The 113355-nt window shown below is 41.4% G+C and carries 120 protein-coding genes, 10 tRNA genes and 2 rRNA genes (1 of these 132 only partly in view); 23 read left to right on the top strand and 109 right to left on the bottom strand.

Translation table 11 applies throughout. The annotated features are described in order from the left end of the window. On the bottom strand, positions 1–720 hold the 5' portion of the coding sequence (locus SK642_RS01715; RefSeq protein WP_033683100.1) for a response regulator transcription factor. It extends 18 nt beyond the left edge of the window; 720 of the gene's 738 nt are visible here — the first part of the coding sequence; the start codon lies at positions 718–720; its stop codon lies beyond the left edge, outside the window. Positions 721–724: 4 nt separating this feature from the next. Beyond that, complete coding sequence (locus SK642_RS01710) at positions 725–1063, bottom strand: LytTR family DNA-binding domain-containing protein (RefSeq protein ID WP_000682137.1); 339 nt, start codon at positions 1061–1063, stop codon at positions 725–727. 360 nt (positions 1064–1423) lie between these two features. Between SK642_RS01710 and SK642_RS01705 the strand changes: the two genes are divergently transcribed. Continuing rightward, positions 1424–1675 (top strand): hypothetical protein, encoded by a 252-nt coding sequence (locus SK642_RS01705; RefSeq protein ID WP_001130044.1) that lies wholly within the window; start codon positions 1424–1426, stop codon positions 1673–1675. Positions 1676–1703: 28 nt separating this feature from the next. Then, a complete protein-coding gene (locus tag SK642_RS01700; protein WP_000131863.1) occupies positions 1704–2027 on the top strand; it encodes a hypothetical protein in 324 nt (107 codons plus the stop codon). Between the two features lie 61 nt (positions 2028–2088). Here the strand turns inward: SK642_RS01700 and SK642_RS01695 are convergent, their stop codons facing one another. Next, on the bottom strand, positions 2089–3138 hold the full coding sequence (locus tag SK642_RS01695; protein WP_033683099.1) for an ABC transporter permease: 1050 nt from the start codon (positions 3136–3138) through the stop codon (positions 2089–2091). Next, a complete protein-coding gene (locus SK642_RS01690) occupies positions 3135–3866 on the bottom strand; it encodes an ABC transporter ATP-binding protein (RefSeq protein ID WP_033683098.1) in 732 nt (243 codons plus the stop codon). Before SK642_RS01690 ends, SK642_RS01695 begins: the two co-directional genes overlap by 4 nt. Before the next feature lie 67 nt (positions 3867–3933). On the opposite strand from SK642_RS01690, the gene SK642_RS01685 reads away from it, so the two are divergent. Together SK642_RS01685 and SK642_RS01680 are read left to right on the top strand one after the other, a co-directional pair. After that, a complete protein-coding gene (locus SK642_RS01685; protein WP_033683097.1) occupies positions 3934–4344 on the top strand; it encodes an HIT family protein in 411 nt (136 codons plus the stop codon). 9 nt (positions 4345–4353) lie between these two features. Beyond that, on the top strand, positions 4354–4641 hold the full coding sequence (locus SK642_RS01680) for a hypothetical protein (protein WP_033683096.1): 288 nt from the start codon (positions 4354–4356) through the stop codon (positions 4639–4641). A gap of 25 nt (positions 4642–4666) precedes the next feature. Here SK642_RS01680 and dnaJ read toward each other — a convergent pair whose 3' ends face one another. From dnaJ to SK642_RS01620, 12 genes are all read right to left on the bottom strand, one after another. After that, complete coding sequence (gene dnaJ / locus SK642_RS01675) at positions 4667–5803, bottom strand: molecular chaperone DnaJ (RefSeq protein WP_033683095.1); 1137 nt, start codon at positions 5801–5803, stop codon at positions 4667–4669. 270 nt (positions 5804–6073) lie between these two features. Continuing rightward, positions 6074–6706: a DJ-1/PfpI family protein gene (locus SK642_RS01670; protein ID WP_033683094.1), complete on the bottom strand. Its 633-nt coding sequence runs from the start codon at positions 6704–6706 to the stop codon at positions 6074–6076. A gap of 215 nt (positions 6707–6921) precedes the next feature. Further along, positions 6922–8745 carry a molecular chaperone DnaK gene (gene dnaK, locus SK642_RS01665; protein ID WP_000034667.1) on the bottom strand — a complete coding sequence of 608 codons (1824 nt, stop codon included), beginning with the start codon at positions 8743–8745 and terminating at the stop codon, positions 6922–6924. Positions 8746–9125: 380 nt separating this feature from the next. Next, positions 9126–9650, bottom strand: a complete 525-nt coding sequence (gene grpE / locus SK642_RS01660) for a nucleotide exchange factor GrpE (RefSeq protein ID WP_000046038.1) — start codon at positions 9648–9650, stop codon at positions 9126–9128. 26 nt (positions 9651–9676) lie between these two features. After that, positions 9677–10711, bottom strand: coding sequence for a heat-inducible transcriptional repressor HrcA (gene hrcA, locus SK642_RS01655; RefSeq protein ID WP_000255759.1), 1035 nt, complete (start codon positions 10709–10711; stop codon positions 9677–9679). A 160-nt stretch (positions 10712–10871) separates the two neighbouring features. Next, entirely contained in the window at positions 10872–11384 is a 513-nt protein-coding gene (locus SK642_RS01650; RefSeq protein WP_033683093.1) for a DUF2812 domain-containing protein, read from the bottom strand. A 34-nt stretch (positions 11385–11418) separates the two neighbouring features. Next, a complete protein-coding gene (locus SK642_RS01645) occupies positions 11419–11994 on the bottom strand; it encodes a DUF2812 domain-containing protein (RefSeq protein ID WP_033683092.1) in 576 nt (191 codons plus the stop codon). Then, positions 11994–12314, bottom strand: a complete 321-nt coding sequence (locus SK642_RS01640) for a PadR family transcriptional regulator (RefSeq protein ID WP_033683091.1) — start codon at positions 12312–12314, stop codon at positions 11994–11996. Before SK642_RS01640 ends, SK642_RS01645 begins: the two co-directional genes overlap by 1 nt. 113 nt (positions 12315–12427) lie before the next feature. Continuing rightward, positions 12428–13774, bottom strand: a complete 1347-nt coding sequence (gene glnA, locus SK642_RS01635; RefSeq protein WP_033681329.1) for a type I glutamate--ammonia ligase — start codon at positions 13772–13774, stop codon at positions 12428–12430. A 36-nt stretch (positions 13775–13810) separates the two neighbouring features. Next, complete coding sequence (gene glnR, locus SK642_RS01630; RefSeq protein ID WP_000659548.1) at positions 13811–14167, bottom strand: transcriptional repressor GlnR; 357 nt, start codon at positions 14165–14167, stop codon at positions 13811–13813. Between the two features lie 48 nt (positions 14168–14215). Further along, complete coding sequence (locus tag SK642_RS01625) at positions 14216–14770, bottom strand: FUSC family protein (RefSeq protein ID WP_033683090.1); 555 nt, start codon at positions 14768–14770, stop codon at positions 14216–14218. 135 nt (positions 14771–14905) lie between these two features. Further along, positions 14906–16105, bottom strand: a complete 1200-nt coding sequence (locus tag SK642_RS01620; RefSeq protein WP_033683088.1) for a phosphoglycerate kinase — start codon at positions 16103–16105, stop codon at positions 14906–14908. 239 nt (positions 16106–16344) lie between these two features. Here SK642_RS01620 and SK642_RS01615 point away from each other — a divergent pair, with 239 nt between their 5' ends. Then, positions 16345–17976, top strand: coding sequence for a Na/Pi cotransporter family protein (locus tag SK642_RS01615; RefSeq protein ID WP_033683087.1), 1632 nt, complete (start codon positions 16345–16347; stop codon positions 17974–17976). Positions 17977–18178: 202 nt separating this feature from the next. On the opposite strand, the gene SK642_RS01610 is transcribed toward SK642_RS01615, so the two are convergent. Both SK642_RS01610 and pepA read right to left on the bottom strand, forming a co-directional pair. Continuing rightward, positions 18179–18475: an enterocin immunity protein gene (locus tag SK642_RS01610; RefSeq protein WP_033683086.1), complete on the bottom strand. Its 297-nt coding sequence runs from the start codon at positions 18473–18475 to the stop codon at positions 18179–18181. A 20-nt stretch (positions 18476–18495) separates the two neighbouring features. Continuing rightward, positions 18496–19560 carry a glutamyl aminopeptidase gene (pepA, locus tag SK642_RS01605; RefSeq protein ID WP_000209170.1) on the bottom strand — a complete coding sequence of 355 codons (1065 nt, stop codon included), beginning with the start codon at positions 19558–19560 and terminating at the stop codon, positions 18496–18498. A 295-nt stretch (positions 19561–19855) separates the two neighbouring features. On the opposite strand from pepA, the gene galE reads away from it, so the two are divergent. The 5 genes from galE (at position 19856) to SK642_RS01580 (ending at position 24717) form a co-directional block, all read left to right on the top strand. Then, positions 19856–20854: a UDP-glucose 4-epimerase GalE gene (galE, locus tag SK642_RS01600; RefSeq protein ID WP_033683084.1), complete on the top strand. Its 999-nt coding sequence runs from the start codon at positions 19856–19858 to the stop codon at positions 20852–20854. Positions 20855–20997: 143 nt separating this feature from the next. Then, positions 20998–21957 carry an ABC transporter permease gene (locus SK642_RS01595; RefSeq protein WP_033683083.1) on the top strand — a complete coding sequence of 320 codons (960 nt, stop codon included), beginning with the start codon at positions 20998–21000 and terminating at the stop codon, positions 21955–21957. Then, positions 21947–22903, top strand: coding sequence for an iron chelate uptake ABC transporter family permease subunit (locus tag SK642_RS01590; protein ID WP_033683082.1), 957 nt, complete (start codon positions 21947–21949; stop codon positions 22901–22903). Before SK642_RS01595 ends, SK642_RS01590 begins: the two co-directional genes overlap by 11 nt. Next, the gene (locus tag SK642_RS01585) at positions 22900–23652 is read left to right on the top strand and encodes an ABC transporter ATP-binding protein (protein WP_033683081.1); all 753 of its coding nucleotides are present in this window, start codon (positions 22900–22902) and stop codon (positions 23650–23652) included. Before SK642_RS01590 ends, SK642_RS01585 begins: the two co-directional genes overlap by 4 nt. Positions 23653–23751: 99 nt before the next feature. Then, a complete protein-coding gene (locus tag SK642_RS01580; RefSeq protein ID WP_033683080.1) occupies positions 23752–24717 on the top strand; it encodes a siderophore ABC transporter substrate-binding protein in 966 nt (321 codons plus the stop codon). A 57-nt stretch (positions 24718–24774) separates the two neighbouring features. Here the strand turns inward: SK642_RS01580 and yidD are convergent, their stop codons facing one another. From yidD to SK642_RS01490, 18 genes are all read right to left on the bottom strand, one after another. Continuing rightward, entirely contained in the window at positions 24775–25017 is a 243-nt protein-coding gene (yidD, locus tag SK642_RS01575) for a membrane protein insertion efficiency factor YidD (RefSeq protein WP_033683079.1), read from the bottom strand. Further along, positions 25017–25739, bottom strand: coding sequence for a pseudouridine synthase (locus tag SK642_RS01570; protein WP_033683078.1), 723 nt, complete (start codon positions 25737–25739; stop codon positions 25017–25019). The genes yidD and SK642_RS01570 overlap by 1 nt, the downstream gene beginning before the upstream one ends. Then, the gene (gene scpB, locus SK642_RS01565) at positions 25726–26295 is read right to left on the bottom strand and encodes an SMC-Scp complex subunit ScpB (RefSeq protein ID WP_033683077.1); all 570 of its coding nucleotides are present in this window, start codon (positions 26293–26295) and stop codon (positions 25726–25728) included. Before scpB ends, SK642_RS01570 begins: the two co-directional genes overlap by 14 nt. 18 nt (positions 26296–26313) lie before the next feature. Then, positions 26314–27042, bottom strand: coding sequence for a segregation/condensation protein A (locus SK642_RS01560; protein WP_033683076.1), 729 nt, complete (start codon positions 27040–27042; stop codon positions 26314–26316). Beyond that, positions 27042–27776: a site-specific tyrosine recombinase XerD gene (gene xerD / locus SK642_RS01555; protein ID WP_284697447.1), complete on the bottom strand. Its 735-nt coding sequence runs from the start codon at positions 27774–27776 to the stop codon at positions 27042–27044. The genes SK642_RS01560 and xerD overlap by 1 nt, the downstream gene beginning before the upstream one ends. Further along, positions 27773–28234, bottom strand: coding sequence for a cyclic-di-AMP-binding protein CbpB (cbpB, locus tag SK642_RS01550; protein ID WP_033683074.1), 462 nt, complete (start codon positions 28232–28234; stop codon positions 27773–27775). The genes xerD and cbpB overlap by 4 nt, the downstream gene beginning before the upstream one ends. Beyond that, complete coding sequence (locus SK642_RS01545; RefSeq protein WP_033683073.1) at positions 28231–28752, bottom strand: metallophosphoesterase; 522 nt, start codon at positions 28750–28752, stop codon at positions 28231–28233. The genes cbpB and SK642_RS01545 overlap by 4 nt, the downstream gene beginning before the upstream one ends. Further along, positions 28728–29699 carry a nucleoside-triphosphate diphosphatase gene (locus SK642_RS01540; protein WP_033683072.1) on the bottom strand — a complete coding sequence of 324 codons (972 nt, stop codon included), beginning with the start codon at positions 29697–29699 and terminating at the stop codon, positions 28728–28730. The genes SK642_RS01545 and SK642_RS01540 overlap by 25 nt, the downstream gene beginning before the upstream one ends. Beyond that, positions 29696–30490, bottom strand: a complete 795-nt coding sequence (racE, locus tag SK642_RS01535; RefSeq protein ID WP_033683071.1) for a glutamate racemase — start codon at positions 30488–30490, stop codon at positions 29696–29698. The genes SK642_RS01540 and racE overlap by 4 nt, the downstream gene beginning before the upstream one ends. A gap of 199 nt (positions 30491–30689) precedes the next feature. Next, positions 30690–30938: a YneF family protein gene (locus SK642_RS01530; protein ID WP_000364990.1), complete on the bottom strand. Its 249-nt coding sequence runs from the start codon at positions 30936–30938 to the stop codon at positions 30690–30692. Between the two features lie 206 nt (positions 30939–31144). Beyond that, the gene (locus SK642_RS01525; protein ID WP_033683070.1) at positions 31145–31948 is read right to left on the bottom strand and encodes an ABC transporter ATP-binding protein; all 804 of its coding nucleotides are present in this window, start codon (positions 31946–31948) and stop codon (positions 31145–31147) included. 12 nt (positions 31949–31960) lie between these two features. After that, a complete protein-coding gene (locus SK642_RS01520) occupies positions 31961–32854 on the bottom strand; it encodes an ABC transporter permease (RefSeq protein ID WP_033683069.1) in 894 nt (297 codons plus the stop codon). An 11-nt stretch (positions 32855–32865) separates the two neighbouring features. Next, positions 32866–33843 carry an ABC transporter substrate-binding protein gene (locus SK642_RS01515; RefSeq protein ID WP_033683068.1) on the bottom strand — a complete coding sequence of 326 codons (978 nt, stop codon included), beginning with the start codon at positions 33841–33843 and terminating at the stop codon, positions 32866–32868. Positions 33844–34285: 442 nt separating this feature from the next. Further along, a complete protein-coding gene (locus SK642_RS01510; RefSeq protein WP_033683067.1) occupies positions 34286–35212 on the bottom strand; it encodes an ATP-binding cassette domain-containing protein in 927 nt (308 codons plus the stop codon). A 10-nt stretch (positions 35213–35222) separates the two neighbouring features. Further along, positions 35223–36326, bottom strand: coding sequence for an ABC transporter ATP-binding protein (locus SK642_RS01505; RefSeq protein ID WP_051734062.1), 1104 nt, complete (start codon positions 36324–36326; stop codon positions 35223–35225). Beyond that, positions 36298–37224, bottom strand: a complete 927-nt coding sequence (oppC, locus tag SK642_RS01500) for an oligopeptide ABC transporter permease OppC (RefSeq protein WP_033683065.1) — start codon at positions 37222–37224, stop codon at positions 36298–36300. The genes SK642_RS01505 and oppC overlap by 29 nt, the downstream gene beginning before the upstream one ends. Further along, positions 37224–38720, bottom strand: a complete 1497-nt coding sequence (locus SK642_RS01495; RefSeq protein ID WP_033683064.1) for an ABC transporter permease — start codon at positions 38718–38720, stop codon at positions 37224–37226. Before SK642_RS01495 ends, oppC begins: the two co-directional genes overlap by 1 nt. A 66-nt stretch (positions 38721–38786) precedes the next feature. After that, positions 38787–40775 (bottom strand): peptide ABC transporter substrate-binding protein, encoded by a 1989-nt coding sequence (locus SK642_RS01490; RefSeq protein WP_033683063.1) that lies wholly within the window; start codon positions 40773–40775, stop codon positions 38787–38789. Positions 40776–40931: 156 nt separating this feature from the next. On the opposite strand from SK642_RS01490, the gene SK642_RS01485 reads away from it, so the two are divergent. Beyond that, a tRNA-Cys gene (locus SK642_RS01485) sits at positions 40932–41002 on the top strand. A gap of 196 nt (positions 41003–41198) precedes the next feature. On the opposite strand, the gene SK642_RS01480 is transcribed toward SK642_RS01485, so the two are convergent. From SK642_RS01480 to SK642_RS01425, 11 genes are all read right to left on the bottom strand, one after another. Next, positions 41199–42530, bottom strand: a complete 1332-nt coding sequence (locus SK642_RS01480) for a hemolysin family protein (protein ID WP_033683062.1) — start codon at positions 42528–42530, stop codon at positions 41199–41201. 154 nt (positions 42531–42684) lie between these two features. Beyond that, positions 42685–43509, bottom strand: a complete 825-nt coding sequence (gene endA, locus SK642_RS01475; protein WP_033683061.1) for a DNA-entry nuclease EndA — start codon at positions 43507–43509, stop codon at positions 42685–42687. A 179-nt stretch (positions 43510–43688) separates the two neighbouring features. Beyond that, a complete protein-coding gene (locus SK642_RS01470; protein WP_033683141.1) occupies positions 43689–43877 on the bottom strand; it encodes a DNA-directed RNA polymerase subunit beta in 189 nt (62 codons plus the stop codon). Beyond that, the gene (murA, locus tag SK642_RS01465; RefSeq protein ID WP_033683060.1) at positions 43870–45153 is read right to left on the bottom strand and encodes a UDP-N-acetylglucosamine 1-carboxyvinyltransferase; all 1284 of its coding nucleotides are present in this window, start codon (positions 45151–45153) and stop codon (positions 43870–43872) included. The genes SK642_RS01470 and murA overlap by 8 nt, the downstream gene beginning before the upstream one ends. A gap of 23 nt (positions 45154–45176) precedes the next feature. Beyond that, positions 45177–45407 (bottom strand): DUF1146 family protein, encoded by a 231-nt coding sequence (locus SK642_RS01460; protein ID WP_033683059.1) that lies wholly within the window; start codon positions 45405–45407, stop codon positions 45177–45179. Between the two features lie 57 nt (positions 45408–45464). After that, positions 45465–46502, bottom strand: a complete 1038-nt coding sequence (locus SK642_RS01455) for a SepM family pheromone-processing serine protease (RefSeq protein WP_033683058.1) — start codon at positions 46500–46502, stop codon at positions 45465–45467. Continuing rightward, positions 46486–46974, bottom strand: a complete 489-nt coding sequence (coaD, locus tag SK642_RS01450) for a pantetheine-phosphate adenylyltransferase (RefSeq protein ID WP_033683057.1) — start codon at positions 46972–46974, stop codon at positions 46486–46488. The genes SK642_RS01455 and coaD overlap by 17 nt, the downstream gene beginning before the upstream one ends. Beyond that, positions 46964–47503, bottom strand: a complete 540-nt coding sequence (gene rsmD, locus SK642_RS01445; RefSeq protein WP_033683056.1) for a 16S rRNA (guanine(966)-N(2))-methyltransferase RsmD — start codon at positions 47501–47503, stop codon at positions 46964–46966. The genes coaD and rsmD overlap by 11 nt, the downstream gene beginning before the upstream one ends. A gap of 64 nt (positions 47504–47567) precedes the next feature. Beyond that, a complete protein-coding gene (gene asnA / locus SK642_RS01440) occupies positions 47568–48560 on the bottom strand; it encodes an aspartate--ammonia ligase (protein WP_033683055.1) in 993 nt (330 codons plus the stop codon). A 111-nt stretch (positions 48561–48671) separates the two neighbouring features. Then, positions 48672–49355, bottom strand: a complete 684-nt coding sequence (locus SK642_RS01430; RefSeq protein ID WP_001016908.1) for a Bax inhibitor-1/YccA family protein — start codon at positions 49353–49355, stop codon at positions 48672–48674. 54 nt (positions 49356–49409) lie between these two features. After that, positions 49410–50150, bottom strand: coding sequence for a TrmH family RNA methyltransferase (locus SK642_RS01425; RefSeq protein WP_033683053.1), 741 nt, complete (start codon positions 50148–50150; stop codon positions 49410–49412). 33 nt (positions 50151–50183) lie between these two features. Between SK642_RS01425 and SK642_RS01420 the strand changes: the two genes are divergently transcribed. Then, on the top strand, positions 50184–50462 hold the full coding sequence (locus SK642_RS01420; protein ID WP_033683052.1) for an acylphosphatase: 279 nt from the start codon (positions 50184–50186) through the stop codon (positions 50460–50462). A gap of 77 nt (positions 50463–50539) precedes the next feature. After that, positions 50540–51466 carry a membrane protein insertase YidC gene (yidC, locus tag SK642_RS01415; protein ID WP_033683051.1) on the top strand — a complete coding sequence of 309 codons (927 nt, stop codon included), beginning with the start codon at positions 50540–50542 and terminating at the stop codon, positions 51464–51466. A gap of 222 nt (positions 51467–51688) precedes the next feature. On the opposite strand, the gene SK642_RS01410 is transcribed toward yidC, so the two are convergent. The 21 genes from SK642_RS01410 to SK642_RS01310 all read right to left on the bottom strand — a co-directional run bounded on the left by SK642_RS01410 (position 51689) and on the right by SK642_RS01310 (position 70439). Continuing rightward, positions 51689–52777, bottom strand: a complete 1089-nt coding sequence (locus SK642_RS01410) for a sensor histidine kinase (RefSeq protein WP_033683050.1) — start codon at positions 52775–52777, stop codon at positions 51689–51691. Continuing rightward, the gene (locus tag SK642_RS01405; protein ID WP_033683049.1) at positions 52747–53433 is read right to left on the bottom strand and encodes a response regulator transcription factor; all 687 of its coding nucleotides are present in this window, start codon (positions 53431–53433) and stop codon (positions 52747–52749) included. Before SK642_RS01405 ends, SK642_RS01410 begins: the two co-directional genes overlap by 31 nt. A 61-nt stretch (positions 53434–53494) precedes the next feature. Next, positions 53495–54214: an ABC transporter permease gene (locus SK642_RS01400; RefSeq protein WP_033683048.1), complete on the bottom strand. Its 720-nt coding sequence runs from the start codon at positions 54212–54214 to the stop codon at positions 53495–53497. A gap of 1 nt (position 54215) precedes the next feature. Beyond that, positions 54216–55001 carry an ABC transporter permease gene (locus SK642_RS01395; protein ID WP_033683047.1) on the bottom strand — a complete coding sequence of 262 codons (786 nt, stop codon included), beginning with the start codon at positions 54999–55001 and terminating at the stop codon, positions 54216–54218. 1 nt (position 55002) lies between these two features. Beyond that, on the bottom strand, positions 55003–55713 hold the full coding sequence (locus SK642_RS01390) for an ABC transporter ATP-binding protein (RefSeq protein ID WP_033683046.1): 711 nt from the start codon (positions 55711–55713) through the stop codon (positions 55003–55005). Between the two features lie 163 nt (positions 55714–55876). Then, on the bottom strand, positions 55877–56671 hold the full coding sequence (pflA, locus tag SK642_RS01385) for a pyruvate formate-lyase-activating protein (protein WP_033683045.1): 795 nt from the start codon (positions 56669–56671) through the stop codon (positions 55877–55879). A 125-nt stretch (positions 56672–56796) separates the two neighbouring features. Further along, entirely contained in the window at positions 56797–58047 is a 1251-nt protein-coding gene (locus SK642_RS01380) for a diaminopimelate decarboxylase (protein ID WP_033683043.1), read from the bottom strand. Positions 58048–58113: 66 nt separating this feature from the next. Beyond that, positions 58114–58941, bottom strand: coding sequence for a pur operon repressor (gene purR, locus SK642_RS01375; RefSeq protein ID WP_004246994.1), 828 nt, complete (start codon positions 58939–58941; stop codon positions 58114–58116). Positions 58942–59046: 105 nt separating this feature from the next. Beyond that, on the bottom strand, positions 59047–59988 hold the full coding sequence (locus tag SK642_RS01370; RefSeq protein ID WP_033683042.1) for a 3'-5' exoribonuclease YhaM family protein: 942 nt from the start codon (positions 59986–59988) through the stop codon (positions 59047–59049). After that, positions 59978–61234 carry a DNA recombination protein RmuC gene (gene rmuC, locus SK642_RS01365; protein WP_033683041.1) on the bottom strand — a complete coding sequence of 419 codons (1257 nt, stop codon included), beginning with the start codon at positions 61232–61234 and terminating at the stop codon, positions 59978–59980. Before rmuC ends, SK642_RS01370 begins: the two co-directional genes overlap by 11 nt. Position 61235: 1 nt before the next feature. Then, the gene (locus SK642_RS01360; RefSeq protein WP_033683040.1) at positions 61236–61898 is read right to left on the bottom strand and encodes a thiamine diphosphokinase; all 663 of its coding nucleotides are present in this window, start codon (positions 61896–61898) and stop codon (positions 61236–61238) included. Further along, entirely contained in the window at positions 61861–62517 is a 657-nt protein-coding gene (rpe, locus tag SK642_RS01355) for a ribulose-phosphate 3-epimerase (RefSeq protein WP_033683039.1), read from the bottom strand. Before rpe ends, SK642_RS01360 begins: the two co-directional genes overlap by 38 nt. Positions 62518–62527: 10 nt before the next feature. After that, positions 62528–63406, bottom strand: coding sequence for a ribosome small subunit-dependent GTPase A (rsgA, locus tag SK642_RS01350; protein WP_033683038.1), 879 nt, complete (start codon positions 63404–63406; stop codon positions 62528–62530). 1 nt (position 63407) lies between these two features. Continuing rightward, positions 63408–64280, bottom strand: coding sequence for a 16S rRNA (adenine(1518)-N(6)/adenine(1519)-N(6))-dimethyltransferase RsmA (rsmA, locus tag SK642_RS01345; protein WP_033683037.1), 873 nt, complete (start codon positions 64278–64280; stop codon positions 63408–63410). 129 nt (positions 64281–64409) lie between these two features. Next, positions 64410–64718, bottom strand: coding sequence for a hypothetical protein (locus SK642_RS01340; RefSeq protein ID WP_000333264.1), 309 nt, complete (start codon positions 64716–64718; stop codon positions 64410–64412). Beyond that, positions 64711–65352: an ABC transporter ATP-binding protein gene (locus SK642_RS01335; RefSeq protein WP_033683036.1), complete on the bottom strand. Its 642-nt coding sequence runs from the start codon at positions 65350–65352 to the stop codon at positions 64711–64713. The genes SK642_RS01340 and SK642_RS01335 overlap by 8 nt, the downstream gene beginning before the upstream one ends. Before the next feature lies 1 nt (position 65353). Next, the gene (locus SK642_RS01330; protein WP_033683035.1) at positions 65354–67384 is read right to left on the bottom strand and encodes a bacteriocin-associated integral membrane family protein; all 2031 of its coding nucleotides are present in this window, start codon (positions 67382–67384) and stop codon (positions 65354–65356) included. A 76-nt stretch (positions 67385–67460) separates the two neighbouring features. Next, complete coding sequence (locus SK642_RS01325) at positions 67461–67757, bottom strand: lactococcin 972 family bacteriocin (RefSeq protein WP_000815396.1); 297 nt, start codon at positions 67755–67757, stop codon at positions 67461–67463. Between the two features lie 377 nt (positions 67758–68134). After that, complete coding sequence (locus tag SK642_RS01320) at positions 68135–69034, bottom strand: helix-turn-helix transcriptional regulator (protein WP_033683034.1); 900 nt, start codon at positions 69032–69034, stop codon at positions 68135–68137. Positions 69035–69105: 71 nt separating this feature from the next. Then, positions 69106–69666, bottom strand: a complete 561-nt coding sequence (gene rnmV / locus SK642_RS01315; RefSeq protein ID WP_033683033.1) for a ribonuclease M5 — start codon at positions 69664–69666, stop codon at positions 69106–69108. Next, a complete protein-coding gene (locus tag SK642_RS01310; RefSeq protein WP_033683032.1) occupies positions 69666–70439 on the bottom strand; it encodes a TatD family hydrolase in 774 nt (257 codons plus the stop codon). The genes rnmV and SK642_RS01310 overlap by 1 nt, the downstream gene beginning before the upstream one ends. Before the next feature lie 157 nt (positions 70440–70596). On the opposite strand from SK642_RS01310, the gene SK642_RS01305 reads away from it, so the two are divergent. Continuing rightward, complete coding sequence (locus SK642_RS01305) at positions 70597–72441, top strand: APC family permease (protein WP_033683031.1); 1845 nt, start codon at positions 70597–70599, stop codon at positions 72439–72441. Positions 72442–72772: 331 nt separating this feature from the next. Here the strand turns inward: SK642_RS01305 and SK642_RS01295 are convergent, their stop codons facing one another. The 4 genes from SK642_RS01295 to SK642_RS01280 form a co-directional block, all read right to left on the bottom strand. Next, positions 72773–74737 (bottom strand): peptide ABC transporter substrate-binding protein, encoded by a 1965-nt coding sequence (locus tag SK642_RS01295; protein ID WP_033683030.1) that lies wholly within the window; start codon positions 74735–74737, stop codon positions 72773–72775. 137 nt (positions 74738–74874) lie between these two features. Then, a complete protein-coding gene (rpmH, locus tag SK642_RS01290) occupies positions 74875–75009 on the bottom strand; it encodes a 50S ribosomal protein L34 (protein ID WP_000831905.1) in 135 nt (44 codons plus the stop codon). A 154-nt stretch (positions 75010–75163) separates the two neighbouring features. Continuing rightward, complete coding sequence (locus SK642_RS01285) at positions 75164–76378, bottom strand: pyridoxal phosphate-dependent aminotransferase (protein WP_000666455.1); 1215 nt, start codon at positions 76376–76378, stop codon at positions 75164–75166. Positions 76379–76533: 155 nt separating this feature from the next. After that, on the bottom strand, positions 76534–76836 hold the full coding sequence (locus tag SK642_RS01280; protein ID WP_033683029.1) for a hypothetical protein: 303 nt from the start codon (positions 76834–76836) through the stop codon (positions 76534–76536). 161 nt (positions 76837–76997) lie between these two features. Between SK642_RS01280 and SK642_RS01275 the strand changes: the two genes are divergently transcribed. After that, positions 76998–77450 carry a universal stress protein gene (locus tag SK642_RS01275; RefSeq protein WP_031223038.1) on the top strand — a complete coding sequence of 151 codons (453 nt, stop codon included), beginning with the start codon at positions 76998–77000 and terminating at the stop codon, positions 77448–77450. A 182-nt stretch (positions 77451–77632) separates the two neighbouring features. On the opposite strand, the gene SK642_RS01265 is transcribed toward SK642_RS01275, so the two are convergent. Further along, positions 77633–79024 carry a Cof-type HAD-IIB family hydrolase gene (locus SK642_RS01265; RefSeq protein WP_033683028.1) on the bottom strand — a complete coding sequence of 464 codons (1392 nt, stop codon included), beginning with the start codon at positions 79022–79024 and terminating at the stop codon, positions 77633–77635. 65 nt (positions 79025–79089) lie between these two features. Here SK642_RS01265 and SK642_RS01260 point away from each other — a divergent pair, with 65 nt between their 5' ends. Continuing rightward, positions 79090–80052: an asparaginase gene (locus SK642_RS01260; protein ID WP_033683027.1), complete on the top strand. Its 963-nt coding sequence runs from the start codon at positions 79090–79092 to the stop codon at positions 80050–80052. 52 nt (positions 80053–80104) lie between these two features. Here the strand turns inward: SK642_RS01260 and ccpA are convergent, their stop codons facing one another. Next, entirely contained in the window at positions 80105–81115 is a 1011-nt protein-coding gene (gene ccpA / locus SK642_RS01255; protein ID WP_033683026.1) for a catabolite control protein A, read from the bottom strand. Positions 81116–81352: 237 nt separating this feature from the next. Here ccpA and SK642_RS01250 point away from each other — a divergent pair, with 237 nt between their 5' ends. Beyond that, positions 81353–81670, top strand: a complete 318-nt coding sequence (locus SK642_RS01250) for a DUF960 domain-containing protein (RefSeq protein WP_033683024.1) — start codon at positions 81353–81355, stop codon at positions 81668–81670. A gap of 44 nt (positions 81671–81714) precedes the next feature. Here SK642_RS01250 and folK read toward each other — a convergent pair whose 3' ends face one another. The 6 genes from folK to SK642_RS01220 form a co-directional block, all read right to left on the bottom strand. Then, positions 81715–82527 (bottom strand): 2-amino-4-hydroxy-6-hydroxymethyldihydropteridine diphosphokinase, encoded by an 813-nt coding sequence (gene folK / locus SK642_RS01245; protein ID WP_033683023.1) that lies wholly within the window; start codon positions 82525–82527, stop codon positions 81715–81717. Positions 82528–82685: 158 nt separating this feature from the next. Next, positions 82686–83240 carry a GTP cyclohydrolase I FolE gene (gene folE / locus SK642_RS01240; RefSeq protein WP_033683022.1) on the bottom strand — a complete coding sequence of 185 codons (555 nt, stop codon included), beginning with the start codon at positions 83238–83240 and terminating at the stop codon, positions 82686–82688. Next, positions 83221–84543 (bottom strand): bifunctional folylpolyglutamate synthase/dihydrofolate synthase, encoded by a 1323-nt coding sequence (locus SK642_RS01235; RefSeq protein ID WP_033683021.1) that lies wholly within the window; start codon positions 84541–84543, stop codon positions 83221–83223. Before SK642_RS01235 ends, folE begins: the two co-directional genes overlap by 20 nt. 1 nt (position 84544) lies before the next feature. Next, positions 84545–85522: a dihydropteroate synthase gene (gene folP / locus SK642_RS01230; RefSeq protein ID WP_033683020.1), complete on the bottom strand. Its 978-nt coding sequence runs from the start codon at positions 85520–85522 to the stop codon at positions 84545–84547. Between the two features lie 93 nt (positions 85523–85615). Next, positions 85616–86323, bottom strand: a complete 708-nt coding sequence (locus SK642_RS01225) for a CPBP family intramembrane glutamic endopeptidase (protein ID WP_033683019.1) — start codon at positions 86321–86323, stop codon at positions 85616–85618. A gap of 52 nt (positions 86324–86375) precedes the next feature. After that, positions 86376–87794: an NCS2 family permease gene (locus tag SK642_RS01220; protein WP_033683017.1), complete on the bottom strand. Its 1419-nt coding sequence runs from the start codon at positions 87792–87794 to the stop codon at positions 86376–86378. A gap of 189 nt (positions 87795–87983) precedes the next feature. On the opposite strand from SK642_RS01220, the gene SK642_RS01215 reads away from it, so the two are divergent. The 5 genes from SK642_RS01215 to SK642_RS01195 all read left to right on the top strand — a co-directional run bounded on the left by SK642_RS01215 (position 87984) and on the right by SK642_RS01195 (position 93079). Then, positions 87984–88796, top strand: a complete 813-nt coding sequence (locus SK642_RS01215) for a Cof-type HAD-IIB family hydrolase (protein WP_033683016.1) — start codon at positions 87984–87986, stop codon at positions 88794–88796. 224 nt (positions 88797–89020) lie between these two features. Then, positions 89021–90040: an alcohol dehydrogenase AdhP gene (gene adhP, locus SK642_RS01210; RefSeq protein WP_033683015.1), complete on the top strand. Its 1020-nt coding sequence runs from the start codon at positions 89021–89023 to the stop codon at positions 90038–90040. Positions 90041–90276: 236 nt separating this feature from the next. Then, on the top strand, positions 90277–91266 hold the full coding sequence (locus SK642_RS01205; protein ID WP_033683014.1) for a PTS sugar transporter subunit IIB: 990 nt from the start codon (positions 90277–90279) through the stop codon (positions 91264–91266). 74 nt (positions 91267–91340) lie between these two features. Then, positions 91341–92153 (top strand): PTS mannose/fructose/sorbose transporter subunit IIC, encoded by an 813-nt coding sequence (locus SK642_RS01200; RefSeq protein ID WP_033683013.1) that lies wholly within the window; start codon positions 91341–91343, stop codon positions 92151–92153. A 14-nt stretch (positions 92154–92167) separates the two neighbouring features. Beyond that, positions 92168–93079 (top strand): PTS system mannose/fructose/sorbose family transporter subunit IID, encoded by a 912-nt coding sequence (locus SK642_RS01195; RefSeq protein WP_000136858.1) that lies wholly within the window; start codon positions 92168–92170, stop codon positions 93077–93079. A gap of 159 nt (positions 93080–93238) precedes the next feature. Here SK642_RS01195 and pepC read toward each other — a convergent pair whose 3' ends face one another. The 8 genes from pepC to SK642_RS01150 form a co-directional block, all read right to left on the bottom strand. Next, positions 93239–94573 carry an aminopeptidase C gene (pepC, locus tag SK642_RS01190; RefSeq protein WP_033683012.1) on the bottom strand — a complete coding sequence of 445 codons (1335 nt, stop codon included), beginning with the start codon at positions 94571–94573 and terminating at the stop codon, positions 93239–93241. A gap of 111 nt (positions 94574–94684) precedes the next feature. Beyond that, positions 94685–95407, bottom strand: coding sequence for a pseudouridine synthase (locus tag SK642_RS01180; protein ID WP_033683011.1), 723 nt, complete (start codon positions 95405–95407; stop codon positions 94685–94687). A 17-nt stretch (positions 95408–95424) separates the two neighbouring features. Beyond that, a complete protein-coding gene (locus SK642_RS10845) occupies positions 95425–95655 on the bottom strand; it encodes a hypothetical protein (RefSeq protein WP_033683010.1) in 231 nt (76 codons plus the stop codon). Between the two features lie 20 nt (positions 95656–95675). Continuing rightward, complete coding sequence (locus tag SK642_RS01170) at positions 95676–95906, bottom strand: GlsB/YeaQ/YmgE family stress response membrane protein (RefSeq protein WP_020900862.1); 231 nt, start codon at positions 95904–95906, stop codon at positions 95676–95678. Positions 95907–95915: 9 nt separating this feature from the next. Then, positions 95916–97157, bottom strand: a complete 1242-nt coding sequence (locus SK642_RS01165; RefSeq protein WP_033683008.1) for an aminopeptidase — start codon at positions 97155–97157, stop codon at positions 95916–95918. A 21-nt stretch (positions 97158–97178) separates the two neighbouring features. Continuing rightward, a complete protein-coding gene (locus tag SK642_RS10695) occupies positions 97179–97331 on the bottom strand; it encodes a hypothetical protein (protein ID WP_033683007.1) in 153 nt (50 codons plus the stop codon). A 20-nt stretch (positions 97332–97351) separates the two neighbouring features. Then, on the bottom strand, positions 97352–97630 hold the full coding sequence (locus SK642_RS01155; RefSeq protein WP_033683006.1) for a type II toxin-antitoxin system YafQ family toxin: 279 nt from the start codon (positions 97628–97630) through the stop codon (positions 97352–97354). Next, the gene (locus SK642_RS01150; RefSeq protein WP_000047860.1) at positions 97623–97886 is read right to left on the bottom strand and encodes a type II toxin-antitoxin system RelB/DinJ family antitoxin; all 264 of its coding nucleotides are present in this window, start codon (positions 97884–97886) and stop codon (positions 97623–97625) included. The genes SK642_RS01155 and SK642_RS01150 overlap by 8 nt, the downstream gene beginning before the upstream one ends. 191 nt (positions 97887–98077) lie before the next feature. On the opposite strand from SK642_RS01150, the gene SK642_RS01145 reads away from it, so the two are divergent. Next, positions 98078–99865 carry an NACHT domain-containing protein gene (locus SK642_RS01145; RefSeq protein WP_235230852.1) on the top strand — a complete coding sequence of 596 codons (1788 nt, stop codon included), beginning with the start codon at positions 98078–98080 and terminating at the stop codon, positions 99863–99865. Between the two features lie 115 nt (positions 99866–99980). On the opposite strand, the gene SK642_RS01140 is transcribed toward SK642_RS01145, so the two are convergent. From SK642_RS01140 to SK642_RS01040, 21 genes are all read right to left on the bottom strand, one after another. Beyond that, positions 99981–104372, bottom strand: coding sequence for a PolC-type DNA polymerase III (locus tag SK642_RS01140; RefSeq protein ID WP_033683005.1), 4392 nt, complete (start codon positions 104370–104372; stop codon positions 99981–99983). 103 nt (positions 104373–104475) lie between these two features. Continuing rightward, complete coding sequence (fusA, locus tag SK642_RS01135) at positions 104476–106557, bottom strand: elongation factor G (RefSeq protein WP_000090355.1); 2082 nt, start codon at positions 106555–106557, stop codon at positions 104476–104478. A gap of 275 nt (positions 106558–106832) precedes the next feature. Next, positions 106833–107303 carry a 30S ribosomal protein S7 gene (gene rpsG, locus SK642_RS01130; RefSeq protein WP_000087873.1) on the bottom strand — a complete coding sequence of 157 codons (471 nt, stop codon included), beginning with the start codon at positions 107301–107303 and terminating at the stop codon, positions 106833–106835. A 19-nt stretch (positions 107304–107322) separates the two neighbouring features. Next, a complete protein-coding gene (gene rpsL, locus SK642_RS01125; protein WP_001142332.1) occupies positions 107323–107736 on the bottom strand; it encodes a 30S ribosomal protein S12 in 414 nt (137 codons plus the stop codon). Between the two features lie 314 nt (positions 107737–108050). Further along, positions 108051–108650, bottom strand: a complete 600-nt coding sequence (locus SK642_RS01120) for a response regulator transcription factor (protein ID WP_033683004.1) — start codon at positions 108648–108650, stop codon at positions 108051–108053. Position 108651: 1 nt separating this feature from the next. Beyond that, positions 108652–109749, bottom strand: coding sequence for a sensor histidine kinase (locus SK642_RS01115; RefSeq protein ID WP_033683003.1), 1098 nt, complete (start codon positions 109747–109749; stop codon positions 108652–108654). Then, positions 109749–110486: an ABC transporter permease gene (locus SK642_RS01110; RefSeq protein WP_033683002.1), complete on the bottom strand. Its 738-nt coding sequence runs from the start codon at positions 110484–110486 to the stop codon at positions 109749–109751. The genes SK642_RS01115 and SK642_RS01110 overlap by 1 nt, the downstream gene beginning before the upstream one ends. A 1-nt stretch (position 110487) precedes the next feature. Further along, the gene (locus SK642_RS01105; protein WP_033683001.1) at positions 110488–111372 is read right to left on the bottom strand and encodes an ABC transporter ATP-binding protein; all 885 of its coding nucleotides are present in this window, start codon (positions 111370–111372) and stop codon (positions 110488–110490) included. Next, the gene (locus tag SK642_RS01100; RefSeq protein ID WP_033683000.1) at positions 111359–111553 is read right to left on the bottom strand and encodes a hypothetical protein; all 195 of its coding nucleotides are present in this window, start codon (positions 111551–111553) and stop codon (positions 111359–111361) included. Before SK642_RS01100 ends, SK642_RS01105 begins: the two co-directional genes overlap by 14 nt. Continuing rightward, a complete protein-coding gene (locus SK642_RS01095) occupies positions 111550–111756 on the bottom strand; it encodes a hypothetical protein (RefSeq protein WP_031240705.1) in 207 nt (68 codons plus the stop codon). Before SK642_RS01095 ends, SK642_RS01100 begins: the two co-directional genes overlap by 4 nt. A 408-nt stretch (positions 111757–112164) precedes the next feature. After that, positions 112165–112238, bottom strand: a tRNA-Pro gene (locus SK642_RS01090). 15 nt (positions 112239–112253) lie between these two features. Further along, positions 112254–112327: transfer RNA gene (locus tag SK642_RS01085), tRNA-Arg, on the bottom strand. Between the two features lie 11 nt (positions 112328–112338). Beyond that, a tRNA-Leu gene (locus tag SK642_RS01080) sits at positions 112339–112424 on the bottom strand. Positions 112425–112431: 7 nt separating this feature from the next. Then, positions 112432–112503: transfer RNA gene (locus SK642_RS01075), tRNA-Gly, on the bottom strand. Positions 112504–112525: 22 nt separating this feature from the next. Continuing rightward, positions 112526–112598, bottom strand: a tRNA-Thr gene (locus SK642_RS01070). Between the two features lie 18 nt (positions 112599–112616). Then, a tRNA-Leu gene (locus tag SK642_RS01065) sits at positions 112617–112698 on the bottom strand. A gap of 5 nt (positions 112699–112703) precedes the next feature. Further along, positions 112704–112776 (bottom strand) — tRNA-Lys (locus tag SK642_RS01060). A 23-nt stretch (positions 112777–112799) separates the two neighbouring features. After that, positions 112800–112872 (bottom strand) — tRNA-Asp (locus SK642_RS01055). Positions 112873–112874: 2 nt separating this feature from the next. Next, a tRNA-Val gene (locus SK642_RS01050) sits at positions 112875–112947 on the bottom strand. 4 nt (positions 112948–112951) lie between these two features. Then, positions 112952–113067 (bottom strand): 5S ribosomal RNA (gene rrf, locus SK642_RS01045). Positions 113068–113143: 76 nt separating this feature from the next. Next, positions 113144–113355, bottom strand: a 23S ribosomal RNA gene (locus SK642_RS01040); the annotation flags it as partial.

Here is a 113355-nt window from a genome sequence, read left to right as displayed (position 1 = left end):
AGCCTCAGACACTTCCCTGACCTTATAACGCGCTATCATACAGCTTCCACCATTGGGGAAGTAAAGAAGTTTTTCTTTCTTATCCAAACGAACCACATTGGCAGGATTAATGAGAAAAGAGCGATGGCACTGCAAGAGACGGGGTTCCTGCTTGAAAACCTCCTCTAAACTCGCTGTAAATTCCAGCCTGTCTGTCTTGGTATAGAGAATAACACGATGGGCTCTGGGCGATGTTTCGAGATAGTAGACCTCTTTAAAAGGATACTGGAATTGGGCAAATTTTGATTTAAAGTAAAAGCAATCTTCAGCTAGACTTTTACTGTCTTGACTATTGGCATAGAGGAGGGCTGTCTCGATACGAGATTCAAACTCCTCTGCCGACAAGGCCTTATCAATGTAGTCCAAAGCAGACACTTGGTAGCGAAAGGACAGGGGCATAAACTCCGAGTGAGTTGTCACAAAGACAATCAGGGCATAGGGGTCTCGATCCCGAATCTTTCTAGCCACTTCCAGCCCCTTCATCTCTTCATTTCGAATCTCAATATCCAAAAAGAATAGCTGATGGGCTCCCTTCTCATGCACCTCTGCCAGCAGTTGGTCTGATTTCCCAAAGACTTCAAAAGAACTGGGAATGATCTGATGTTCTTTCAAAAGTTTCTCAATCGTCGTTTCAATCCTAGCCTGTTGGGAAAAATCATCTTCTAAAACAAATATCCTCATCTTTTTACTCCCCTTCTTTCAACCATTTTTGACGAATTTCTCTATAGCGACGTCTGGCATACTTGACAGCGTATTGACCTTCTTCTCCAAGAAAAAGGATTCTTTCTTGAAAATCAATCGATTTTACTTTATCAAGATTAACCAAACAATTTCGATGACATCTCATCAAGGTTTCCCCATATTGGTTCTCAAGATTACTTAAATTTTGAACCATATTAAAACTAGCTTCTTCTGTAACAATCTGTACAGTATGGGCTTTAGTTGGATGTGTTTGGATATAGTAGACATCGTCGACGTTTACTTTATAGACTGTTTTCTGTGTCTGAATAATCATATGTTTCATTGGATTCTCCTCCTAAGAAAAGAATAACAGAAAAAATCTAACACAAGCACACCCAATCCTAAACAGGCCTTCAACGCTCCTGAAAGGTAGCTTGTTCCTCAAATAAGCATGATAATCTTACCACTATTTTATCATAAAATTCACTCAGCGCAATTCAAGACATTTCAATGACAATTAAAGATTTGAATAAAAAAAAAGAGTTAAAAGTGATAAACTATGATTATAGAAAGATTATGTTTGCAATAACTTTAAAAATCATCAAAAAAGGAGGGCTGCATATGATTTATTCACATCCACCATGATTAACACCCTATAAATATACTCTATTGCAATTGACGTAAATATAACAAGGAGAAAATTATGGCCAAGTCAAATAAAACAAAACAATTAACATCAATCGAACTTTCTCATATAAATGGCGGTAGTATTCCATATGGATGGTATTCTCCGTTTCATATAATTAGCGATAATGTACTATGTAGAAATGGATATTCATATAATAAAGCTAATCTTGATAATGGTAAATGTATCATTGATTGGGGCAACATAGTTGGCAATGTTGCTAATAATATAGGTGCCTCACTAGGAGATTTACACAATCCCTTACCTTAAAATATAAATTATATAGGAGGTCACGTAAATGACAGACCCAATCAAAACAGCTCAAACTTTGATTACTGACTTAAACAAAGCCTATCAAGCATGCAAACAGGCAACAGCTGACGACGTCCGCTTTCAGGAGCAATTAAACTCTATTCTTGGTTTTCTAGCCAAGGCTGAGACTGTGGATAATCGCGTCTTGATTGAACTGGAAAAATTCTACCAGACTTCCAGTCTTCTCATGGGACTCAGCGCCCTCAATCCAGATGCTCCTACACGCGCCGCTTGGCGGGCCTATGACCGCTTCCACTTTGACCAAGTCAAGACCAAGTTGAGTCTCTACGGACCAACCATTATCTTGTAGAAAATAAAAGAAGTTGAGACAAACTGAACTCAACTTCTTTTTTAGTGTCATATAGGCAAGATTAGTCCTGCATCTGACGTTTGACCTGATAAGGTAAGTACAAGACTAGTAAAACCAAACCAGCTCCCAGCAAGGCTAGAAGGGCTAGTTTTTCTTGGAAAGTCACAAGGCCGACAACTAATTCCACAAGTAAAACAAAACTGGTCAATCCTCTAACTACTGACTGCAAGCCTTTTTCCTTTTGCCCCTTGTCCAGTGGAAAGAGTTGGGTCAAATACTGGTAGTCAAAGGCGTGATAGAGGGCCAGCAGCTGGAAGAGCAAGAGATAGTCAAAGAGAACTACCACTGCTGTCGCAATCCAAGCTTGCTCGATAAAGACCTGCGCCAGCAAGGAAAGTAGGAGCAGACGGAGACTGAGCGCAAAGAGGTCTCCATTTCGCAGATAAGAACGCAGATAGAGATTTTGCCAAATCTTTCCAGGCACCTTCTGAACAACCTTTAGGATAAAGTCCAGATAGGCACGACGCTTGACACTGTTTGAAATTCCCTTTACCTGGGTAAAGAGGGCAAAGAAACGAAGCAAGACTTGCTTACGCTTGCTTTCTTGAGAAATGACATAGTCCCAGTCCAGTCTATTTTCAATGAAAAATTTACTAGTCTTTTGACGAAAGAGGAAATATTTTCCTACTCCCAATAAAAGCACATAGACCAGAAAAACAGGTAAGCCATAACCCATGGCTAAAAATAAGGGCGCAAACAATAGCAAGAAAAGGGTCTGGACAAAGAGCCAAAAGACTAGGGAAATGCCAGTTTGACGCTTGAGATGGAGTTTGATTTCCTCTTCTCCGACTAAGAGAAAGAGCTTGTCTGGAGCCTCCATATAGGTGGCAATTCCTCCCCAAAGCAACAGTAAAACAGACGTAATTCCTACAAATAAAAGGATAGGCCAATGATTTTCAGGAAAATGTTGTAAGAGTTGACTGTACTGGTAGGCTAGAAAGCCCAGCAGGACAAGCAGGAACAATACAAAGTGGTCATTGAGAACATAGCGCAGATAACCGACACACTCCTTACGAAAAGCCTGCTTTCTCTTTAAAAACAAGTCTTTCATAGGTCCTCCTCTTTGGTCAGAGCCAAGTAAATATCATTCAGACTAGCCTCAGGCATATCAAAGGCTTCGCGCAGTTGAGTTAGATTCCCCTTGGCACGCACCTCTCCCTTGTGGAGAATAACAAAGGCATCACACATCTTCTCCGCCGAATCCAGCACGTGGGTACTCATGAGAATAGACTTGCCCTTTTGCTTTTCCACTTCCAAAAGCTGAATCAAGTCAGAAATAGCCAGCGGATCCAGACCAAGGAAAGGCTCATCCACGATGAAAAGACTCGGGTCTACCACAAAAGCACAGATAATCATGACCTTCTGCTTCATCCCTTTGGAAAAATGCACAGGGAACCAGTCCAATTTCTGATCCAGACGGAACATTTTTAACAAATGTTCTACTCGCTCAAAAGCCACTTTCTGCTCGATACCATAAGCCATAGCAACCGTTTCGATATGCTCTCTGAGGGTCAATTCCTCATACAAACTGGGTGTCTCAGGAATGTAGCCAATTTGCTTGCGGTAGTTAGTCGCGTCTTCTTGCAAGGTCAAACCGTTGATATTGATAGAACCGCTATAAGGTGTCAACAGACCGATAATTTCATTGATGGTCGTCGATTTCCCAGCACCATTGAGACCGATCAAACCGACCAACTGCCCACTTTCAACTGTAAAGGACACATCTTTCAAGACAGGGACATGAACATAGCCACCTGTCAGGTTTTTAATTTCTAACATATTTTCTCCAAATCTGGTATAATGTAGCTATATTATATCAAAATTCAATACAGTAGAGGTAGATTTTATGTCAGATTGCATTTTTTGTAAAATCATCGCAGGGGAAATTCCTGCTTCAAAAGTATATGAAGATGAGCAGGTTCTTGCCTTTCTTGATATCTCTCAAGTAACACCAGGACACACCTTGGTCGTACCAAAAGAGCACTATCGCAATCTTTTGGAAATGGACGCTACTAGCGCCAGCCAACTCCTTGCCCAAGTGCCAAAAGTGGCTCAAAAAGTTATGAAAGCTACCAAGGCTGCTGGCATGAATATCATTGCCAACTGTGAAGAAATCGCTGGTCAAACAGTCTTTCATACCCACGTGCACCTCGTTCCTCGCTACAGTGCGGACGATGACCTCAAGATTGATTTTATCGCCCACGAACCAGACTTTGACAAACTCGCTCAAGTCGCTAAAACTATCAAAAACGCCTAAGGAGTTGCCATGAAATTATCTAATCTACTGCTATTTGCAGGAGCTGCAGCAGGAAGTTATTTGGTCACAAAAAATCGCCAAGTCATCACAGATGAAGTCTTGAACACTACTGACCGTGTTCAAGCTATCAAGGACGATGTGGATATTATCCAAAACAGCCTGCAAATCATCGACCAGCAAAAAGAACTCATTAAGGAATACCAAGAAGACCTGACTTACAAGTTTAAGGTCTTGGAAAAGGATATCCAGACTAGACTAGCTGTGATCAAAGAAACACAGGAAATTGAAGATAAGTAAAAAGAGCCCGACGGCTCTTTTTGCTTTATTCTCCTTCAAATGCATCTTTAATATGGTCAAAGAAGCCCTTTTTCTTTGGATTGACTTTTAAATCACCAGCAGCTGCGAATTCTTTCAAAGCTGCTTTTTGGCGGTCGTTCAAGCCTGTCGGAGTCACGACATTGACAGTAACGTATTGGTCACCAACTGCACCACCACGAAGACTTGGCGCTCCCTTGCCACGTAGACGGAATTTCTTACCAGTCTGAGTTCCCTCTGGAATAACCAATTCAACATCACCGTGAACAGTTGGGATATCTACTGTGTCACCAAGAGCTGCTTGGACAAAGTTGAGGTTGAGACTGTAGAAGATAGTCGTTCCTTCACGTTCAAACTTATCGCTGGCTTCCACAGAAACTACTACATACAAGTCACCGTATGGTCCACCGTTAAAGCCTGCTTCACCCTGACCAGCTAGGCGAATTTGTTGACCAGTTTCCACACCAGCAGGGATTTTGACATGTACGCTATGAGCTTGTTTTTCATGACCTGTTCCGTGACAAGTTGTACATGGATCTTTGATTTCTTTTCCGCGACCATGACAGACATCACAGGTTACTTGGCGACGCATCATACCAAGCGGAGTCTGCGTATCGACGTTAATAACACCAGCGCCATGACAGCGTCCACAAGTGACTGGACTTGTTCCTGGCTTAGCACCTGAGCCATTACATGTACGACAGCTTGCTTCACGGTTGTACTTGACTTCTTTTTCAGCTCCGAAAATAGCTTCTTCAAAGGTCAAATTCACACGGTATTGGAGGTCATCCCCTTGACGAGGAGCGTTTGGATTGCGCGAAGCACCGCCTCCGCCGAAGAAACTTGAGAAGATGTCCTCAAAACCACCGAAGCCACCTGCCCCATTGAAACCGCCGAAACCACCAGCACCACCAAAGCCACCGTTGGCTCCTGCAGCACCATATTGGTCATAGGCTGCACGTTTTTGGTCGTCACTCAAAGTCTCATAGGCTTCTTGAACTTCCTTGTACTTGTCCTCAGCACCAGGCTCCTTGTTGATATCTGGGTGATATTTTTTCGAAAGCTTACGATAAGCCTTTTTGATCTCGTCTGCCGAAGCGTTTTTTGACACCCCCAGACGATCATAAAATTCAGTATTGTTCATAATTCAAGATACAAAGGGCGTCAAACGGACACAGCCAAAATAGGAGTTTTGACGACGGACGCTTGCGTCCTAGAAAAAACTATCTTTTTGGCACAGTCCGTAGCCCGTGTTCAATTCCCTGAACACCTTTGTTCCTTTCTATTGATATTTTGAATCAAACCTCGATTTAGGTCGGGTTCAATTCCTTTCTTTTATATTGAGTAAGAAATTTGGGAACCCGTGTTCAGTTACGAACACCGTTGTTCCTTTCTATAATTTTCATGTAAATCTTTAGAGGCTGTTTTCTATACTCTGCTTCACTTGATTAAACTCTTCATCTGATAGAGTAAATATCAAATCCTCTTCAGCATACTCGTTCTGTTCTTTAAAATAGTTGTCCGTATTCTCTGCCAACCCTAAACCAAAAATCACTTTTCTTGCAAACTCTTGATGTGCAAAACCGATAGCCGTAATGATTTGTTTATCTTGGACAAGAACTTTCGGTTGAAAATTCTTACGTGGAAGAAATTCAAAATAATCAAAGAAGTTTTGCCAAATTCCACCTGTAAATTTCGTGTCGTTCAACAAGCCTGCCTTCGCCAATAAAAGGGGCGCTGAAGAAATGGCTGCAATTAAGACATCTTGCTCATTAAGACTTCTCAAAAACGAGATCAATTTCTCATCTTGTAGAGTAGGACCTATATTTACCATTCCTGGCAAAATCACACAAGAATAATCTTCTATACGGATCTGATCCAATGTTTTCGTCGGTTGACAGGGCAAACCATCCTCAGAGACCACCATCGAATTCTCAGAAGCGACATAATCAATCGTGATATCAAAAGACAGAGCTAAAGTACTTGTTAAAGTGGTTATCTCATAGAGAGAAAAATTAGGATAAATGACACAAAGTACTTTTTTCATACGCAACATCCTCTATTTTATCGAAAAACAGAGGCTGGGTTGCAACCTCTGGATTTCTTCCTATCATTACGACGTTCGAGTTTTAAAAATCAAACTAGTAATGCTAAATCGAGCACTCCCTAACCTCTTGGTGAAAAAGACAAATCTTCCTAGAAACTAAAGTTTCTGTGTCAGATTTCCTATTTTCACTGTGAGGTTTTAACGGGCTTTGCATCTTATTTTTCAGTAAACTCTCCGTCTACGACGTCATCGCCTGCGTTTCCTGTTGCTTGTGCGCCTTCTGCTCCTGCTTGAGCTTGTTGCGCTGCTGCGGCTTGTTCGTAGAGTTTAACAGCAAGGCCTTGAGCTTTTTCGTTCAATGCTTCAAGTTTTGCTTTCATTTCGTCCAAGTTGTTGTCTTCTTGAGCTTTCTTAAGATCATCAAGGGCAGCTTGGGCAGCGTCACGTTCTGCGTCGAAACCTTTTCCTTCAGTTTCCTTGATTGTCTTTTCAGTCGCAAAGATTGCTTGGTCTACTTCATTACGAAGGTCTACTTCTTCTTTACGTTTCTTATCTGCTTCAGCGTTTGCTTCTGCATCTTTCATCATGCGGTCGATTTCTTCGTCAGTCAAACCTGAGTTTGATTGGATCACAATAGTTTGTTCTTTTTGAGTTCCAAGGTCTTTAGCTTTAACAGACACGATACCGTTCTTGTCGATGTCAAATGTTACTTCGATTTGAGGAATTCCACGAGGTGCAGCTGGGATATCTGTCAATTGGAAACGTCCAAGAGTCTTGTTATCTGCTGCCATTGGGCGTTCACCTTGAAGAACGTGGATATCAACGGCTGGTTGGTTGTCTGCTGCTGTTGAGAAGACTTGTGATTTAGATGTTGGAATAGTTGTGTTACGGTCGATGAGTTTTGTAAATACTCCACCCATTGTTTCGATACCAAGTGACAATGGTGTTACGTCAAGAAGGACAACGTCTTTGACATCACCAGTAATGACACCACCTTGGATGGCAGCACCCATAGCAACAACTTCGTCAGGGTTTACTGATTTGTTTGGTTCTTTACCAGTTTCAGCTTTAACAGCTTCTACAACGGCTGGGATACGAGTTGAACCACCAACAAGGATAACTTCGTCGATTTCTGACAAGCTCAAACCTGCATCTGAAAGGGCTTGACGAACTGGAACTTTTGTACGTTCTACAAGGTCACGAGTCAAATCGTCAAATTTCGCACGAGTCAAAGTCATTTCCAAGTGAAGAGGTCCAGCTTCACCAGCAGTGATAAATGGCAAGCTGATTTGTGTTGAAGTTACACCAGAAAGGTCTTTCTTCGCTTTTTCAGCTGCATCTTTCAAACGTTGCATTGCCATCTTGTCAGTAGACAAGTCAATACCGTTTTCTTTCTTGAATTCTGCTACCAAGTGGTCAATGATTTTTTGGTCAAAGTCGTCACCACCAAGTTTGTTGTCCCCTGCAGTTGACAATACGTCGAAGACACCGTCACCCAATTCAAGGATAGATACGTCGAATGTACCACCACCAAGGTCAAATACCAAGATTTTTTCTTCTTTGTCAGTCTTGTCCAAACCATAAGCAAGAGCTGCTGCAGTTGGTTCGTTGACGATACGTTCTACTTCAAGACCAGCGATTTTACCAGCGTCTTTTGTTGCTTGACGTTGAGCATCGTTGAAGTAAGCAGGAACTGTGATAACTGCTTTGGTTACTTTTTCACCAAGGTAGTCTTCAGCATAACCTTTCAAGTATTGAAGAATCATAGCTGAAATTTCTTGTGGAGTGTATTCTTTTCCGTTAGCAGAAACTTTTTCAGAAGTTCCCATTTTAGATTTGATAGAGATAACTGTATCTGGGTTTGTGACTGCTTGACGTTTTGCAGCGTCACCAACGATGATTTCTCCGTTTTTGAATGAGACTACAGATGGAGTTGTACGGTTTCCTTCTGGGTTTGCGATGATTTTGCTTTCAGTTCCTTCAAGAACTGCAACTGCTGAGTTTGTTGTACCTAAGTCAATACCGATAATTTTAGACATGTGTTTTTCTCCTTAAATTTATCTTCTTTTTTCTTTTTGATACTCTTCTTAAGTGGCGACGCCGTCAGAGCTTGACTTCGTCAATCTCTTTGACTAAACTTTGAGCCTAAGGTCTCAAAGTTTGCGCAGATAGCGCCACGGCGAAGAGTATCGTCTTTGGTTCGCTTCGCTCACTATTGCAAAGCCAAACATATTTTATCTTTCTTCATAGTTTAGTGTCGTTTCGGACAAGTTTTCTATTATGTAAATTGCGACACGAGGAGTCGAAATCGATTTTATTTCGACGACGAGTTAGTAAGGAGGCTAGGCAAACGCCATAGCGATTGCCGTTTTCTGACGAGTTGCTTTAGCTACCGTCATTTAGCTACCGTCAGAATTGCCTAGTTGTACACCACCACCATTGCTGGGCGTAGGATACGATCATGGAGTTTGTAGCCTTTTTGGAAAACTTGGGCGATGGTATCTGCTGGGTGTTCATCGTCTGCTGGGAGAGTTTGGATGGCCATATGGTAGTTATGGTCAAATTCACCGTCAGCTGCGATTTCTTCGATTCCTTCTTCTTTCAAAGCGTGAATCAAGCTTTCTTGCACCATTTCCAAGCCCTTCTTCACATCATCTGTCAAACCTTCAACTGCGAGTGCACGCTCTAGGTTATCCAAAGAAGGGAGAATCGCTTTTGCCAAGTCCTGGCTACGATAACGTTGCAAGTTTTGACGCTCTTCATTGGCACGGCGTTGGATATTCTGCATTTCTGCATGAGCACGAAGGTATTTATTTTCGAACTCATCCGCACGTTCATTTGCCAAGTCCAACTCAGACTTCTCAGGAGTCGTTTCTTCTACCGTTTCCACAACTTCCTCTTCTTGGACTTCTTCTACTTCTTCATTTTTTATATCTTGGGCCATTTTCGCCTCCTTTAATGATTTCAATCTTAATGTACTTCATAATGATTACTGCTGAGGTAGCGGTAAAAATCTGTCAACTTCATGGTCAAAACACGGTTGACCACATTGACTTGGTTGATTAGCTGTTGGTAATCCAGATTGACTGGACCGATAATAGCTAGAATTCCAACTCCCCGATAAGGAATGAGGAACTTGCTACTAATCACCGCTAGGTCAGCTAGGCAGGATTCTTGACTGTCTGCAACACGGACATTTTGCATCTGATCTTCACGCAATCCCTCACGAATCTCCAGAGCCACCTTTTGCGGCTGGTCAAAGAACTGATAGGCTGCCAGATTAGCAAAATTCAAGAGATTGACCTTGCCTGCCACCACGATATTTTCGTTGAACATTTCCTTAAAAATGTGTTCAAAGAGATCAATCACATTATCCGTTGTTGTAAAGTAGCGCTGGATAATCTGCGGAATCTCCGTCCGAATCTTGTAGTGAATATCTAGAACGGTGTGGCCGAGGAAACGTTCCTGAATGATGCTCTTCAGTTTCAGCAAATCCTCCTGTAAGAAGTTCCTTGGAATCAGAAACTGACTGGTAACCGTTCGAGACTCGTCTAGGGTAAATACTGCCAAGGCTGTATGTTGCCCCAAAACAACGATATCAAAGGCTGTCAAACGTTGCCTGCTGGGCTCAACGTCCAGCGCCACTACCGTACATCCACTCAAGTCTGTTAGTAGATTAGCTGCCTCTTGCAAAATATCCTCTAGCTTGAAGAATTCCTGGTCAAAGGCTTTGACAATCTCGTATACCTCATTTTCAGCCAGTCGGTCAAAATCCAGCGAGTGTTTCACATAGTACTGAAAACCAGCAACACTTGGCATCCGACCACTTGAAGTATGAGCCTTTTCAAGCAAACCTTGCTTTTCTAAAGCCGCCATGTCATTACGAATGGTTGCACTGCTAGAGTTAATAGACTCTTGCAAGGCTTTGGATCCGACAGGTTCGTGCGTTTTGGTAAAGATGTCAATAATGAGATTTAGAATATCCTGCTGACGCTCTGTAACCATCTCATCACTCCTCTCTGTCTGATCGATTAGCACTCGATACACTCAAGTGCTAACTTATGATTCTATTATACACCCTTAGAAGAGAATGTCAAGATAAAAACTCAAAAAATTAGCACTCTTTTATCAAGAGTGCTAAAAATCAGTCTAAAGACCTAGAAACTTACTGTTCATCTACTTGATATTTCCTTTTAAGTCTAAAAAAACCATAGATTAGATAGGAAATCAAGAGAGCATATAAAAGAAAAATAACGAAGAAAGACATAGAAAGTTCTTCTTTAAATAAACTTATACAAACAACCAAACCACCTAAGAAAGTAGCTGCACATGAACGAAGTCTATACCGCATGACTTCCCATCTGAGCCCCTTACTCATATAGACTTGATCCTCTGGAAGTAAATTAGAAGACGATTTACGAAGAATCGAACAAGAACCTGCTTCTATCAATTCCCAACCTCTATTTCTAAAATCTTGCAGTTCATGCTTATATTTTTTAAGAAGTCTAGAATCATAGATACGATAAATGATATCGTCTGGTTGACATTGGTCAAAATAGAAAAAACCAAAACGACTCGTTCTATACCTCCAACCTTTCAAGTGCATCTCATGCAAATACTCTTCTTCCTTGTCCAAATCAAGAATAGTGAAAATCCGAAATTCTACTCTGCTATTCATTGCCTTACTCCAAAATTAGAAAACATGCCTGGCGTTATTTATCAGATAATTCTTTCCACTTTTGAAACAATCTCCAAAAAATATAAGAAATCTGAATCGCATGAACTATCAATAAAACACTATCTATTATAACAATCAAAAACATTTCCCAACTGAAAGAACTACCTCCAGTGACAAACTTTGAGAAAACCGGTAGTAGAGCTAAAAAGAGAAGCAAAATAGGAAACATCCGCCTCGTTAAAATCCGTTTGACCATAGCTAACTTCCCAGCTGCGTCATTATAAATTTCAAACTCGGCATCCGACTCAATTCCAGAATGAAGCTTTCTAAAGTAGGAAAACCCATTAAAGTCTGTAATATGTTCCCAGCCACAGTCTTTAAACAATTGTAAATAGGAGGCTCTCTCTGATTTTTTCATGGGATAAAAGTCCAACTGATAAGACACCTGCTCCGGTTGGCACTTTTCAAAAGTATACTTAACCGCAACTACTAAGTTAGAGTAGGTTACTTCCTTAAGTTTCCAGCCCTCAGCATGCATTTCTCTAAGATATAAAGCTTCTCTATCATAATCCGCAATGGTAGCAATTCTATAAACAACCTTCTTTTCCATCATCCTTCCTCCCGACTGTTTCTATAGAGCCGTTCAATACGCTTCAATTCAATATCTAAGACTTTTCGTCCCAAGTCTGTGATCTGATAGATTTTCCGTTTTTCTTCTTCTCGGACAAAGGAAATCAAACCATCCTTTTCCATCTTTGACAAGGTTCCATACATAGTTCCAGGACTAATCGAAACTTGCGAATCTGTCATCTCCTTGACCTTTTGCGTAATACTATACCCATGACGCTCCTTTTGCAGACAGAACAAGATATAAAAACCCGTTTCTGTCATCGGAAGATAAACTCGACGAATCTTATCTGTTAATTCCATTTATAGCCACCTCCTATTCAGTTCGATATATCGCATCTCGTTATATAAAATATATCACACCTCGATATAAAACACAAGAAAAAAGACCGCCCTCAGGCAATCTTTCTTCTATATTAGTAAAGATCTAAATAGTTATCAATTTCCCATTGTGAAACGAAGGTTGCATAACTTGACCATTCAATTCGTTTGGCTTCAAGGAAACTAGTATAGATATGTTCTCCAAGAGCTGCTCTGACAACCTCATCTTCTGTCAAAGCTTTCAAAGCGTTGTGAAGAGTTGATGGAAGGTCTGTAATACCAGCTTCCTTACGCTCTTCTGCTGTCATGATGTAGATATTTTCTTCGATAGGAGCTGGTGCTTCGATTTTATTTTCAATACCATGCAAACCAACTTCCAACAGAACCGCCATAGCGATGTATGGGTTAGCCATTGGATCCACTGAACGTAACTCAAGACGAGTTCCCATGCCACGTGAAGCAGGCACGCGCACAAGTGGCGAACGGTTACGACCAGCCCAAGCAATGTAAACAGGCGCTTCATAACCTGGAACCAAACGTTTGTATGAGTTAACCGTTGGGTTCATAATAGCAGTATAGTTGTAGGCATGCTTAATCAAACCGCCAAGGAAATAGTAGGCAGTTTCTGACAACTGCATTCCTTTTGGATCATTTGGATCAAAGAAGGCATTATTTCCTTCTGCATCAAATAAGGACATATTACAGTGCATACCTGATCCAGCAATACCAAATTTTGGTTTAGCCATAAAGGTTGCGTAAAGCCCATGTTTGCGAGCAATAGTTTTAACAACAAGTTTGAAGATTTGAATCTTATCACAGGCACGGAGAACTTCATCGTACTTAAAGTCAATCTCGTGTTGACCAACCGCAACCTCGTGGTGACTCGCTTCTACTTCAAATCCCATTTTGGTCAAGACATTGACAATCTCACGACGTGTATTGTCCGCAAGGTCAGTAGGTGCCAAATCAAAGTAGCCACCCTTGTCATTTACTTCAAGTGTTGGATCCCCATTTTCGTCCAGTTTAAATAGGAAGAATTCTGGCTCTGGTCCAAGGTTGAAGGATTTGAATCCCACTTCTTCCATGTGACGGAGAGCACGTTTTAAATTACCACGAGGGTCACCTGCAAATGGTTCACCTTCTGTTGTATAGACATCACAGATTAAACCTGCAACACTTCCATTTTCATCTCCCCAAGGGAAGACTGTCCATGTATCCAAGTCAGGATGCAAGTACATATCTGACTCATTGATACGTACAAAACCTTCGATAGAAGATCCATCAAACATAGCCTTGTTTGACAAGACTTTATCTAACTGTTCATCTGTAGCAGGAATTTCGACGTTCTTCATCGTCCCCAAAATATCTGAGAACATAAGACGAATAAAGGTAACATTTTTTTCCTTGACTTCACGACGAATATCTGCAGCTGTGATTGGCATGAGTTTTCTCCTTAATGTATGACTACTTGCGGTTGCCTAACCGCGACCAAAAGGTGACCGTACTGAAGCAAAGCGCCCCTGTTGGAGGAGTTCATTGTGAAGTGCACGACGCACCTCAGTCTGACTCACCGCTTTCTTGGATTTCGCTTCACGTTCAGCATATTTTTTCTTAATGGCAGCGATATTATAACCTTCAGAGATATAATCTTTGATTTCAAGCAGACGATCCATGTCATTCAAGGAATACATGCGACGGTTTCCTTCGTTTCGATCAGGTTTAATCAACTCTTGATCTTCATAATAACGAATCTGACGCGCCGATAGATCGGTCAACTTCATAACACTGCCGATAGGAAAAACAGCCATATTTCGGCGAAATTCTTTTTCCTTCATTTACAATTTCCTTCTTTCTGTCTATTATAGTCTAAAAAAAGACAAACGTCAATTGATAATGTTATAAAATGTAACATTATTTTTCTTTTTTTCTAAAAAGAGACGAATGCGGTCAATATCGTAATTTACCAGAATTGCGACAAAAACTCCCATAAAAGTTTCCGATACACGCGCAAACACGTACAAAATCGTTTCACCGCTCGGAATCGATAGGGTAATGATTAACATGGCTGCTACACCGCCAATAACACCTGCTTTGTTATTCATGGCTACATTTGTCATAATGGTTAACATGGTGCAGATTGGAACAATAACTAAGGTTACCCAAAAAGCCTCGTGGAAAAAGGTATTTAATAAGAAGAAGACCAGGGCATAGAGACCACCGATACTATTTCCAAGAATACGCGAAGTCCCAAAATGAACACTCTTATCAAAACTCTCTCTCAGACTAAAAACCGCTGTCAAAGCACCGATTTGAAGACCTTTCCAGCCAAAAAAGCCAAAAATCAAGAGAACTAGAAAAACAGCAATACCTGTTTTAAAAGTTCGCATACCAAGTTTGAACTGGGATTTATCGAATTTATATTTTTTAAAATAACTCATAATCTCAACTTTCTATTTCCATTTTATCATAATTTGGGTGATTTTATGAGCAATAGTTGAGAGGAAGCGTTTTTATTTTAAGCAAAAGAAAAGAGGGACCTTCATCCCTCTCTTCTTTGATTCATTTATAAAATCTTATTTTTCTGTCAAGGCTGCAAGTCCTGGAAGAACTTTACCTTCAAGAAGTTCCATTGATGCTCCACCACCAGTAGAGATCCATGAGAACTTGTCTGCACGTCCAAGGTTAATCGCTGCAGCAGCTGAGTCACCACCACCGATGATTGATTTAACACCTGGTTGTTTCACGATAGCATCCATCACACCGATTGTACCAGCTTGGAAATCTGGGTTTTCAAATACACCCATAGGTCCGTTCCATACAACTGTTTTGGCACCAGTCAAAGCTTCATCAAATTTAGCGATAGATTTTGGACCGATGTCAAGACCAAGGAAGCCTTCAGAAACTGCTTCACCTTCAGTGTCACGTACTTCAGTGTAACCAGCAAAGGCGTTTGCTTCTTTTGAGTCAACTGGCAAGATCAATTTACCATTTGCTTTTTCAAGAAGAGCTTTCGCAACATCCAATTTGTCCTCTTCTACAAGTGAGTTACCGATTTCGATACCTTGTGCTTTGTAGAATGTGTAAGTCATACCACCACCGATAAGGACTTTATCAGCTTTTTCAAGCAAGTTTTCGATAACACCGATCTTGTCTGAAACTTTTGAACCACCAAGGATAGCCACAAATGGACGTTCTGGAGTTTCAACTGCTTCTTGGATGTAGGCAATTTCGTTTTCAAGAAGGAAACCAGCAACTGCTTTTTCAACGTTTGCTGAGATACCAACGTTAGATGCGTGTGCACGGTGAGCTGTACCGAATGCATCGTTTACGAAGATACCATCTCCAAGTGATGCCCAGTATTTACCAAGTTCAGGATCGTTTTTAGATTCTTTCTTGCCGTCAACATCTTCGTAACGAGTGTTTTCAACCAAGAGAACTTGTCCATCTTCAAGAGCGTTGATAGCTGCTTCCAATTCAGCACCACGAGTGACACCTGGAAGGAAAGCAACTTCTTGACCCAATTTAGCTGCCAAGTCAGCAGCTACAGGAGCAAGTGATTTACCAGCTTTGTCTGCTTCTTCTTTTACACGGCCAAGGTGAGAGAAGAGGATAGCACGTCCACCTTGTTCAAGGATGTACTTGATAGTTGGAAGAGCTGCTGTGATACGGTTGTCGTTAGTGATTACGCCATCTTTCAATGGTACGTTGAAGTCAACACGAACGAGGACTTTTTTACCTTTCAAGTCAACGTCTTTAACAGTAAGTTTTGCCATGTTACAAAAACCCCTTTATTTATTTTATTCAAAACTATTATATCACACTTTGGAAATATAAGGAAAGATTTCACAAGATTTTTCGATATTTAATCTTTGTGACATGCTAAAGTATATTATTTTTGCTTTTTCTCACAAATTTTCTTTCTAAAATTTCATCTTAACACTTGTTAGATTTACTTTTATCCTTTAAAATAGAATAGGAGATATTCCGTTATTATTTTTCGGAGGAAAAAGAAATGTCCATTAATTGGCAGGAAATTTTATTTCACTTTTTAGGTGGTCTGGGACTATTCTTGTATAGTATCAAGACCATGGGAGACGGTTTGCAACAAGCTGCTGGAGATCGCCTTCGTTTTTACATTGACAAGTACACCAGCAATCCCTTTTTAGGTGTTCTAGTCGGGATTGTCGTAACTGCCCTTATTCAGTCAAGTACAGGGGTTACAGTTATCACAGTTGGACTGGTCAGTGCTAGTCTTCTAACTCTTAGACAGGCTATCGGAATTATCATGGGAGCCAACATCGGAACTACCGTTACTTCCTTTATCATCGGTTTCAAGCTTGGTGAGTATGCTTTACCCCTGATTTTCCTTGGAACCATGTTCCTCTTCTTTACAAAAAACAGAACAGCAAACAATATCGGGCGCATCCTGTTTGGTGTAGGGGGAATCTTCTACGCCCTCAACCTCATCAGTGCTGGTATGAGTCCTCTTAAAGATTTACCACAATTTAAGGAATATATGGTAACCTTGGGACAAAATCCTATTTTAGGAGTTTTTGCTGGTGCAGTGATTACCGTTCTCATCCAAGCTTCTTCTGCGACAATCGGGATTTTGCAAGGTCTCTATGCAGGTGGATTCCTTGACCTTAAAGGTTCTCTACCAGTTCTCTTCGGGGATAATATCGGAACAACCCTAACCGTTATCATCGCGGCAGCTGGAGCCAATGTCTCTGCGAAACGCGTTGCAGCAACCCACGTTACCTTTAACGTTTTAGGAACTATCCTTTGCTTAATCTTATTAGGTCCATTTACGTCTATGATTGAGTACTTCCAAGCACTCTTTCACCTCTCACCTGAGATGACCATCGCCTTCTCGCACGGTGCCTTTAACGTAAGTAACACCATTGTACAATTTCCATTCATCGGAGCCTTGGCTTTCTTTGTAATCAAGCTCATCCCTGGTGAAGATGAAGTTGTGAAGTACGAGCCACTTTATCTTGATGAGCATTTGATTAAACAAGCTCCATCAATCGCTCTTGGAAATGCTAAAAAAGAACTCCTTCACTTGGGAAATTATGCTTCTAAAGCCTTTGACCTTTCATACAACTACATCATTGACCTTAATGAAAAGGTTGCTGAAAAAGGACACAAGACAGAAGAAGCCATCAATACCATTGATGAAAAATTGACTCGTTACCTGATTACTCTTTCAAGTGAAGCCCTTAGCCAGAAAGAAAGTGAAGTGCTCACCAATATCCTTGATTCATCCCGCGATTTGGAACGGATTGGGGACCACGCAGAAGCGCTAATCAATCTAACTGACTACCTTCAACGTAAAAATGTTGAGTTCTCTGAAGCTGCTTTGCAGGAATTGACTGATATCTATCAAAAAACTACTGGCTTTATCAAGGATGCCCTTGATAGCGTGGAAAACAATGATATCGAAAAAGCTCAAAGTCTGATTGAACGCCATAAAGAAATCAACAATATAGAACGTGTTCTCAGAAAGACCCATATCAAACGTCTCAACAAGGGTGAGTGTTCAACACAAGCTGGGGTCAACTTTATTGACATCATTTCCCACTACACTCGTGTATCAGACCACGCTATGAATCTGGCTGAAAAGGTCATTGCTGAACAAATCTAATACTCTTCGAAAATCTCTTCAAACCACGTCAACGTCGCCTTGCCGTACTCAAGTACAGCCTGCGGCTAGTTTCCTAGTTTGCTCTTTGATTTTCATTGAGTATAAGTACCAAGAAGCTATCCTAAATGGGATGGCTTTTTTCTTCTCCTCATCAAGAATAGCTTTTCTGCCATATAAAAAAATGCTTTGATTCACAATGGAATCAAAGCATTTTAAAGAGCTCTCCATACATGAGCGCAGAAGCTGCAGTTCCTCTGTACTTGGCTTCTTCTCTTTTGATAAAACGAGCCAAGTTGAGCAACTCAGGTACTGGATGTTTGGGTTTTAGGAGCAATTCACGATTGACCAGACCTGAGAGACGAACTGCCAGCAATTGCTCATTTGTAGTAGGCAGTTTTTTAGCAGTCTCTAGGAGAGCAGCAACTAAATCTTCACTCAAATCATGTCGAGCATGATTGTAAAGATCTTTTATAAGGCTTTCTAGGTTTGGTTCTACCATCCCTACCACCTCCCTTATGTTTAATAATTTTTAATCAAATCAACCGTTGAACGATCCAATTTTTTCACCAAGGCTTGCAAGAATGCTTGAGCTTCTAGGAAGTCATCCATAGCGTAGAGGGTTTGGTGAGAATGGATATAACGGGCACAGACACCGATAGTTGTAGATGGGACACCACCATTTTTCAGATGAGCTGCGCCAGCGTCTGTTCCGCCTTTACCACAGTAGTATTGGTACTTGATACCCGCTTCTTCAGCCGTTGTCAAAAGGAAATCCTTCATACCTGGGAGAAGCAAGTGACCTGGATCGTAGAAACGAATCAAGGTTCCATCTCCAATCTTGCCTTGACCACCGTAGACATCACCTGCTGGTGAGCAATCAACTGCGAGGAAAACTTCTGGGTCAAACTTGGTTGTAGATGTATGGGCACCACGAAGCCCAACTTCTTCTTGGACGTTAGAGCCAAGATAGAGTTCATTTCCGAGTTTTTGACCTGATAAAGCTTCTGCCAGCTCACTTACCATAAGAACACCGTAGCGGTTATCCCAAGCTTTTGAGATGATATTTTTTTCATTGGCTGTCAAGATAGCAGAGCTATCAGGGACAATGGTGTCACCAGGACGGATGCCAAAACTTTCTGCCTCAGCCTTGTCCGCAAACCCACCATCAAAGACAATATCCGCAATGGCTGGCATGGTTGGTCCCCCCTTTCCACGAGTCAAATGTGGAGGAACAGAGCCTGAAATCACTGGGATTTCACGACCATCACGTGTTAAGAGTTTAAAACGTTGGCTGCTGACCACCATAGGATTCCAACCACCGATTTCAACGACACGGAAAGTACCGTCTGGCTTGATTTCGCTGACCATAAAACCAACTTCGTCCATGTGAGAAGCGACCAAGACGCGCGGTGCATCCGCGGCTTCTGAATGCTTGATACCAAAAATACCACCCAAGCCGTCTGTCACCACTTCATCCACATGCGGTGTCAACTTTTCACGAAGATAAGCACGGACAGGCGCTTCATGACCTGAGATCGCAGCAAGTTCTGTTACTTCTTTGATTTTTGAAAATAATGTTGTCATTTCAATTCCTTCTTTCTTTCATCCATTTTACCACTTTTTATAGGAGAAGGATAGTGGGAAGGTGGATTTCTAAATTAGTATCATATTCTTGCTGTATCTTAGAAAAGGATAGTATTCTCTTACATGTGAGGTGAAATTTAAGAAATATTCCAAGATTAACCCAATCATTAATTCCCAAACAAAAAAACAATCTAACGATATATTCGTTCAGTTTTTTATAAAACAATAACAGAAAATAATTGACTTTCCCTTCTTCTTTCTTTAAAATAGTACAAAATTAGAAAAGGAAAAAATCATGACAAAAACAATTCTTGTTACAGGTGGAGCTGGCTATATTGGCTCCCATACCGTTAAAGCTCTTTTAAATGCAGGCTACAAGGTGCATGTCCTAGATAATCTCTCTACAGGAAATCGTTCGGCTGTGGATAGTCGTGCTAGCTTTAAACAACTGGATGTTTATGATGCTAGTGCCTTAAAAACTTACTTGGAAGAAAATAAGATTGATGCTGTTCTTCATTGTGCAGGTGAAATTGTTGTGAGCGAAAGTATTGAAAATCCAAGCAAATACTTCACTGCCAATGTTGCTGGTATGAACCAAGTTCTCAAAGTCTTATCTGAAGTTGGCATTCAAAAAATTATGTTCTCTTCAACCGCTTCTCTCTATGGCAATAACTGTATTGACAAGCCAGCAACTGAAGACACCCTGCTTGATCCTGTCAACCCTTATGCAGAGACAAAACTGATGGGTGAACGAATGATTTACTGGATGGCCAATCGCTACGACTGGAAATATGTCATTTTCCGTTACTTTAATGTAGCTGGGGCTGAAATGGATGCTTCAAACGGTCTGCGTGTGAAAAATCCAACTCACATCATTCCCAACATCAACAAGACCGCATTGGGACAAAATGAGAGTCTAAAAATATTTGGAGATGACTACGATACACGTGACGGTTCATGTATTCGGGATTACATTCATGTCTTGGACCTTGCACAAGCACATGTTAAAGGGATGAATTACCTCTTCCAAGAAGACAGTTCTTCTCAAATCTTTAACTTAGGAACTGAGAAAGGCTATACTGTCAAAGAAATCTTTAAAACTGCTGAAAAATTGCTGGATCAAAAAATCCCACACGAGATTGTTGCTCGTCGTGCTGGTGACCCAGCTAGCGTCCTAGCAGATGCATCAAAAGCTAAACAATTTCTTAACTGGCAGGCTAGCTACTCCCTCGAAGATATTATTTTATCAGACTATCGTTGGCGAGTTAAAGAGGGTAAAAATATTTTGGAATAAGATAACAGAGGAGAAAGTCCTGGTACTCTCTCCTTGCTTTATTTGTTAAATTGTCAGAAAATTTATTGACAGATTAAAAAAATCGTGTTACATTTATATCTGCAGGTATCTTTCGATACCAAATCTACATGAAAGGACTGGGTATGAAACTTTCTCATTATTTAATTGCCTTACTTCTACTCCTAGTCTTTCTCTCTATTAGCATTGGAACCAGTGATTTTTCATGGGGAAAACTCTTTGCTTTTGATCAGCAGACTTGGCTCCTCTTTCAAGAGTCTCGTCTTCCAAGGACGATTAGTATTCTCCTAACGGCCTCTAGTATGAGTATGGCAGGACTTCTCATGCAGACTATTACCCAAAATCAGTTTGCTGCTCCGAGTACAGTTGGGACTACTGAAGCCGCCAAACTAGGAATGGTATTGAGCCTCTTTGTCTTTCCATCGGCTAGTCTGACCCAAAAGATGGTCTTTGCTTTTGTTTCATCCATCGTATTCACCCTCTTCTTTCTAGCCTTTATGACCATTTTTACTGTAAAGGAAAGGTGGATGTTGCCTCTAATTGGGATTATTTATAGTGGAATTATCGGTTCTGTGACAGAAGTTATCGCCTATCGGTTCAATCTGGTTCAGAGTATGACTGCTTGGATCCAAGGTTCCTTCTCCATGATTCAGACTCATCAGTATGAGTGGCTCTTCTTAGGCCTCATTATCCTGATTGCCGTTTGGAAATTGTCCCAAACCTTTACCATCATGAATCTGGGCAAGGAAACCAGTGAGAGTCTGGGGATTTCTTACTCCCTGCTTGAAAAACTGGCCCTCTTTCTGGTCGCGCTAACGACAAGTGTCACCATGATTACCGTGGGTGGCTTGCCATTTCTTGGAGTCATCGTTCCCAATCTTGTTCGCAAGCGCTATGGAGATAATCTAAACCAGACCAAACTCATGGTCGTACTGGTCGGTGCCAATCTAGTTCTGGCCTGCGACATCCTCTCTCGAGTCTTGATTCGGCCCTATGAGCTGTCTGTCAGTCTTCTACTAGGAATCATTGGTAGCCTCGTTTTTATCCTACTTCTTTGGAGAGGGGGACGAAAAGATGCAGTCTAAAAGCAAACATACCAAGCTCTTCAGCCTTCTCATTATTCTGGCTATCGGAGCTTGTCTCCTCTACTTTTGGCCCATCACTCACTTGTCTGCCTTTGCTTGGAAGTTACGTTCCCAAAAAATCGTCGTTTATCTCTTGGTGGCCATCGCGACTGGGATTTCAACCATTAGTTTTCAAACCCTGACAGAAAATCGCTTCCTGACACCTAGTATTTTGGGAATCGAATCTTTCTACGTCCTGCTACAAACCCTACTACTGGTTTTTGAAAGCAAATTTCTTCAACTTGGGAAGTCTCCTATCTTAGAATTCCTAGTCTTACTTTTGCTTCAATCCCTCTTCTTTCTCGTCTTACAAGGCTACTTGAAGACGCTGATGAAGCAAGATCTGGTCTTCATTCTGCTAATCTGTCTAGCCCTCGGAAGTCTCTTTCGAAATATCAGTACCTTCCTCCAAGTCCTGATGGATCCAAATGAATACGATAAACTGCAGAACAGTCTCTTCGCCTCCTTTCAGCATCTCAACACTTCCATCCTAGCCATCGGTTCTTTGATCATCCTCGTCTTGACTATCTTTTTCTTTCGGAAAGCAGTCATTCTGGATGTCTTGCACCTGCAAAGAGAAACGGCTCAGATACTGGGACTCGATGTTGAAAAAGAACAGAGAGAGTTCCTCTGGGGAATCGTGCTTTTGACCTCAACGGCCACTGCCTTGGTAGGGCCTATGGCCTTCTTCGGCTTTATGCTGGCCAACCTCACCTACCTAATCGTCAAAGATTATCGGCACAAGTTGCTCTTTATCGTAGCAATTCTGATTGGATTTATTAGTTTGACCTTGGGGCAAGCTCTCATCGAACGAGTCTTTGCACTAGAAATTCGCATCAGCATGATCATTGAGAGTGTGGGGGGCTTCTTATTCTTTATCTTACTTTACAGGAGGGCACGTCGGTGAAACTGGAAAACATTGACAAATCCATTCAAAAACAGGATATTTTGCAAGGCATTACCCTTGAAGTCAGTCCTCAGAAACTGACAGCCTTTATTGGTCCAAATGGTGCTGGAAAATCGACTCTCCTCTCCATCATGAGCAGACTGACCAAGAAAGATCAGGGAATTCTCAGTATCAAAGGTCGTGAAATCGAAAGCTGGAATTCCCAAGAACTAGCCAAAGAACTTACTATCCTAAAGCAGAAAATCAATTACCAAGCCAAATTAACCGTTGAAGAACTGGTCAGTTTTGGACGTTTTCCCTACAGTCGTGGTAAACTGAGAGCAGATGACTGGGAAAAAATCCGAGAAACTCTGGACTATCTGGAACTGACCAACTTAAAAGACCGTTACATCGATAGTCTGTCTGGTGGACAGCTCCAACGTGTCTTTATCGCCATGGTACTGGCCCAGGATACAGACTTTATCTTGCTGGACGAACCGATCAACAATCTCGATATCAAGCAAAGTGTCAGCATGATGCAGATTCTTCGGCGACTGGTGGAGGAACTAGGGAAGACCATTATCATCGTCCTCCACGATATCAACATGGCCAGTCAATATGCGGATGAAATTGTCGCCTTCAAGGACGGTCGAGTCTTTAGCAAGGGAAGAACCGATCAAATCATGCAGGCTGACCTGCTCAGTCAACTTTACGAGATTCCCATCACGCTGGCTGATATCAATGGTAAAAAGATCTGCATCTATAGCTAGCAACTCAGAAATTCGAGTTAGAGAACCCTCTGTCTCTTAGCTAACAAACCTATCTAAGAGACTCCCTACATCGTTATCACATTTTAAAAAGGAGAAATCATGAAAACATCCCTTAAATTTTATCTTACTGCCCTAGTGGCCAGTTTCTTGCTCCTACTTGGTGCATGTAGTACAAACTCAAGCACTAGTAAGACGGAGTCAAGTAGCTCTGCTCCAACAGAGGTAACCATTAAAAGTTCACTAGGTGTAGTCACACTTTCAAAAGTCCCTGAAAAGATTGTGACCTTTGACCTCGGTGCTGCGGATACTATTCGCGCTTTAGGTTTTGAAAAGAATATCGTCGGAATGCCTACAAAAACTGTTCCGACTTATCTTAAAGACCTAGCTGGAAAAGTTAAAAATGTTGGTTCTATGGTTGAGCCAGACCTAGAAGCCCTTGCTGCTCTTGAACCAGACCTAATTATCGCTTCACCACGTACCCAAAAATTCGTAGATAAGTTCAACGAAATCGCTCCGACTGTTCTCTTCCAAGCAGGCAAAGATGACTACTGGACTTCTACCAAGACTAATATCGAATCCCTAGCAAGCGCCTTTGGTGAAACTGGTACACAGAAAGCCAAGGAAGAATTGGCCAAGCTAGACAAAAGCATCCAAGAAGTCGCAACTAAAAATGAAAGTTCTGACAAAAAAGCCCTTGCCATCCTCCTCAATGAAGGAAAAATGGCTGCCTTTGGTGCCCAATCTCGTTTTTCTTTCTTGTACCAAACCTTGAAATTCAAGCCAACTGATACTCAATTTGAAGATTCTCGCCACGGACAAGAAGTCAGCTTTGAAAGTGTCAAAGAAATCAATCCTGATATCCTCTTTATCATCAACCGTACCCTTGCTATCGGTGGTGACAACTCAAGTAACGATGGCGTCCTAGAAAATGCCCTTATCGCTGAAACACCTGCCGCTAAAAATGGTAAGATTATCCAACTAACACCAGACCTCTGGTATCTAAGCGGTGGCGGGCTTGAATCAACTAAACTCATGATTGAAGACGCTCAAAAAGCTTTGAAATAAGCCGCTTCAAACTCAATTTAAGTAAAATTTTGACATTCTAAAACCTTTTGCCCAACCTCATTTTCCTTCTTGATTCCGTTTAAGGGAAAAATGGTCTGGGACGGGGTCCTTGCCTGTTTTCGACCAGGGATGGCAACGTAAAATCCGAGCCAAACCCATCAAGACACCCTTGAAACCATGTTTTTCAATAGACTGAATCATGTAATTGGAACAAGTCGGCTCAAAGCGACAAGAGGCTGGAAAGGCTGGCGAGATAAAACGTTGGTAAAAGCGCACAGGCGCTATTAAGATTCGTTTCATTATTTCTTGGTTACAGCCATGGTGTGTAGTTGGCTGATTTCTTTTTTGTTAAGACGACGGGATTCTCCTGGACGGAGTCCTGTCAAGTCTAGATGTCCAAAACGTGTCCGTGACAACTTGTCCACTTGGAGACCGACAGCTTCAAACATCTTTTTAACCTGGTGGTTACGCCCTTCATGGATGGTCAACTGTACCACAGAGCGGTTTTTGACTGGATCCACTTTGAGAATCTCATAGACAGCCGGCTTGGTTTTCTTGCCATCAATCTCAAGTCCACGGGTCAAGGGACGAAGATTGTCCTTATTGGCCACACCTTTAACACGCGCGACATAAACCTTATCAATCTCATTACGAGGGTGAATCATCTCATCCGTAAAATCCCCATCATTGGTCAAAATCAAGATTCCTGATGTATCCCAGTCCAAACGACCTACAGGGTAGATGCGCTCTTTCACATTGGGCAAGAGATCGACAACCGTCTTGCGCCCCTTGTCATCTGTCACACTGGAAATCACACCGCGCGGTTTGTTAAGCAGATAATAAACCTTTTCTTCGTTGTAGATAGGTTGACCTTCCACTTCGACCTTGTCGCCTGACTTGATGGTCGTTGCGAGTTCACGCACTACTTGGCCGTTGACCGTCACCAAGCCTTGCTTGATCAACTCTTCTGCTTTTCTCCTACTGGCCACACCTGCGTGGGCAATATACTTATTGATTCTCATCTTCTTCTATCCTTTCACCAAATAATTGGCTTTCTTGGGCTTGAATCTCAAGCTCATCAATCACTGGTAATTCTTCCAAATGGTTAATTCCCATGTAATCTAGGAAATAATCCGTAGTCACATAGAGGTTGGGGCGACCCAACACTTCTTTTTTCCCGTCTTCTTTAATCAAGTCAAAAGCCTGCAACTTTGCCAAAGCCCCACTCGAGTTGACACCACGGATGGCATCAATCTCTATCCGTGTGATGGGTTGCTTGTAGGCAATGATGGACAAGGTCTCAAGGGCAGCCCGAGACAAGCTCTGGTTAATAGGTGCCTTAGAATATTCCTTCAAAACCTCTGAAAACTGAGGCTTGGTCACCAATCTATAAGCCCCACCTGTCTCAATCAGAGCCAAACTGGAATCAGAGTCCTTATCATACTTCTGGGCTAATTTTTCTAAACTCTGTTGGATGCCTGTCGGTGGCAGAGAGAGGAGTTCAGCTAACTGGCGGACCCTAATCCCATCTTCACCCGCTACAAACAAGAGCGCTTCTATTTTTGCTAAAGTACTCATCTTTCCTCTCTATCAAGTCTAGCTTTGGGCTACTTGACTTTCTTCCTTCTTTTCCATGAGATAGATATCTCCGAAACTCTCCTCTTGCATGAGAACCAGCTCCTGGGTTTTGATTAACTCTAGGGTTGCCAAAAAGAGGGTAATGATCTCTTGGACATTCTGGGCTTCCTTGAATAAATCCTGCAAGCGCAACTGATCTCGTCCAGTCAAGGACTCTTTCACGATAACCATCATATCCTCAATCTTATACTCATCTCGCAAGATAGTCGTGTGATTCTGTGCAAACTCCTCTTTTTTCTTGGCTAGGATATTTGAAAAAGCCAAAAAGAGGTCAATGGTCGTCTTGTCATGCACAAGCTCCGCATCTTCGTAAATCAACTCAGTCGGCGCTTTGGAATAGTACTGGGCCCGTTCTTGGTGCTTGGCTTCCAAGTGCTCCCCCAAGAGCTTGAACTTGCGGTATTCTTCGATTTGAGAGAGAAGATCCTGCTCTAGGTCATCCTCCAAGTCTGTCACTTCTGCTACCTTTGGCAAGAGCTTGCGGCTCTTGATCAGCATGAGCTGACTGGCCATGACCATGTACTCACCCGTCACTTCCAGACGCATGGCCTGCAGGGTTGAGACATAGGCTAAGTACTGTTCGATGACTTCTGTGATGGGCACATCGTAGATATCCATCTGATACTTTGAGACTAGGTGCAAGAGTAAGTCCAGAGGCCCTTCAAAATCTTTTAATTTAATATCCATTATCTATATTTTTCTAAGGTCAGGACTGTTTTTAATCCTAATTTTTTTGCAATTTCGTACAAATCGACCTTGTTTTCTATTTGTCTTAGAATGAACTGTTCCCGCAAGGCTTGAGCGGATAAGCTTGGAAAACCTTTCTCCTTGACAAAAGCTTCTAACTGACGGAAGGCCCACTGACGAGAATAAGCTTTCCCTGCCCTTTCAAAGAGATAGGTTTGTCCCATCAAGGGTTCCAATTCTGAAAGCAAGGTCGTGGGAATGGTGACAATCCTCTGTTGGGAAGCCTTGTTAATTCGCAACACCTGAAAATCCAGATTAATATCCGCAACCTTGAGGGCTAAAATCTCACTTGGCAAGAGCCCTATTTCCAAGATAAGAAGCGCCAGTAAGCGTCCCTCTGGATAGTCGCTTTCCTGCCAAAACGAGTCTAGATCTAACAATTCTGGCTTTTCGTTCTTCTTTTCAGCTTGTTTAGCTAATTCCAAACGGTAAAAGCTATCCACCTCTCCTTTTTGATAGAGAAAGTAGAGAAATTGATTACAGGCCGAAATCTTTCGCTTCTGGGCGCTAATTTTTAGATTGGCTAGCTGGGCTTGGTAAATCTTGAGACTGGTCTCAGAAATCCGCTCGCCCACCATGTCTAAAAATTGCTCCAAATCATACTTATAGGACTGCTTGGAATTGGCAGACAAGCCCTGCTTTTCCTCTAAAAAGGCTGAAATCCTATCTCTCATCTGCATCGAATCTCATAATCCTTACTAAAATCATGCAAGAGAGCATTGACTGCCTTGAGGATAGATTTGCGCGTAATAATCCCTTGGAAAATCCCCTCTGCGTCCACAACCGGTAAGAAAGACTCATCTACCAGCTTGTGCAAGACCTCCGTAATGGTAAAATCAGGCGAAACAACCGCTACGTCCCTTTTCGTCATGTGGACAATGTCCGTATCTGCCATGATTTCTTGACTCAAGTCATGCTCCATCTGATAAGCCATAATATCTCTGAGCCCAATAGTCCCAACAAACTGCTTTTCATCTGTCACAACGGGAACACGGGTATAGGTCATCTGACTGAGCAAGAGGGTCGCATGATCCGCATTATGGGTATCAATCAACACAGCTAGATTTTCAGCAGGGGTCAAAAAAGTTTCCTCTTGCCCTAGCAAGAAAGTCTCAAACTCCTTGGCAATCATCGGCTAAACTCCTTGGACAAGCCTGGATACACCTCGTGGTTTCGTGTCAAAAAGTCCACTTTGAAGTAACTGTCATCAATCTCCACGCGAGCATAGAGACATTCTCTGATAGTCCCACGTGGTTGACTGATTGAACCTGGATTTAGAAAGAGGGTTTTGCCCTCCACCCAAGCACTTGGCACATGCAAGTGGCCATAAAGGCAGATATCGGCTTCTTCTTCCTGAGCCCAGTAGTCCAACTTTTGAAAGTTGAAATTGATGTCAAACAGGTGTCCATGGGTTTGGATAATCTTGGTCGAAGCAAGCTCAGTCACCAAACGTTCTGGGTAGCCTGCATAGAAGTCCATATTCCCTTTAACAACACGGATTCCCTCCCAAAGGGGAGAATCAGGACGCAGTTCAGAATCGCCGTTATGAAAAACGGCGTCAACTTTGCCCACATAGCGATCACGGATTTCTTCCACAATCAAGCTATCTCCATGGGAATCGCTCATTACAATGATGGTTTGCTTTGCCATGATGGAAATACCTCCAAAAGTTTCTTAACGGCTAAGGCACGGTGAGATTGACTATTTTTTTCTTCAAGGGTTAATTCAGCTGAGGACTTGCCTGTCTCTCCTACAAGGAAGAGAGGATCGTAACCAAATCCATTTTCACCCTTAGGTTCAAAGTTAATGTAGCCTGGCCAGTCTGCTTCAACAACCAAACTTTCCTTGTTTGGGCTGGCTACGACTAGGGTTGTATGGAATTGAGCCGAGCGGTCCTTGAGTTCAAAGACCATGGCCAATTCGTGCAAGAGTTTAGCATTGTTTTCACGGTCAGTTGCACCCACACCTGCGAAACGAGCTGACCAGACACCTGGCAAACCGCCCAAAACATCTACTTTAAGTCCAGAGTCATCCGCCAGAACCATCTTGCCCGTTAATTGAGAAATAGTTTCTGCCTTAAGGCGGGCATTTTCTTCGAAGGTCATGCCTGTTTCTGCTACTTCAGGTAGGTCAGGATAGTCATTGAGATTTTCCACATCGTAGCCTAGCTTGTCAAAGATAGCTCGAAATTCCTTGGTCTTGCCCTCGTTACGAGTCGCAATCAACAAGGTTTCTCTAACCTTGTTTGTCTCAAAGAAATCATGAACATTGACCCCTTCTTTGGGCAATTCCACATACAAGAGTTGGCCATTTTCAACCAAGAGCAGAGCCCCCTGACGTTGAATGACTTCCAAATTTCGGCCCATTTCTTGGCTAAGGATATCTACCACAAAAGACAATAAACGGTAGCGAGAACCATAGCGTAAAACAGTAACCGAAATAGGAAAACCTCGCTCCTCATCTCGAAAGATTTTGGCCAATCCAACCAGAGGAAAATCCAAGTCTTCATCCGTCAACGTCCGGACGCCACCAAAAATACTATAGGACCCGACATACCAGTCCTGGTCATCCTTGTATTCATAAATTTTATTTGTCATAATTCTACATGCTCCACATGAATTTCTTTTTCCAGCCATTCTTCACCAATTTGTGCAAAACTTTGGCTGCTGGCTGTTGTGTAAAAACGGTGATGGAGTGGTCCAGCATCGCGACCACGATTGATTTCAAAATAATTGAGTAAGACTGAGATATCCCGTACGCACTCTGCCCCACTATCAATGAGCTGAACCTTTGGCCCCATGACATTCTGGATGATAGGGCGAAGGAGTGGGTAATGGGTACAGCCTAAAATCAGGCTATCCACCTTTCCAACCAAGGGACGCAGGGTTTCATAGACTACTTTCTTAGTGACACTGGTTGACAGGGCACCCGACTCGACCAAGGGGGCAAACTTGGGACAGGCCAAACTCTCCACCTGTAAGTCCGGATCCAGATCATGGATTTTCTGACGGTAGATGTCTGATTGTACCGTCATGGGCGTTCCAATGACCCCGATTTTCCCACCTTGGCTGGATTTGATGGCTGCCGAAGCTCCTGGCAAAATTACACCTAGGACAGGGATGTCTAGCTGAGCCTTGATTTCTTCCCAGACGACCGCAGTCGCAGTGTTACAAGCAATGACAATCATCTTGACATCCTTGGTCAAGAGAAAGTTGACCAACTGCCAAGTATATTCCCGAATTTGCTCAGCAGGACGGGGCCCGTAAGGCGCCCGTGCCGAATCTCCAATATAGACGATTTCTTCATGGGGAAGCTGGCGCTTGAGCTCGCGCACAACGGTCAAGCCCCCGACACCCGAATCCAAAAAACCAATTGGTCGATTATCCATACAGTCTTCTTTCTAGTCTTTTTTCTGATTGATAGTTCATTATGATTACTTGTCTTTAAGAACTGAAGAACAGCTTCATCAGCAACTATCTATCTTAATCATAATCAAATATCAATAGAATGCAAGGAAAAAGTCTCATCCCTAAACCATAGCCAACATAGTGAGAAGTCTGGAACTTTCATCCCAGACTTTTCCTTATTTATTTTTTCTTTTTATTGTTGGCAAGGGCTGCCTTTTGTTGGCGGATGATTTGGTGGTAAACTTGTTGCACCTTGGCTTCGCTTGGTTTTTGACCATTTGCACTCAAAAGAGTACGAACTGCTTCAGCATTCAAACGTGGGTTGTCAGCGAATTCTTTTTCAATTTGCTTACGAACCAAGTACATCCCTCCAAGAGCTCCTCCTAGAAAAGCTAGCACAATCAATACAATTGCTAATAGTAAATCCATCATTTTTCTCCTGTTTCTTTTTGAGTCTCTTTCATTATACCATAAACTAGCCACCCTGACCAGTTTGTTCTACACTTTCAGGGATGGAATAGACAGCAAAAAGAACCCTGCTTTTCTGAGAAAGAGGGCTCCTTGCTAAGTTTAATTTACATAGATAGCCAGTGTAAGAAATAAAAGACTGAAACACTAGATTTCAGCCTTTTTCTTTATCCCAAAACCAATTCATCACTGACGAGGCTTTGGCCACTATTTTTCTGGAAGAGATGCATGAGGTCTTCAACTGTCAGATGCTTTTTCTCTTCTCCTTTGACATCCACCACTATCTTGCCTTGATAGAGCATAATGAGACGATTGCCGTATTCAATCGCATGGTTCATATCGTGGGTAATCATCAGAGTAGTCAACTGATGGTGTTCCACAATCTTTTGCGTCAAGTCCATCACCATTTGACTCGTTTTCGGGTCAAGTGCCGCAGTGTGTTCATCCAACAACAAGAGCTTAGGTTTTACCAAGGCTGCCATGACTAGGGTCAAGGCCTGTCTTTGTCCTCCTGAAAGGTATTGAGTATCCACTTTCAAACGATTTTCAAGACCAATATTCAACTCTTTCAAGGCCTCTTGGAACTGGATTCTGTCCTTCTCCTTCACGCCCCAGCCAAGTCCTCTCTTCTGTCCGCGCCTCAAGGCAATAGCCATATTCTCCTCAATCGTCAAACGAGAAGCTGTTCCCATCTTAGGATCCTGAAAAACACGGGCAATATCCTTGGCTCTCTTTCGTACACTCAGATTTTTAATGGATTTCCCTTCCAACAAAAGATCCCCTTCGTCCACAGATAGATTTCCAGCCAAGATATTCATTAAAGTGGATTTCCCTGCGCCATTTCCACCAATCACAGAGATAAAATCTCCCTCTTCAACCTCTAAATCTAATCCTTTGAGGACATGGTTCTCATTGATCGTCCCTGCTTCAAATGTTTTGTGAATATTTTCAAGTGTTAACAAGCTTGCCATAACTTTCTCCTCCTATTCATTTCTTAGTTTCAAACCACGAATCTTTAATCTCTTTTGCAATTCTGGTGCAAATAGAACCAAGGCTAGCAAGATTGCATTAAAGAGACGAACCAGGTTTTGATCTAGATTTGGAATTTCATAGATATTTAAAATGATCAAACGGTAAACAATTGCACCGATTCCGATGGATAACAAGCGACCTCCAATGGTCAAGTCGTGTATCAAAACTTCCGCAATAATAACTGCACTCAAACCAACAACGATGGTTCCTGTCCCAGAAGTCACATCTGAAAATCCATCATTTTGAGCAAACAAGGAACCACATAGGGCAATCAAGCCGTTTGAAATCATGTAACCAACAATCTTCATGGTGTCTACATTGACTCCATTTGCCTCACTCATCGGAATATTGTCCCCAGTCGAACGCAAGACAAGGCCAATCTCCGTTTTCATCAAAAGGGTCAAGACCAAACAAACAAGTAAGAGACAGGCTAAACTAAGTGAGAAAACAGCTTCTTCGTTTGTCAGCCCCAAGCTCGCCAATTGTTTAAAGACAGTTGCAGAATCTCCCAAGGAAAGGTTGGGCACACTTCCCATGATTTTAATATTGATCGAATAGAACCCTGTCAAGGTCACAATCCCTGTCAAGAGAGCTGGGATTTTCATCTTGGTGTGGAGCATTCCTGATACAAGACCAGCTACCATGCCTGCCAGCAAAGCCAGTAAGGTCGCAATCCAAGGATTTGTCCCTACCTGTATCTGAGATACAACGACAGCTGCTCCCAGAGGAAAGGCTCCCTCAGCAGTCATATCCGCAATATCCAAAATACGGAAAGTCAAGTAGACCCCAATGGCCATAATCGACCACAACAAACCTTCTGATAAACTAGATAACACAAAATTCATCTTAAACCTCCTTATTCCTTGCTTTCTAACTTGCTAATATCAATTCCTAGTGCAGTCGCCATTTCTTGATTGGTATGCAATTCCAGTTTTTCAGGCAACTCAACTGCTATATTTTCTGGCTTCTCACCTTTTAAAACACGAACCAGCATTCGTGCTGTCTGACGTCCCAATTCTTCATAATTGGTTCCGTAGTTATACAAACCACCAACCGCAACCATTTCTGTTGAACCACCAAATACTGGTACCTTGTGTTTAATAGAAACCTGCTTGACTGTTTCCATGGTTGACGAAATGATATTGTCCGTTGGTACAAAAACCATATCCACCTCTGTCATCAAGCTCTCTGCTGCCGCCTTGACGTTGTTACTATCCAAGATTGTTTTTTCAACAACGGTAAAGCCTTTTTCTTCCAGAAGTCGCTTAGCTTCATCCTTTTGAACAACCGAATTTGGCTCACTCTGAGTATAAAGAATTCCAATTGATTTAGCCTTTGGTAACACTTTCTTTATTAAATTGATTTGGGTTGAAATGGCATCTGATGACTGGTCACTTGTCCCAGTTACATTGCCTCCAGGATGTTCTCTTGACTCAACCAACTTGGCACTGACTGGATCTGTTACAGCTGAAAAGATAACTGGTGTCGTTTGCGTCGTATTGGCCAAGCTCTGAGCAGAAGGCGTTGCAATTGCTAGAACGACATCACTGGATTCTGCTAGTTGCTGGGAAATCGTTTTTAGATTTCTTTGCTCTCCCTGTGCATTTTGCAAATTAATCTCAATATTTTCCCCCTCAACATAGCCTTGTTTAGCCAGTTCATCCACAAATCCTTCTCTAGTAGCGTCTAGGGACTGGTGGGTAATAAATTGCGAAATACCGATACGAAACACATCTTTTTTCTTATCTGCCTTCAACTGATGCAAACTGATTAGAGAGGTCAAGAGGATCCCCACTACCAAGAGGGGGGCTAGTAATTTTCGAATAACTTTCATAATGAAACTCCTTCTCAGAAAAGATAAAACAAAAAACCGCCTAGATACTATCTAAACGGATGCTTGAAATAATCTAACAAGTTACAACTTAGCTAGTCCATTTAGATATTCATCTATATGGACCACAATCAAAAATCTTAGCCACATAGATACAAACAAATTGCTTGAACTGTTTGCATCCATGGTGACATGTCTACAAACACTATCTAAAGTAGCTAAAGTAAAAGTTTTGATTCATTGTTACAGCTTGTCTTTTATTCATTTCTTTTTCTGCTTTCTTTTTTGATGTTTCCTATCTTACCACCTTTTTCATCAGCTGTCAAGAATATTTCAGAATTTTTTAAAATTTTTCGAAAATTCTTTCAAAGTTTTTTCAAATCAATCTAACAAAAAAAGTTTTATAATTCCCATAAAAATTGACATGGAAATTATAAAACCATTATTAGTTTAGTCCTTGTTGGTAACGTGCCAATTCGGCTTGATTAGCCCAAACATAGTGACCTGGACGGATTTCAACCATGGATGGCTTATCAGTCTCATAGTCGTGTTGACTTGGGTCGTAAACCTTCAAGATCTTCTTGCGTTCCAAGATTGGGTCTGGAATTGGTACCGCTGAAAGCAAGGCCTGAGTATATGGGTGAATTGGATTGTTAAACAATTCTTCTGTTTCTGCAACCTCTACAATAACACCCTTATAAATAACTGCGATACGATCTGAAATAAAGCGAACGACCGACAAGTCATGGGCGATGAAGAGATAGGTCAAACCGAGCTCTTTTTGGAATTTTTTAAGCAAGTTCAAGACTTGGGCACGAACAGAAACGTCCAAGGCTGAAATTGGCTCATCCGCAATAACAAAGTCTGGTTGCATGACCAAGGCACGGGCAATACCGATACGTTGACGTTGACCACCTGAGAACTCATGAGGGTAGCGAGTCAAGTGCTCAGCAAGAAGACCTACTTCACGGATAATATTTTTAACTTTCTCTTTACGTTCTTCTTCATCTTTGAACAGATGATGATTGTAAAGACCTTCAGAAATAATATAATCAACAGTCGCACGTTCATTCAAACTTGCCGCAGGGTCTTGGAAAATCATCTGGATACGACGAATCAATTCCGCAGCTTGTTCACGCGATTTCTTACCATTGATCTTTTGACCTTCAAAAATGATATCTCCATTACTTGTATCATTAAGACCGATGATAGCACGACCAATAGTTGTTTTCCCACTTCCTGACTCACCTACAAGCGAGAAGGTTTCTCCCTTGTTGATAAAGAAGTTGGCATTTTTAACTGCGACAAACTTCTTACTTCCTTCACCGAAGGAAATTTCTAAATCTTTGATTTCTACTAATTTTTCAGACATTTCCTTCCTCCTAGTCTGCCAGATGGGCAAATCCCATTTTATCACGGATCTTATCGTGAAGATTTGCAATCACAGCTGGTTTTTCTACTTTTGGAGCATCCTCATGAAGAAGCCAAGTTTTAGCCCAATGCGTCTCTGATACTGAGAATTGAGGAGCTTTTTGTTCGAAGTCAATCTGCATTGCATAGTCAGAACGCAAGGCAAAGGCATCCCCTTTCAGGTCAGTATAAAGCGACGGAGGTGTTCCTGGTATTGAGTAAAGCTCCCCCTTGTCATCAGCAAGCTGAGGCAAGCTAGACAAGAGACTCCATGTATATGGATGGCGAGGGTCATAGAAGACTTCCTCAACAGTTCCATATTCAACGATTTCTCCTGCATACATAACCGCTACCTTATCCGCAATACTTGCTACTACACCAAGGTCGTGGGTGATAAAGATTGTTGTGAAATGGTACTCGTTTTGCAAGGATTTTAGCAAATCAATAATCTGTGCTTGGATAGTCACATCCAAGGCAGTCGTTGGCTCATCACAAATCAAAACATCAGGTCGGCAGGCAAGAGCAATAGCAATAACGATACGTTGACGCATTCCTCCAGAATATTGGAATGGGTATTCATCAAAACGTCTATCTGCGTCTGGAATCCCAACCTTATTCATATAGTCAATGGCCAATTCTTTCGCTTCTTTAGCTGTTTTTCCTTGGTGTTTTACAATAACTTCTGTAATCTGACTACCAATGGTTTTAATTGGGTCCAAACTAGTCATTGGGTCCTGGAAGATAGTCGCAATCTTAGCACCACGAATTTGTTCCCAATCCTTATGAGAAGACAAGGCTGTCAAATCCTGACCACGATAGTCAATGCTACCTTGAGCAATGCGACCATTTTCTTCAAGCATACCTGTGAAGGTCTTTGTCAAAACAGATTTACCTGATCCTGACTCACCTACCAAGGCTAATACTTCTCCTTCAACTAGTTCAAGGGAAACTCCGCGAATGGCTGTCAATACTTTGTCACGAACGTCAAATTCCACGACAATATCGCGAGCAGTCAAAATTACATTTTTTCTTTTGTCATTTCTACTCCTATCTATGTGTACGTGGATCACTAGCATCCGCTAAGTTTTGACCAACTACGAAAAGGGACAAGGATACCAAGACAAGAGTTGTCAATGGAATCCAGAACAAGTAAGCATTGGTTGTTACGTTTTGTGAATAATCCGAAATCAAACGACCCAAACTTGGCACTGTAATCGGTAATCCAAGACCGAAGAAAGACAAGAAGGCTTCGTATGAGATAAAGCTTGGAAGCATTTGAGTCATCGTCGTCACAATAACAGATACCAATTGAGGCATGATATTCTTGGCAACAATCTTCAAGGTTGGAGTTCCCAAAGTACGTGACGCCAAGTTGTATTCCAAGTCACGATAACGCAAGATTTGCACACGAATCATGAAGGCAATCCCAATCCATGTTGTCACACTCATGGCAAAAATCAGATTCCAGAATCCAGCTCCGATTGAGTAAGTCAAGACAATGACAATCAAAAGAGATGGGATGTTTGAGATGACATTATAAACTTCCATCATCACACGGTCAACTGATTTTGAAATACCCCAAATACCACCGACAAAGACACCGATAACCAAGTTAATCACTGTCGCAATCACAGAAATGAGGATAGAGTTACGAGCTCCGAACCAGACACCGTCAAAGAGAGATTTACCATTACTGTCTGTACCGAACCAATGCTCAGCATTTGGCTTAATATAACGAGCACTAAAGTCGTTTACTTTGCTGACATCATTGAAATCAAACTTAGAAAACATTGGGTAGATGAAACTCATCAAAATGATAGCCACCAAAATTCCCAACATGACTACAGTTGATTTTTTCTTCATGAATTGTCTAAACACTGAACCCCAGTATGAATAAGCTGGAGCATCAATGGCTTCAGAGGCAAAATCGTCACGTTTTAGGAACTGAAATTTTTCTTTATCGATTGTAGACATTATTTGCCTCCTTTCTCAGTCAATTTAATACGTGGGTCAATAATAGTCATCCAAATATCTCCCAAAAGAAGTGAGAAGATAGAAATACATGTAAAGATGAAGACAAGACCAACGACCATAGAGTTATTAGATGCTTTTACAGAGTCAATCAACATTTTACCCATACCTGGGAAGGCGAAGACTGTTTCAGTAAGGGTTGCACCACCGATAACCCCGATAACAGCACCAGGAATTCCTGAAACCAGCGGAACCATGGCATTTTTAAAGATGTGTTTGTTTGAAATTTCTTTTTCAGACAAACCTTTGGCACGAGCAAAACGTACAAAGTCTTGTGATTGCAAGTCAATCATATAACGACGAATCCAAACAGCTGTACCAGGAGCACCCAACAAACCAAGGATAACTGCTGGTAAAACATAAGAACGCCAATCTCCAGCACCCAAGATAGGGAATGAATCTGGCAAACCGATTGAAGAACCAGCCAAACGGACAATATAAACCAAGGCAATGGTTGGAAGAGCCATCAAGAAGGTCAAAGCCCCTGTTGAGAAGCTATCAATCCAAGTGTTCTTGAAGCGAGCCATAGCTGAACCAAGTGGCACGGCAATCGCATAAGAAATCACCAAACCAATCAATCCAACGACAGCAGAGCTGGCAATCATAGAAGGATATTGGTAGTTACTTTCAGTAGCTGTGTAAGGATCATCTTTTCCGTAATTGGCTACTTCACGAGAGTCAGCCTGACTAGGTGATTTGTAGGTTCTTGAGTAAATATTTACAGAAGAAGTTTTCTTACCTGTTGGGAACTGAACTTGAGATGTTTTTGTTTGCCCTTGCCCTTGAGTAATAACCTGTAAAACAGGGCTATTAGCATAGGTTGGATAAGAGTCACCTAAATTAATGTTCACAAAATTTTGATGCACAAATGGGAATTGACTGTTGAAGTACAAGAGATATTTGTGTTTAGTACCTGAACCGACCAAGGACCATCCAATCGCTGGATCATTTTCAAAACGAAGGTAGCGTTTCAAATCTGGATTCTCAGGGTCTTGAATTTTATTTGTATGGTCAATATCAATCAAGTTAGCATAGAATTTGAAAACACGTTCAAAAATTGGGATTTCACGAGTAGCGTAGAATTGGCCACTTTCAGTAAATTCTCCCAAAGTCCAACCATGACCGATTTGTTTGATGTATTTTTCGTAGATAGCCTTGTTAGTATCATTGGCTTCAACGGTTACAGAGGCATCCATCTGGCTAGCTTTTTCTTGCAACTCTTTGGTATCGTAGTACTCGATATAGCCCATACGCTCATAAACTGTATTTTCATAGTTATCACGTTTATCAGCAGTTGTCGCAATCTTGTTATAGTTGGTATCCTGTTTGAAAATCAATTTTCGAGGAACCATTGTATAGATAATCGTGTAAGTCAAGGTTGTTACTAAAAAGATAGAAACCAATGACCGTAAGACACGCATAAAAATATATTTTTTCATATCATTTCCTTTAAAAATCCCAAAAGAACCTTCTCCTCATGGAGAGAAAGTTCTATTGAAAATTATTTACTTCACATGACTTGCCAATTCTTTTTGAGCTTTCTCGTTTGACTCAGTTTTTTCTTTCAACCATTTTTCACGAGCTTTTTCATACTCTTCTTTGGTGATTGCTTTTTCACCAACTTCAGTGTACTTCAAGTATCCTGAATTTTCACCTTTAAGGCCGGCTACTGAATATGAAGAGCTAAATGGTAGAACTTTTGAAACATATGAAACGGCTGTTTCTTTAGGAGAAGCCATTACTGGAATTGTCAAAGCATTGTCAGTCAACCAAGCTTGTGCTACTGCATATTTTTCATAACGTTTTTGAACGTCTTGGTTTTCGCTGTTTGCGTCATCAAGTAATTTTCCATAGTCAGCTAAACCAAGTTTGCTTACTACTGATGCATCAGTGTTTTGGTCAATACCAAGGTAAAGGCGAGTATTTCCTCCCTTAATGACGAACTGATCCAAGAAAGTAGAAGGATCTTGATAGTCAGGGTTCCATCCTAGCAAGGTATGAATATCCCAGTCTTGTTCTTTAGCTGTTGGAGCGCTAAATGAAATTGGTAAAGCTTCTGCTTGAGTCATTTGTTGTAAGTCTACAACGACATTATCTGAACCCAATACTTTTTCAATTGATTGTTTCAATGATTGAACACGGTTTACAACCGCTGTTGATTCTTGGATAACCAAGGCATCCAAGTGGATTGGGAATTCAACACCTTCAGCTTGCAGGCTTGATTTAGCTTTATCAAAGACTTCTTTAGCTTTTTCTTCATTATAAAGCCCATTTTGAGAATCAGCTAGAGAAACCTTAGCCCAAGTAGAAGAATTTGTCTTAGCCAAGCTATCTTGTACCAATTCACCAAATGTTTTCTTACCAACTTGAAGATTATATGGTGCAAATGTATTACGGATGGCTACTGCAGCACCCTCAGTACCATTTGTTTGAGCTGAATAAGAATTACGATCTACCGCAAAGTTCAGGGCTTGACGGAACTCCTTGTTCAACAAGGCTTTTTGAGTAGAGGTCTTTTGTGCTTCACTTGTCTTAGCTGTGTGGTTATAAGCTGTACGACCATAGTTTAAGCTGACGGTTGCAACACCTGCACCTGGTTCGTTAAAGTAAATATTGTCTTTGAAGTCTGCTGCATATTTTTCATATGTAGAACTTGTAGGGAAGATACGAGCCTTGCTATATTGACCATCAGCAAAACCTTTAGCAATCACATCTTGATCTTTACCATCCCAAAAAGTGAACTTAACATTCTCAATTTTTACGTTTTCTTTGTCCCAGTAAGCGTCATTTTTTGCCATCTCGATAGATGATTTTGGAGTTACAGCTTTCAAAACAAATGGACCGTTATAAAGAATAGAGTTAGCATCTGTTGGAGCACCAAATCCTTCACCTTTTGAAGCTAAAAACTCTTCATTAACTGGCATCATGACACCACTAGTTGTCTTATCATTCCAGAAAGTTTCTGGTTGATTCAAGGTATATTCTAAAGTTTGATCATCAAGTGCTTTTACACCAACCGTTGAAAAGTCTTTTGTTTCACCCTTGATATATGATTCTAATCCCTTAATAGAAGAGCTAACGATTGAAAGTCCTTTTGATTTTCCATCTACGGCGTGTTTCAAACCAGTAACGAAGTCTTTAGCAGTTACAGGAGCATATTCTTCTCCCTCTGCAGTTACCCATTTAGCATCCTTACGGATTTTATAGGTATAAGTCAAACCATCTTTTGAAACTGTCCATGATTCAGCGATAGAAGGAACCAGATTACCATATTTATCGTTAGCCAACAAACCATCTACAGCATTTGTTGTGATGAATGATGTTGAATCGATATTGCTGACGATATAATCCAAGGTTTCTGGATCTGTTTGATAAACATATTGGTAATCTTTTGCTAGTTTAGCATTATTTGAACTAGTGTTTGAACACGCAGCTAGAACTCCTGACGTTAATAAGGTAGCTCCCGCTACAGCAAGCACTTGACTTTTTTTCATTTTTTACTCCTCTTATAAAATATAGGTTGTTATCAATTATATCATAGATTTCAAGAAAAGTAAACGAATTTTCAGAATATTTAGGCTTATTCATACAAAAAATCTGAAAAAAGTATTGACTGAGAATGATTTTCAAGGTATAATAATAAACGTTAAGGCGGTATAGCCAAGTGGTAAGGCACGGCTCTGCAAAAGCTTGATCGTCGGTTCAAATCCGTCTACCGCCTTCTATAACTTGATTTATCAGGTTCCATTTAAACAGAAAGCCCAATTTAAAGGGCTTTTTTCTTTTTCCTCGAATAAATACGTATAACTTTAAAAAACTTTTGGGACTAGGTTAGGGCTGAGTTTTTCGAGGACACAATTCTCTTTTGAAATCAACTGAAAAAAGCTTTGTCACTCCTGGTGACAAAAGCCTCTAGTTTACTCTGTTTCTTCTTCTATTTCAACTTCGGTAATTTGGACTTTTACCTTGGTAACACGTCCATTTTTCACTTTATCATTGGTTAGGATAAGTTGTTTGTTTTGGCTGACCAATTCATAGCTGAGTTTCTCAGTCGTTGGAATGGTCCCAACTCCTGTCAAATAGTAACCAGCGATGGTATCAACGTCATCACTTTCCAGTTCAACATCAAAGTAGTCATTAAAATCATTGAGATTCATGGTACCTTGAACGATATAAGTATCTTCTCCAATCTTATGGACTTCGATTTCAGCCTTATCTGTTTCGTCATCGATTTCCCCAACGATTTCCTCTAAGAGGTCTTCTAAGGTCACCAAACCAGCCATCCCACCGTATTCATCCAGCAAGATTGCCATTTGTCTTTGGGTATTGCGCAATTCTTTTAACAAGTCATCCACAAAAATAGTTTCAGGAACAAAAAGTGGATCTTGTAAGATTTTCTTCCAAACAATATTGTCAAAACCGTCCTCAAAGCCCGCCTTAAGGAGACTCTTGGTGTGAATGATCCCAATCACATTGTCCTTATCCCCATCATAGACAGGGATTCGAGAATAATTTTGTTTTAAAATACTTTGAATAATGGTTTGACTATCATCCTGAATATCGACCATAAAGGCATCCGTCCGAGGAACCATAACCTCTCGTGCCATCAGTTCATCAAGCGAAAAGACACCCTGTAGCATCTCAATTTCGTCAGCATCTAGTGTTTCTTCACTATTGGTCAACATGTACTCAATTTCATCACGGGTCATTTTTTCATCAGCATCGTCAAAGGTCATAGGAGTCAAACGACTCAAAAGATTGGTAGATGCAGACAAGAGCCAAACAAAGGGACTAACTAGTTTCCCCAAGCCAATGATAACTGGCGCTGTACGAATCGCTAAAGCATCCTTTAGATTAAGAGCGATTCTCTTAGGGTACAATTCCCCAAAAACGATGGAAATATAAGTCAAAAATGCTAAAGATAGAAAACTTGCAACGGCATAAGCTGTTTCGCCATTTCCAAGCCAAGATGCAATTTCTCGTCCCAGAGTTTCTGCCAAACTCGCCCCTGATAAGATCGTAATCAGGGTGATCCCTACTTGAATGGTTGATAAAAAGTGGTTAGGATTTTCTAGTACCTTCAGCAGACGAATATAGCGTCTATCTCCTTCTTCTGCCTTTTGTTCAACACGCGCACGGTTAAGTGAAACCATGGCCATTTCTGTGGCTGAGAAAAAGGCATTTAACACCGTCAAGATAAACAATAAAACAAATTGTAGCAACAAATTCTGACTACTTGGGTCTTCCATAGTTCTTCTCCTAAAATAGTATCTTGTCACTTATTATATCACAAAAATTAGCTCAGTACATATTATTTTTTCTCAGTGTCTATTCTAGTTCTACTTAAATTGTCCAAAAAAGAACTCCTATATCCACAAGTGACATAGGAGTTTATTTTGTATTTTACTGAGTAACAGTGACTTCTCCAGTTCGGTAATCCAGTTGAATCCCCTTTTGAACATTGGGAACTAGAACATTGAATTCCAATTCTCCGTCTGAAGACTTGGCTTCAATCTGTGAAGCTGAAGGAACTAAATCCTCGTTTGAAGCATAATAAAGAGTTACACGGTAACGGACACGCTTGTTTTGGTCCAAGGCTTTACGCACCATACTTTCATAGTAGTTTTGACCAGTCGAATCCTCGTCCTGTGCCTGATTTGCCCAGGCTGTCTGAACAGCAATGTTTTTAGGATTGCTTGTTGAGGCATCAAAACCATCCAATCCACCGATTAAGGCATAACCTAACAAGTGACCTCTATCGACTGCATGAGTATAAGTCCCCTTTAGATTTTTAACCTGATGCCAGCCTGGAGGAGTCCATGAAGTCGAATCATTCCCAGTTTCTTCACGATTCTTGTACTGACGAGTAGCCTTAGACAAGAGCGCATTAGCTACGGTTGGTACCGTTTCCTTGCCCACTGTCTTTGTTTTATTATCAGCGTAGGGCTTACTTGAAACCTTGGCATCTAGATTGGTTTTATTGTCATTGACGATAAAAGCACCTGAGCCATTCCACTCCAGACTCCCTTTTATTTGACTCTTGACTGCATCTGTTAAGACACTTTCTGCCAATGCTTGACTAGGAGCTTCAGACGCTTGTTTTTTCCGACTAAGCTTGGTTTTGGGACTATTAGGTGTCGACTGCATCTGCTTGATATAGTAGCTCCCTGCAGATAAAAGCAATAACACTAGCAGTCCGATTAGTGTCTGTCTTGTTTTTTTGTTCATATTTCTCCTTATCTTTATAAAAGAGGCTGGGACAAAAGTCTAACCTTAAATATAAAAAGCGAACAAAACGAGTTATCTGAAACTTAGAATTCTGTTTTGATCGCTTTTTTTGTCTAATCTATTGATTTTAAAATTTTATAATAAAGAATTCCTAAAATAAAAATCTTTTTGTCTCAGCCTCAATTTCCTGTAAATTTATGAATCAATTCCTGCCATTTTGCTGGAGACAGGATAGCCCACGGATCTTGACCCTTGCCCAAGATTCCATAACCGACCATTAAACCGATTCCTAGGGCTAGTGCACCTAAAAACAGTACTAGAATGACTAAAAGTAAACGCTTGACTACGTAGCCTGATTTCTTATTCATCTTCATCACTTGCCTCAATCCGCTGAATCTTAGCACCTAGCTGCGCCAACTTCTCATGGAATCGGTAGTAACCTCTATCCAAGTGAACCAATTTACCAACTACAGTTTCTCCCTGTGCTACCAAACCTGTCAAAATCAAGGCTGCACTGGCACGAAGATCAGTAGAAAGAACTTCTGCCCCCTGCAAAGGTTGACCACCAACAATACGAGCTGTATCACGGATAATCTCAGAGTGCAAGCCCATGCGACGCATTTCTTCTAGATGTTGGAAACGATTTTCGAAAACTGTCTCCACCATAGTTGATTCCCCTTTTGCGACGGTCATCAAGGCTGTAAATTGAGCCTGCATATCTGTTGGAAATCCTGGGTGGGGCAAGGTTTTCACATGAACAGCTTTTAGATTTTCTAGTTGAGAGCGAACTCGAATTCCTTCAGTCTCCTCTGTCACTTCCACTCCCATTTCAAGCAATTTGGCAATCAAGGGACGGTTATGCTCCCAGACAGCGTCTCGAATCAAGACATCACCACCAGTCATAGCAGCAGCTACCATAAAGGTTCCTGCTTCGATACGGTCTTGGACTACATTGTGAGTCGTACCATGAAGTTTCTCAACACCAGTAATGGTAATGGTCTCTGTACCAGCACCCTTAACCTTAGCTCCCATTTCATTGAGGAGAATAGCTAGATCCACAATCTCAGGCTCACGCGCAGCATTCTCAATCACTGTCACCCCATCAGCCAGCGTCGCCGCCATCATCAAGTTCTGCGTAGCACCAACACTTGGGAAATCCATATAGATATGGGCACCATGTAAGCGGTCAGCCTTGGCTTCGATATAACCAGCTGTCTGACTAATCTTAGCCCCCATAGCTTCCAGACCTTTTAAATGAAGATCAATAGGGCGGCTACCAATCGTACAACCACCTGGCATGGATACTTTGGCATGACCTACACGGGCAAGAATTGGTCCCAAGACAACGATAGATGCACGCATCTTGCTGACATACTTGTAAGGAGCTTCCTCAGTGATATCACCAGTCGCGTCCACCTCAACAAGATGAGCTTCTTCATTAAAATCCACCTTGGCATTCAAACCACGAACCACCTGATTCATAGTGAAAACATCTGACAAGATAGGAACATTCTGCAAGACGGTCTTTCCTTCACTGGCTAGAATAGTTGCAGCTAGCAAAGGCAAGACTGCATTCTTTGCCCCTTCAATCGTAACACTTCCTACCAGACGATTATCGCCACCTTGAACCACAATTTTTTCCATACTTATTTCCTTTACATTTGATTTTATAATAATCCTCTAAACGCTTCTTGCCACAACTGATAGAGGCTGATAAAGAAAGAACTCATGATATAGCCCATTACAATGCTGAAAAAGGCTACTAATAAACGAACTTTTCCTGTGTTCTCAGCTGTCACTTTTAAGACCTTTTCCCATCTAACAAGACTCTTTAAAAGGTAAAAACTCACATAAATAAAGAGCATGTGACTGCTTAGAGTGAATAATAATTGAACCATTTGACTATTATACCATCTTCTCTGTTTGTGCGCTAGTTTGGAAACTTCACTTAAAAACTAAGGATTGTTTTTCAAGTAATCAATTGCATCTTGTAGAGTTTTAACAGGCACGATTTTCATATCTGTCTTGATTGTTTTGGCTGCTTCTAGGGCTGTTTGGTAGTTGTTTTTCGCATCCGGATGCGCTTTTTGTTCTTCTTCGCTAACAGGGTTATCCGGGGCAAAGAAAATCGCAGCACCTTCTCTAGCCGAAGCTACAACTTTCTTATCGATACCTCCAATATCCCCCACATTACCATCACGGTCAATAGTTCCGGTACCGGCAACGATACGACCATTACGAAGACCAGGGTCAGCTATTTGGGTATAGATTGCCAGACTAAACATGAGACCTGCACTTGGACCGCCGATACCAGCTGTTGAAAAGCGAATTGGGACATCACTGGTCACTTCCGTACGGTCAATCAAACCGATTCCAATACCATTTTTACCATTTTCCAAGGTGATAATCTTTCCTTCTGCAGATTTGGTTTGCCCATCCTCTTCATAGGTGACCTTGACGGAGTCCCCTAATTTTTGAGAATTGACATAATCAATCAAATCTTTGGAACTATCAAAGGTCTGATCATTGACTGCTGTGACCGTATCAGAGATATTGAGAATCCCTTTAAAGGTCGAATTATCCGTCACAGTCAAAACATAAACCCCAAGATATTTTAGTTCAATATCCTTACCAGCTGTTTTTAGTCCTTGATACTTGGCCATGTTTTGTGATGTTTGCATGTAGAATTGATTAATCCGCATAAATTCAACATCGGAAGAGCCACCTGTAGTCTCCTGAGCACTACGAATATCTGTAAAAGGCGTCAACCACGCATAAATCATATGGGCTAAAGTAGCATGCTGGACACCAACCGTAACGAATTGATAGGCCCCAGCTTCCTTATCTTCTTTGTCATTGACTTTAAGGACTTGGCGAATATCTTCCGAACCACCTGGAACCTCTATATAGTAGGGCAAGGGCACTACAAATGCCAAGAAAGTCACAATCAAGGCCGCAATGACATATAAGGGCCATCTAATCTTTTTTTTCATTTCTTATTTCCTCCAAAATACTATCAGGAACATAGCCGGCAATATCCTGACCAAACTTCAAAAGCTCTCTAACACCGGATGAACTGAGATAGAGATGTTCAGGTCGACTATGTAAATAAATGGTCTCTATATCAGGAGACAGCTGATGGTTGTAGTAATCAAAACTGGCTTCATATTGCAAATCCGACGCATTTCTCAAGCCTCGCACTAAGCAAGTAGCCCCCAGTCTTTTTGCGACATCGACCACCAATTCATCATGCGAAAACACGACTTTAACATTTCCCAAATGTTTCACAGCCTTTTCTAACCCCCGTTTACGATTTTCAAGAGGGAGAAATCCCTGTTTGTGGGGATTGAAAAAAATACCGACATAGAGCTTATCAAAAAGTCTGCTAGCCCGTTCAATGATATCCAGATGCCCATTTGTCATCGGATCAAATGAGCCTGTGAATAAGCCAATCTTATCTGACATAGACTGTCACCTTACTAATTCCATAAATCTTTTCCTTCCAGATGCCTAGACAGGCAATTTCTTCTGGAAGTTCAACGGCCTTATCCGTCTCACACACGACCATGACATCTTCAGAAAAAAGCTCCCTCTCAGCCATTTTTTCAATATCTGCTACGATTTGTTCCTTGGCATAAGGAGGGTCTAAGAAAATGAGGTCAAATTTCCCAGATACCTGTTCCAAGGCTCTTTCTGCATCCATCTTGAGGAGTTGAAATTTTCCAACTTCCTTGGTCATCTGAATATTTTCAGCCACGATGGCCTGAGCCTTACGGTCTCGCTCCACTAAAACAGCGCTGGACATGCCACGCGAGACTGCCTCTATAGATAAACCACCACTACCTGCATACAGGTCCAAGACTCGTCCCCCCTCAAAGTAGGGACCAATCATGTTAAAAATGGCTCCCCTAACCTTATCCGAAGTAGGTCTTGTCGTCTTGCCTTCTAGCGTCTTGAGGGGGCGTCCCCCATAGATTCCTGATACGATTTTCATACCGTTTATTATACCAAATTATGGGCGAAAAGAGAAAGAAAACCGAACCTTGCGGTTCGATTCTCTACAAAATATTTTCGTAAGTATCGCGAACTTCTTGAGGCCAAACACTTGTTTGCACTTCCCCGATATGTTTCTTGCGAAGTAGGAACATGGCCATACGAGATTGTCCAATTCCTCCACCGATTGTCAATGGGAATAGACCATTCAACAAAGCCTTGTGCCATTCTAATTCCAAGCGGTCTTCATCACCAGTGATTTCTACCTGACGGCGAAGGGTTTCTTCATCTACACGAATCCCCATAGAAGACAACTCAAAGGCTCCACCTAGAGACTCATTCCAGACAAGAATATCGCCGTTAAGACCCTTGTAGCCATTTTCAGACTCACTTGTCCAGTCATCGTAGTCTGGTGCACGTCCATCGTGTGGTTTACCATCTGGCAACTCGCCACCGATACCAATCAGGAAGACAGCTCCGAATTCTTTACAGATCGCATTTTCACGTTCTTTTGGAGTCAAGTCTGGGTAGCGTTCTACCAACTCTTCTGTATGGATAAAGGTGATTTGTTTTGGCAAGATAGACTCGATGTCATAGCGAGCTTCAACAGCTAGTTCTGTCAAACGAATGGCCTTGTAAATCTTCTCAACTGTTTCTTTTAGGTAAGCAATGTTGCGTTGACCATTTGGAATGACCTTTTCCCAGTCCCACTGATCCACAAAGACAGAGTGGGTTGCATCCAGCGAGTCTTCGTCTGGACGAAGGGCCTTCATGTGGACGAACAGACCTTCACCCTCACCGAAACCAAAGCGAGCCAGAGTATGACGTTTCCATTTAGCAAGTGAGTGCACCACTTCATAGGTTTCATCAGGAATCTGCAAAACCTTGACAGATACTGGATTTTCCACACCAGACAGGTTATCCTGCATCCCGTCACCGACCTTGCTCAAGATAGGACCTTGAACTTCGACAACTTCTAGCTTGTCTTTCAAATACTGGGTAAAAGTGTTTTTAACAAAGGAAATTTCTTCTTGTTGATGGATAAAACTTTTCTTCATAAACTACTCCTCAAAAATTTAATTAAAAGCATTATACACCTATTTCCAAGAAAAGAAAAGAGAAAATTTAAAAAAATCAGTGTCACTCAAAACACTGATTTCATAGACCTTTTAATCATTGCGGCCAAAGATACGTAGAATACTTAGGAAAAGATTGATAAAATCAAGATAGATACTGAGAGCCATTGACACAACCCAACCTGTCGCTACACGACCTTGTGATTGTTCATAGGCAAGGCGAATTCTTTGGTTGTCCCAAGCAATCAGCCCAGAGAAGACCAAAACCATGGCTACGCTAATCATATAATCAAAGAAACCGCTAGCCAAGAAAATATTAACTACCATGGCAATCAGCAAACCAATAAGAGCCGCCATCATTGCCCGACCAATCCCACTCAAGTCTTTCTTAGTGAACATACCAACTGCCGCCATGACAAAGAAGAGAAGGGCACTCGACACAAAGGCTGATAAAACTGTACCTGGAGTATAGAAGGCTACCACAAAACTAAGGGTAAAGCCGTTTAATACTGAGTAAAGTAAAAATACTGGAAGAGCAGCTGGACTATTCTTTGAAGCCATACTGCTGGCAACAAAGACCAGAGCTAGCTCTGCAAAGGTTGCAATGGTCAACCAGAGACGCCCCTGCATCAAAAAGTAAACCAACTGAGACTGAAAGACCGTCAACATAAGACCTGATACCAAAGCGGATAGTCCGATTCCCAGACCAACAAATGCATAAACCTTAGCGTAAAATTGATTGAGACCTGCGCGGTCGTGAATAATAGTGTGATTCATCTTTTCTCCTTTTCTATGAACATCTTTCCTTGATTATAACAAAGAAAGTTAAAATTAGCTTAAATGGAAAATCAAAATACCTGCTGCAACTGCAACATTGAGACTCTCCGCCTGACCCTTCATGCTAATATGGACCAACTGGTCTGCACTTTCCGCCATGAGGGGACTAATTCCTTGACCCTCATTTCCCATAACCAAGACAAACTGATCTAAATGAGGCAAGTCACGATAGTCTTTAGAATCCTTGGAAAGAGTGGTCGCTAGGACTGAAATACCCGCCTTTTTAGCTTCATCGAGAAGCGCTTGATTAGACATTCGATAAATGGGCAGATGAAAATGACTGCCTTGCATAGAACGGAGGGTCTTGAGACTGTAGATGTCTGCCGACTTATCTGAAACAATCACTCCTGTAAAGCCTGCTGCATCCGCGGTCCGAATGATGGTTCCCACATTACCAGGATCTTGCACATCTTCCAAAAACAAGAACTTGCCCTGACTCATATCAACTTGTCCTACTTCTTCTTTTTGAACGACGGCAACAATTCCCTGTGGAGTCTGAGAATCTGACAAATCTAGCAAAATATCCTCTGACACCCAGACAGTTTGCGAAAAAGAGGCTAACTTGTCTCGGTAAGTTTCTAGGGCAAAGATCTTCTCAATCGTCACTCCAGCTTGAACAGCTTCTTCAAACAAGTGCCAACCTTCAATCAAATAGGAAGACTTGCGGTATTTTTTTTGGTGTAATTTCTTGGCATTTTTTACCACATAATTGGCTTTTGAGGTTATAATAGTCATAGAAATATTATAACACAATCAAAGGGGTTTGGTATGCAAAAGGTTAGAATGATTGCCCAAGGTAGGGTGCAGGGAGTCGGCTTTCGTTGGGGTGTTTACAGCCTGGCGCTTGAAATCGGTGGTATTACTGGACGAGTTTGGAACAATGACGACGGTACAGTGGAAATCTTAGCCCAAGCAGACTCATCTGCTACCATGGCGAAATTTATCCAAGAAATCCGAAAAGGACCCACACCTTTTTCAAAAGTCAGCTACTTAGATGTCCAACTGAGCAACTTCCCTCCCTACCCTGACTTCAAAATCGAAAATTAGGTCTCTAGAACTATTGTATATTTTGTAAAAAAACAGTAGAATAGAAAGGTATAATTTTTAAAGAAGGAATAAAAACAGTGAAATCTATTAAACGTTTTGCACTCTCGGCTATGGGAGTGGCTATGTTGCTTGTTTTGACTGGCTGTGTTAGCGTCGATAAAGCCACAGGAGAACCCACAGGATTTATTTGGAATACTTTCGGAGCCCCTATGGCTGAAGCTATCAAGTACTTCGCTACTGATCAAGGGCTAGGCTTTGGTATGGCTATCATTATCGTAACTATTATCGTACGCTTGATTATCTTGCCACTTGGTATCTACCAATCATGGAAGGCGACACTTCACTCTGAAAAGATGAACGCCCTTAAGCACGTCCTCGAGCCACACCAAACTCGTCTCAAGGAAGCAACAACTCAAGAAGAAAAACTAGAAGCTCAACAAGCTCTCTTTGCCGCTCAAAAAGAACACGGCATCAGCATGTTTGGTGGTGTAGGATGTTTCCCTATCCTCCTTCAAATGCCTTTCTTCTCTGCAATTTACTTTGCTGCCCAACATACTGAAGGGGTTGCTCAAGCAAGCTACCTAGGCATTCCTCTAGGTTCTCCAAGTATGATGTTGGTTGCCTTCGCTGGTGTCCTTTACTATCTTCAATCACTCCTTTCACTTCACGGAGTAGAAGATGAAACGCAAAGAGATCAAATCAAGAAAATGGCTTACGTGAGCCCAATCACGATTGTCGTCTTCTCCCTCATTTCACCAGCCAGTGTCACACTTTACTGGGTTGTCGGTGGTTTCATGATGATTCTCCAACAGTTTATCGTCAACTATATCGTTCGTCCAAAACTTCGCAAAAAAGTCCGTGAAGAATTGGCGAAGAACCCACCAAAAGCAAGTGCTTTCTCAACAGCAAACGGACGAAAAGACGTGACCCCTGAACAACCAACTGCTATCACAAGCAAGAAAAAACACAAAAATCGCAACGCTGGAAAACAACGTTCGAGATAAGAAGAAAAAGGCTTAGCTAGTTTGCTAAGTCTTTTTGCGATATCAAAAATAGGAAAAACACTGATTAATAAGAAGCAAAACGTACCCACTAAAGCTTTACAAAGTTAGACAAAGCCTTGTTTTGAATCCCCATATGAAATCTATGTAGTCAGTAAGACTCTTAGAAAGATATGACGCTCGCATCGTTTAAAAATGCCCCATAAACGAACAGTCCTCGCATGACTATGATTTAATACACTTCACAGTTATTAAAACTTCTGCTCCCTCGTCTCTATTTCTAAGCTCAACTCGGCCTTTGTGTAGTTTTGCAACTCTACATACAAAACTAAGCCCAATACCATAATGTTGCTCTTTATACGATCTAGCTTTATCCATACGATAAAATAGCTTTCCAAAATTAGTTAAAACTTCATCTGGAAATTCAGAGCCATTATTCCATATACCTATTTTCAATTCCTTTCCCTCTTGCTCTACTCTAATTTTAATTTTAGGATTCTGTTTATCGGCGTATTCCAAAGCATTTGTTAAAATATTTTGTATTGCACGAATCAGAAGAGATGGATTTATATAATAGTTTTCAGTTCCTTTCACATTTTGTTCAAAAGAAAACTTCATCTGATTTTTTATCAAAAAAGAGACTTCTTTCTCTAATTCATTGATAAAATCTGAAGAGGAATACTCCGTCCAACCTGTCTCATCATCATAATAGGTTTTGGAATAGTGAATCAATTGATTGAAATAATCTAGTAACTGTTGACTAGCTCTTTCTATATCTGCTAAGCATTCTTGAGATTGGTCGTTTTCAGTTATCGCCTGCAAAAATTCCACATTCCCCCTAATAATGGTTAAGGGAGTTTTTAAATCATGAGAAGCTGCTGAAACCTGAAACATCAAATCTTCTTTCTGTTCTTTCTCATCAATTATTAATTGTCGAATTCTATCTTGCATCACAATAATCCGATTTCCTGTCTCACGAAATTCTTTAACCGTTAATCTTTCTGTACATTCCCGCTCTAACCATATACTATTTTCATAAATCAAAGTCATTTCATAACTCAGGTTTTTCAACAATTTTCCTATGTGATAGCTTATTAGAATAATCAATAAAACACAAATATATATCCATGATGACACATTAAAAAAGATTGATAGAACACCACTATTGTTTAGAGGTTTCCCATCTTCATTTATTTGTATAGATACTGAAGCTAAGGGAATAAGATAGACCATTAGTAAGCCAAGACTAAACTGCCAAATAATTCTCCAACAGGTTTCTCGAATTAATTGTCTAAAACTTTTGATTCTACCCATTGATATCCTCCACCATACAAGGTTTTAATTGGATTTAATTGATAAGGTTTCAGCTTTTGACGAATTTGATAAATGTACTCTGAAACCGAACGTAAAAGCGCTTCTGAACTTTGTGGATATAGATAATTATAAATTTCCTCAATAGAATATATTTTACTTGGGTTGCTTGCCAAAAGATTCACTATGTCAAATTCCCTCCTTGTCAGGGCAATCTTATCATCGTTTACAAATAGTTCCTTACTATCCGTATATAGTATAAGCTTCCCAATCTTTATTTGATGAACATTTCCTTTAGTCCGTTCTTCACGACGTAAGTGCATTTTAACACGTGCTAACAATTCTTGCATACTAAAGGGCTTCATAATATAATCATCAGCACCTGCATTGATTCCAGCTACTAAATCTTCATCCATATCCTTAGCAGTTATAAAACAGATAGGAACAGTTATCTGCTCGCGAATCATCCGACAGATTTCTAAACCACTAACAGGCATCATAATATCTAATAAAATCAAATCGAATCCTGTAAAATCACAAAGATCAATCTCTTCTATCTTATTTCGTATGACTACTTCGTATTTTTCATATTCTAGTACTTTTTTTATTAGGCGAAGAATAGCAAGATCATCATCTACCACCAAAATTTTATAAGCCATAACTCACCCTCCTAACCATATTATAACACTAACCGAGAAAAAGACAGGATATCCCCTGTCTTTAGCCTACATTTCTTCCTATAAGTATCAGTGTAGCAAATACAAAAACAATTAATAACCAAACTATTTGTATCCCTAAGCCTTGCCACACTGGATAATAAAGCGACAAGGGATGGGTATAAAAACAATTCATACTAGCTAGTAATGGTAAATTTCTAAAAAAAGAACTGAATTGTAGTAACATTTGTCCCAACCCCAATAAAAGGGATAAACTGATTCCCAGAATTAAGATAAAAGACTGGGAAATAAATACAAAAATACCACTTAAAAGAGAGAAGGTTAGAATAGAAATACAAGCTGGAAATAGAATTGTTAGAACATGTTTAATATCGCTCAAAAGATTGATATTGTAATATCCTTGCGCGATTAGTATGCATAATGATATTACAGCAACCAATAATACAATTTCCATACATAATAGAATAGCTAGTTTAGATATTATAAATTTCAAACGGTTTGGACAGGTAAGAAAACTGGTACGAAGGCTAGAACCTGTAAATTCTTGACCTATAAATAATACCGCTAGACTAACGAAACCTGCCTGTCCTAAATAGAGACTTTGCAGTAGCTGTTCCAAAACAAACTGTAGAGTCAACTGGTCTGGCTTACTATTTAAAAAAACAACCATCGTCGGAACACACAGTAATAGAGCACCTATAATCAACCAGTGCCAAGGATTCATCATAAACTTGAGATATTCACTTTTAAGTTGCTCTTTCAACTTATTCACCTCCTCCGATATCTGACTTAAGTAAGCGGTAAATTGCTAAAGCCAAGAATGAGAAGTTCCAACAAAGTAAAAGTAAAATATGTTGTAAACTATTCTGTTCTAAAATTTGAGGAGATGTAGCAATCAATCCTTGCCCCAATGCAACTGGAAGAAATTTTGCAGCTGATATATAGTTTGCTAAGAATGTTCCTAAATTGTAGACTTGAGGAAGCAAAAATAATAGAGGGACAATGGCTGTTTTAAATGTCAAAGCCATAATATAGGCCAGCAGTCCCAACAAAGTCCAAGCTATACTGGCTAAAAATATATAGAACCAAACTGTTCCATTTAGTGAAAAAAGCAATAAGCCATCTTGTCCTAAAACATAATGTGTCATGTTAATCGTAAGGAATATTGATAGAAAGGAAATGATGAAAGAAAATACAAGCCAAACTAATGTTTTTGAAACTAGGAAAATACTTCGATTTGTAATAGAGAGGAGGCTTGTACGAATAGCAGAGCATTTATACTCCTCGGCTCCGTAAATTGAGCCTAGGATAATCATAATAAAAACACCAAATAAAGTGACATCAAAACCTAAAAATTCAATAGGAGGTATAGCTTCTGCTAATTCTGGATTTGTCGCTGGTGTAGCATGAATACCAACTGAAACAATTTGAGAAGCACCAATATTTGCTAAAAAAGTTTGAAATACCAGTATCAAGAATAGTACAACATGAGTAGCTCTCTTATAAAGTAATTTCAATATTTCAGAATGAAGAGAGTAAATAAGCGCCATGTCACTTCCCTCCCTCTGTTAAACTAAAGAAGACTTCCTCTAGTGAAGAAAGATTTTTCATCACTTCTTGTAAAGTTCCTTTTATAAGAACTTTTCCTTTATTTATGATAACTACATCATCTGTTACTGCTTCCACTTCCGATAATATATGAGATGATAGCAAGACCGTCTTCCCTTCTTGAGCTTGTTTTTTTATAAACTCTCTAAACCACCGAATTCCTCTTGGATCCAATCCATTTGTCGGTTCATCCAATATCAAATACTGAGGATTTCCTAATAGAGCTGTTGCAATTCCTAAGCGTTGTCCTTCGCCTAATGATAATTTTCCAATTTTAGATTTTTTCTTATGGCTAATATCCACCATATCCAAGACTTGCTCAATTCGCTGACTGGATATCCCATTACTAGCAGCAACAATTTTCAAATGTTGATAAACAGTCCGATCATTAGGAGCTCCTACACTGTCAAATGAAGCTCCTACAGTCTTTAGAGGAAATTTTAATTCCTTATAAGTTTGATCTCCAATTTTGGTAAGACCAGATGTTGCTTTGTCTAATCCTAATAAAATACGTAAGGTTGAACTTTTACCAGCTCCATTTGGACCCAGGAAAGCAGTCACTCTACCTGCTTTTGCTTCAAAAGAAATATCTTTTAAAATTTGAGTTTGGCCATACGACTTACATAAATTTTTAATAGTAATACTTTGTCCCATCATGTTCTCCTATTCTATTTAATATTTCCAAAGCAACTTTATCTTACACATTTATTTTCGGATTTTTTTCAGGATTTAAAATCTTTAAAATTTTATATCATTTAATTATCTAGATTTGTGTAAACTTAAAAGCCCGATGTCTCCATCAGGCTTCTTTATTATATTATCCATGTACACGTTTCATATAGTCTTGATAACTTTCGGTATCCATGAGTTTTTTAGCGTTTTTCACGCGATCTGCTGTTGGTGGTTTAACCCCTTCGAGGGAATAAGGAATTCCCAATTCACGCCATTTGAACTCACCCATGGTGTGATAAGGAAGGATTTCAAACTTATCAACATTTTTGAGGGTCTTAACGAACTTACCAAGTTCAATCAAGTCATCATCTCTGTCTGTCAATCCTGGAACTAGCACGTGGCGAATCCAGACAGGTTTTCCAATATCTGATAGATACTGGGCACAGGCCAAGATGTTTTTATTGGTTTGGCTAGTAACAATCTTGTGCTGTTCTTCGTTGATTTCCTTGATATCTAAGAGAACCAAGTCAGTGACAGCCATGAGTTTGTCAAACTTCTCAAGGTAACGTGGTTTATTACGGAAAGGCAGGGCACAGGTATCCAAGGTACAGTGGATTCCTTGTTCTTTGGCCTTGGTAAAGAGGGCAATCAAGAAATCAATCTGCAAGAGGGCTTCTCCCCCACTGACTGTAATACCACCCTTATTTCCCCAGAAACCACGGTAGCGCAAGGCCTCTGCCAAGACATCATCTACCGTCCGTTCACGTGATTTATTGGACTCCATAGCCCAAGTATCTGGGTTGTGGCAATACTGGCAACGCATGTGACAGCCCTGCAAAAAGACAATAAAGCGAATACCAGGTCCGTCTACCGAACCAAAGCTCTCCGTTGAATGCACCATTCCTGTCACTTGTCCATAATCAATTGTTTCTTCAGACATATCGTTACCTTCCTTGAAAACGTTTTATAGTTTTATTATATCATGACTTGAAGGAAAAACAAGATTTTTGCCTATTTTTTAGAAAGCAATCTGTTTTTCAATTTCATTTTCAATTAATTATCATTTTATTCTTCAAAATCAAAACCATACAAGGTTGCAAAATAGTCCTCAGGGCGCTCTGCACGGCGGATTTGACGGGCTTTGCCTTCTTCAGTATAAAGGATTTCCGCAGAGCGAAGTTTGGCGTTGTACTGGTAGCCCATTGAAAAACCGTGGGCACCTGTATCATGAATTACCAGCAAATCACCAATTTCTGTATGAGGCAGTTCACGATTCACTGCAAATTTATCATTGTTTTCACAGAGTGAACCGACCACATCTACCACTTCAGCTGGCCCATCTGGATGTGTCAGATTGGTGATATGGTGGTAGGCTCCGTACATGGCTGGACGCATAAGGTTGACTGCTGATGCATCCACACCTAGATAGGTACGGTAGGTTTTCTTCTTATGAGTAACTCTTGTGACCAAAGCACCATGAGGGGCTAGCATAAAGCGACCCAATTCGGTGAAAATCTTAACCTGACCAAGACCTGCTGGCGTAAGAACCTCTTCATACACCTTACGAACTCCCTCGCCAATCAAGGCAATATCATTTGGCTCCTGGTCTGGACGATAATTGACACCAATACCGCCAGAAAGATTGATAAAGTCTAGTGAAATGCCCAACTTTTCCTTGATTTCAACAGCCAATTCGAAAAGCTGACGAGCCAACTCTGGATAATAGAGATGGGTGACGGTATTGGATGCTAGAAAGGAGTGAATTCCAAAGGTCTTAGCGCCTTTTTCCTTCAAGATAGCAAAGGCTTCAAAGAGCTGGTCCTTGGTCATTCCAAACTTAGCCTCGCCAGGATTGTCCATAATATCTGTTCCCAGTTCAAAAACACCACCAGGATTGTAACGACAAGAAATGATTTCTGGAATGCCTGCCGCTCGCTCCAGATGTTCAATATCTTCAAAGGCATCCAAGTTAATGGTTGCACCCAATTCACGCGCATAGGCATATTCCTTGTCTGGCGTGTTGTTAGAGGAGAACATGATCTCAGACCCTGGAAAGTCCAGTTTGTGACTCATCAAGAGCTCTACATAACTAGAGCAGTCCACTCCGCAACCTTCCTCTTGGAGAATTTTCAAGATAGCTGGTGTTGGAGTTGCCTTAACTGCAAAATATTCCCTAAATCCCTTGTTCCACGAAAAGGCTTGGTTAACAGCTCTTGCCTTCTCACGAATCCCCTTCTCATCATACAAGTGAAAGGGAGTCGGGAACTCGGCAACAATCACTTCTAACTCTTCTCTATTGATAAATGGTGTTTTCATAAGCTTCCTTCTATTCTATTTGCAAAGAAAGGCTGGGACAATCGTTCCAACCTTTAGTTCTATCTCTTATTTATCTTCATCAAAGATATTGCCAACCTCAACATCGATGGCTTGATTCTTGACATCAATATTGGTTACCTTCAAGAGTGACTTGTAGTCAAACTGCTTTTCACGTTCTTCTTGGGCATTATCTGCAAAGACGGCTACACCAGCTAGTTCAGAATCGAACTCACGCAAAAGACTGATCATCCCGTTGACTGTTCCGCCACCTTTCAAGAAGTCATCCACAATCAAGACACGGCTGCCTGCCTTGAGACTGCGTTTTGAAAGGAACATTTTTTCAATACGGTCACCACTTGAACCTGAAACATAGTTGACGCTGACAGTTGAACCTTCGGTAATTTTCAAGTCACGGCGCACAATGACAAAAGGAACATTGAGGACATTGGCAACTGCATTTGCAAGTGGCACACCCTTGGTCGCTACTGTCATAACCGCGTCAATTTTTTGGTCCATAAAGCTCTTGGCAATAATGCGACCAATATTTTTCAAGATAGCTGGTGTGCTAAGCAAATCAGACAGGTAGATATAGCCACCTGGCAAGATACGATCACTTTCTGACAACTTGGCACGCAAGTCCTCCACCATTTCCTTGGCATCATGGTTTGAAATAGAAGGTGTGAAGATGACACCTCCTCCAGCACCAGTTACTGTCTGGATATGACCGATTTCAATTTCCTCAAAGGCGCGTTTGATAATCACAATATCTTCTGAGATGGATGATTTAGCAGATTCATACTTTTCAGCAAAAGTATTGAGACTAGTTAGTTTATAAGGATTATTAATCAAATAGTTGGAAATGACAACCATCCGATCACTTCTTCTTAATTTCATTTCTATTTCCCATTTCATTTAATTTTGATATTTTATCCATTATACCATATTCACATAAAAAAACGAACATTCTTATCCCAAAAAATGCTCATTTTTCTTAAATTATTAATCTAAATCTGGTTTATAGAAGGAACGATTGTCCATAGCGAAGATTTTATTGGTCATCTCTCCTTTATCCACCAAAGCCAGAGCTGTTGACATCATCATCATACTAGCATCCAGATTATCAATCATATGGATAATCTCTGCCTCCATGATACGTGGACGAACTGGACTTCCGTACTCTAATAAACCGTGGTGACTGAGGATAACGTGGCGGAGCAGAACGACTTCTTCCTTGGTGTCATCAATACCGAGTTCCATCACTGTCTTGGTAATTTCACTATCAATCAGAGCGATATGTCCAAGGAGATTGCCTCGCACTGTATACTCAGTCTGGTCTGGTCCCGTCAACTCAATGACCTTAGCCAAGTCATGCAGCATAATCCCTGCATAGAGCAGGCTCTTATTGAGCTGAGGATAGACCTCGCTAATAGCATCTGCCAAACGCACCATGGTCGCCGTATGATAGGCCAATCCCGTCTCAAAGGCATGGTGGTTGGTCTTGGCAGCTGGATAAGAGTAGAACTCCTTATCATACTTGGTGTAGAGATTTCGGACAATTCGTTGCCAAACAGGATTTTCTATTTTGAAAATCATCTGAATCATATACTCTCGGATTTCCTTGACATCAACTGGCGACTTGACCTTGAAATCAGCTGGATCATTGGGTTCGCCAGGTTGAGGCAAGCGCAAGGTGATTTGATTGACCTGAGGGGTGTTATTATAAACCTCTCGGCGCCCTTTCATGTGGACAACCTTACCTGCTGTAAAGGCCTCAACGTTATGAGGTTGGGCATCCCAGAGTTTCCCTTCAATCTCGCCACTATCATCTTGGAAGGTAAAGGCCAGGTAGTTTTTCCCAGCTCGTGTCTGTCTCAAATCAGCTGACTTGATTAGGTAAAAGCCTTCAAACAGCTCATCTTTTTTCATGTGACTAATCTTCATATTCTTCCTCATCTTCTTGGAAATGGAGTAGATCAAGCGCAGGCTCACCTTCTGATAACTCAATGTGACGGAGCGTCCGCTCGATAGCTGTAGTGCGACGGTTTAATAATTCATCAATATTGCCAGAGGCATGTTGGAGATGCTTTTGTGCCTTGACCAGAATGCCACCAAACTTGCCGAACTCGGTCTTAACACTAGCAAGGGTCTTACTGATATGGTCGGCACTCTTTTGGATATTGAGGGTTTTGAAGCCAACTGATAGGGAATTGAGGAGGGCTGATAGGGTACTTGGTCCTGCGACAATAATCTGCTCCTCCCGCCTCAAATCATCAAAGAAGACAGGATTGCGAACAATTTCTGAATAAAGTCCTTCTGTCGGAACAAACAAAACTCCAAAATTAGTTGTCCGAGGCGGTGCTATGTACTTGTTCCTGATATCCTTAGCAAAGCGCTTGACGCTTGCTAGAAGTGATTTACGACAGCGTTCGATTTCATCCTTGTCACCTGCTTCATAGGCTTCTTCCAAGCGGTAATAATCTGCTAGTGGGAACTTGGAGTCAATTGGTAAGTAGACATATTCCTGATCACCTTGTCCGGGCAACTTGATGGCATACTCCACTCGTTCACTAGAGTTTTCAACCGTTGCGTATTCTCGTTCGTACTGGGCAGGTGTCATGATATCTTCGATGATTTGCCCCAATTGCAATTCTCCCAGAATTCCTCGCGTTTTGGTCCCAGAGAGAACCTTGTTGAGGGCTCCAACATCGCGCGCAACTGTCTGCATTTCTCCCAGACCACGATTGACTGACTCCAGTTGCTTGGAAACTGTCTCAAAGGAAGCCTGCAAGCGCGTCTGTATGGTCTTCTCTAACTTTTCCTCGACCGTTTGGCGCATTTGTTCCAAACGTTGCTCGTTTGATTCCTGCAAGGCTTGAAGACGTTGGTCGGTCTTGTCTCTAGTTTGCAAAAGATTATCTGTCATTTCTTGACGGACTTGCGTCAGGCCTTGGTGCAATTCTATTCGCACTTCTTGCAAGCGGTCACTGACAGCCACTTCCAAATCTTTTTGGTCTAACTGGCTGGCTTGTCTGGCTTGTTCAAAGCGATAATCCAACTGGTCTGATAAATGATCTGCCTGATCCTCCAAGCTCTTACTTAAGTGTTTTTCCTGCTTATCCTGCCTTTGCCAAATCAGAAAAAGCCCAGCTAGGTTGGCAATTAATAATAGAACAAGTAAACTTTCCATCCTACCTCCTGTCCTTGCTATGTAAGACAACCACATAGCCATCTGGGCAAGTCACCGAAACTTCCCTATCTATATATTCGTTAGAAGCGTACACTTTTTTAAAGAAAAAATTCTCCTCTGTCAACTCATACTTGGCCCCGAGAATGGTCAGCCGGCTATCCCGAACTGGCATAAAGGCTAGATAGTCGTAGTCTGAACGAGGTTCTAGCTGACTGGTCCCTTCTGGACAATAGGCAATCAAGTTTTGCCCATCCTCAATCGCTATCTGGCGCATATAGGGAGCCAACTTGGGATTGCTAGGTAGAAAGACATTGGCCAGCATATGGTCAATACGACCACCCAAAGCACCGAAAATAGTGACCTGGGCCTGAGAATTCTTCTCAAAAATGGTCAAGAGAGCCAATTCCAAATCAGTATCATCTTTTTCTGGTCGGGCTTGGACAAAATTCTGGGCATTTTTTTGAATTACCTGTCGCTCTTCTGCGGTTACCGAATCAAAATCCCCAACTGCTAGGGCGAGAGGAAGGTCTTCCTCTAAAACCCAGAGCGAGCCTCGATCCACACCAACAAAAGCATCAAAATCTGTCCGATAATGACCGCGGTCTCCGCCTGCAAAAACGGCAACCCTAGTCCAGTTGTTTTCTGAGAGTTTGTACTCGCTCATTGACATCTCCCTTAAAGACATAGGAACCTGCTACAAAAACGGTCGCACCAGCTTCTTTGGCTTGAGCAATAGTTTGGTCATCAATCCCACCATCCACTTCAATCTCAAATTTCAAACCTTTTTCCTCACGAATGACAACCAACTCACGAACCTTATCCATAGTTTCTGGCAGAAAAGCTTGTCCACCGAAGCCAGGGTTCACTGTCATGACTAAGACTTGGTCAACTAGGTGAAGCACGTGCTTAATGGCCTCAACAGGTGTACCAGGGTTAATGACAACCGAAGGTTTAACACCGAGTGAACGAATTTTTTGGAGGGCGCCATGAATATGAGGCGTTGCTTCCACATGGATGCTGATGATATCTGCTCCCGCACGCGCAAAGTCTTCCAGATGGTGTTCAGGATTCGCCACCATCAAATGGCAGTCAAAGACCATCTTGCTATGAGGACGAAGAGCCTCGACCACACCTGCACCAAAACTGATTTGTGGCACAAAGTGCCCATCCATGATATCGATATGGGCATATTCTGCCCCAGTTGCTTCTAGGCGTTTGATTTCACGTTCAAAGTTGGCATAATCTGCTGCCAGAATTGACGGAGCAATCTTGTATTGAGACATAGGTTTCTCCTTATTTTGGAATTTTTTTGCTGACTTTTTTATAGGTTTCTCTGCGATTTTCAATTTCACTGAGAAATTGCAGGTAGTTGTCAAAACGGAAGGTGGTAATGATACCCTCTTCAACAGCCGGCTTAACTGCGCAAGACGGCTCATGGGTATGGGTACAAGTACGGAACTTACAATCTCGGCTAACACTAGCAATCTCTGGAAAAGCCTGATTAAGGTCTTCAGCCGTTGACACTTCATAATCCAGAGATGAAAATCCTGGCGTATCTGCGATTTTACCCCCATTGAGGTTGTAAAAACTAACAGCTCTAGTGGTATGGCGACCACGACCTAGACTATCTGAGATTTCTCCTGTTTCGAGATTGAGGTCCGGTGCGATTTTGTTGAGGAGGGTTGATTTCCCAACACCTGTCTGTCCCATAAAGACCGTCACTTTTCCTGTTAACAAAGGCAAAAGTTCTTCTTTACTAGTCACAAAATCGTAACCAATAGCACCGTAGGTCTGCTGGTAAAAATCCAGCTCTCCCCTATCTTCCAACAAATCCATTTTGGAAATATAAACGATAGGATGGATGCCCTTGTGCTCCAAAAGAACCAAGAAACGATCCAGCAAATTGCTGTTAAAATCAGGTTCCTTGACGGACATGATTACCACAGCTTGATCGATATTGACAATGGGCGGACGAACCAAACTGTTTTTCCGTTCGTAAATCTTGAGGATATAGCCCTCTGAATTTTCCTCGGCAGAAAAATCTACCCAATCCCCAACGTAGGGGGTATGGCCTTTTTTACGGAAATTTCCACGCGCGCGCGTCTGATAAACCTGGCCCTCACTCTCTACATAGTAGAAGCCTGCCAAGGCTTTAATAATTTGTCCCTGCATCTTAGAGTCCTTGCCCTTTAAGTGCGTCTGCTAGACTGGCAAACTCTGCCAAGTTGAGAGCTTCCCCACGCACACTTGGTGACAAGCCCGCTTGATCCAAGGCCTTGGTCAATTTCTCCTTAACTTCTTCAGTCTTGCCAAAGTAACCTGTCAAGTTATTCCACAAGGTCTTGCGACGATGGGTAAAACTAGCCTTGGAAACCTTAAAGAAGAAGTTCTCGTCTTCTACTGCTACAGCTGGCTCTGAACGACGCACCATTTTCAAGATGGCTGAATCCACATTTGGTGCTGGCACAAAGACCGTACGCGGCACGATAAAGGCAACCTTGGCAGTCATGTAATACTGAACCGCAATCGACAAGCTACCATAAGCCTTGGTATTCGGTTGAGCGGAGATGCGATCCGCCACTTCTTTTTGCATCATGACGACAAACTCACTAAAAGGAATTCCACTCTCGATCAAGTGCATGAGAATAGGCGTCGTGATGTAATAAGGCAAGTTGGCTACCACCTTAATGGGCAGGTCAGGATTTTTGAATTTCTGAATATGCTGCGCCAAATCAACTTTGAGAATGTCCTCGTTAACCACTGTTACATTGTCAAAATCACGAAGAGTATCTGCCAAAATCGGTACCAAACGGTGGTCAATCTCAAAGGCCATGACCTCTGCTGCACGCTCAGCCAAAAACTCTGTCAAGGCACCAATACCTGGCCCGATTTCGATAACATTAACCTGGTCATCAATTTCAGCCGTATCCACGATTTTTTGAAGGATATTGGTGTCCGTCAAGAAATTTTGCCCAAAGGACTTTTTAAAGGTAAAACCGTGACGCTCCAGCACTGCCTTGGTCACGCTATAATCTGCAATTCTCATCTATTCTCTTTTCTATTATCTGTTACTACTATTGTAACACATTCCCCTTGTATTTGGGGGTGAAAATCATACCAAAAAACTATCTTTCCTCATGAAGAAAGATAGTCTTGGAAATCTTTAAAAGTGGCCTTAGCGGTTCTCTCGAAACATCCGTTCGAAAAAATCAGCTTCCTGATAACTTCGATTTTCGGGTAGGGTCAAATCTACATCCTCCTCCACATCATCCACTGTCAGTTCAACCGTTTGAGGTAAATTTTTCAAACGATAATGCTTTTGTCTTTGACCTTCAATACTAGCAAAATCAAGCAAATAGCCATTCACTCGGATTTGAACCAAAAGGAGATGATTGGTCATGTTTTCCATGATGAGAATATCTTCTAAACCACCTCTGGCACTAGGATAATCAGATACCCTGCGAATACGAATTTTTTCACACATGAGCAAGCTCCCTCATATCAATGATTTCATCGGCCTTATTCCAGACTAGGGGATTATGGGTCGCAATGATGATAATTCGATTTTCATCTTTCAAATCCACCAAGAGATTCATAACCTCCTCTGAATTTTCAGGATCAAGAGCTGCTGTTGGTTCATCTGCCAAAATCAAGGGTGGATTTTTCAAAATAGTCTTAGCAAGGGCAACTCGTTGGGCCTCTCCCCCAGATAAAGTATAAATTTTTTGTTCTAGATCCAAATACCCTAGATTAACCTTTTCTAAAGCCTCCACTTGCCTTTCCAAACGTTCTACTTTTGAGATTTTCTGACCAACAAAGCCCAAATCCAAATTCTCTTTGATTGATTGGTTTTCTAAGAGGCCAAAATTTTGAAAGAGATAGCCCATCTGGTCTCGAAAATACTCACGAGTGGGAATGGTTTTTAAATCTTTCCCCTGATAGAGAACCCTTCCACCATCTATCTTTTCTAGCTTTCCTAAGATATTAAGTAAAGTCGTCTTTCCGCTTCCACTCTTTCCGATTAAGGCATAGACCTTGCCCTTCTCCAGTTTGAGATTCAAACCAGAGAAAATCGCGCGGTCATTAAACTTCTTTTCCAATCCTTGAATATCAATCATCTTATTTTCCTTTCAATACTGCCATACTACCAGCTTCTTCTTTTTTATCCTGCCTTACTAAAATCAAGAGGGCGTTAAGAGTAAATAAAGCTACAACTAAAGCGCTAATCAAGCTATCTCCTGTCAAAACACTAGATAGGACTAGGCCAAGCAAGAGAACTCCTCCTTGCGCCAGTAAGTACTTGCCATGAAGCTCATAGATTGTCATACCAGAAAGACGTCTAATCATGATCTCCCGTCTGAACTGCTCAAAATAGAGAAGATTCATGGAATCAAATAACAAGATAGCCGTAGATAGGGTCAAAATAGTTCCTATAAGGAGAGAGTAGAACTCCATCCGTTTGTCATTTAGTACCTTGGCAAAAAATAGCTGGCTTTTTACCAAATAAGAGACCTTGTGATACATACCTTGCTCTTTTAGAGCTGTGATGCTATCTCCATATCGATCTAGTTTCAAGGCACTATTAGCTGTAGTTCCCCACAACATCCCTGCAACAGGTCTTGTTCCAGTCGCTTGCGGCGTGAGAACCACAATAATCGGATCTTTTAGGTATTGACGTGTCGTCTTGTACCCATCGTTATAGAGGAAGCGTTCCTTTCCTGTTTCTGTAAAAGCTAGCGTTACCTGTGGGAGGTAGTGTTTCTGACTCGTCACTTCTACACTTTCAGATGAAAAATTTTGCAGGTAATCTGTAAATAATCCTTGGTAGTAGGCAGACTGCTCTCTCAAGCTCTCAGGTAAGATCAGACCAAACTCTCCCTCAGACAAGTTTTGCATCTTCTCCATGAACTCAGGAGATACGGCAACCTTCTCTTCTGTTAGATAGCGCGGTGAGACATAGATGACATTCCCTGACGGTGTGTAGTCATTGAGACGATTGCCATCTAGGTCCACTTCTGCGCCATTTGAGAATTTGTCAACATTGCTCATGATATAAAAAGAGTCTGTATTGGCTAACCGTTCTTCAGTAAATATCTGCCACTCACGATTATCCTTACGCATTCCTTCTTCATCGGCAAATGCACTAGACCAACCAAAGGATAGACGGTAACGATCTGAGGACTGACTCCATTTATCGCTAGCTCTCTCCATTTCTTGCATTTCACGGTAGTGGGGTAGGAGAGCAGTCGCACTCGAGCCGACCACCAGCATGGCCAAGAGTTGCCCCACCATCATCAATGTCATCATACGTTTGAGAGGGAGTTTCCCTTTCAATAGATCCACCAGACTATTTTCCTGTAAACCAAGTAGATACACGACACTTAGTAAGGTAGAAATCCCTACCAAGGCCAATCCATAAAGCAAAAGACCAATGATGACCAGTTGCACCGTTGCCATAAACAAGGCACCTTGATACCAGAGAATCCCCAATCCCAAAAAACTGGATACCAGCACCGAGAAGATAAGCTGTCTCATATCTTCTAATACTGGTCTGAGAGCAACCCCAAACAAGCTCTCACCAGCTATTAAACGAATCCCTGCTTGACGGAGGGATTTTATCCGATAAATCAGAGTCAAACTCATAAAGGTCAGCAGAAAAATAGCTAAACTCAGTAGCACCATAGGGGTGACAGCCAATAGTAAGACTATCGAAAATGGATCTTCTCCATTCGAAACAAATCCTTGATAGCCAAGTTCTTTCAAGGTGGTCTGTAAGCTCACTCCATCCAAACTTCCTGACACAATCAAGTAAGACCCTAATAAATCACTCGTTTCTGCACTCTCCTTGGAGGAAATGGTCAGACCTTCTGGAAGCTCTCCCTGACCATAAGTGGCATAGGTAAAGCGTGTTTCTCCAGCTTCATTTGGCTCAACGATCCGACGGGCGATGAGACTATTATGCTCTACCGCCAAGTGACTCAAAGCCTCTGCCACCTCTTCGCGACTAGCTACTGGTTGATTTATTACCATTCCTGTCACATCAACAGAGAGATAGTTACCAAATAAAATCTCTTCTCGATGGTCAACGGAAGTTATCACCATATAAAGCGATACCAATACCATTGAAATCAAAATAAATAAACGTTTCATCATTTCCTCCAAAAAGTTACTTGGTCACTTAGTGAGAAGGTGACCAAGTAAAGCTAAACAATAGGGCTATACCATTCTAAACATTATAGTAGAATGCAACTTTCTCTCCCCAAGAAGTACGAATCCATGCACGAGAAGTCCCTCCAGCACCAGCATATCCTTTATCAGATGAACCAGTTTTTCTACTAACAACTGTTGAGCTATGATATTCTGAAGAGTGATAGTAGTTTGAGTAAGCACCTCCGTCACCTGAACCATACGTCCAGACACCACCATCTGGATACTTAACCGCGGCCGATACTACTGCTACACTTCCACCTAATGTTGCTGCAATGCTCGCTACAAGGGCTAATTTTTTAACTGTTTGTTTCATATTGATACTCCTCTATTTTTTATTTTATCGTAAATATTTATTATATATTGTCCATTTTCGTTTGTAAGTAAAACCAAGTCATGGATCATAGACCTTTTTAAAGCAACACCTCATTACATTCTCCTTTCTATCCGTGCCACCAATCTCCAAAACTAAAATTTGTTAAAAACATGATGAAACCAAACATAGCATTCCTCCTTATTTCTATGTCATCTATTATAAAACTTATATCAATAAACTCCAAGGACACCAATGTCCCTAAAATATAACCATTTCGTGTCATTTTTAGCTTATATATAAAAAAACAGCCCTAAAGACGAACTTTAGAACTGTTTTGATACAAGAACAAGAACATTTTTGTCATTGCTTCACGATATTTATAAATATTTTTTTACATCCTCTTGCCATTCCTCTGTCAATTTCTTTACTAGAAATTCATCTCCAATTAGCTGCGCAAATGTTTTAGAAGACTGATAAAATGATTCAGCTAAACTAAAATCTCTTTCTTCTCTTAATGCTTGCTTCCACAAAAACATAAATACAAGGGGTTTCTTTTGATAATCTTGAGTTTTATCCATAATTTCTTGTAAACACGATAGATAGTCATTAAAGCAATCAGTCACTCCTATCTTTTCAAGACAACACATTCCTGAAATAAGAGTATCTCTAATTATAAAGAAGTTTTCTAATTGAGTTACCTTCTTTTGTTCTAAAAGAAAGAACATTAGCTTTTCGATTTGATTCACAAATTTGGCAAGATCTTTTCTAATGAGTATTTGATAAAAAAACAAACGAATCAACAACATATCATTTATTGAATAAACTTCTTTTTCAATAATCTGAGGCATATGTTCCTCAAGTATTAACTCTGCGTATTCAGGCCTTCTAGTTCTAGAAGTATCTAAACACGCCTGCAATACTTCACATGCTAATTGTTCTTCTTTAGGAAGATTATCAAAGTATGTTTTATAAATCTCTTCCAAACACGCTTCTTTCTTATCGTATTCCTCTTCTTTACCATAGATTGGTTCACGTAAAATCTGGTATTTCAATTCTAAATAAGCAGAAGGAAGAGCTGAAAAATCCGGCATAAGGCTATAAGCTGGAACTCCTAACCGACGAGCAATATAGTCTAACTTCGGCAAACTCGGTTGCGAAGCTCCACTTTCAATTCGCGACAGTTGACGAACTGTCAGTTCTTGCTCATCTCCACAAAAATCTGGACGACTAATTCCTTTTTCTATCCGAATCTCTTTAATTTTTTGACCAATTAACATCAGACGCCTCCTCTTCTACCTGCTTCGAAAAATACTGTGAAACTTAAAAAATTGTAACTGCTACATCTTTCCTACTCATAAGATTTCATAGCTTCTTCCACTTCTGCCAAGGTGACCCCAAACAACTCTAAGCGTTTGAGGAGTTGCTTGCCGTTGGAATAGCCAATTCGGAGAGCCTCTCCAAGATATTCTCGTCGCTTACGGCTATCTACTCCCGCTAGAAAACCAAGACGAATCAAGTCGCTACGACTGATATCAAACTGGCTCTCATGTTCAAATTGTTCTGTCACCTGAGCTAGAGCCGTTTTTAGGTCTTCATAGCTGGCATGCTCAATTCCCAGAGACCGCCCCTTGGTCTTGGATTTAGGAACAGCTTCATCTCGTTTGAGAAAAGCATGTTGCACTGTTGGAATAGCCGTCATAATCATGCGACGAATCCGCTCCCCATTAAAATCCGGGTCTGTAAAGACAATGACTCCATGGCGTTTGTGCAGGCGCTGAATCCGCTCTATATCCTGATCATTGATGGCAGAACCTCGAGTCTCATAGGTCTCTACCTCGAAATAACGTTTGAGATTGGCCGTATCATCGCGACCTTCGACCACGATGACTTGGGAAATTTTTTCTTTCATTACTTGCTGTCCAATCCAAAAATTCGTTCTGCATTTGCGGTCGTTGCCATCGCTAGCTCTTCTGTCGTCATGCCACGCAAATCCGCGATAAAATCTACTACATAGCGCGTATAGGCTGTTTTGTTTTCACGACCACGTTTAGGAACAGGAGCCAAGTAGGGAGCATCCGTCTCCACCAAAATCTTGTCCAAAGGAAGTTCTCTAGCTGCTTCTTGGATGTCAGTTGCCTTCTTGAAAGTCACTACACCTGAGAAGGAAATGGTCATACCAAGCTCTACAAACTTCTCTGCCCATTCAAGAGTTCCTGAGAAAGAATGCATGATGCCACCTCGAGGACCAACTCCCTCGCTCTTGATAATCTCATAGGTATCTTCCAGCGCATCACGAGTATGGACCACAAAAGGCAAATCCAAGTCCTTAGATAACTGAATCTGACGGCGAAAAACCTGCTCCTGCACCTCTTTTGGCGCTGTCATCCAATGGTAGTCCAAACCAATCTCACCCAAGGCAACCACCTTGGGATGCTTGAGCTTATCAAGCAAGTAGTCTTCAATCTCCTCTGTATAAGTCCCAGCTTCTGTAGGATGCCAACCAATAGTCGCGTAAAGTTGGTCATACTCATCTACCAACTCCAAGGCACGCTCAATCGTCGGTTTATCAAAACCTACAATATTCATCTGTGTCACCCCCATCTCAGCAGCCAAGGCAATTTCTTCTGCCTCACGACCCGCAAATTCTTCTACATTCAAATGTGTATGTGTATCAAAAATCATCTCTTCTAACCTCGTTTTCTATCTACTATTATAGCAAAAAAACTGACCTCTCTCCTCATCTGTAAAAAATATTCTAAAATCCATCATCATCTCTTGACGCTCTTTTTCCAAAGCAGTATAATAACACTTATTGAATTTTTCAACAAAGGAAACAACTATGTTTACAAAATTAAAACAGACCTTTATCGGTCGTCCTCTTAAGTCCTTAACCGAAGGCGAAGGGGGACTACTGGGAAAAATGCAGGCCTTGGCCATGTTATCAAGCGACGCTCTGTCCTCCATTGCCTATGGACCTGAGCAAGTAGTCCTCGTCTTGGCTAGCCTCTCTCCACTAGCTATATGGTGGAGCCTTCCTATCGGCCTCTTTGTCCTCCTGCTCCTAGCTAGCCTGACCGTCTCCTACCGTCAAATCATCCATGCCTACCCTCAAGGGGGAGGGGCCTATATGGTTACTCGAGAAAATCTATCTCCCGAACTTGGCTTGATTGCTGGAGGCAGTCTGCTGGTTGACTATATGTTGACCGTAGCAGTATCTGTTGCATCTGGAGCTGATGCTATCACAGCAGCTCTCCCTGCTCTCCACCCTTACAACCTCCACATTTCCATTTTTCTAGTTTGCTTGCTCATGCTCTTGAACTTACGAGGGTTGAAAGAATCTGCCAGCTCACTGATGATTCCTGTATATCTCTTTATCATCAGTACTGTCTTTCTCTTGCTCTACGGAATTTTTCAACTAATGACAGGTTCTCTCAGCTATCAGTCGACTTCTCCTATCGGACACGCTGTGCCGAGTCTGTCTATCGTTCTCATTCTAAGAGCCTTTACCAGCGGATCTGCCTCTCTGACAGGGGTTGAAGCTATTTCAAATGCCGTTCCCTTTTTCAAGGCTCCAAAAGAAAAGAATGCCGCTCAGACCTTGACCATCATGTCATTGATTTTAGGTTTTCTTTTTGCTGGTATCACCTTCCTAAACTACTGGATGGGGATTATGCCTCAACACGGAGAAACTATTCTTTCACAGATGGCTCAAGGCATCCTTGGTACTTCCTTCTTAGGCCACCTTGGCTATTATACCTTCCAATTCTCCACAGCCTTGATTTTAGCCGTAGCTGCCAATACTGGCTTTTCAGCCTTCCCTATGCTGGCCTACAATATGGCTAAAAACAAATATATGCCCCACCTCTTTATGGAAAAAGGAGACCGCCTAGGCTACTCTAATGGAATTTTAACTCTGGCTTTTGGGGCTATGATTCTTCTTCTCATTTTTAATGGCAATACCGAACGTTTGATTCCTCTTTATACTATCGGGGTCTTCGTTCCCTTCGCCCTATCTCAGACTGGGATGATTCGTCATTGGAAAAAAGAAAAGGGAGCAAATTTCTTAAAACCTGCTCTTGCTAATATCATTGGGGCAATCATTTGCTACGCTATCGTGCTCATCCTGCTCTTTTTCCGTCTCAGTGATATCTGGCCTTTCTTCCCGATTATTCTCGTACTCACCTTACTCTTCTTGGCCATTCACAGTCATTACCAAAAAGTGGCCCAACAATTGCGTCTCTATGAAGGAATCGAAAAACGTACCTACGATGGCAATCTGGTTCTGGTCCTAGTAGGAAATGTCACCCGTGTAAGCGTCGGAGCCATTAACTACGCCCAAAGTATCGGAGATGAAGTCTTAGCCATGCATATTTCTACTAAGGAAACAGCAGAAAAAGATCAAGAAATTCTCCAAGAATTTGCCGATTACTTCCCAACCATTACTCTGAAAAACATCAAGACCAGCTATCGTGACATTATCACGCCTACTGTCAAGTATGTCAAACGAATCTCTGAGGATGCCCAGAAAAAGAACTATACAGTCACTGTCCTCGTTCCCCAGTTTATCCCTAATAAACCTTGGCAAAATATCCTACACAATCAAATGAGTCTCAAACTCAAATACGCCCTTCGTTGGCACCAAGACGTCGTTGTCGCTAGCTACTCCTATCACTTAAAAGAATAAAGAAAAGGCCTTACCAGAATCAAAACCGTCTGGTAAGGCCTTTTTCTGAATCCAGTCACTATGCTTATACTCAATGAAAATCAAAGAGCAAACTAGGAAGCTAGCCGCAGGCTGCTCAAAGCACTGCTTTGAGGTTGTAGATGAAACTGACGAAGTCAGCTCAAAACACTGTTTTGAGGTTGCAGATAGAACTGACGAAGTCAGCTCAAAACACTGTTTTGAGGTTGCAGATAGAACTGACGAAGTCAGTAACATATATACGGTAAGGCAACGCTGACGTGGTTTGAAGAGATTTTCATTGAGTATTAACTGAAAAGAATGACTAGGAATACTATTGAATGTGGTTAGCTAAATCTTCCTGAGCTTTTTTATTTGACTCAGCTTTTTCTTTCAGCCATTTTTCATAGAGTTCTTGGTACTGTTTAGCAGTTACTGGCTCTTTTTGCAGTTCAACATATTTATAATTGTCTGAATTTCCTTTATTCCCAACGAATGAGAATGGACCTGTAAACGGTACAGTCTTGCGGAAGATCGGATTAGCTCCACCACTTTGAACTGGTAGGAACAAAGCGCTATCTGTCAACCAAGCTTGGGCTTCAGCATATTTTTCATAGCGAGCTTGAGTATCTGTGATTTCCGCGTCAGCCTGATCCAAGAGTTTCTTGTAGTCAGAAAGACCAATCTTGTCCTTGACTTCCTTGTCTTTTCCTTCAGACAAGCCCATATTTTTCAACTGAGAACCTGTTTCTGGATCAAGGATCGCTAGGTAAGTCTTAGGATCTGAGTAATCTCCGCCCCATCCTGAGATGTCGATGTCATAGTCTTTTTGTTCTGCTGTATCTGCAAAGTAGGTTGCTTGGTCTTTTTCATCTGGAGAAAGTTGGATAACATCGATAACCACATTATCCTTACCAAGAGTTGCTTCTACTGTTTGCTTGAAAGAGCCAGCTTGTTGCACATCCAACTTAGCAGTCTGGTCAACTGGCATATCCAAATGAATTGGGAAGGTTACTCCCTGTGCTTGCAGGCTTTCTTTGGCCTTAGCAAACTTCTCTTTGGCCTTATCAGGATTCAAGAAGGCTTGCTTACCATCGTTTAGGTTGATATTTGCCCAATCTTTACCGTAGTTGACAATTTTTTCATTGACAATATCACCAAAGTTCTTACCGCCAACTTGGACAAAGTTACTTGGTGTAACCGTGTTACGCAAGATACGGTCTGCTCCATCTTCACCATTTGTCTGTGCTGCATAAGCATGACGGTCAAAGGCAAAGTTGATGGCCTGACGGAAATCTTTATTCTGCATAGCTGCGCGTGAATCTGTCTTTTCCTTATCAGACTGTTTCATAGTCTGCTTGTAGCTTTGGCGGTTGACATTGAAAAGATAGTAGAAGGTAACTGAGTTTTGTGGTGTATAGGTAATCTTGTCCTCATTTCCCTTTTTGAGTTCAGCAAAGACTGAGCTGGTTGGGAAAATACGACCATCTGTATAGTTTCCTTCCAAGAATCCTCTTGCAATGCTGTCTTGGTCAGAACCGTCAAAGAAAGAAAGCTTCACTTTCTCGATCTTAACATTGTCCTTATCCCAGTAGTTAGGATTTTTATCAAATTCAATCAAAGATTTTGATGTGAAGGACTTAAACAAGTAAGGACCATTTGACAAGATACTTGATGGCGTCACACTTCCAAAGTCATCTCCCTTAGACTTCAAGAAAGCTTCGTTTACAGGATTAAGGATACTTGCTGTTGTTTTAGAGTTCCAATAAGTTTCAGGTTGGATGAGGGTGTATTGTAGTGTGTAATCATCCACTGCCTTCACACCAACAGTTCCAAAATCAGATGATTTCCCTTCAACATAGTCTGCCAGCCCCTTGATAGAGTCTTGCACCAAGTACAAGTTTTCAGCCTTTTTATCAGCCGCATACTTAAGACCAGTCACAAAGTCATGAGCTGTTACATCCGCATACTCTTCTCCTTCAGAAGTGTACCATTTAGCTCCCTGACGAATTTTATAAGTATAAGTCAAGCCATCTTTTGACACTGTCCATGACTCAGCCATAGATGGAATGAGATTGCCATACTGGTCATTTTCCAACAAACCATCAATCAAGTTGGTTGTGATACTAGATGTAGAGTCTCGGGTAGAGGTAATATAATCCAAGGTATCTGGGTTATTGACAAAGATATAAGAGTAAGTCTTGTCAGCATTACTTGATTGAGATGATCCACACGCTGCTAGAGCTAGACCTGCTGTCAAAGCCATAGCTCCAAACAGCATCACTTTTGATTTCTTCATGATTATTCTCCATTTTTTACAGTATGTGAAATATTATACACTATTCAAGCAAAAATATAAAGCTTTTTGTACTTTTTTACAAAAATAAAAATCAGTAGACTCGAGTTCCTACTGATTTTTGATAGAATTCGTTTGGATTATGCAGCCAAAACTTTGCGTCCTTTACGACGACGAGCTGCCAATACGCGACGACCGTTTTTAGTTGACATACGGTTACGGAATCCGTGTTTGCGCGCACGACGAAGTTTACTTGGTTGATAAGTACGTTTCACGATGAATACCTCCTCATAGATTTTGTATTCGTTTAGCCGGCTATAAAGTGATCAGTTACTAAACATACTTTACTATTCTATCTGATTCTTTCACTTTTGTCAATAGTTCCAAGCAAATGTTTCCTGCTTTTTAGCCCTTTTTCTGATGTAAGCCCTATCTGCGATACTGTTTCAAGAAACGAGTCATCTTTTCTTGGATTTGGGCTAGTTCATCGACACGAGGAAGGTAAACGATACGGAAGTGGTCTGGCTCCTGCCAGTTGAAGCCTCGACCATGAACCAAGAGAACCTTTTCCTGCTTCAAGAAATCAAGGACAAACTGCTCATCATCATCGATACGGTACATATTGCGGTCGATTTTAGGGAAGATATAGAGCCCAGCCTTGGGTTTAACCGCAGACAAACCTGGAATATCTTGAATGGCATTGTAGATGAAGTTTCTTTGTTCATAGATTCGTCCACCAGGAAGGAGCAATTCATCGACTGATTGGTGGCCACCCAAGGAAGTTTGGACGACTTGTTGGGCCAAAACGTTAGAGCAAAGGCGCATATTGGACAGCATATTGAGCCCTTCGATATAGCCTTTGACATGAGTCTTAGGTCCAGACAAGACCATCCAACCTACACGGAAACCAGCGATACGGTGCGATTTTGACAAACCATTCATGCTGACACAGAAGACATCAGGTGCCAAGCTCGCCACAGGCGTATGCACATGCCCATCCATGACCATGCGGTCATAGATTTCGTCCGCAAAGATGATCAAATCGTTTTGACGGGCAATTTCAATGATTTCCAATAAGAGTTCCTTAGGATAAAGGGCTCCAGTCGGGTTGTTTGGATTGATAAGGACGATTGCCTTGGTATTGGAAGTGATTTTTGACTTGATATCATCAATATCTGGGTACCATTCTGCAGCTTCATCACAGATATAGTGAACGGCATTTCCTCCAGCTAGGCTAACAGCAGCTGTCCAAAGAGGATAGTCTGGCATAGGCACCAAGACCTCGTCTCCATTGTCCAAAAGTCCCTGCATGGACATGACAATCAGCTCACTGACACCATTTCCAAGGTAAATATCATCAATATCTACGTTTGGGAATTTCTTTAATTGGCAATACTGCATGATGGCCTTACGGGCTGAAAAAATCCCTTTGGAGTCAGAATATCCCTCACTATCACGCGCATTCATAATCAAGTCATGAATGACTTCGTCTGGCGCTGTAAAGCCAAATTCTGCTGGATTTCCTGTATTCAGACGTAAAATCTTTTCTCCGTTTGCTCGCATTCGCATGGCTTCTTCCAAAACAGGACCACGGATATCGTAAGCAACATGCTCTAACTTACTAGACTTGTTATATTCTTTCATCTTGTTTCCTCAATTCATCAGGATAGTAACATTATACCACTAGAAAGAAAATGCGACAAGTTTACTGAAATTTGTTACTAAAATCCTACAGAAGAAAAACCTCACTAAAAGCGAGGTCAAACAGGGAAGATAGCAGGTGTTTTGCCAAAAAAACATCACATACCAAAAGATAAACCTAGAAAAAGCAAGCCTAAAAAGGAGTCATAGAGAAGATTGAACATGAGGAAAAGCCCCCATATCATCAAGTAATCCCAGCGACCACTTCTTTTAGCGACTAGGAATAATACCAAATGGTAGAGTAGGTGAAAGACTAAAAATCCAATAAAACCTGGATAGAGAAGCGGTACCAGACTCTCTAATTGCCAGATCATGATCACTTCTAGCAAGACTGAAACTAGGATGATTCCATAATAAAGGAAATTTGAATTTTTTGTTTCTTGAAAAGAGTTTTTCATCATTCTCCCTCCCTTCACTTCTTTCCTGCTATCCTTTCTTTTATTTTATCATATATTTATATAGATTTTAAGTGCTAACATTCTTTTAAAAAATACTTTTTTTGCTTTACTTCTATAGTGAAAAGGTTTACAATTATAGTAAGAAAATTTCAGGAGGTTTCATTATGGCACAACGTTACCAAAATATTATGGTCGCAATCGATGGTTCTAAGGAAGCAGACTTGGCTTTTATCAAGGGAGTTCATTCTGCTCTACGAAACGACGCTAAACTCACCATCGCCCATGTCATTGACACACGCGCTCTCCAAAGCGTATCCACCTTTGATGCTGAAGTTTACGAACAACTCCAAGTTGACGCTGAAAGTCTGATGAAAGAGTACGAAAAACGTGCTAAAGATGCTGGTGTGGCAGATGTTCATATCGTCATTGAAATGGGAAATCCAAAGACCCTACTGGCACGTACTATTCCAGATGCTGAGGAAGTGGACCTCATCCTCGTTGGCGCAACTGGTCTCAACGCCTTTGAACGCCTCTTGGTTGGCTCTTCATCTGAATACATTCTCCGCCATGCTAAGGTCGATTTGCTGGTTGTGAGAGAACAAGAAAAAACCTTATAATCACAAAGAAAAGGAGCTCAGCGCTCCTTTTTGTTTACTATTTATACTCTTCGAAAATCTCTTCAAACCACGTCAACGTCGCCTTGCCGTATATATGTTACTGACTTCGTCAGTTCTATCTGCAACCTCAAAGCAGTGCTTTGAGCAGCCTGTGGCTAATTTCCTAGTTTGCTCTTTGATTTTCATTGAGTATTTTTTCTCTCTTTATGGCGTTCGTAAGCCTTGAGCTGACGCTTCAGTTCCTTTTTAATAGCAGGTTCTGGAGCATATTTTTCTTCCCAATCATCTGGTTTTAAGATTTTATGGGTCACTGGATCAAAATGAGCCTTGCCATCTGGGAAAATTTTCCCCATATTAGCCTGATGGACGATATCAAAAATACGTTCTGGGTCCACCCCCATCAAGACAAAACTACCATAGGTGAAGTAAAGCGTGTCAATCAAGGCATCCACTTGCCCTATCAAATCTTGCTGAGCAGGTGTCTTCTTAGCTACTTTATCTGCTGCCTTATCAAGAGCTTGATGAAGTTGCGATAGAGCTTGACCAAAGTCCTCTTCAGAAGGACTGGCAGCTCGAACAAACTCCACCAATTCTTCTATTTTAAAGCCAGCCCTGTGGGTTGCACCTTCCAAATCCCAAGCTCGAGGTTCTTCTTGAGTCCGTTCATCCATCATATGGTGGAAGGTCTTGACCTTATTGAAATGATAGTCACGGCTGACAAAGACTTTTTCTGAAGCCAAAACACCAAAATGTTCCAAGGCCTTGTGGATTCCGTCTTGCTGATTGCTGGTTGTGATATGCTTGGCAACTTCCTTGACACTGCTACTACCATTTCCCATAGCGACCGACATACCAACACCCGCTAGCATTTCTAGGTCGTTATCCGAATCACCAAAGGCCATGACTTGGTTGAGGTCAAAGCCATATTCTTTCCCGACTCGGCGAATACCTTCCAATTTAGAATTTCCTTGATTGATGACATCTGCTGCAAATGGATTGCTACGTGTCAATTTCAAGTCTTCAAAATCAGCTGCCGCCTTCTCAGATTCTTCTGGTGTCATCAGCATCAAAACTTGGTAGATAGGCTGATTCATCAGATCAAGCAGGTCTTCTTCCTTTTGGGGAACAACCTTGCTGACCATACGATTAAAGGAATGACTCACCGTACGGGTTAAAACAGAGGGAACGAAGCGACTAATTCGTTGAGAAAAAGACCCAAGACCAAAAGACATGATTTTAGAACCCAGCATGGCATCCTTGGTCCCTAGGGCAATCTCCTTGCCCTCTTTTTTAGCATAAGTAATGAGCTGGCGCAAGTGTAACTTGGAAATAGGGCTCGTGAACAAGACTCTTTCTTTAGTAAAGATATACTGGCCATTGTAGGTTACCGCAAAATCCAGATCCAAATCGTCCATCAATTCCTTAACAAAAAAAGGTCCTCGTCCTGTCGCTACACCAACCAACACCCCTTGTTCTTTGACAATCTTAATCGCGTCCTTAGTGGATTTCAAAACACTCTTGCGATCGTTGACCAAGGTTCCATCAATATCAAAAAAAACCGCTTTGACTTCCATCCTATCCCAATCTCCCCTTTTGTGATACAATGATTATACCACATTTCAGAAAGAGTGAGTAAATCATGCCTAAGAAAATCCTTGTTTTACATACGGGTGGAACTATTTCCATGCAGGCCGATGCTTCTGGCGCTGTTGTGACTAGTTCAGATAATCCCATGAACCATGTATCCAACCCACTTGAAGGAATCCAAGTCCACGCCTTGGACTTGTTTAACCTGCCGAGCCCCCATATCAAACCCAAGCATATGCTGGCCCTCTACCAGAAAATTAAAGAGGAAGCTGCTAACTACGATGGAGTGGTGATCACACACGGGACCGATACTTTAGAGGAAACAGCCTATTTCCTTGACACCATGGAAGTTCCCCATATGCCTATCGTTCTAACAGGTGCCATGCGCAGCTCCAATGAACTCGGCAGTGATGGTGTTTATAATTATCTGAGTGCTTTACGGGTGGCTAGCGATGACAGGGCTGCTGACAAAGGAGTTTTGGTCGTTATGAACGATGAAATCCACGCTGCCAAGTATGTTACCAAAACACATACGACCAATGTCGGCACCTTCCAGACTCCAACACACGGACCACTTGGTCTGATCATGAAACAGGAAATCCTCTACTTTAAAACAGCTGAGCCCCGTGTCCGCTTTGACCTTGACCACATACAAGGATTAGTCCCTATCATCTCAGCTTATGCTGGTATGACAGATGAGCTGATTGATATGCTGGATTTGAAACAATTGGACGGTTTGATTATCCAAGCCTTCGGAGCTGGTAATATTCCCAAAGAAACGGCTCAAAAATTAGAAAGCCTTCTACAAAAAGGAATTCCAGTCGCTCTAGTATCACGATGCTTTAACGGTATTGCTGAACCTGTTTATGCCTACCAAGGTGGGGGCGTGCAGTTGCAAAAATCTGGTGTCTTCTTTGTTAAAGAACTCAACGCCCAAAAAGCCCGTTTGAAACTCCTCATCGCCCTCAATGCCGGACTAACAGGACAGGCTTTGAAAGACTATATGGAAGGCTAACTCCTTCTCTAGAAAGCAAAATCAGGAAATCTTTACGATTCCCTGATTTTTTCTATTTACGTTTTCGTGTTGAACGACGTTCTGTCAAACCATGAGGCAAGAGAACTTCGCGTTCTTCCAACTCTTCCTTGTGCATAATCTTCGTCAACATACGCATGCTAATAGCGCCAAGGTCATAAAGAGGTTGGGCAATCGTTGTCAAGTTTGGACGGGTAAAGCGAGACACTTGTGAATCATCACTAGTAATGATTTCAAACTCTTCTGGTACTGACACACCCTTATCAGAAAGGCCGTTCAAGACACCTGCTGCCAACTCATCACCTGTTACAACTGCTGCAGTTGCGTTTGATGAAATCAAGCGTTCTGCCAAGGCATAACCGTCTTCATAAGTGTATTTAGACTCAAATACCAATCCTTCGCTATAAGAAATACTTGCTTTTTTCAAGGCTTCCTTGTAGCCAACCAAACGAACCTTACCATTGATATCATCCACTAGTGGACCGCTTACGAAAGCAATGCGCTCATTTTCTTTAGCAAGGTAGGTTACTGCATCAATCGTAGCTTGTTTATAGTCAATATTGACACTTGGAAGTTGGTGTTCTACATCCACTGTCCCTGCAAGAACAACTGGTGTCCGAGAGCGAGAAAACTCTGAACGAATTTTTTCAGTCAAGTGGTATCCCATAAAGATGATACCATCCACTTGCTTAGAAAACAGTGTATTGACAACTGAAACTTCCTTGTCATCATCCTCATCGCTATTGGCAAGGACGATATTGTACTTGTACATTTCAGCGATATCATCAATCCCTTTAGCAAGCGTTGAAAAATAACCATTGGTAATATTCGGAATCACGACACCGACAGTGGTTGTCTTTTTACTTGCAAGACCACGCGCCACGGCATTTGGACGGTAATCCAAACGGTCAATCACCTCAAGCACTTTTTTACGAGTATTCTCTTTTACATTTTTATTGCCATTGACTACACGGCTAACCGTCGCCATTGAAACTCCTGCTTCACGGGCGACATCATAAATCGTTACTGTATCGTCTGTATTCATTCCATTTCCTTTCTATATCATACCTCACGAGACTCCAAAAAAGAGACGGTATGAAAATTTCGTTTTCATGATTCTACTTATTCCATTTTATCACTATTTGTAAACACTTTCAAGCATTTTTTGAAGATTGTTTGAAAAAAATTTCATAGAAAACTATGTTTATGAAGAAAAAATAACCTTTTCTTGATTTTTAATCCTATTTGCTGTATGATAAGGGAAAAGAAAGGGGGCAGAGATATGGCTTTTACCAATACCCAGATGCGGTCGGCTAGTTTTGGCATTGTTACCAGCTTGCCTGATGATGTCATTGACTCTTTTTGGTATATTATTGACCACTTCTTAAAAAATGTCTTTGAATTAGAAGAAGAACTCGAGTTTCAATTGCTCAATAACCAAGGAAAAATTACCTTCCACTTTTCAAGCCAACACCTCCCTACAGCCATTGATTTTGACTTTAATCATCCTTTCGACCCTCTTTATCCTCCGAGAGTATTGATTTTAGATATGGATGGTAGAGAAACTATCCTTCTCCCAGAAGAAAATGACCTATTTTAAAAACTCTAGCCTTCAGTTGCAAGTGACTGAAAACTAGAGTTTTTCTATTTTTTCAAAGCATCATACAAGTGACGGATAGGTTGCTTTAATGTAGGATGGATAAAATGAGGTGCAATTTCCTGTAAGGACTCAAGGACAAAAAGGCGCTCCTCTATGTAAGGATGAGGCAAGATGAGGTCGTCTGTATAAATGATCTGGTCCTCTACAAAAAGCAAGTCCAAATCAATCAAACGAGGTCCCCAATGCACTTCTCTCACCCGTCCCATCTCTGACTCAATGGCTAACAAGATTTCTAACAAGACTGGAGCTGGAAGCCAGGTTTCCACCTCAACCACTTGATTAGCAAAGCTATCCTGCTCCACTCCACCCCAAGGCTCCGTCGACAAGACACTGGACTCTTTGAGAATATGGATGCCTCGATTTCGCATTTTCTCAATGGCTTGTTCCAAGTTCGCTTGCTTATCTCCCATGTTGCTTCCCAGGGCGATAAAGGCTCGGTGCTTGCGTCGATGAATGGTCACCGAGCAAGTATCTAGTGGCAAATGAACTGGCGCCCAAGGTTTTTTCAGTTCTAGCTTTATTTCTTGGATAAGGGGATAGGTCTCAAAGGTACGTTCTACCAGTTTATAGGCTACCGTTTCAATCAGGTCCTCAGTGGTTTCCTGAAACCAAGTCGTCCACTGCTGACACAGTTCTCCATAATGGACAGAGGCTGACAAATCCAAGTCTGTCGCTGCCTTGGTCATATCATAGGATAGGATGGCTGAAACGACAAACTTCTGCCCCAATTCCTTCTCACTAGGAAAAAGACCATGATAGGCAAAAATTTCCAAATCCTTAATCTGCAGTTGATCCATAATGATTCCTTTCTAGAAAAATCCGCTTCAAGCGGATTCTTTTTATACTCAATGAAAATCAAAGTGCAAACTAGAAAGCTAGCCGCAGGCTGCTCAAAACACTGTTTTGAGGCTGCAGATGGAAGCTGACGTGGTTTGAATTTGATTTTTGAAGAGTATTATAGTCCCATTAAACGATAAGCCTGATCTCGAAGGTCCTTATCTGTTTCAAATAGACCACGAGCTACTGTCGTCAAGGTTGCAGTACCTGGTTTTCTGACACCACGCATACTCATACACATATGTTCTGCCTCAATGACAACAAAGGCTCCTTTAGCACCCAGATACTCCATCAAGGCATCGGCCACTTCGATATTCAACCGTTCTTGAATTTGTGGTTTCTTAGAATAAACTTCAACCGTACGGGCTAGCTTAGACAAGCCTGCCACACGACCATCTGGAATGTAGGCAATATGCGCTCTACCATAAAATGGCAGAAAGTGGTGCTCACACATGGTATGGAAAAAGATATCCTTTTCTACTACCATGTTGTCATCAATAATCTCAAAGGATTTTGACAAATGTTCCTCCGCAGTTTGACCAAGACCTGAAAAAATCTCTTGGTACATACGGGCTACACGAGCAGGTGTTTCCTGCAAGCCCTCGCGGTTAGAGTCCTCTCCCACAGCCTCGATAATCATTTTTACAGCTGCTTCAATCTTTTGTGTATCCATTCTCGTTCTTCCTCTCCATCAGATAGGCTCTCACTTGGCTCAAAAAGTACAAGGAACCTGTGACAATCCTAACTGTTTTTTTCTCTTCTTTTTTATCTGTTAATTTCTGCTCTAGAAAATCCTGCCACTCCTGGTAGCTGAGATTTCTAGACTTAGCTGTCTCTTTCAGTACGCTTTCATCAGTCGCCCGACTATCATCAAAATGTGTCAGGATAAGCTCGGTATCTGGGATTTTCTCCAACAAGTCCAACATATCCTCCAAGGCCTTGGTTTTGATACAAGTAAAGAGGATTTCCTTATGATAATCCGCAAAGCGTTCTTGCAAGGTTGCCAATAAAGCCTTGATAGCATGAGGATTATGAGCCCCATCCAAGATCATCAAGGGATCTCTTGACACGATTTCCAAACGCCCTGGCCACCTTGTTTCTTCCAAGACTTGAGCAATCAAGTCATTACTCGCTAGTTCTCGCCCATCTTCTTGACAAAAAGTATCAAGTAAAGCTATGGCCATCCCAGCATTCTCTATCTGGTGCAAACCAAGCAAACCAGTCTGGAAACGACCTTGTCTGGCAAAACTGGTATAATCAAATACTTCACCCGTTACCACAATCTCTTGGTGACTGACCTGATAATCTTTCCCATAGGCAAGTATCGGCGCATCTTTCCCTTCCGCAATGCGGTCAATCACAACCAAAGCTTCTGGAGCGATACGACCTGTTACCAAGGGAATCCCTTGTTTGATAATACCAGCTTTCTGCTCTGCTATGGCCTCCAAGGTGTCCCCAAGTAGGGCTACATGATCCAAGCCAATAGTTGTAATTCCTGTCAAAATGGGCTGGCAGACATTGGTACTATCCAAGAGGCCACCCATGCCCACTTCCATGATGGCCACATCTACTTGCTCTGAGGCAAAGTAATCATAGGCTATGGCTGTGATTATCTCAAACTCGGTTGTCCCCTGCAAATTGGCAGCCGCTTCCCCCTCAAGCAAAAACTGATAGTCTGCCATGAGGGATTCTAGTCTCGCTTCTGGGATAGATTCCCCATTGATACTAATCTGGTCTGTGTAGTGAATGAGATAGGGCGAGCTGAACACCCCAACTCTCAGCCCTAGCTTTTCTAGCATATTTTTCAAAAAAGCAATGGTCGAACCCTTGCCATTGGTTCCTCCGATATGGATGACCTTGAGTTTGAGATGGGGATTGTCACGCAGAGCTAATAGTTCCACCATGCGTTCCAAGCCAAAATGCGGTTGGTCCGTCCGATAGTTGGCAATCCATTGATTGTTTTTAATTTCTTTCATCTTATTTGTATTGTTTTAAATCTAGATTTTCCGCATCATCAGCTAGACGAATAGCGGAGGCAATTTCAACTGCCATCCTGTGACTGGCTACGTCATGCACGCGCACAACTTCCACACCCTGTCTCGCAGCGATACTGGTTACATGAGCCGAAGCCGTATCCCGATTGCGGAAACCAAGTTCTGTCTCAGGATTGACTTCAAAGCCATTTTCTTCAAGGATATTGATGACAAACCGCTTACGCGACACTCCAAGAAAGATTGGATAGCCCTTCTGATGTAGTTTATCCAGATCCCGTAAAAGAAGCAAATTTTCTTTCTTGGTCAGACCAAAGCCGATTCCTGGATCCAACAGGATATTTTCTTGTGCGATTCCAGCTTCGTCCGCTCTCGATAGGGCTCTGTCAAAGAAAGCCTCCATCAAGTCTTCAATTGGCATTTTTTCAAAGTCAGCTAACTCTTTTTCTGTAAAGGTTTGACCAAAACCAAAATGAGGGAAGATGAGCGAGCTAGGGTGCTGAGGTCGCGCCATGACTGGATTAAACATAATGACTACTTTCGCACCAGCCTTAGCAACCACATCTGCCATTTTCTCATCACCCATAAGACCAGTGATATCATTAACTAGATTAGCACCAGCAGCCAAAGCAGCCTCTGCCACCTGGCTCTTCCAAGTATCGATAGAAATAAGGACATCACTTTCCTGACGAATCGCTTTAATCACTGGAACAACACGCTGGATCTCCTCTTCTATCTCAACATAGCTACTTCTTCCCGGCCGAGTTGATTCTCCACCGATATCTAGCATGCTGGCTCCTTCTGCTATCAATTTACGAGCCTGCTGGAGTGCCTGCTCAAGAGCAAAAAATTGACCACCGTCCGAAAAGGAGTCTGGGGTTACATTGATAATTCCGCAAATAGCTGTCTTTGCACGATTGGCTTTACTTAACATATCGGTCACTCCCTCAAGGCTTTTCACCATATTATTTCTCTATTTTACCATAAAAATAAAAAGATGGACACGATTGCATTCATCTTTTTCCCAATAGAAACAAGTAAGCAATTGTCAAAAATCTTAAACAGAAATCCCTAATGTCCGACTCATGATCACCACAAGAGCCAACAAACAGAAAGCAACCCCATTCACAATCATGTGAAGTAAGATAGACATTTCCAAACGTTGGGTCTTGTAAGCTGTCCAAGATAGAACGATTGACATACCTCCATAAATCAATAAAGAAGGTAAATTACTTGGTTGATGCAATAAAGCAAACACAATCGTACCAACTATAAATCCCCAGTTTTCCTTGCCTCGGAAAATCTTTTTAGGAATAATCCCACGGCACAAGATTTCCTCACAAATCGGAGCAAGCAAGGCCAGCAAGAAGAAACTGGAAATCAGAGAACTATGCTGAACCATATCGTTAATCTGAGACTGATTCCCTGTTGTCGTCTCATTTGACAGTTGCAATAAAATGGAACCAAGTATATTTGACCCGATAATGACTAAATAACTCAAGCCCAAACGTGCCAAATCCTTAGCTCTAAAAAAAGAAAAATTAAAACTTGCTAATTGCGTTTTACGAGCTCCAATGATAAATAGCGCTAAAACCACAATTGAAATACCAGCAACTATCAGCCCTGACTGTAACAGTGGTACTTGATGTAAAGCTAAAATTGCAGTAACTGCTAAAGGAATCTGATATAAAATTGTCGCCAGAAAAAAGATTAACAGCCAACCTGCACGATTCAATAATTCTTTCCACATATTTTTCTCTTTCATCACCTATCTCCTTTGTATTCAAAAAGGGGGAAAATCCCCCTGGGTTATCCTATTATAAGGCCATGCTTATGTAGTTAAGGATAAACAAGGCATCCAAAATCCAAATCATGACATGAACATCTTTAGCTTGACCTTTAACAAGCTTAGTCAAAGTGTAAGTCAAGAAACCAACTGCAATCCCTTGAGTGATAGAGTAGCTGAATCCCATAAAGATAGATGTGAAGAAAGCAGGAACCGCTTCAGACATATCATCCCAATGGATATTTTTCAAGCTAGCCAACATCATAATCCCAACGATAATCAAGATTGGAGCTGTAGCGGCTGTTGGTACAATCGCTAGAAGTGGGCTAAAGAAGCTTGAGATCGCAAAACAGATTGCCACGACCAAGGCTGTCAAACCAGTACGTCCACCTGCACCGATACCAGCAGCAGACTCGACATAAGTCGTTACGTTCGAAGTACCAGCGATGGCACCAATTGAAGTACCAATCAAGTCAGAGTAAAGAGCCTTATCCAACTTAGCTGATTGGTGGTTTTCACCATTTGTCGCTACGATACCAACTTTTTCACCTGTACCAATCAAGGTACCAATCGTGTCAAAAATATCTGTCAATGAGAAGGCAAGAATAGCCATCAGAGTTTCAGGCAAGCGAGCTGTATCTGAAATCAAAGCTCCCAAACCTTCTGAACCAAGAGCTGCACCAAAGACTGTCTTCAAGTCTTCAAAAGCTGCACCAACATGGTTATTAGCAAAATCGATGCTTGACAAATCTACCAAACCAACTGCGATAGCAAGAACAGTTGTTGTCAAGATAGAGAGGATAATTCCCCCTTTAATTCCTTTGATAACAAAGAAGATTGTAATGGCCAGTCCTGCAAGTGCCACCAAAACAGCTGGGTTATTAAAGTCAACCAATCCTGGAACTGCTGAAGAGTTTGCTGCAATCGTTGCTTTAGCTTTGTCAGCCCCTTCTCCTACAACAGTATAGTTACCTGGATCGATCGTAAATTTCAAAAATCCAGCATTCTTAATTCCTACGTAGGCAAGGAAGACACCGATACCAGCTGAAATAGCTGAGCGAAGAGCATTTGGAATCGATTCAATGATCATTTTACGAACATTTGTCAAGGTAATAATCAGTGAGATAATTCCACAGATGAAGACCATAGCCAAGGCTTCTTGCCAAGAATAACCGAGTCCAAATACGACTGTAAAGGTAAAGAAGGCATTGAGTCCCATACCTGGCGCTTGGGCATAAGGTAAGTTAGCATAGAAGGCCATCATCAAGGTACCTGCTACTGCACCAATGATCGTCGCTAGGAAGACACCTTGAGCAGGCATTCCTGTTTGCGAAAGAATTTGTGGGTTTACAAAGAGAATATAACTCATTGCAAAGAAGGTTGTTAAACCAGCGAGAACCTCTGTACGAACGTCTGTACCGTTCTCTTTTAGTTTAAATAATTTGTCCATTATTAATCTCCTTTTAATTTTTACGAACAATAATAGAATTATATCATTTATCATTCACTTTTTCAATATCTTTGTTTGATTTATTTAAGAATTTGATGAAATTTCTTTTTTGGTTTCGAATCTGATTTTCTGCCTGCTTTCTGTTATAATAGTAGACATCTTATCTGAAAAGACACTAGAAAGGTCCCTATGACGAAAAAAATTATTGCAGTTGACCTGGATGGAACCCTACTCAACTCAGACAGTCAAATTTCTGACTTTACCAAAAAAACCATTAAAAAAGTTGTTGAAAAAGGCCATCAGGTTATTATTACGACAGGTCGCCCTTACCGTATGTCAAAAGATTTTTACCATGAACTGGGCTTAGACACTCCTATGATTAACTTCAACGGCTCCCTCACTCATTTACCAGACCAAACTTGGGACTTTGAAAAGTGTTTGACTGTAGACAAAAAATATCTGCTAGATATGGTTCGACGTTCAGAGGACATTCAAGCCGATTTTATCGCTGGAGAATATCGTAAAAAATTCTACATTACAAATCCTAATGAAGAAATTGCTAATCCCAAACTATTTGGTGTAGAAGCTTTCCAGCCTGAAGATCAATTCCAGCCTGAGTTGGTAACCAAAGATCCTAACTGTATACTTTTACAGACCAGAGCCAGTGACAAATATGCCTTGGCACAAGAAATGAACGCCTTCTACCAGCATCAACTTTCTATTAATACCTGGGGAGGTCCGCTCAATATCCTTGAATGTACCCCAAAAGGTGTCAACAAGGCCTTTGCTTTGGACTACTTGCTCAAGGTAATGAACCGTGACAAAAATGATTTGATTGCTTTTGGAGATGAACACAACGATACCGAAATGCTAGCTTTTGCTGGGAAGGGTTATGCAATGAAAAATGCCAATCCAGAGCTACTCCTTTTTGCAGATGAGCAAATTTCCCTGACCAACGACCAAGATGGGGTTGCCAAAACCCTGCAAGACTTATTCTTATAGTCCATACTGACCAGCTTTCAAGCTGGTCTTTGTGCTTTTTTCACAGTCTTATCAACCGGTTAATCGATTATTCTACTTTTTACCTCCAAGACCTTGGAAAAGGTTTTCTTTTGTGATATACTTCACATATAAATACAAGAGAGCTCGTCACACTCGACTCTGTTGACACAAAATCAATCCAGTCCTGTTTCTCCTGCTCTCAGTTAATATCAAGGAGGATAGCTATGAAAGCTGTTGTTGTAAATCCAGAAAGCACTGGTGTTGCTGTTGAAGAAAAAGTACTCCGTCCACTTGAAACTGGGGAAGCACTTGTAGAAATTGAATACTGTGGTGTTTGCCACACTGACCTCCACGTTGCCCATGGTGACTTTGGTCAAGTACCAGGCCGTGTTCTAGGTCACGAAGGTGTTGGTATTGTTAAAGAGATTGCCCCAGATGTAAAAAGCCTTAAAGTCGGCGACCGCGTCAGCGTTGCTTGGTTCTTTGAAGGATGTGGCACTTGCGAATACTGTACTACTGGCCGTGAAACTCTTTGCCGTACAGTGAAAAATGCTGGCTACTCAGTAGATGGTGGTATGGCTGAACAATGTATCGTAACTGCAGACTATGCTGTTAAAGTTCCTGACGGACTTGATCCAGCCCAAGCCTCTTCTATCACATGTGCTGGTGTAACAACCTATAAAGCTATAAAAGAAGCAAAAGTTGAACCAGGCCAATGGGTTGTTCTTTACGGTGCTGGTGGACTTGGTAATCTAGCTGTTCAATACGCTAAAAAAGTATTCAATGCTCATGTCATCGCAGTTGATATCAACAACGACAAACTTGCCCTTGCAAAAGAAGTAGGCGCTGACATTGTTATTAACGGCCTCGAAGTTGAAGATGTACCTGGACTCATCAAGGAAAAAACTAATGGAGGTGCTCATTCAGCGGTCGTAACTGCTGTATCTAAAGTTGCCTTCAACCAGGCTGTTGACTCAGTTCGTGCTGGTGGTCGCGTAGTCGCTGTTGGTCTTCCTTCTGAAATGATGGAACTCAGCATCGTGAAAACAGTTCTAGATGGAATCCAAGTCATCGGTTCTCTTGTTGGAACTCGTAAAGACTTGGAAGAAGCCTTCCAATTCGGTGCAGAAGGTTTGGTAGTTCCAGTTGTTCAAAAACGTCCAATAGAAGATGCCGTAGCCATTTTCGACGAAATGGAAAAAGGTCAAATCCAAGGACGTATGGTACTCGACTTCACCCACTAATCTAATAGAAACTTATTTTAAAAGTTGGAAGCTACTTCCAACTTTTTTATATTAAATTTTTAAATAGTGATTCAAAAAAAACCTCTCTTAAAACTTAATATATCAACATTTTCAGATATAAGCTTTTTAATTATTTTATGATAAATAGTTGATTTTTAGATGAAAACGGTTTATACTTATTTAGTCTTAAAGTTTTCTTAAACGAAAACTAAAACAAAAAAGGAGGAATGACAATAATGAGTATCGGAATCATTATTGCGAGCCACGGCGAATTTGCTGCGGGTATTCATCAGTCAGGATCTATGATCTTTGGTGAACAAGAAAAGGTTCAAGTTGTAACCTTTATGCCAAATGAAGGTCCTGATGATTTATACGCTAAGTTTAATAACGCTGTTGCTGCATTTGACGCAGAAGATGAGGTTCTAGTTTTGGCTGACCTTTGGAGTGGATCTCCATTTAACCAAGCTAGTCGCGTGATGGGAGAAAATCCTGAGCGTAAGTTTGCCATCATCACAGGACTTAACTTACCGATGTTAATTCAAGCCTACACAGAGCGCCTGATGGACGCTGCTGCAGGTGTAGAAAAAGTCGCTGCTAATATTATTAAAGAAGCCAAAGATGGCATCAAAGCTCTTCCAGAAGAGCTCAATCCAGCTGAAGAAGTTGCAAGTGCTGCAGCTGCTCCAGTTGCCCAAGCTGCTATCCCAGAAGGAACTGTTATCGGGGATGGTAAATTGAAAATCAATCTTGCTCGTCTTGACACACGTCTCCTTCACGGTCAGGTTGCAACTGCTTGGACTCCAGATTCAAAAGCAGACCGTATTATCGTTGCTTCAGATAACGTTGCCAACGACGATCTTCGTAAAGAATTGATTAAACAAGCAGCTCCAAATAATGTCAGAGCCAATGTGGTTCCAATTCAAAAATTGATTGAGGTTTCAAAAGACCCACGCTTTGGAGAAACACATGCCCTTATCTTGTTTGAAACACCTCAAGATGCGCTTCGTGCAATCGAAGGTGGCGTGCCAATCAAGACCCTTAACGTAGGATCAATGGCTCACTCAACAGGTAAAACAATGGTCAACAACGTTTTGTCTATGGACAAAGATGACGTTGCTACATTTGAAAAAATGCGTGACCTCGGTGTTGAATTTGATGTACGTAAAGTACCAAACGACACTAAAAAAGATTTGTTTGACTTGATTAGCAAAGCCAACGTTCAATAACAAATATCAAACTATAGAAGAATTCTAAGAAAATTTTTCACTTTATTATCATTAAATAGAAAAGGAATAAAACCATGTCAGATATTTCAATTATTTCTGCTGTCTTGGTTGTAGTTGTTGCCTTCCTTGCAGGTCTTGAAGGTATCCTCGACCAATTCCAATTCCATCAACCAATCGTCGCATGTACCCTTATCGGACTTGCAACTGGTAACCTCGAAGCAGGGGTTATGCTTGGTGGATCACTTCAAATGATTGCCCTTGGTTGGGCAAACATCGGAGCTGCCGTAGCTCCTGACGCTGCTCTTGCATCTGTTGCCGCAGCAATCATCTTGATCAAAGGTGGTAACTTTACTACTGAAGGTATCGCCGTTGCAACAGCAACAGCTATCCCTCTTGCCGTAGCTGGACTTTTCTTGACTATGATTGTTCGTACAATCTCAGTTGGTTTGGTTCACACTGCAGATGCTGCTGCTAAAGAAGGAAATATTGCAGCTGTTGAACGTGCTCACTTTATCGCACTTCTTCTTCAAGGTCTTCGTATTGCTATCCCTGCAGCCTTCCTTATCGCTATCCCAGCTTCTGCCGTTCAAGACGCTCTTAAATTGATGCCAGACTGGTTGAATGGTGGTATGGCTGTCGGTGGTGCTATGGTCGTTGCCGTTGGTTACGCTATGGTTATCAACATGATGGCAACTCGTGAAGTATGGCCATTCTTCGCTATCGGTTTTGCTCTTGCTGCCATTTCTCAATTGACTTTGATTGCCCTTGGTGTAGTCGGTGTTGCCCTTGCCTTCATCTACCTTAACCTTTCAAAACAAGGTGGTAACGGTGGCGGCGGAGCTGCGACTTCTAACGACCCAATCGGTGATATCCTAGAAGACTACTAGAAAGGGGAACAATCATGACTGAAAAACTTCAATTATCAAAATCAGATCGTAAAAAAGTTTGGTGGCGTTCACAATTCCTTCAAGGTTCTTGGAACTACGAGCGTATGCAAAACTTGGGTTGGGCTTATTCATTGATCCCAGCTATCAAAAAATTGTACACTACTAAAGAAGACCAAGCTGCTGCTCTTGAGCGCCACCTTGAGTTCTTTAACACTCACCCATACGTAGCTGCTCCAATCATGGGGGTTACTCTTGCACTTGAAGAAGAACGTGCTAACGGTGTTGAAATTGATGACGCTGCTATCCAAGGGGTTAAAATCGGTATGATGGGACCTCTTGCTGGTATCGGTGACCCAGTATTCTGGTTTACAGTTCGTCCTATCCTTGGAGCTCTTGGTGCATCCCTTGCTGCATCTGGTAACTTGGTTGGTCCACTTCTCTTCTTCTTCGGATGGAATGCGATCCGTATGGCCTTCCTATGGTACACACAAGAGTTTGGTTACAAGGCTGGTTCTGAAATCACTAAAGACATGTCTGGTGGTATCTTGAAAGACATCACTAAAGGTGCTTCTATCCTTGGTATGTTCATTCTTGCCGTTCTTGTACAACGTTGGGTATCGATCAACTTCACTGTTAACCTTCCAGGTAAACAATTGGCTGAAGGTGCCTACATCAACTTCCCAGAAGGTCCTGTATCGGGTGCTGAATTGAAAGGTATCCTTGGTCAAGCACTTGGTGGATTGAGCCTAGATAAGATTCAACCACAAACCCTTCAAGGTCAGTTGAACTCATTGATTCCAGGATTAATGGGACTTCTCCTTACTTTCCTTTGCATGTGGTTACTTAAGAAAAAAGTATCACCAATCTCAATCATCCTTGCTCTCTTTGCAGTAGGTATCGCAGCTCGTTTCTTCGGTATCATGTAATCAAGCAACTTAAAAGGAACCAGGTTCTAAACCTGATTCCTTTTTTCTATGCTTTTATACTCTTCGAAAATCTCTTCAAACCACGTCAGCGTCGCCTTACTGTACTCAAGTACAGCTTGCGGCTAGCTTCCTAGTTTGCTCTTTGATTTTCATTGAGTATTATTCAGCCAAGGCACCCATTGGATCCCAAGGTGCAAGTACGATTGGTTCTGCTTCATAAGCAGATTGTTCTTCTGCTGTCAGCAATTCCTTACGAACAACGATTTGATATGTGTATTCGTCCATCCAAGCGTCTGAGGCAACAAAGTAACCATCTGTACCGACCTTGTCTCCCCAAGAGTTTTCAACCTTCCACTTGGTTGATTTGCCATTTTCATCCAAGTCCACACCTGTCAAGACCATGGCGTGGGTCATCAAGCTTTCACTGTAGTCCAAACGTCCAGCCTTGTCTTGAGTGAGTTTAATGTCCATGCTTGATTCAAAGTCATAAACATCTGTCGCAAGGATTCCAGCTTTACGGTTGCTGAGCTGACCAACATCAGAACCAAACCAAACAGTCTCGCCTGCTTGCATTTGAGCAATCGCCAATTCTTTCAATCGCTCCATCGGTACGTTGATGTAGCGAACTGCACGGCTACCAACCACATTTCCCAACATCTCAACTGTGTAAGATTGGCCGTAAGGCTTGTCAGCAGTTGGTGCGTTGATAACAGAAACATAGTCTTCTAGTGGAAGATTGACATATTTCTTGTAAAATTCCTGTGGTGTAATACCCTTTTCGCTTTGGTAGTTGTTATCCTTATCACGATAAGAAAAGTCAAATTTACGTGGTGGAAGTCCTAAAGACATAGCAAGGAAATTAAAGATTTCTTGCAAGAGGTCTTCTTTCTTAGCTTGAACAGTCGCTTGGTTTGCACCAGAAGCAAGCAAGTCACGCAAGATTTGAGCATCTTGGCGAAGCAATTTGTTGAGGATGGCATTTAGCTCACGGCTGCTGCTAGATGAAACAGATTCAGGATAAACTGACTTAGGCACGACACCGTATTTCTCAAAGAGAGAAACTACCATATCCCATTGACCGCCATCTTGTTGTGGTGTTTGAAGTAGGAATTTAACCTTACGGCTAGTTAGGTCTTGGTCTGCAGTCGCAATGACTTGTTCCAAGAACCAGTTTGATTTCTCATACTTGTCCCAGAAGAAGGTATGGGCCTGTGACAACTCAAAGTTTTCCAGTTTGTATTGAGAGATGAGTTTATGGCGGAAGGTGTTGAGGGCCGCAAACATCCAGCAACGACCAGACGCTTTCTGGTTAGTAACCTTGTCCTTGGTCAAATCCAATGAGAAAACAGGTGTATTGTCTACATGACTTTGGCGACGTTCTAGAGCTGCAAAAATTCCGTTGTGGCTAGCAGCATTTTCAATCGCTTGGTATTTGACATTTGCTTCATAGTTGGCAAATAATTTATCAGTAAATGATTCTTGAATCGCGTTCATAGATTCCTCCTTTTATTCTACAGTCTATTATAACGCTTTTCACAAAGTAAGCAACTGAAAAACATAAAAGGCAAGGATATTCTTCCTCACCTTTTTTGAATATAAACCAAATTAAGCAATACTCGCAAGAAGATTTTCCAATTCCTCCTTGGTCAAACGACGCCATTCTCCTCTTTGTAAATTCTCATCCAAAACTAAAGTTCCCATAGTCAAACGCTGTAGATCCACTACTTCCTTGCCACAGTAAGCCACCATACGCTTGACCTGATGAAACTTCCCTTCTGCAATGGTCACTCGGATTTGGCTTTGATTCTTTTCTGTATCTACAGACACAAGCTCCAGTCTAGCAGGCTGACAGGTAAAATCCTTGAGAGGAATTCCCTTAGCAAATGTCTCCACATCTTCTTGGGTCATGATTCCCTTGACCTGAGCCAGATAAGTCTTGTCCACATGACGCTTGGGCGAAAGAAGAGCATGAGCCAGCTGGCCATCATTGGTCAAGAGTAGGAGACCATGTGTATCGATATCCAAGCGTCCTACTGGGAAAACTTCCTTGGTCCGAGCAATATCATCCAGCAAGTCCAGAACCGTTCTGTGCTTGGGATCCTCAGTCGCTGAAATAACTCCTTGGGGCTTGTTCATCATGTAGTAGACAAACTCCTCGTATTCCAGCACTTGCCCATCAAAACGAATCTCATCTCTTTCTTCATCAATCTGCAGTTTAGCTGATTTTTCTTTTTTACCATTTACCATCACGCGCCCAGCCTTGAGCAAGTTTTTGACCTCAGTCCGACTCCCCACAGCGCAGGCAACTAAAAATTTATCTAATCTCATAGAACTATTATATCATATCAAAAGGAGGCTGGTACAATGACCAACCTCCTTTTCGTTTCATACTCTTCAAAAATCTCTTCAAACCGCGTCAACGTTTCCTTGCCGTATGTATGGTTACTGACTTCGTCAGTTTCATCTACAGCCTCAAAACCATGTTTTGAGCTGACTTCGTCAGTTCTATCTACAACCGCAAAGCAGTGCTTTGAGCAGCCTGCGGCTAGTTTCCTAGTTTGCTCTTTGATTTTCATTGAGTATCAGATTTAAGAAATTAACTTCCTCGTCTCCAGAAAATCGCTAAGACAATCATGGAACCTAGTACTGCCGGAATAATGGAAGTTCCTGCTATTATCGGTCCCCAAGTCCCAAAAAGCAAGTGGCCTATAAAGGCACCAATCCAGCCTAGAAACATTTTCCCAAAGCAACCCATGCGTTCTCCACGATTGGTCAGAGTACCTGCTAAAAATCCCACTAGGAGACCAACGAACATACTTCCTATCATCTTGGCTCCTTAATTTGCCCAATTCCCATTACGGAAAAGAGGTACTCGCGTTCCATCCTCACGGATACCATTGATATCCATTTGACTAGACCCAATCATAAAGTCCACGTGAACATCTGAACGGTTAAGACCAGCAGCTTCAAGCTCTTCTTCACTCATCTCTGCACCACCAACGACGCTAGTCGCATAGGCAGCACCGATGGCCAAGTGATTTGAAGCATTTTCATCAAAAAGGGTGTTAAAGAAGGTAATGCCTGACTGAGAAATTGGACTTGGATCTGGTACCAAGGCACATTCACCTAAGGCACGCGCACCCGCATTTTCAAAGACAAGGTCTTTCATGACCTGATCACCCTTCTCAGCAGTAATGTCTACGATTTGTCCATCCTTGAAGGTTACCTTAATGCCTTCAATGATGTTGCCATTATAACTAAGCGGTTTTGTAGAAGTGACATAACCATCTGCGCGACGGAAGTCTGGTGCTGTGAAAACTTCCTCTGTCGGCATATTTGGTAAGAATCCTTCTCCTTGCGCATTGATAGCACCAGCTGATTCCCAGACGTGGTTCTTTGGCAAGCCAAGGGTCAAATCTGTCCCTGGCGCTGTATAGTGAAGAGCTGAAAATTGCTCTTTATTAAGCATATCTGCCTTGCTCTTAAGAATGGCCGCGTGTTCTTCCCAGGCCTTAACAGGATCTTCTTCATAGACACGGCAAGTTTTGAAGATTTGGTCCCAAAGGAGATCAACTGCCTCTTCGTCGCTCGCAGCATTTGGAAAGACTTTCTTAGCCCACTCAAGTCCAGCAGCAGCTGCCACCGTCCAGCTAACCTTGTTGGATTGAGTTGCGATTCGCATTGGCTTCATAGCAAGTCCCATAGCTTTAGCAGAAGCTGATAGCTTGTTAGCATCCACTCCGTTCAAGGCACCTGGATCAGAAGAACGAACCCCAAGACGGCTAGCCTTGTTCTCCAAGAGATAGTTCATCTCAGCAATCTTATATTCTGGCACATTGTCCAAACGTTCCATCGGTGCGTGGAGGAATTTCTCACGGTTGATGACATCATCTGTCCACTGAACAATAACCTCATGCGCACCCAAAGCATAAGCTTCTTTGACGATTAAGTGAGCCAACTCACGTTGCTCCACATCGATAGAGAGAGCCAAAGTGTGACCAGGTTGCACGTTGATTCCATTTGCAACCAACAATTTTGCATATTTTTCTAGATTTTCTTTAAAATTTGGTAAAACCATTTTATTTGTCCTTTTCTATTTTTATTTTTCTTTCAAAGCAGAAAATAATCCTGCCAAAGCAATAGCACCTGACAAGAGTGCTGTCGATAGAAGCATTGTCTGATCAGCAAGTTCCAATTGATACTCAAACACCTTCTCAGCTGGCTTGTCTTCCGCAAAAATTCTTAGTTTCATCTTGAACTCCTTAAAATATCTTAAAATAAATCACTATGACTTCCTGTCCTCAGCAAGTTTAAAAGCAATTCTTCCTTGTCTACTTTATAAACCAAAAGCCAATCTGGCTGGATATGACATTCACGAACTCCTTGAAAATACTTGGATGCCGTCAATTGATGATCACGATATCTAGCAGGAAGTTCTTTTTCTTGAACAAGAAAATTTAAAACTTCTTCTAATAATTCTGCCTTCAAACCACGCTTCATAGCCAACTTAAAATCTTTTTTAAACTGTTTATGATAACGAATCTTAAGCACGTAAGTCCTCCATCAAATCTGAGACTGATTCAAAAGACTGACTCATATTACGATTTTGGTCTAAATCCGTTAACACTTGGAGCAACTTCCGATTCTCGTCTAGTCTAACATCAAAAGGTAAACCCTGATATTGAATAGCCTGACGAAGGAAAATATTGATGGCAGTCGTCATATCCATTCCCAGATTATTAAACACCTGTTGGGCTTGCTCCTTAACCTCGCTATCCAAACGGATGCTCATGCTCGTCTTTGACATACTCTCACCCTCTTTCTATTTATTATTTTAACAAAAATGGCAAGCGATGTAAATACAAAACACATACAACAGACATACAACACCTTCAATAGACAAATCGAATGAGGTTCCCTCTTCAAATATATTGACATAAAAAAGCTGATGTGCTATTCTTTATAAAAATACCCCAAAATACACGGAGCAAAAAGATAATGGACGAAAACTTTAACAATGACTTAGCAAGTAAATTTATGAATGCCATTTTTGATGAGTATCTCTCACCTCTAATTTCAAAAATAGCTAATAAACTAAAAATTACCTATAATGAGGTAAAAATTGATCTAGAAATTCCTTTCCAAGCTTATTTAACAAATTCTTATGAAAAATACAGTAAAATCAAAACGATTATCTACGGAATTGAACCAAAAAAACTATATGATTTTTTTGAAATTCCATTTTTAAAAAAGGGCTCAGACATCATCAAGCCCACTACAACAAAAATACTGACCGATCTCTCAAAATTTTTAATCATTGAAGGTTCTGGTGGAATTGGTAAATCCACTCTCATGAAACACCTTTTTCTAAGTGAATTAAAATTGAAAGACTATATTCCTATTTTTATTGAATTAAAAGATTTCAACGAAGAGGGCCATTTAGACCTTGAGAAATTACTGCTAAAAAAACTAAATCAATTTCATAATACATTCCAAGAAGAATATTTAGATTATGCACTTCAATCTGGATGCTTTTTATTCCTATTGGATGGCTATGATGAATTGTACAGCGAAAACCAAAAAGAATTTTTCAAGAAGTTAAATGATTTTTGTGACAAATATCCTGAAAACCATTATATCCTTTCTTCAAGACCTTATAGCGAATCTGAATTCATTGAATTTCAGCGGTTCACAGTTTTAAAAGCTGTTTCTTTTACTAAAGAACAAGCCATTAGTCTTATTACTAAAATTGAATATCCAGATGAGGAACTTAAAGATAAATTTATACGTGATTTAGAGAGTGGTTTATATGATAGACATAAGTCCTTTGCTTCAAACCCTCTGTTGCTAAATATTATGCTCTCCACTTACAATGACTATGCAGAAATTCCGCAAAAATTACACCTATTCTACTATCAAGCCTTTGATACCATGCTCTCGAAGCACGATGCTACAAAAAGTTATCGACGAAAAATGTTATCAGATTTAAGTTCAGATACTTTTAAAGAGTGCTTTGCAATCTTCTGTTTTCTAACATATCAAAAAGCAAAAACAGAGTTTACCTTCCCAGAGATTGACGAAATTTTTAAAAAATTTCCTCCTCGAATTAAAAACGTTCTCAATATAGGCGATTTTATTGACGATTTAGGAAACGCTCTGTGTGTACTATACAGAGAAGGTAACCGTTATAAATTCACCCATCGTTCTTTCCAAGAATATTTTGTTGCTTATTTTCTAAATATACAAACGGATAGTAAGATGCGTGACTACAGCTTTCTTTTAATAGAATCAGGAAAATTTAGCACTAGTGCAGATTCGGTATTTCCTATGTTAGAGGATATGAGTACTCAGCGCTTTAATAATAATATCTTAATTCCTTTATTAAATAAGTTTGAAGAATCTAAATCTGGTGAAAAAGACTTATTTGAATATTACATTCTCAATTTCCCCGTAAAAATTGAAATTTCTCTAGATTCTGGAACCCCATCTCTTAGATTAGTAGTTTACGAACCACATGATAAACTTCAGCGTTTTGTTTATTATTTTTTTAAAAATACTATTGATTATACTTACTACCGTACAATAGATGATAGTCCCCTAATATCATTTTGTGAAGAGAATTATTTAGTAGGAGAAATTATAGAACCAAAACACCTCATTAAAAACAAAGAATTATTTGACTTATTTAGAGAATCTTGGGTCGGCCAACATACACTCTCTCTGACTCATTATAAGCAGAAGCTGATAGAAGACCTAAAAGAAGAGGATATAGTCTTAGAGGATTAGTAATCTGTAACTATTGTATATTTATGCTTACATTTAAAAAATAACAGGATTATCTGATGTCCTGTTATTTTTTTATTATCAAACATCTCTGTAAAATTGAGGCTAGTCTGCCTTCTTAAAACAACTCATCAAACAAACTGAGCTGGTTATCCTCGGGCATATTGCCAAGAATCCCCATTTCATCCATCTTTTCAACCAAGGTTGATGAGAGTCCGCCACGTTTGCGTAGTTCTGTTTTAGAGAGGAATTCTCCCTCTTCACGCGCTCGCACCAATTGCTTGGCAACGTTCTCTCCCAGACCATCCATAGCAACAAATGGCGGAATGAGGGTATCCCCATCGATAAGGAACTCTGTCGCCTGACTACGGTAGAGATCGAGTTTCCCAAACTTGAAACCACGTTCCCACATCTCATTGACAATCTCAAGAGTTGTATAAAGATCAATTTCCACATTAGAGGCTTCATTGTTCTTCCGTTTTTCAGCGATTTCTTCCATTCTGCGCTTAATAGCATCCAAGCCCGCACCCATGGTCTTGATATCAAAGGCCTTAGCACGGATGGAGAAGTAAGCACAGTAGTAATAAATGGGATGGTGAACCTTGAAGTAGGCCACACGCAAGGCCATCATAACGTAGGCTGCCGCATGGGCTTTAGGGAACATATACTTGATTTTCCCACATGACTCGATATACCACTCTGGCACCTTATTGGCTTTCATGGCTTCGATATAGCCATTTCGTTCCTCTTCGGAAATCTTCAACCACAAGCCCTTACGTACCCGTTCCATGATGGTAAAGGCCATCTTAGGCTCGAGACCAGCATGCATGAGGTAAACCATGATGTCGTCCCGACAACCGATAACAGTTGATAGGTCCGCAATCCCTTGCTTGATTAAATCCTGAGCATTTCCCAACCAGACATCGGTACCATGGGATAATCCAGACAGCTGAAGCAACTCCGCAAAGGTCGTCGGATGCGTCTCGTCTACCATCCCACGTACAAAGTTGGTTCCAAACTCTGGAATTCCCAGCATACCCGTCGGAGTGCCGATTTGCTCAGGTGTTACCCCTAACACATCGGTCCCTGAAAAGAGGGCCATCACGCCTTCGTCATCCATAGGGATTTCATTTGGGTCAATCCCAGACAAGTCCTGCAGTTTCCGAATCATGGTCGGATCATCATGCCCCAGCACATCGAGTTTGAGGACATTCTCATCGATATCGTGGAAGTTAAAGTGAGTCGTTTGCCATTCAGCCGTCACGTCATCCGCTGGATACTGAACAGGCGTAAAGTCGTAGACATCCATATAGTTAGGAATAACAACGATTCCCCCTGGGTGTTGTCCCGTCGTCCGCTTGACACCAGCCGCCCCTTGGGCGAGACGCTCCACCTCTGCATCACGATAAAACTTGCCATAATCTCTCTCATAGCCCTTGACAAATCCATAGGCAGTCTTAGCAGCCACCGTACCAACCGTTCCTGCACGGAAGGCATATTCTTCACCAAAGATATCACGCACATCCAAGTGGGCGCTAGGCTGGTCTTCTCCCGAGAAGTTCAAGTCAATATCGGGAACCTTATCCCCATCAAAACCAAGGAAGGTCTCAAACGGAATATCCTGCCCATTTTTGCTGAGTTTGTGACCACACTTTGGACAGTCCTTATTAGGCATATCAAAACCTGATCCGTAAGAACCATCGGTGATAAACTCACTGTACTGACACTTCCTACAGACATAGTGAGGAGAGAGAGGATTAACCTCCGTAATCCCAATCATGGTTGCAACAAAACTGGACCCAACAGACCCACGAGAACCAACCAAGTAACCCCGTTCATTGGAACGTTGCACCAGCATCTGCGAAGCTAGATAAATCACGGCAAATCCATTCCCCAAAATAGAAGTTAATTCTTTTTCAATCCGCAAATCAACAATATCTGGCAACGGATTTCCATAAATCTCAAAAGCCTTCTTATAGGTCAACTCGGCAACTGTTTCTTCAGCTTGGTCAATGAAAGGCGTATACAAGTCCCCTTTTACAACTTCAACAGGTTCAAAGGTCTCTGCCAAGGCATTTGGATTTTCAATAACCAGTTTACGAGCCAAATCCTCCCCCAAGAAGGCAAATTCATCCAACATCTCATTTGTCGTTCTAAAATGAGCTTTAGGGAGAGGAGCTGGTTGGGCATGTTCACCATGACCAATAGTTCGGTTAATCATCGCCCCCTGACCCAAACTACGGACAATAATTTCACGGTAAATTTCTTCTTCTGGTTCGATATAGTGGACATTTCCCGTAGCCAAAACGGGCTTGCCAAGGCGGTCTCCAACCTCTATCAAACTCTTGATAATAGTCTGGAGCTCCTCCATATCCTTAACCTGCTCCTTAGCAATCAAGGGATCATAGATAGCTGGTGGCATGACCTCGATAAAGTCATAATACTTGGCCACCTCAACCGCTGCATCCACACCTTGGGAAACAACTGCATCAAAAACTTCCCCCTCTGAACAAGCTGATCCTAAAATCAAGCCCTCTCGATGGGCATCTAGAACCGTTCTCGGAATCCGTGGTACCCCTTCAAAATACCTGGTATTGGACAGAGAAACCAGCTTAAAGATATTTTTTAAACCTATCTGATTCTTGACATAAATGGTCGCATGCTTGATCCTAGCTTTTTTATAAGAGTCTGGACTAATCAAATCAATGTTTAGTCTAGCCAAGTCTGTCACACCATGTTTGTCTGCCACCTCTTTGATAAAGATGAAAAGCAGACGACCAGTAGCTTCCGCATCGTAATTGGCCATGTGGTGATGTTCCAAAGCCACACCAAAACGCTTGGTCAAAGGCCCCAAACCATGACGTTTATACTCAGGATAGAGATTTCTAGCAAACTCCAGCGTATCAATAACTGGCTGACTAATCTTTGGAAGACCATGACGCTCATAATTAGCATTCATAAATCCAACGTCAAAGGTCGCATTGTGAGCAACTAAGACTGTATCCTTGCAAAACTCTTGAAATTCTTGCAGAACTTGTTCTAATGGTTTAGCATTTTTAACATGATCATCTGTAATTCCAGTCAACTCCGTGGTAAAGGCTGACAAGGGATGCCCAGGATTGATAAATTCATCAAATTCGGCAATAACATTCCCCTTGTACATCTTAGAGGCTGCAACCTGAATCAAGTCATTATAGATGGCTGATAGACCCGTCGTTTCCACGTCAAAGACCACATAGGTTGCTTCTGACAAGTCCATCTCCACTTCGTTGTAAACGATAGGAACCCTGTCCTCCACAATATTGGCTTCCATCCCATAAATCAGCTGGATTCCCGCTTTCTTGGCCGCCTTATAGCCGTGTGGGAAGGATTGAACATTTCCATGGTCGGTGATGGCAACCGCCTTGTGTCCCCACTTAGCAGCTGTCGCAACAATCTCCTCTACTTCTGGCAGAGCATCCATAGTCGACATATTAGTATGAGCATGAAATTCAACCCGACGCTCACCTTCTGGCATCAAATCTTTCCGCTCATAGTGAACAACTTCCTGCACATCCTGCACATTCATAGTCAAATCGCGTGTGAAGTTATTCATCTCCACATTCCCACGCACTCGGAGCCAAGAATTTTTCTTAATTAGATCAAATTTCTGAGCCTCTTCCTCATTTTTAACCCATTTTTGCATAGAAAAACTTGAAGTGTAGTCCGTCATTTTAAAGTTGATTAAAACACGACCTGTTCTGGTCACTTTTTGCTCTACATCAAAAACAACCCCTTCAAAGACCAGACGATTTTCCTCAGTCGTCACTTCAATCATAGGAGTAATCTCCGCCTTATCCAGCTTCGGTTTGGCTGTAGCTTTTTTAGCTTGAAAATCAAAGGCTTGCTTCTCTTCCGCTGGAGGTGGTGCCATCTGTTCCAGTTGTTCCATAGCACGAAGCGCTTCCTCATTAGCAGCTTGAACAATCTGCTCATTTTCAGTATGAAAGGCTTCTTCCTGCTCTTGAGTCAGCATATCATTCTTCTCTACTTGACAGTTAAAAGGTGGAAAACCAAATTTTTCAAGTTGTTTGGCTAAATTAGGAAGATGATTCTTCTTAAAATGTTCCTTATCAATCGCCTCTGAACCTTCAATAAAGAGTTGATTTCCCTCAGCACGAACTCGCAGATTTTGATAAAGAGATTTAAAACCTTGACTAGCACATGGGCCCTCAGAAAAAGCTTCTCTATAATAGGCTTGCAAGAGTTGATTTGAAAATTCTTGAGACAGAGCCTTGATTTCAAAAATTGCTTTATTACCTGTCTTAGAAAATTCCTCACTCAAACCTTTCTTTAATTCTAAAAAGATTTCAATCGGTAAAACATTAGAAAATACGAAATGAAACTCCCATATCTTACTAATTTTATGAACCACAACTCGCTCAATATCGGCCTGTGCTAAAGCAGGAGCCTGTCTCATTTCAGTAGGTATCCCCAGTTGATTCATCAAAATTTCAAAACTGTTTGACATTCATTTTCCTCACATTATTCTCCTACTATTTTACCATATTTAGAGACATTTTCTAAAGACAAAAGGAAGCCACCAAGTGACTTCCTTCTAGAGTGAGGACTGATTAGTCTTCACCTTTGTTTTTCTTAATGATTTCTTCTTGTACTGACTTAGGTACATCTTCGTAGTGGTCAAATACCATCATGAATGTACCACGTCCTTGAGATGCAGAACGAAGAACTGTTGCGTAACCAAACATTTCAGCAAGTGGAACGTAAGCACGAACGATTTGGCTGTTACCGTGTGCTTCCATACCATCTACACGTCCACGACGAGCAGTTACGTGACCCATAACATCACCAAGGTTTTCTTCTGGAACAGTGATTGTTACAAGCATCATTGGCTCAAGGATAGCTGGTTGTGCTGATTTAGCAGCTTCTTTAAGGGCAAGTGAAGCCGCAATCTTGAAGGCAGTTTCAGATGAGTCGACATCGTGGTATGAACCATCGTAAAGTTTAGCTTTAACGTCAACCATTGGGTAACCCGCAAGAACACCGTTAGCCATAGATTCTACCAAACCTTTTTCAACCGCTGGGATAAATTCACGAGGAACCACACCACCGACGATTGCGTTTTCGAATTCGAATCCTTTACCTTCTTCGTTTGGAGTAAATTCAATCCATACATCACCGAATTGACCTTTACCACCAGACTGACGCTTGAAGAATCCACGTGCTTGAGTAGAAGCGCGGAATGTTTCACGGTAAGATACTTGAGGAGCACCTACGTTCGCTTCAACTTTGAACTCACGACGCATACGGTCAACAAGGACATCAAGGTGAAGCTCACCCATACCAGAGATAACTGTTTCACCAGTTTCAACGTTTGTTTCAACGCGGAATGTTGGATCTTCTTCAGCCAATTTTTGAAGGGCGATACCCATCTTATCTTGGTCAGCTTTAGATTTTGGCTCAACCATCAATTGGATAACTGGTTCTGGAACGTTGATTGACTCAAGGATGATTTTAGATTTTTCATCTGTCAATGAGTCACCAGTAGTAGTATCTTTCAAACCAACGGCAGCAGCGATATCACCTGAGTAAACAGTGTCGATTTCTTGACGGCTGTTAGCGTGCATTTGAAGGATACGTCCAATACGTTCACGTTTACCTTTAGAAGTGTTCAATACGTAAGAACCTGATTGAAGAACACCTGAGTAAACACGGAAGAATGTCAAACGACCTACGAATGGGTCTGTCATGATCTTGAAGGCAAGAGCTGCAAATGGCTCTTCGTCCGATGCTGGACGAGTTTCTTCAGCGTCTGTATCTGGGTTAATACCTTTGATAGCTGGGATGTCAAGTGGGCTTGGAAGGTAGTCAATAACCGCATCAAGCATCAATTGAACACCTTTGTTCTTGAAGGCAGAACCACACAATACTGGGAAGAATTCAACGTTGATAGTCGCTTTACGGATACCAGCTTTCAATTCTTCGTTAGTGATTTCTTCACCTTCGAGGTATTTCATCATCAATTCTTCGTCAGTTTCAGCAACTGCTTCAACCAATTTTTCACGGTATTCTTGAGCTTGGTCAAGGTATTCAGCTGGAATATCTTCTTCAAGGATATCTGTACCAAGGTCGTTAGTATAGATTTCAGCTTTCATCTTAATCAAGTCAATAATACCACGGAAGTCATCTTCAGAACCGATTGGCAATTGGATTGGGTGGGCATTTGCTTGAAGACGATCGTGAAGTGTGCTTACAGAGTAAAGGAAGTCAGCACCGATTTTGTCCATTTTGTTTGCAAATACGATACGTGGAACTCCGTACTCAGTTGCTTGACGCCAAACTGTTTCAGTTTGAGGCTCAACACCTGATTGTGAGTCAAGAACGGTAACCGCACCATCCAATACACGAAGAGAACGTTGTACTTCGATTGTGAAGTCCACGTGTCCTGGTGTGTCGATGATGTTTACGCGGTGGTTGTTCCATTGAGCTGTTGTCGCAGCAGATGTGATAGTGATACCACGTTCTTGCTCTTGCTCCATCCAGTCCATTTGTGACGCACCTTCGTGAGTTTCACCGATTTTGTGGATTTTACCAGTGTAGTAAAGAATACGCTCAGTAGTTGTTGTTTTACCAGCATCGACGTGAGCCATGATACCGATATTACGAGTTTTTTCAAGTGAAAATTCGCGTGCCATGAGGTTTATTTCTCCTATTTATTTTTGATTTCTATTCTATTATAACACGATTTTAATAAAAACGGATAGGCAGGACCTACCCGTTCTCAATGTTTTCATGCTATTGTTGGTTTCAACTTACGAGATGGTAAGTTGAGTTGTAGCTAAGAGCTGATTGAGCTCAATTGAACTCAGGTTAAAAGCTTGGAAAATAGACAAGCTTTCCTAGAATCGTTGATTCCGCGTCAAGCTTCCTAATTTTCAGTCGCTTTTTTAACGCCCTTAGTATCTTATTCTTACCAACGGAAGTGTGCGAATGCACGGTTAGCTTCAGCCATACGGTGAGTGTCTTCACGTTTCTTAACAGCTGCACCAGTGTTGTTAGCAGCATCCAAGATTTCTTTTGCAAGACGGTCTTGCATTGTGTGTTCACCACGAAGACGAGCGATTGTTACCAACCAACGAAGGCCAAGTGTTGTACGACGTTCTGGACGAACTTCAACTGGGACTTGGTAGTTAGAACCACCAACACGACGTGCACGTACTTCAAGTACAGGCATGATGTTTTCCATAGCTGTTTCAAATACTTCAAGTGCATCGTTACCAGTAGCTTCTTTGATTTGCTCAAAAGCACCGTAAACGATTGAAGCAGCTGTACCACGTTTACCATCAAGCATAACGCGGTTGATAAGACGAGTAACTAGTTGTGAATTGTAAAGCGGATCTGGCAATACGTCACGTTTTGGAGCTCTATTTTTACGACTCATTTCTCTTTATCCCCTTTCCTTATGCTTTTGGACGTTTAGTACCGTATTTAGAACGGCCTTGTTTACGATCGTTAACACCTGCAGTATCAAGTGCACCACGGACGATATGGTAACGTACCCCTGGAAGGTCTTTTACACGTCCACCGCGAAGAAGCACCACACTGTGCTCTTGCAAGTTGTGTCCGATACCTGGGATGTAGGCAGTAACTTCGATAAGGTTGCTCAAACGTACACGAGCGAATTTACGAAGGGCTGAGTTAGGTTTTTTAGGTGTCATTGTTCCAACACGAGTTGCAACACCACGTTTTTGTGGTGAAGAAACGTTTGTTTGAACTTTTTTATGACTGTTGTAACCAACGTTCAAAGCTGGTGATTTAGATTTTTCTACTTTTGATTTACGCGGTTTGCGAACCAATTGGTTAATTGTAGGCATCTACATTCTCCTGTGTTTTTTTATTTTTGGTGATGATACACTTGGTGACAACTATCATCTGTGTGTACTTTTGCAACATTTGTCAGCACGTCCCTGTACACTCTTGAGAGACCAAAAGTAAAAAGTACCGTCTATTATTGTAACAAAATTTTCCATTGGTTGTCAAGATATTTTTCTTTTTTATTATTAATTTTAGCTCTTTTGTACTGCCCCCAAAAGAAAGAAAAGGAGGAATAAGTCCCTCCTAAAGTTAGGTATTGTTCCATTCAATCCCATCATTTTTAGCACATAATGTTCAGAAAAATATTATATCATCACAACCAACCAGATTCTTTCGCGATATTAGCTGCCTCTGTTCGATTACCTGCATCTAGTTTCGAAAGAATATTAGTGACATAGTTTCGGACGGTTCCGTTGGATAGATAAAGTTTGTCTGCAATTTCTTGGTTAGAGAAGCCCTGAGCGATTTCCTTTAAAACTGCGATTTCTTGCTTTGTTAATGGATTGGGATGCGTCATCACCACTTCCATCAATTCAGGCGAATACTCCTTGCGTCCCTCTAGGACGGTGTGCAAGGTTTGCATGAGGTCTGCAATGTTTCTTTCTTTTAATACATAAGCATCTACTCCAGCCTTGACCGCACGTTCAAAATACCCAGGACGCTTGAAGGTCGTCACCACAACCACCTTTGTTTCTAACTTTTCTGCTCGAATCCACTCCAAGACTTCGAGGCCTGTCTTAACAGGCATTTCTACGTCAAGAATGGCGATATCCACAGACTCTTTTTCTAAGAGTTGGATTGCTTCTTGTCCATTCTTGGCTTGTAAGACAGACTCTACATCTGCTTGAAAGGCAAGCAACTGGCACATGGCATCTCGTAACATACTTTGATCTTCTGCAACAAGTAGTTTCATCTTAGTTTCTCTCCTTATAAGGTAGTCGAACCTGAACTTCTGTCGGTTGTTTCTGACTGATTACCTTGACTTCTCCCGAAAATGGAAGAACACGATTTTGAACTGTATGGAGCTCATCTCCTTTTATAGAAGCGAAGCCACAGCCATCATCTCTTACTGTTAAAACGAGTTCTTTCTCTGTCCGTTCTAATTTTAAGTAAGCTTTCGATGCTTTTGCATGTTTGATGATATTGGTCACTAACTCAAGCAAAATCATGGAAGCCGTTGACTCCAATTCCTGAGTTAAGCTAGCAGTATCTAGTTGGTTATCCGTTTCCACCTTAATTCCAGCAATTTCTAACATCTTTTTCACAGTCTCTAGTTCGGATGTCAAAGTTCTAGACTTAAGATTTTCCACAATGGTTCGTACTTCACGCATTGATTCTTTGCTAATTTGCTGTATTTCTCTTAATTCCTTTTCCGCCTGTGGATAAGCCTGTATTTGAAATAACTGCAAGGCTAGATCAGTTTTAACACTAAGCATAGCAAAGGTATGCCCCAGACTATCATGCAAATCTTGACCGATACGACTGCGTTCATTTTCAGCAAGCAATAGATTTATCTGGGCATTTTGCCTAGCCTGTGCTTCTTTCAAATCCTCCACAATACGAATCCGAACCAAGCCAAAAGTCATTAAATCGACAAAAGCAAGAATTACAAGCAGATAGAATAGAAACTCAACTTCGATTCTCTGAAAAATCAACAGTTGGCCCACAACAAGGACTTGAGCAAGAAGAAAAGTCCAGACATGTAAAGACTTTAAACTATGTACGCCAAAATGATAATTTAAGAGGTTAGAAAGGAAAAAGAAGAACCAGATATAATTAACAGCAACAAAGGCAGTATTCCCAACTACATAAGTCAGCATGAGGCCCCAATATAGCCAAGATAGGCGCTGGCTCTTAGTTGTTAAAACACCCAAATACGCCACTACAAATAGAATATCAACCAATAAATGCCAGGCAGAAAGCCACCCAGTCACTACAGGTAGAATGGGGAAAATCATAAAAATTAAACTGATCCAAAACATATAATGTATGCTTTTCAGTCTTTCAAGCATTAAGCATTCTCCTTATGACCTTGAAGGTAAATGATCAAACCAAACAAAACTGCTGAAAAAACAAGTAGATAAACTGTGGCTGATAGATTGATGCTACCCTCGTTTAAGAAGGTCTTGAGCAACTCCATCAACTGATAAGTTGGTAGACACTTCCCGATTGCTTGCATCCAGTCTGGAAATAAAGAGATGGGCATCCAGAGTCCGCCTAAAACAGCCAAGCCTAGATAGAGAAGATTGCCCACGACAGACATCAGCTGACTAGAAGGCAAGAGTGTCAAGGTCAAGCCAAGTGCTACAAAAGCTACACTTCCTACTATCAGCAAGAGCGCAGCCCCAATCCAGCTTCCTAAAGGCATATCCACACCTCTGACCAAGTGCCCAACTGAGAAAACAACCAGGATTGAGACCAGATAATCAACCATCATACTTGTTATCTTTGATAGATAATATTCTACCATATTTACAGGGCTATGACGTATTATTTTCTGCCAATTGTTGATCTTGTCGGTATGTAAAACAACTGGGAATGAAAAGATAGCTGTTGACATCATGGAAAAGGCTGTCATGGAGATGAGGTAGTCGCGCATAAAATTAGCTGGCCCACCTGGTGTGTCCTGATACATGCCTGAAAAGAATAAATAGAAGGCCGTCGGCATCCCTACTGACAATAGATAAGTTACTAATTGTCGTTTGGTCAATAGAAATTCTATCTTGTTTAGTGCGATCAATCGTTTCATCTTAGTCATCTCCCTTTTGTGTTTCTTCAAAGATTGTATCCAGCAAACTGCGGTTATTAACTTCGATTTCTTGTATGCTACATCCTGCTCTGACTAACAATTCCCAGAAAGCATCCGCTTCACGTGTGACTACTTTCAGGGCATCTTGTTTTTGTGACCAGTTTTCAACCAAGTTTGACTGCTCTACGACTTCCTTGTAAGCTATAGGAAGGATAAAGTGCTTTTCTATTTCCTCGCTACGCATAGCTAGAGGTGTCGTATCTCGAATCAACTCTCCCTTATTTAAAACCAAAATCCGGTCAGCTGTATGCTCTACCTCTTCAATATAATGAGACGAATAGAGAATGGTAACTCCTTGCGCTTTTAGGTTCCGAACAATTTCCCAAAAACGTTGACGGGTAGAGGTATCCATGGCCGAAGTTGGCTCATCTAAAAAGACTAACTTTGGTCGCCCAATTAAGGTTAAGACAAAAGAGAAAAGACGCTTTTGGCCGCCTGATAATTTTTCTGCCAACTGTTCTTTTTGTTGCTTGTCAAACTGCAATAGTTGATCAATTTCCTGCTCGCTCAAAGGATTTGGATAAATACTTTGAAAGAAAGCAATCAGCTCTTTGACCTTTAATTTCTGAACGATGACATTTTCTTGAGGCAGATAACCTCTAATATAGTCTAACTGAGAACTCGTCACTGACAAGCCTTGGATGGATACTTGACCGCTTGTGACCAGTTTATCTCCAAGCAGACAGTCCAAGAGTGTAGTCTTCCCAGCACCATTGGGTCCAATCAAGGCGACGCATTCACCTTCAGCTACCTCAAAGGAAATATCCTTCAAAATAGCCTTGCCCTTGATGTTTTTATATAGGCTTTCTACCTTAATCATGTTCATGATATTCTCCTTTCAGCCACTCCTCTCCCATAGGAAAGGCGATAAAAATTATAAATCCTAGTCCCCAGGCACCACGGATGAATTGGTGAAGGAAGGCTTGATCAAACCAACCTGTAAACATTTCTACCAACCATACCACTAGTGATAGTCCAATAAAAAGATAGAGAAACGCTTTTTTCATTTTTCAAACTCCTTTTTCACATCTCTGACCAATTTCAAACCTTCTCTGATAAGCCAAGACATCATTCCAAAGCCAGCAAAAAGTTCCCAAGGAAAATGGTAGAAATCCTCATCCAATCCCGAAAACATGAGATAGGTCATAACTCCTGCTGCTACTAAACTCACTGCGATAATCATTTTATTTCTCATTTCTTCTTCCTCCATTTCATACTTCAATTATAGGCTTTTGAAGTTAGCTGAGATAGAAGCTTCTGTCACTAGGAAATATGACAAATGTCATAAAAAATTCTGTTCAAAACAAGCAAGATACACTATACAATAAAACACTAGGTAGAAAAATCTAAGGCGACCTCCTCAAAAGAAATATCAAACCCAATTCACACTATAATATAAACTAATACTTATTTAAAATCGTAATAGCAGCAATTTTTATAACATTGAAACATATATTATAGGCTCAACAGAAACTCTTCTATTGCTTTCTTAAAAATTTGTAAGAATTATATAAAATGAATTACTGAAATTCAAAAAGAGAGAATCAAACTGATTCTCTCTTAATATATATAATATCTAGTTTTAAAAAAAGATACGCTTACTTATCTCTGTAATGAATCGGGAAGACAGGATTCGAACCTGCGACACCTTGGTCCCAAACCAAGTACTCTACCAAGCTGAGCTACTTCCCGAGTTAAATAGAAAAATGCACCCTAGAGGAGTCGAACCTCTAACCGCCTGATTCGTAGTCAGGTACTCTATCCAGTTGAGCTAAGGGTGCTCATTATTTTATGCCGAGGACCGGAATCGAACCGGTACGATCGTTACCAATCGCAGGATTTTAAGTCCTGTGCGTCTGCCAGTTCCGCCACCCCGGCCTCTCTAAGCGAACGACGGGATTCGAACCCGCGACCCCCACCTTGGCAAGGTGGTGTTCTACCACTGAACTACGTTCGCACTGTTTTCTTCTATCTAAAAATGCCGGCTACATGACTTGAACACGCGACCCTCTGATTACAAATCAGATGCTCTACCAACTGAGCTAAGCCGGCTCATTTATTATATCTTAATGCGGGTTAAGGGACTTGAACCCCCACGCCGTTAAGCGCCAGATCCTAAATCTGGTGCGTCTGCCAATTCCGCCAAACCCGCATATATGACCCGTACTGGGCTCGAACCAGTGACCCATTGATTAAAAGTCAATTGCTCTACCAACTGAGCTAACGAGTCTAAAATAACTTACGTTATCTTAACGGTCCCGACGGGAATCGAACCCGCGATCTTCGCCGTGACAGGGCGACGTGATAACCGCTACACTACGGGACCTTTGGGAGTTAACGGGATCGAACCGCTGACCCTCTGCTTGTAAGGCAGATGCTCTCCCAGCTGAGCTAAACTCCCTAGAGCTAAGCGACTTCCATATCTCACAGGGGGCAACCCCCAACTACTTCCGGCGTTCTAGGGCTTAACTTCTGTGTTCGGCATGGGTACAGGTGTATCTCCTAGGCTATCGTCACTTAACTCTGAGTAATACCTACTCAAAATTGAATATCTATTCAAACCAAGAAAACCTCTCGCTTTCATATTCTCAGTTACTTTGGATAAGTCCTCGAGCTATTAGTATTAGTCCGCTACATGTGTCGCCACACTTCCACTTCTAACCTATCTACCTGATCATCTCTCAGGGCTCTTACTGATATAAAATCATGGGAAATCTCATCTTGAGGTGGGTTTCACACTTAGATGCTTTCAGCGTTTATCCCTTCCCTACATAGCTACCCAGCGATGCCTTTGGCAAGACAACTGGTA

The sequence above is a fragment of the Streptococcus mitis genome (genome assembly GCF_000722705.1).
GTDB lineage: Bacteria > Bacillota > Bacilli > Lactobacillales > Streptococcaceae > Streptococcus > Streptococcus mitis_P.
Note: the sequence above shows the minus strand (reverse complement) of the source record. Positions and strands in the feature narration are given on the sequence as shown.

What these genes read in the sequence shown, in the direction of transcription:
- SK642_RS01540 (WP_033683072.1), bottom strand. Translation starts at nt 29,699, where the DNA reads ATGACAAATAAAATTTATGAATACAAGGATGACCAGGACTGGTATGTC.
- SK642_RS01095 (WP_031240705.1), bottom strand. Translation starts at nt 111,756, where the DNA reads ATGGAGGAAGAAGAAATGAGAAATAAAATGATTATCGCAGTGAGTTTA.
- adhP (WP_033683015.1), top strand. Translation starts at nt 89,021, where the DNA reads ATGAAAGCTGTTGTTGTAAATCCAGAAAGCACTGGTGTTGCTGTTGAA.
- SK642_RS01235 (WP_033683021.1), bottom strand. Translation starts at nt 84,543, where the DNA reads ATGAAAGAAATTAAAAACAATCAATGGATTGCCAACTATCGGACGGAC.
- SK642_RS10695 (WP_033683007.1), bottom strand. Translation starts at nt 97,331, where the DNA reads ATGAAACTAAGAATTTTTGCGGAAGACAAGCCAGCTGAGAAGGTGTTT.
- SK642_RS01525 (WP_033683070.1), bottom strand. Translation starts at nt 31,948, where the DNA reads ATGGCAAGCTTGTTAACACTTGAAAATATTCACAAAACATTTGAAGCA.
- SK642_RS01645 (WP_033683092.1), bottom strand. Translation starts at nt 11,994, where the DNA reads ATGGAAAAGAAGGTTGTTTATAGAATTGCTACCATTGCGGATTATGAT.
- SK642_RS01460 (WP_033683059.1), bottom strand. Translation starts at nt 45,407, where the DNA reads ATGGTTCAATTATTATTCACTCTAAGCAGTCACATGCTCTTTATTTAT.
- SK642_RS01150 (WP_000047860.1), bottom strand. Translation starts at nt 97,886, where the DNA reads ATGTCAAAGACGAGCATGAGCATCCGTTTGGATAGCGAGGTTAAGGAG.
- SK642_RS01430 (WP_001016908.1), bottom strand. Translation starts at nt 49,355, where the DNA reads ATGAATCACACTATTATTCACGACCGCGCAGGTCTCAATCAATTTTAC.
- SK642_RS01295 (WP_033683030.1), bottom strand. Translation starts at nt 74,737, where the DNA reads ATGAAGAAATCAAAAGTGATGCTGTTTGGAGCTATGGCTTTGACAGCA.
- SK642_RS01545 (WP_033683073.1), bottom strand. Translation starts at nt 28,752, where the DNA reads ATGGCAAAGCAAACCATCATTGTAATGAGCGATTCCCATGGAGATAGC.
- SK642_RS01680 (WP_033683096.1), top strand. Translation starts at nt 4,354, where the DNA reads ATGAAATTATCTAATCTACTGCTATTTGCAGGAGCTGCAGCAGGAAGT.
- SK642_RS01610 (WP_033683086.1), bottom strand. Translation starts at nt 18,475, where the DNA reads ATGGTAGAACCAAACCTAGAAAGCCTTATAAAAGATCTTTACAATCAT.
- SK642_RS01215 (WP_033683016.1), top strand. Translation starts at nt 87,984, where the DNA reads ATGACGAAAAAAATTATTGCAGTTGACCTGGATGGAACCCTACTCAAC.
- SK642_RS01505 (WP_051734062.1), bottom strand. Translation starts at nt 36,326, where the DNA reads ATGCTAGTGATCCACGTACACATAGATAGGAGTAGAAATGACAAAAGA.
- SK642_RS01560 (WP_033683076.1), bottom strand. Translation starts at nt 27,042, where the DNA reads ATGGATATTAAATTAAAAGATTTTGAAGGGCCTCTGGACTTACTCTTG.
- folK (WP_033683023.1), bottom strand. Translation starts at nt 82,527, where the DNA reads ATGGATCAACTGCAGATTAAGGATTTGGAAATTTTTGCCTATCATGGT.
- SK642_RS01590 (WP_033683082.1), top strand. Translation starts at nt 21,947, where the DNA reads ATGCAGTCTAAAAGCAAACATACCAAGCTCTTCAGCCTTCTCATTATT.
- SK642_RS01510 (WP_033683067.1), bottom strand. Translation starts at nt 35,212, where the DNA reads ATGTCTGAAAAATTAGTAGAAATCAAAGATTTAGAAATTTCCTTCGGT.
- SK642_RS01710 (WP_000682137.1), bottom strand. Translation starts at nt 1,063, where the DNA reads ATGAAACATATGATTATTCAGACACAGAAAACAGTCTATAAAGTAAAC.
- endA (WP_033683061.1), bottom strand. Translation starts at nt 43,509, where the DNA reads ATGAACAAAAAAACAAGACAGACACTAATCGGACTGCTAGTGTTATTG.
- rsgA (WP_033683038.1), bottom strand. Translation starts at nt 63,406, where the DNA reads ATGCAGGGACAAATTATTAAAGCCTTGGCAGGCTTCTACTATGTAGAG.
- folE (WP_033683022.1), bottom strand. Translation starts at nt 83,240, where the DNA reads ATGGATACACAAAAGATTGAAGCAGCTGTAAAAATGATTATCGAGGCT.
- SK642_RS01305 (WP_033683031.1), top strand. Translation starts at nt 70,597, where the DNA reads ATGTTTACAAAATTAAAACAGACCTTTATCGGTCGTCCTCTTAAGTCC.
- xerD (WP_284697447.1), bottom strand. Translation starts at nt 27,776, where the DNA reads ATGAGAGATAGGATTTCAGCCTTTTTAGAGGAAAAGCAGGGCTTGTCT.
- SK642_RS01380 (WP_033683043.1), bottom strand. Translation starts at nt 58,047, where the DNA reads ATGAAAACACCATTTATCAATAGAGAAGAGTTAGAAGTGATTGTTGCC.
- SK642_RS01325 (WP_000815396.1), bottom strand. Translation starts at nt 67,757, where the DNA reads ATGAAACAAACAGTTAAAAAATTAGCCCTTGTAGCGAGCATTGCAGCA.
- glnR (WP_000659548.1), bottom strand. Translation starts at nt 14,167, where the DNA reads ATGAAGGAAAAAGAATTTCGCCGAAATATGGCTGTTTTTCCTATCGGC.
- racE (WP_033683071.1), bottom strand. Translation starts at nt 30,490, where the DNA reads ATGGATAATCGACCAATTGGTTTTTTGGATTCGGGTGTCGGGGGCTTG.
- SK642_RS01275 (WP_031223038.1), top strand. Translation starts at nt 76,998, where the DNA reads ATGGCACAACGTTACCAAAATATTATGGTCGCAATCGATGGTTCTAAG.
- rsmD (WP_033683056.1), bottom strand. Translation starts at nt 47,503, where the DNA reads ATGAAAATCGTATCAGGAATCTATGGGGGACGCCCCCTCAAGACGCTA.
- ccpA (WP_033683026.1), bottom strand. Translation starts at nt 81,115, where the DNA reads ATGAATACAGACGATACAGTAACGATTTATGATGTCGCCCGTGAAGCA.
- SK642_RS01170 (WP_020900862.1), bottom strand. Translation starts at nt 95,906, where the DNA reads ATGATAGGAAGTATGTTCGTTGGTCTCCTAGTGGGATTTTTAGCAGGT.
- pepC (WP_033683012.1), bottom strand. Translation starts at nt 94,573, where the DNA reads ATGAACGCGATTCAAGAATCATTTACTGATAAATTATTTGCCAACTAT.
- cbpB (WP_033683074.1), bottom strand. Translation starts at nt 28,234, where the DNA reads ATGATTGCCAAGGAGTTTGAGACTTTCTTGCTAGGGCAAGAGGAAACT.
- scpB (WP_033683077.1), bottom strand. Translation starts at nt 26,295, where the DNA reads ATGAGTACTTTAGCAAAAATAGAAGCGCTCTTGTTTGTAGCGGGTGAA.
- SK642_RS01690 (WP_033683098.1), bottom strand. Translation starts at nt 3,866, where the DNA reads ATGTTAGAAATTAAAAACCTGACAGGTGGCTATGTTCATGTCCCTGTC.
- SK642_RS01495 (WP_033683064.1), bottom strand. Translation starts at nt 38,720, where the DNA reads ATGAAAAAATATATTTTTATGCGTGTCTTACGGTCATTGGTTTCTATC.
- SK642_RS01670 (WP_033683094.1), bottom strand. Translation starts at nt 6,706, where the DNA reads ATGAAAAAAGTACTTTGTGTCATTTATCCTAATTTTTCTCTCTATGAG.
- coaD (WP_033683057.1), bottom strand. Translation starts at nt 46,974, where the DNA reads ATGTCAGATAAGATTGGCTTATTCACAGGCTCATTTGATCCGATGACA.
- SK642_RS01220 (WP_033683017.1), bottom strand. Translation starts at nt 87,794, where the DNA reads ATGGACAAATTATTTAAACTAAAAGAGAACGGTACAGACGTTCGTACA.
- rsmA (WP_033683037.1), bottom strand. Translation starts at nt 64,280, where the DNA reads ATGAGAATTGCAGATTATAGCGTGACCAAGGCAGTGCTGGAGCGTCAC.
- SK642_RS01260 (WP_033683027.1), top strand. Translation starts at nt 79,090, where the DNA reads ATGCCTAAGAAAATCCTTGTTTTACATACGGGTGGAACTATTTCCATG.
- dnaJ (WP_033683095.1), bottom strand. Translation starts at nt 5,803, where the DNA reads ATGAACAATACTGAATTTTATGATCGTCTGGGGGTGTCAAAAAACGCT.
- SK642_RS01580 (WP_033683080.1), top strand. Translation starts at nt 23,752, where the DNA reads ATGAAAACATCCCTTAAATTTTATCTTACTGCCCTAGTGGCCAGTTTC.
- rpsG (WP_000087873.1), bottom strand. Translation starts at nt 107,303, where the DNA reads ATGAGTCGTAAAAATAGAGCTCCAAAACGTGACGTATTGCCAGATCCG.
- SK642_RS01595 (WP_033683083.1), top strand. Translation starts at nt 20,998, where the DNA reads ATGAAACTTTCTCATTATTTAATTGCCTTACTTCTACTCCTAGTCTTT.
- SK642_RS01570 (WP_033683078.1), bottom strand. Translation starts at nt 25,739, where the DNA reads ATGAGAATCAATAAGTATATTGCCCACGCAGGTGTGGCCAGTAGGAGA.
- hrcA (WP_000255759.1), bottom strand. Translation starts at nt 10,711, where the DNA reads ATGGTTACAGAGCGTCAGCAGGATATTCTAAATCTCATTATTGACATC.
- grpE (WP_000046038.1), bottom strand. Translation starts at nt 9,650, where the DNA reads ATGGCCCAAGATATAAAAAATGAAGAAGTAGAAGAAGTCCAAGAAGAG.
- murA (WP_033683060.1), bottom strand. Translation starts at nt 45,153, where the DNA reads ATGGAAAAAATTGTGGTTCAAGGTGGCGATAATCGTCTGGTAGGAAGT.
- SK642_RS01455 (WP_033683058.1), bottom strand. Translation starts at nt 46,502, where the DNA reads ATGAAAAAAAAGATTAGATGGCCCTTATATGTCATTGCGGCCTTGATT.
- SK642_RS01120 (WP_033683004.1), bottom strand. Translation starts at nt 108,650, where the DNA reads ATGAAACTACTTGTTGCAGAAGATCAAAGTATGTTACGAGATGCCATG.
- SK642_RS01390 (WP_033683046.1), bottom strand. Translation starts at nt 55,713, where the DNA reads ATGGGACAAAGTATTACTATTAAAAATTTATGTAAGTCGTATGGCCAA.
- SK642_RS01335 (WP_033683036.1), bottom strand. Translation starts at nt 65,352, where the DNA reads ATGATTGATATTCAAGGATTGGAAAAGAAGTTTAATGACCGCGCGATT.
- rpsL (WP_001142332.1), bottom strand. Translation starts at nt 107,736, where the DNA reads ATGCCTACAATTAACCAATTGGTTCGCAAACCGCGTAAATCAAAAGTA.
- SK642_RS01395 (WP_033683047.1), bottom strand. Translation starts at nt 55,001, where the DNA reads ATGGCGCTTATTTACTCTCTTCATTCTGAAATATTGAAATTACTTTAT.
- SK642_RS01285 (WP_000666455.1), bottom strand. Translation starts at nt 76,378, where the DNA reads ATGAAAGAATATAACAAGTCTAGTAAGTTAGAGCATGTTGCTTACGAT.
- SK642_RS01370 (WP_033683042.1), bottom strand. Translation starts at nt 59,988, where the DNA reads ATGAAGATTAGTCACATGAAAAAAGATGAGCTGTTTGAAGGCTTTTAC.
- SK642_RS01620 (WP_033683088.1), bottom strand. Translation starts at nt 16,105, where the DNA reads ATGGCAAAACTTACTGTTAAAGACGTTGACTTGAAAGGTAAAAAAGTC.
- SK642_RS01360 (WP_033683040.1), bottom strand. Translation starts at nt 61,898, where the DNA reads ATGAGCGAGTACAAACTCTCAGAAAACAACTGGACTAGGGTTGCCGTT.
- SK642_RS01200 (WP_033683013.1), top strand. Translation starts at nt 91,341, where the DNA reads ATGTCAGATATTTCAATTATTTCTGCTGTCTTGGTTGTAGTTGTTGCC.
- rmuC (WP_033683041.1), bottom strand. Translation starts at nt 61,234, where the DNA reads ATGGAAAGTTTACTTGTTCTATTATTAATTGCCAACCTAGCTGGGCTT.
- SK642_RS01420 (WP_033683052.1), top strand. Translation starts at nt 50,184, where the DNA reads ATGCAAAAGGTTAGAATGATTGCCCAAGGTAGGGTGCAGGGAGTCGGC.
- SK642_RS01165 (WP_033683008.1), bottom strand. Translation starts at nt 97,157, where the DNA reads ATGGTTTTACCAAATTTTAAAGAAAATCTAGAAAAATATGCAAAATTG.
- SK642_RS01280 (WP_033683029.1), bottom strand. Translation starts at nt 76,836, where the DNA reads ATGATGAAAAACTCTTTTCAAGAAACAAAAAATTCAAATTTCCTTTAT.
- oppC (WP_033683065.1), bottom strand. Translation starts at nt 37,224, where the DNA reads ATGTCTACAATCGATAAAGAAAAATTTCAGTTCCTAAAACGTGACGAT.
- SK642_RS01225 (WP_033683019.1), bottom strand. Translation starts at nt 86,323, where the DNA reads ATGAAAGAGAAAAATATGTGGAAAGAATTATTGAATCGTGCAGGTTGG.
- SK642_RS01265 (WP_033683028.1), bottom strand. Translation starts at nt 79,024, where the DNA reads ATGGAAGTCAAAGCGGTTTTTTTTGATATTGATGGAACCTTGGTCAAC.
- pflA (WP_033683045.1), bottom strand. Translation starts at nt 56,671, where the DNA reads ATGTCTGAAGAAACAATTGATTATGGACAAGTGACAGGAATGGTGCAT.
- yidD (WP_033683079.1), bottom strand. Translation starts at nt 25,017, where the DNA reads ATGAAACGAATCTTAATAGCGCCTGTGCGCTTTTACCAACGTTTTATC.
- SK642_RS01330 (WP_033683035.1), bottom strand. Translation starts at nt 67,384, where the DNA reads ATGAAACGTTTATTTATTTTGATTTCAATGGTATTGGTATCGCTTTAT.
- SK642_RS01180 (WP_033683011.1), bottom strand. Translation starts at nt 95,407, where the DNA reads ATGAGATTAGATAAATTTTTAGTTGCCTGCGCTGTGGGGAGTCGGACT.
- rnmV (WP_033683033.1), bottom strand. Translation starts at nt 69,666, where the DNA reads ATGAAAGAAAAAATTTCCCAAGTCATCGTGGTCGAAGGTCGCGATGAT.
- SK642_RS01145 (WP_235230852.1), top strand. Translation starts at nt 98,078, where the DNA reads ATGGACGAAAACTTTAACAATGACTTAGCAAGTAAATTTATGAATGCC.
- SK642_RS01695 (WP_033683099.1), bottom strand. Translation starts at nt 3,138, where the DNA reads ATGAAAGACTTGTTTTTAAAGAGAAAGCAGGCTTTTCGTAAGGAGTGT.
- SK642_RS01205 (WP_033683014.1), top strand. Translation starts at nt 90,277, where the DNA reads ATGAGTATCGGAATCATTATTGCGAGCCACGGCGAATTTGCTGCGGGT.
- SK642_RS01520 (WP_033683069.1), bottom strand. Translation starts at nt 32,854, where the DNA reads ATGAATTTTGTGTTATCTAGTTTATCAGAAGGTTTGTTGTGGTCGATT.
- SK642_RS01100 (WP_033683000.1), bottom strand. Translation starts at nt 111,553, where the DNA reads ATGAAAAAAGCGTTTCTCTATCTTTTTATTGGACTATCACTAGTGGTA.
- SK642_RS01470 (WP_033683141.1), bottom strand. Translation starts at nt 43,877, where the DNA reads ATGAATAAGAAATCAGGCTACGTAGTCAAGCGTTTACTTTTAGTCATT.
- SK642_RS01140 (WP_033683005.1), bottom strand. Translation starts at nt 104,372, where the DNA reads ATGTCAAACAGTTTTGAAATTTTGATGAATCAACTGGGGATACCTACT.
- SK642_RS01425 (WP_033683053.1), bottom strand. Translation starts at nt 50,150, where the DNA reads ATGACTATTATAACCTCAAAAGCCAATTATGTGGTAAAAAATGCCAAG.
- SK642_RS01700 (WP_000131863.1), top strand. Translation starts at nt 1,704, where the DNA reads ATGACAGACCCAATCAAAACAGCTCAAACTTTGATTACTGACTTAAAC.
- SK642_RS01310 (WP_033683032.1), bottom strand. Translation starts at nt 70,439, where the DNA reads ATGATTTTTGATACACATACACATTTGAATGTAGAAGAATTTGCGGGT.
- SK642_RS10845 (WP_033683010.1), bottom strand. Translation starts at nt 95,655, where the DNA reads ATGAAAATCAAAGAGCAAACTAGGAAACTAGCCGCAGGCTGCTCAAAG.
- SK642_RS01410 (WP_033683050.1), bottom strand. Translation starts at nt 52,777, where the DNA reads ATGGGTAGAATCAAAAGTTTTAGACAATTAATTCGAGAAACCTGTTGG.
- SK642_RS01705 (WP_001130044.1), top strand. Translation starts at nt 1,424, where the DNA reads ATGGCCAAGTCAAATAAAACAAAACAATTAACATCAATCGAACTTTCT.
- SK642_RS01405 (WP_033683049.1), bottom strand. Translation starts at nt 53,433, where the DNA reads ATGGCTTATAAAATTTTGGTGGTAGATGATGATCTTGCTATTCTTCGC.
- SK642_RS01340 (WP_000333264.1), bottom strand. Translation starts at nt 64,718, where the DNA reads ATGTGTGAAAAAATTCGTATTCGCAGGGTATCTGATTATCCTAGTGCC.
- asnA (WP_033683055.1), bottom strand. Translation starts at nt 48,560, where the DNA reads ATGAAGAAAAGTTTTATCCATCAACAAGAAGAAATTTCCTTTGTTAAA.
- SK642_RS01115 (WP_033683003.1), bottom strand. Translation starts at nt 109,749, where the DNA reads ATGCTTGAAAGACTGAAAAGCATACATTATATGTTTTGGATCAGTTTA.
- SK642_RS01105 (WP_033683001.1), bottom strand. Translation starts at nt 111,372, where the DNA reads ATGAACATGATTAAGGTAGAAAGCCTATATAAAAACATCAAGGGCAAG.
- SK642_RS01640 (WP_033683091.1), bottom strand. Translation starts at nt 12,314, where the DNA reads ATGGAATTAACAGATAAGATTCGTCGAGTTTATCTTCCGATGACAGAA.
- SK642_RS01530 (WP_000364990.1), bottom strand. Translation starts at nt 30,938, where the DNA reads ATGGATTTACTATTAGCAATTGTATTGATTGTGCTAGCTTTTCTAGGA.
- glnA (WP_033681329.1), bottom strand. Translation starts at nt 13,774, where the DNA reads ATGCCAATCACAGCTGCAGATATTCGTCGTGAAGTCAAGGAAAAAAAT.
- SK642_RS01195 (WP_000136858.1), top strand. Translation starts at nt 92,168, where the DNA reads ATGACTGAAAAACTTCAATTATCAAAATCAGATCGTAAAAAAGTTTGG.
- folP (WP_033683020.1), bottom strand. Translation starts at nt 85,522, where the DNA reads ATGGTGAAAAGCCTTGAGGGAGTGACCGATATGTTAAGTAAAGCCAAT.
- SK642_RS01320 (WP_033683034.1), bottom strand. Translation starts at nt 69,034, where the DNA reads ATGTTAATTGGTCAAAAAATTAAAGAGATTCGGATAGAAAAAGGAATT.
- dnaK (WP_000034667.1), bottom strand. Translation starts at nt 8,745, where the DNA reads ATGTCTAAAATTATCGGTATTGACTTAGGTACAACAAACTCAGCAGTT.
- SK642_RS01650 (WP_033683093.1), bottom strand. Translation starts at nt 11,384, where the DNA reads ATGAATAGCAGAGTAGAATTTCGGATTTTCACTATTCTTGATTTGGAC.
- SK642_RS01685 (WP_033683097.1), top strand. Translation starts at nt 3,934, where the DNA reads ATGTCAGATTGCATTTTTTGTAAAATCATCGCAGGGGAAATTCCTGCT.
- rpe (WP_033683039.1), bottom strand. Translation starts at nt 62,517, where the DNA reads ATGTCTCAATACAAGATTGCTCCGTCAATTCTGGCAGCAGATTATGCC.
- SK642_RS01110 (WP_033683002.1), bottom strand. Translation starts at nt 110,486, where the DNA reads ATGAAACGATTGATCGCACTAAACAAGATAGAATTTCTATTGACCAAA.
- SK642_RS01250 (WP_033683024.1), top strand. Translation starts at nt 81,353, where the DNA reads ATGGCTTTTACCAATACCCAGATGCGGTCGGCTAGTTTTGGCATTGTT.
- SK642_RS01480 (WP_033683062.1), bottom strand. Translation starts at nt 42,530, where the DNA reads ATGGAAGACCCAAGTAGTCAGAATTTGTTGCTACAATTTGTTTTATTG.
- galE (WP_033683084.1), top strand. Translation starts at nt 19,856, where the DNA reads ATGACAAAAACAATTCTTGTTACAGGTGGAGCTGGCTATATTGGCTCC.
- SK642_RS01515 (WP_033683068.1), bottom strand. Translation starts at nt 33,843, where the DNA reads ATGAAAGTTATTCGAAAATTACTAGCCCCCCTCTTGGTAGTGGGGATC.
- SK642_RS01615 (WP_033683087.1), top strand. Translation starts at nt 16,345, where the DNA reads ATGTCCATTAATTGGCAGGAAATTTTATTTCACTTTTTAGGTGGTCTG.
- fusA (WP_000090355.1), bottom strand. Translation starts at nt 106,557, where the DNA reads ATGGCACGCGAATTTTCACTTGAAAAAACTCGTAATATCGGTATCATG.
- SK642_RS01625 (WP_033683090.1), bottom strand. Translation starts at nt 14,770, where the DNA reads ATGAGTTATTTTAAAAAATATAAATTCGATAAATCCCAGTTCAAACTT.
- pepA (WP_000209170.1), bottom strand. Translation starts at nt 19,560, where the DNA reads ATGACAACATTATTTTCAAAAATCAAAGAAGTAACAGAACTTGCTGCG.
- purR (WP_004246994.1), bottom strand. Translation starts at nt 58,941, where the DNA reads ATGAAATTAAGAAGAAGTGATCGGATGGTTGTCATTTCCAACTATTTG.
- SK642_RS01490 (WP_033683063.1), bottom strand. Translation starts at nt 40,775, where the DNA reads ATGAAAAAAAGTCAAGTGCTTGCTGTAGCGGGAGCTACCTTATTAACG.